The sequence below is a fragment of the Shewanella ulleungensis genome (genome assembly GCF_014648315.1).
GTDB lineage: Bacteria > Pseudomonadota > Gammaproteobacteria > Enterobacterales > Shewanellaceae > Shewanella > Shewanella ulleungensis.
This window is the reverse complement of the sequence record NZ_BMQW01000002.1, coordinates 173,015-288,357: the sequence shown is the minus strand read 5'-3', so window position 1 is coordinate 288,357 and position 115,343 is coordinate 173,015. Positions and strand designations below refer to the sequence as shown.

90 protein-coding genes and 1 pseudogene (2 of these 91 running past the window's edge) are annotated in these 115,343 nt (G+C 40.9%); 45 read left to right on the top strand and 46 right to left on the bottom strand.

Going from position 1 to position 115,343, the window contains the following annotated elements:
- From IEY40_RS05000 to IEY40_RS04990, 3 genes are all read left to right on the top strand, one after another.
- Positions 1–182, top strand: the 3' end of a protein-coding gene (locus IEY40_RS05000) for an MFS transporter (RefSeq protein WP_188953953.1). 1,105 nt of this gene lie to the left of the window's left edge; only the last 182 of its 1,287 coding nucleotides appear in the window; its start codon lies beyond the left edge, outside the window; its stop codon occupies positions 180–182.
- Positions 183–331: 149 nt separating this feature from the next.
- Positions 332–1,105 carry a class I SAM-dependent methyltransferase gene (locus IEY40_RS04995; RefSeq protein ID WP_188953950.1) on the top strand — a complete coding sequence of 258 codons (774 nt, stop codon included), beginning with the start codon at positions 332–334 and terminating at the stop codon, positions 1,103–1,105.
- A gap of 127 nt (positions 1,106–1,232) precedes the next feature.
- Positions 1,233–1,649: a helix-turn-helix domain-containing protein gene (locus tag IEY40_RS04990; protein ID WP_283107937.1), complete on the top strand. Its 417-nt coding sequence runs from the start codon at positions 1,233–1,235 to the stop codon at positions 1,647–1,649.
- 96 nt (positions 1,650–1,745) lie between these two features.
- On the opposite strand, the gene IEY40_RS04985 is transcribed toward IEY40_RS04990, so the two are convergent.
- Positions 1,746–2,645 carry a sterol desaturase family protein gene (locus tag IEY40_RS04985; RefSeq protein ID WP_188953949.1) on the bottom strand — a complete coding sequence of 300 codons (900 nt, stop codon included), beginning with the start codon at positions 2,643–2,645 and terminating at the stop codon, positions 1,746–1,748.
- A gap of 89 nt (positions 2,646–2,734) precedes the next feature.
- Positions 2,735–3,760 carry a DUF2804 domain-containing protein gene (locus IEY40_RS04980; protein WP_188953947.1) on the bottom strand — a complete coding sequence of 342 codons (1,026 nt, stop codon included), beginning with the start codon at positions 3,758–3,760 and terminating at the stop codon, positions 2,735–2,737.
- Between the two features lie 261 nt (positions 3,761–4,021).
- Between IEY40_RS04980 and IEY40_RS04975 the strand changes: the two genes are divergently transcribed.
- From IEY40_RS04975 to IEY40_RS04960, 4 genes are all read left to right on the top strand, one after another.
- The gene (locus IEY40_RS04975) at positions 4,022–4,588 is read left to right on the top strand and encodes a YajG family lipoprotein (RefSeq protein WP_188953945.1); all 567 of its coding nucleotides are present in this window, start codon (positions 4,022–4,024) and stop codon (positions 4,586–4,588) included.
- A gap of 69 nt (positions 4,589–4,657) precedes the next feature.
- Positions 4,658–5,242 (top strand): peptidylprolyl isomerase, encoded by a 585-nt coding sequence (locus IEY40_RS04970; RefSeq protein WP_188953943.1) that lies wholly within the window; start codon positions 4,658–4,660, stop codon positions 5,240–5,242.
- A 275-nt stretch (positions 5,243–5,517) separates the two neighbouring features.
- The gene (locus IEY40_RS04965) at positions 5,518–5,844 is read left to right on the top strand and encodes a hypothetical protein (protein WP_188953941.1); all 327 of its coding nucleotides are present in this window, start codon (positions 5,518–5,520) and stop codon (positions 5,842–5,844) included.
- 100 nt (positions 5,845–5,944) lie between these two features.
- The gene (locus tag IEY40_RS04960) at positions 5,945–7,360 is read left to right on the top strand and encodes an AmpG family muropeptide MFS transporter (protein ID WP_188953938.1); all 1,416 of its coding nucleotides are present in this window, start codon (positions 5,945–5,947) and stop codon (positions 7,358–7,360) included.
- A gap of 282 nt (positions 7,361–7,642) precedes the next feature.
- Here IEY40_RS04960 and IEY40_RS04955 read toward each other — a convergent pair whose 3' ends face one another.
- The 3 genes from IEY40_RS04955 to IEY40_RS04945 all read right to left on the bottom strand — a co-directional run bounded on the left by IEY40_RS04955 (position 7,643) and on the right by IEY40_RS04945 (position 14,116).
- Positions 7,643–9,349 carry an amidase gene (locus IEY40_RS04955; protein WP_188953936.1) on the bottom strand — a complete coding sequence of 569 codons (1,707 nt, stop codon included), beginning with the start codon at positions 9,347–9,349 and terminating at the stop codon, positions 7,643–7,645.
- Between the two features lie 110 nt (positions 9,350–9,459).
- Positions 9,460–10,572: an agmatine deiminase gene (gene aguA / locus IEY40_RS04950; protein WP_188953934.1), complete on the bottom strand. Its 1,113-nt coding sequence runs from the start codon at positions 10,570–10,572 to the stop codon at positions 9,460–9,462.
- Positions 10,573–11,020: 448 nt separating this feature from the next.
- Positions 11,021–14,116 carry a choice-of-anchor O protein gene (locus IEY40_RS04945; RefSeq protein ID WP_188953932.1) on the bottom strand — a complete coding sequence of 1,032 codons (3,096 nt, stop codon included), beginning with the start codon at positions 14,114–14,116 and terminating at the stop codon, positions 11,021–11,023.
- Between the two features lie 244 nt (positions 14,117–14,360).
- Between IEY40_RS04945 and IEY40_RS04940 the strand changes: the two genes are divergently transcribed.
- Complete coding sequence (locus IEY40_RS04940; RefSeq protein WP_229777011.1) at positions 14,361–15,656, top strand: sigma-54 interaction domain-containing protein; 1,296 nt, start codon at positions 14,361–14,363, stop codon at positions 15,654–15,656.
- 93 nt (positions 15,657–15,749) lie between these two features.
- Here IEY40_RS04940 and IEY40_RS04935 read toward each other — a convergent pair whose 3' ends face one another.
- Positions 15,750–16,388, bottom strand: a complete 639-nt coding sequence (locus tag IEY40_RS04935; RefSeq protein ID WP_188953929.1) for an NAD(P)-dependent oxidoreductase — start codon at positions 16,386–16,388, stop codon at positions 15,750–15,752.
- Positions 16,389–16,773: 385 nt separating this feature from the next.
- Here IEY40_RS04935 and IEY40_RS04930 point away from each other — a divergent pair, with 385 nt between their 5' ends.
- From IEY40_RS04930 to IEY40_RS04915, 4 genes are read left to right on the top strand one after another with little or no spacing between them, the layout of a single operon-like run.
- Positions 16,774–18,288 carry a cryptochrome/deoxyribodipyrimidine photo-lyase family protein gene (locus IEY40_RS04930; RefSeq protein WP_188953927.1) on the top strand — a complete coding sequence of 505 codons (1,515 nt, stop codon included), beginning with the start codon at positions 16,774–16,776 and terminating at the stop codon, positions 18,286–18,288.
- Positions 18,278–18,418 carry a DUF2256 domain-containing protein gene (locus IEY40_RS04925; RefSeq protein ID WP_188953925.1) on the top strand — a complete coding sequence of 47 codons (141 nt, stop codon included), beginning with the start codon at positions 18,278–18,280 and terminating at the stop codon, positions 18,416–18,418. Before IEY40_RS04930 ends, IEY40_RS04925 begins: the two co-directional genes overlap by 11 nt.
- 10 nt (positions 18,419–18,428) lie before the next feature.
- On the top strand, positions 18,429–20,015 hold the full coding sequence (locus IEY40_RS04920; protein WP_188953923.1) for a cryptochrome/photolyase family protein: 1,587 nt from the start codon (positions 18,429–18,431) through the stop codon (positions 20,013–20,015).
- Positions 20,016–20,044: 29 nt separating this feature from the next.
- Positions 20,045–20,941, top strand: coding sequence for a LysR family transcriptional regulator (locus tag IEY40_RS04915; RefSeq protein ID WP_188953922.1), 897 nt, complete (start codon positions 20,045–20,047; stop codon positions 20,939–20,941).
- A 5-nt stretch (positions 20,942–20,946) separates the two neighbouring features.
- Here IEY40_RS04915 and IEY40_RS04910 read toward each other — a convergent pair whose 3' ends face one another.
- Together IEY40_RS04910 and IEY40_RS04905 are read right to left on the bottom strand one after the other, a co-directional pair.
- Positions 20,947–21,771: an alpha/beta fold hydrolase gene (locus tag IEY40_RS04910; protein WP_188953920.1), complete on the bottom strand. Its 825-nt coding sequence runs from the start codon at positions 21,769–21,771 to the stop codon at positions 20,947–20,949.
- A 9-nt stretch (positions 21,772–21,780) separates the two neighbouring features.
- Positions 21,781–22,803 (bottom strand): DUF2817 domain-containing protein, encoded by a 1,023-nt coding sequence (locus IEY40_RS04905; RefSeq protein WP_188953918.1) that lies wholly within the window; start codon positions 22,801–22,803, stop codon positions 21,781–21,783.
- Between the two features lie 264 nt (positions 22,804–23,067).
- Here IEY40_RS04905 and IEY40_RS04900 point away from each other — a divergent pair, with 264 nt between their 5' ends.
- Positions 23,068–24,282: a 4Fe-4S binding protein gene (locus IEY40_RS04900; protein WP_188953916.1), complete on the top strand. Its 1,215-nt coding sequence runs from the start codon at positions 23,068–23,070 to the stop codon at positions 24,280–24,282.
- Positions 24,283–24,369: 87 nt separating this feature from the next.
- Here IEY40_RS04900 and IEY40_RS04895 read toward each other — a convergent pair whose 3' ends face one another.
- Positions 24,370–25,839 (bottom strand): carbon starvation CstA family protein, encoded by a 1,470-nt coding sequence (locus IEY40_RS04895; RefSeq protein ID WP_188953914.1) that lies wholly within the window; start codon positions 25,837–25,839, stop codon positions 24,370–24,372.
- A 231-nt stretch (positions 25,840–26,070) separates the two neighbouring features.
- Positions 26,071–28,653, bottom strand: a complete 2,583-nt coding sequence (locus tag IEY40_RS04890; RefSeq protein ID WP_188953912.1) for an acylase — start codon at positions 28,651–28,653, stop codon at positions 26,071–26,073.
- A 505-nt stretch (positions 28,654–29,158) separates the two neighbouring features.
- Here IEY40_RS04890 and IEY40_RS04885 point away from each other — a divergent pair.
- The 3 genes from IEY40_RS04885 to IEY40_RS04875 are packed head-to-tail and all read left to right on the top strand — an operon-like array spanning position 29,159 to position 33,808.
- Positions 29,159–31,222, top strand: a complete 2,064-nt coding sequence (locus IEY40_RS04885) for a TonB-dependent receptor plug domain-containing protein (protein ID WP_428848143.1) — start codon at positions 29,159–29,161, stop codon at positions 31,220–31,222.
- A gap of 17 nt (positions 31,223–31,239) precedes the next feature.
- Positions 31,240–31,761, top strand: coding sequence for a YfiR family protein (locus tag IEY40_RS04880; RefSeq protein WP_487250657.1), 522 nt, complete (start codon positions 31,240–31,242; stop codon positions 31,759–31,761).
- 4 nt (positions 31,762–31,765) lie between these two features.
- Complete coding sequence (locus tag IEY40_RS04875) at positions 31,766–33,808, top strand: EAL domain-containing protein (protein ID WP_188953906.1); 2,043 nt, start codon at positions 31,766–31,768, stop codon at positions 33,806–33,808.
- Between the two features lie 76 nt (positions 33,809–33,884).
- Here IEY40_RS04875 and IEY40_RS04870 read toward each other — a convergent pair whose 3' ends face one another.
- The 5 genes from IEY40_RS04870 to acuR all read right to left on the bottom strand — a co-directional run bounded on the left by IEY40_RS04870 (position 33,885) and on the right by acuR (position 40,999).
- Positions 33,885–36,779, bottom strand: a complete 2,895-nt coding sequence (locus IEY40_RS04870) for a PAS domain S-box protein (protein WP_188953904.1) — start codon at positions 36,777–36,779, stop codon at positions 33,885–33,887.
- 45 nt (positions 36,780–36,824) lie between these two features.
- Entirely contained in the window at positions 36,825–38,564 is a 1,740-nt protein-coding gene (locus IEY40_RS04865; protein ID WP_188953902.1) for a putative bifunctional diguanylate cyclase/phosphodiesterase, read from the bottom strand.
- A complete protein-coding gene (locus tag IEY40_RS04860; protein WP_188953900.1) occupies positions 38,557–38,994 on the bottom strand; it encodes a response regulator in 438 nt (145 codons plus the stop codon). Before IEY40_RS04860 ends, IEY40_RS04865 begins: the two co-directional genes overlap by 8 nt.
- Before the next feature lie 264 nt (positions 38,995–39,258).
- Positions 39,259–40,242 (bottom strand): acrylyl-CoA reductase (NADPH), encoded by a 984-nt coding sequence (gene acuI, locus IEY40_RS04855; RefSeq protein ID WP_188953898.1) that lies wholly within the window; start codon positions 40,240–40,242, stop codon positions 39,259–39,261.
- Between the two features lie 124 nt (positions 40,243–40,366).
- Positions 40,367–40,999: an acrylate utilization transcriptional regulator AcuR gene (acuR, locus tag IEY40_RS04850; protein WP_188953896.1), complete on the bottom strand. Its 633-nt coding sequence runs from the start codon at positions 40,997–40,999 to the stop codon at positions 40,367–40,369.
- Between the two features lie 625 nt (positions 41,000–41,624).
- Between acuR and IEY40_RS04845 the strand changes: the two genes are divergently transcribed.
- From IEY40_RS04845 to IEY40_RS04830, 4 genes are read left to right on the top strand one after another with little or no spacing between them, the layout of a single operon-like run.
- Entirely contained in the window at positions 41,625–41,801 is a 177-nt protein-coding gene (locus IEY40_RS04845) for a hypothetical protein (RefSeq protein ID WP_188953894.1), read from the top strand.
- Between the two features lie 3 nt (positions 41,802–41,804).
- Positions 41,805–43,301, top strand: a complete 1,497-nt coding sequence (gene putP, locus IEY40_RS04840; RefSeq protein ID WP_188953892.1) for a sodium/proline symporter PutP — start codon at positions 41,805–41,807, stop codon at positions 43,299–43,301.
- 13 nt (positions 43,302–43,314) lie between these two features.
- Entirely contained in the window at positions 43,315–44,421 is a 1,107-nt protein-coding gene (gene proB / locus IEY40_RS04835) for a glutamate 5-kinase (protein WP_188953890.1), read from the top strand.
- Positions 44,418–45,665, top strand: coding sequence for a glutamate-5-semialdehyde dehydrogenase (locus tag IEY40_RS04830; RefSeq protein WP_188953888.1), 1,248 nt, complete (start codon positions 44,418–44,420; stop codon positions 45,663–45,665). The genes proB and IEY40_RS04830 overlap by 4 nt, the downstream gene beginning before the upstream one ends.
- A 64-nt stretch (positions 45,666–45,729) precedes the next feature.
- On the opposite strand, the pseudogene IEY40_RS04825 reads toward IEY40_RS04830, so the two are convergent.
- The 3 genes and pseudogenes from IEY40_RS04825 to IEY40_RS04815 form a co-directional block, all read right to left on the bottom strand.
- Positions 45,730–46,116, bottom strand: a pseudogene (locus IEY40_RS04825) (NUDIX domain-containing protein); the annotation flags it as partial.
- Positions 46,117–46,658: 542 nt separating this feature from the next.
- Entirely contained in the window at positions 46,659–47,873 is a 1,215-nt protein-coding gene (locus IEY40_RS04820) for a dicarboxylate/amino acid:cation symporter (protein ID WP_188953886.1), read from the bottom strand.
- Positions 47,874–48,079: 206 nt separating this feature from the next.
- Entirely contained in the window at positions 48,080–48,970 is an 891-nt protein-coding gene (locus IEY40_RS04815; protein WP_188953884.1) for a LysR substrate-binding domain-containing protein, read from the bottom strand.
- 146 nt (positions 48,971–49,116) lie between these two features.
- Between IEY40_RS04815 and fdhD the strand changes: the two genes are divergently transcribed.
- Both fdhD and IEY40_RS04805 read left to right on the top strand, forming a co-directional pair.
- Entirely contained in the window at positions 49,117–49,926 is an 810-nt protein-coding gene (gene fdhD / locus IEY40_RS04810; RefSeq protein ID WP_188953882.1) for a formate dehydrogenase accessory sulfurtransferase FdhD, read from the top strand.
- Positions 49,919–52,264 carry an FdhF/YdeP family oxidoreductase gene (locus IEY40_RS04805; RefSeq protein ID WP_188953879.1) on the top strand — a complete coding sequence of 782 codons (2,346 nt, stop codon included), beginning with the start codon at positions 49,919–49,921 and terminating at the stop codon, positions 52,262–52,264. The genes fdhD and IEY40_RS04805 overlap by 8 nt, the downstream gene beginning before the upstream one ends.
- Positions 52,265–52,429: 165 nt before the next feature.
- Here the strand turns inward: IEY40_RS04805 and IEY40_RS04800 are convergent, their stop codons facing one another.
- Positions 52,430–52,975 carry a carboxymuconolactone decarboxylase family protein gene (locus IEY40_RS04800; protein WP_188953877.1) on the bottom strand — a complete coding sequence of 182 codons (546 nt, stop codon included), beginning with the start codon at positions 52,973–52,975 and terminating at the stop codon, positions 52,430–52,432.
- A gap of 285 nt (positions 52,976–53,260) precedes the next feature.
- Positions 53,261–53,947, bottom strand: coding sequence for an energy transducer TonB (locus IEY40_RS04795; RefSeq protein ID WP_188953876.1), 687 nt, complete (start codon positions 53,945–53,947; stop codon positions 53,261–53,263).
- A 493-nt stretch (positions 53,948–54,440) separates the two neighbouring features.
- Between IEY40_RS04795 and IEY40_RS04790 the strand changes: the two genes are divergently transcribed.
- Positions 54,441–55,535 (top strand): PepSY-associated TM helix domain-containing protein, encoded by a 1,095-nt coding sequence (locus IEY40_RS04790; protein ID WP_308424499.1) that lies wholly within the window; start codon positions 54,441–54,443, stop codon positions 55,533–55,535.
- A gap of 76 nt (positions 55,536–55,611) precedes the next feature.
- Here the strand turns inward: IEY40_RS04790 and IEY40_RS04785 are convergent, their stop codons facing one another.
- Entirely contained in the window at positions 55,612–56,781 is a 1,170-nt protein-coding gene (locus tag IEY40_RS04785; RefSeq protein WP_188953872.1) for a lipid-transfer protein, read from the bottom strand.
- Between the two features lie 356 nt (positions 56,782–57,137).
- On the opposite strand from IEY40_RS04785, the gene IEY40_RS04780 reads away from it, so the two are divergent.
- On the top strand, positions 57,138–58,352 hold the full coding sequence (locus tag IEY40_RS04780) for an ammonium transporter (RefSeq protein ID WP_188953870.1): 1,215 nt from the start codon (positions 57,138–57,140) through the stop codon (positions 58,350–58,352).
- 356 nt (positions 58,353–58,708) lie between these two features.
- Entirely contained in the window at positions 58,709–62,305 is a 3,597-nt protein-coding gene (locus IEY40_RS04775; protein WP_188953868.1) for an FG-GAP repeat domain-containing protein, read from the top strand.
- 97 nt (positions 62,306–62,402) lie between these two features.
- On the opposite strand, the gene IEY40_RS04770 is transcribed toward IEY40_RS04775, so the two are convergent.
- Entirely contained in the window at positions 62,403–62,651 is a 249-nt protein-coding gene (locus tag IEY40_RS04770) for a hypothetical protein (protein WP_188953866.1), read from the bottom strand.
- Between the two features lie 119 nt (positions 62,652–62,770).
- Positions 62,771–64,174, bottom strand: a complete 1,404-nt coding sequence (locus IEY40_RS04765) for a hypothetical protein (protein ID WP_188953864.1) — start codon at positions 64,172–64,174, stop codon at positions 62,771–62,773.
- 348 nt (positions 64,175–64,522) lie between these two features.
- On the opposite strand from IEY40_RS04765, the gene IEY40_RS04760 reads away from it, so the two are divergent.
- A complete protein-coding gene (locus tag IEY40_RS04760) occupies positions 64,523–66,004 on the top strand; it encodes a CotH kinase family protein (RefSeq protein WP_188953862.1) in 1,482 nt (493 codons plus the stop codon).
- Between the two features lie 98 nt (positions 66,005–66,102).
- On the opposite strand, the gene IEY40_RS04755 is transcribed toward IEY40_RS04760, so the two are convergent.
- From IEY40_RS04755 to IEY40_RS04730, 6 genes are all read right to left on the bottom strand, one after another.
- Positions 66,103–68,289, bottom strand: a complete 2,187-nt coding sequence (locus IEY40_RS04755) for an OsmC domain/YcaO domain-containing protein (protein ID WP_188953859.1) — start codon at positions 68,287–68,289, stop codon at positions 66,103–66,105.
- A 310-nt stretch (positions 68,290–68,599) separates the two neighbouring features.
- Entirely contained in the window at positions 68,600–69,514 is a 915-nt protein-coding gene (locus tag IEY40_RS04750; RefSeq protein ID WP_188953858.1) for an aspartyl protease family protein, read from the bottom strand.
- Positions 69,515–69,717: 203 nt separating this feature from the next.
- Positions 69,718–70,734, bottom strand: coding sequence for a hypothetical protein (locus IEY40_RS04745; RefSeq protein WP_188953856.1), 1,017 nt, complete (start codon positions 70,732–70,734; stop codon positions 69,718–69,720).
- Positions 70,735–71,233: 499 nt separating this feature from the next.
- Complete coding sequence (locus tag IEY40_RS04740; protein WP_188953854.1) at positions 71,234–71,467, bottom strand: hypothetical protein; 234 nt, start codon at positions 71,465–71,467, stop codon at positions 71,234–71,236.
- Between the two features lie 235 nt (positions 71,468–71,702).
- On the bottom strand, positions 71,703–71,912 hold the full coding sequence (gene cspE, locus IEY40_RS04735) for a transcription antiterminator/RNA stability regulator CspE (protein WP_160055822.1): 210 nt from the start codon (positions 71,910–71,912) through the stop codon (positions 71,703–71,705).
- Between the two features lie 385 nt (positions 71,913–72,297).
- A complete protein-coding gene (locus tag IEY40_RS04730) occupies positions 72,298–72,684 on the bottom strand; it encodes a ribosome recycling factor family protein (RefSeq protein WP_188954559.1) in 387 nt (128 codons plus the stop codon).
- 266 nt (positions 72,685–72,950) lie between these two features.
- Here IEY40_RS04730 and trmH point away from each other — a divergent pair, with 266 nt between their 5' ends.
- Positions 72,951–73,652, top strand: coding sequence for a tRNA (guanosine(18)-2'-O)-methyltransferase TrmH (trmH, locus tag IEY40_RS04725; RefSeq protein ID WP_188953852.1), 702 nt, complete (start codon positions 72,951–72,953; stop codon positions 73,650–73,652).
- Between the two features lie 123 nt (positions 73,653–73,775).
- Here trmH and IEY40_RS04720 read toward each other — a convergent pair whose 3' ends face one another.
- Positions 73,776–74,273, bottom strand: a complete 498-nt coding sequence (locus tag IEY40_RS04720) for a PaaI family thioesterase (RefSeq protein ID WP_188953850.1) — start codon at positions 74,271–74,273, stop codon at positions 73,776–73,778.
- A gap of 330 nt (positions 74,274–74,603) precedes the next feature.
- Here IEY40_RS04720 and nqrM point away from each other — a divergent pair, with 330 nt between their 5' ends.
- The gene (gene nqrM / locus IEY40_RS04715) at positions 74,604–74,792 is read left to right on the top strand and encodes a (Na+)-NQR maturation NqrM (RefSeq protein ID WP_249000925.1); all 189 of its coding nucleotides are present in this window, start codon (positions 74,604–74,606) and stop codon (positions 74,790–74,792) included.
- 36 nt (positions 74,793–74,828) lie between these two features.
- Here nqrM and IEY40_RS04710 read toward each other — a convergent pair whose 3' ends face one another.
- Entirely contained in the window at positions 74,829–75,596 is a 768-nt protein-coding gene (locus IEY40_RS04710; RefSeq protein ID WP_229777010.1) for a polysaccharide deacetylase family protein, read from the bottom strand.
- Between the two features lie 314 nt (positions 75,597–75,910).
- Between IEY40_RS04710 and IEY40_RS04705 the strand changes: the two genes are divergently transcribed.
- Entirely contained in the window at positions 75,911–76,531 is a 621-nt protein-coding gene (locus IEY40_RS04705) for a protein-disulfide isomerase (RefSeq protein ID WP_188953846.1), read from the top strand.
- Between the two features lie 85 nt (positions 76,532–76,616).
- On the opposite strand, the gene IEY40_RS04700 is transcribed toward IEY40_RS04705, so the two are convergent.
- Together IEY40_RS04700 and IEY40_RS04695 are read right to left on the bottom strand one after the other, a co-directional pair.
- Entirely contained in the window at positions 76,617–77,258 is a 642-nt protein-coding gene (locus tag IEY40_RS04700) for a LysE family translocator (protein ID WP_188954555.1), read from the bottom strand.
- Positions 77,259–77,479: 221 nt separating this feature from the next.
- Positions 77,480–77,728 (bottom strand): DUF3297 family protein, encoded by a 249-nt coding sequence (locus tag IEY40_RS04695; RefSeq protein WP_188953844.1) that lies wholly within the window; start codon positions 77,726–77,728, stop codon positions 77,480–77,482.
- Positions 77,729–77,997: 269 nt separating this feature from the next.
- On the opposite strand from IEY40_RS04695, the gene IEY40_RS04690 reads away from it, so the two are divergent.
- The 3 genes from IEY40_RS04690 to IEY40_RS04680 are packed head-to-tail and all read left to right on the top strand — an operon-like array spanning position 77,998 to position 80,793.
- Positions 77,998–79,110: a DUF2157 domain-containing protein gene (locus IEY40_RS04690; RefSeq protein ID WP_188953842.1), complete on the top strand. Its 1,113-nt coding sequence runs from the start codon at positions 77,998–78,000 to the stop codon at positions 79,108–79,110.
- Positions 79,103–80,257: a DUF4401 domain-containing protein gene (locus tag IEY40_RS04685; RefSeq protein WP_188953840.1), complete on the top strand. Its 1,155-nt coding sequence runs from the start codon at positions 79,103–79,105 to the stop codon at positions 80,255–80,257. The genes IEY40_RS04690 and IEY40_RS04685 overlap by 8 nt, the downstream gene beginning before the upstream one ends.
- Positions 80,257–80,793: a GDYXXLXY domain-containing protein gene (locus IEY40_RS04680; RefSeq protein WP_229777009.1), complete on the top strand. Its 537-nt coding sequence runs from the start codon at positions 80,257–80,259 to the stop codon at positions 80,791–80,793. The genes IEY40_RS04685 and IEY40_RS04680 overlap by 1 nt, the downstream gene beginning before the upstream one ends.
- Before the next feature lie 152 nt (positions 80,794–80,945).
- Here the strand turns inward: IEY40_RS04680 and IEY40_RS04675 are convergent, their stop codons facing one another.
- The 3 genes from IEY40_RS04675 to IEY40_RS04665 all read right to left on the bottom strand — a co-directional run bounded on the left by IEY40_RS04675 (position 80,946) and on the right by IEY40_RS04665 (position 85,077).
- Positions 80,946–83,168 carry an ATP-binding protein gene (locus IEY40_RS04675; protein ID WP_188953838.1) on the bottom strand — a complete coding sequence of 741 codons (2,223 nt, stop codon included), beginning with the start codon at positions 83,166–83,168 and terminating at the stop codon, positions 80,946–80,948.
- A complete protein-coding gene (locus IEY40_RS04670) occupies positions 83,155–83,964 on the bottom strand; it encodes a phosphate/phosphite/phosphonate ABC transporter substrate-binding protein (RefSeq protein WP_188953836.1) in 810 nt (269 codons plus the stop codon). Before IEY40_RS04670 ends, IEY40_RS04675 begins: the two co-directional genes overlap by 14 nt.
- 363 nt (positions 83,965–84,327) lie before the next feature.
- A complete protein-coding gene (locus IEY40_RS04665) occupies positions 84,328–85,077 on the bottom strand; it encodes a putative porin (RefSeq protein ID WP_188953834.1) in 750 nt (249 codons plus the stop codon).
- 587 nt (positions 85,078–85,664) lie between these two features.
- Here IEY40_RS04665 and IEY40_RS04660 point away from each other — a divergent pair.
- A complete protein-coding gene (locus IEY40_RS04660) occupies positions 85,665–86,858 on the top strand; it encodes a serine hydrolase domain-containing protein (RefSeq protein ID WP_229777008.1) in 1,194 nt (397 codons plus the stop codon).
- A gap of 136 nt (positions 86,859–86,994) precedes the next feature.
- On the opposite strand, the gene IEY40_RS04655 is transcribed toward IEY40_RS04660, so the two are convergent.
- Positions 86,995–88,182 (bottom strand): multidrug effflux MFS transporter, encoded by a 1,188-nt coding sequence (locus IEY40_RS04655; RefSeq protein ID WP_188953832.1) that lies wholly within the window; start codon positions 88,180–88,182, stop codon positions 86,995–86,997.
- 48 nt (positions 88,183–88,230) lie between these two features.
- Here IEY40_RS04655 and IEY40_RS04650 point away from each other — a divergent pair, with 48 nt between their 5' ends.
- Entirely contained in the window at positions 88,231–88,791 is a 561-nt protein-coding gene (locus IEY40_RS04650) for a MarR family winged helix-turn-helix transcriptional regulator (RefSeq protein ID WP_188953830.1), read from the top strand.
- A 204-nt stretch (positions 88,792–88,995) separates the two neighbouring features.
- Here the strand turns inward: IEY40_RS04650 and IEY40_RS04645 are convergent, their stop codons facing one another.
- The gene (locus tag IEY40_RS04645) at positions 88,996–89,712 is read right to left on the bottom strand and encodes a FadR/GntR family transcriptional regulator (protein WP_188953828.1); all 717 of its coding nucleotides are present in this window, start codon (positions 89,710–89,712) and stop codon (positions 88,996–88,998) included.
- Between the two features lie 460 nt (positions 89,713–90,172).
- On the opposite strand from IEY40_RS04645, the gene IEY40_RS04640 reads away from it, so the two are divergent.
- From IEY40_RS04640 to IEY40_RS04625, 4 genes are all read left to right on the top strand, one after another.
- Complete coding sequence (locus IEY40_RS04640) at positions 90,173–91,849, top strand: FAD-binding protein (protein WP_188953826.1); 1,677 nt, start codon at positions 90,173–90,175, stop codon at positions 91,847–91,849.
- A gap of 67 nt (positions 91,850–91,916) precedes the next feature.
- Positions 91,917–92,273, top strand: coding sequence for a cytochrome c3 family protein (locus IEY40_RS04635; RefSeq protein WP_188953824.1), 357 nt, complete (start codon positions 91,917–91,919; stop codon positions 92,271–92,273).
- 57 nt (positions 92,274–92,330) lie between these two features.
- A complete protein-coding gene (locus IEY40_RS04630) occupies positions 92,331–93,587 on the top strand; it encodes an OprD family outer membrane porin (RefSeq protein WP_229777007.1) in 1,257 nt (418 codons plus the stop codon).
- 101 nt (positions 93,588–93,688) lie between these two features.
- Positions 93,689–95,458 carry a tannase/feruloyl esterase family alpha/beta hydrolase gene (locus tag IEY40_RS04625; RefSeq protein WP_229777006.1) on the top strand — a complete coding sequence of 590 codons (1,770 nt, stop codon included), beginning with the start codon at positions 93,689–93,691 and terminating at the stop codon, positions 95,456–95,458.
- A gap of 225 nt (positions 95,459–95,683) precedes the next feature.
- Here the strand turns inward: IEY40_RS04625 and IEY40_RS04620 are convergent, their stop codons facing one another.
- The 3 genes from IEY40_RS04620 to IEY40_RS04610 all read right to left on the bottom strand — a co-directional run bounded on the left by IEY40_RS04620 (position 95,684) and on the right by IEY40_RS04610 (position 100,340).
- Positions 95,684–96,415: a CBM9 family sugar-binding protein gene (locus IEY40_RS04620; RefSeq protein WP_188953822.1), complete on the bottom strand. Its 732-nt coding sequence runs from the start codon at positions 96,413–96,415 to the stop codon at positions 95,684–95,686.
- Positions 96,416–96,908: 493 nt separating this feature from the next.
- The gene (locus IEY40_RS04615; protein WP_188953820.1) at positions 96,909–99,104 is read right to left on the bottom strand and encodes a malate synthase G; all 2,196 of its coding nucleotides are present in this window, start codon (positions 99,102–99,104) and stop codon (positions 96,909–96,911) included.
- A gap of 285 nt (positions 99,105–99,389) precedes the next feature.
- Positions 99,390–100,340 (bottom strand): LysR family transcriptional regulator, encoded by a 951-nt coding sequence (locus tag IEY40_RS04610; RefSeq protein ID WP_188953819.1) that lies wholly within the window; start codon positions 100,338–100,340, stop codon positions 99,390–99,392.
- 109 nt (positions 100,341–100,449) lie between these two features.
- Between IEY40_RS04610 and IEY40_RS04605 the strand changes: the two genes are divergently transcribed.
- From IEY40_RS04605 to IEY40_RS04590, 4 genes are all read left to right on the top strand, one after another.
- On the top strand, positions 100,450–102,030 hold the full coding sequence (locus IEY40_RS04605) for an isocitrate lyase (RefSeq protein WP_188953817.1): 1,581 nt from the start codon (positions 100,450–100,452) through the stop codon (positions 102,028–102,030).
- Between the two features lie 617 nt (positions 102,031–102,647).
- The gene (locus IEY40_RS04600; protein ID WP_188953815.1) at positions 102,648–103,196 is read left to right on the top strand and encodes a hypothetical protein; all 549 of its coding nucleotides are present in this window, start codon (positions 102,648–102,650) and stop codon (positions 103,194–103,196) included.
- Positions 103,197–103,250: 54 nt separating this feature from the next.
- Positions 103,251–104,168, top strand: coding sequence for a nuclease-related domain-containing protein (locus IEY40_RS04595; RefSeq protein WP_188953813.1), 918 nt, complete (start codon positions 103,251–103,253; stop codon positions 104,166–104,168).
- Positions 104,169–104,229: 61 nt separating this feature from the next.
- Positions 104,230–105,954: an anti-phage dCTP deaminase gene (locus IEY40_RS04590; protein ID WP_188953811.1), complete on the top strand. Its 1,725-nt coding sequence runs from the start codon at positions 104,230–104,232 to the stop codon at positions 105,952–105,954.
- Positions 105,955–106,395: 441 nt separating this feature from the next.
- Here IEY40_RS04590 and IEY40_RS04585 read toward each other — a convergent pair whose 3' ends face one another.
- Complete coding sequence (locus IEY40_RS04585; RefSeq protein ID WP_188953809.1) at positions 106,396–106,980, bottom strand: hypothetical protein; 585 nt, start codon at positions 106,978–106,980, stop codon at positions 106,396–106,398.
- Between the two features lie 244 nt (positions 106,981–107,224).
- On the opposite strand from IEY40_RS04585, the gene IEY40_RS04580 reads away from it, so the two are divergent.
- Both IEY40_RS04580 and IEY40_RS04575 read left to right on the top strand, forming a co-directional pair.
- Positions 107,225–107,401, top strand: coding sequence for a hypothetical protein (locus IEY40_RS04580; RefSeq protein WP_188953807.1), 177 nt, complete (start codon positions 107,225–107,227; stop codon positions 107,399–107,401).
- On the top strand, positions 107,367–107,750 hold the full coding sequence (locus IEY40_RS04575) for a hypothetical protein (RefSeq protein WP_229777005.1): 384 nt from the start codon (positions 107,367–107,369) through the stop codon (positions 107,748–107,750). Before IEY40_RS04580 ends, IEY40_RS04575 begins: the two co-directional genes overlap by 35 nt.
- 213 nt (positions 107,751–107,963) lie before the next feature.
- Here the strand turns inward: IEY40_RS04575 and IEY40_RS04570 are convergent, their stop codons facing one another.
- From IEY40_RS04570 to IEY40_RS04560, 3 genes are all read right to left on the bottom strand, one after another.
- A complete protein-coding gene (locus tag IEY40_RS04570; protein WP_188953805.1) occupies positions 107,964–108,998 on the bottom strand; it encodes a hypothetical protein in 1,035 nt (344 codons plus the stop codon).
- The gene (locus tag IEY40_RS04565; protein ID WP_188953803.1) at positions 108,998–110,251 is read right to left on the bottom strand and encodes a hypothetical protein; all 1,254 of its coding nucleotides are present in this window, start codon (positions 110,249–110,251) and stop codon (positions 108,998–109,000) included. Before IEY40_RS04565 ends, IEY40_RS04570 begins: the two co-directional genes overlap by 1 nt.
- 99 nt (positions 110,252–110,350) lie before the next feature.
- Positions 110,351–110,911: a HEPN family nuclease gene (locus tag IEY40_RS04560; protein ID WP_188953801.1), complete on the bottom strand. Its 561-nt coding sequence runs from the start codon at positions 110,909–110,911 to the stop codon at positions 110,351–110,353.
- 742 nt (positions 110,912–111,653) lie between these two features.
- Between IEY40_RS04560 and IEY40_RS04555 the strand changes: the two genes are divergently transcribed.
- Positions 111,654–112,229, top strand: a complete 576-nt coding sequence (locus tag IEY40_RS04555) for a porin family protein (protein WP_188953799.1) — start codon at positions 111,654–111,656, stop codon at positions 112,227–112,229.
- Between the two features lie 1,518 nt (positions 112,230–113,747).
- Here the strand turns inward: IEY40_RS04555 and gcvP are convergent.
- Positions 113,748–115,343 carry the 3' portion of an aminomethyl-transferring glycine dehydrogenase gene (gene gcvP, locus IEY40_RS04550; protein WP_188953797.1) on the bottom strand. The gene runs 1,293 nt beyond the window's last position, so the window shows 1,596 of its 2,889 coding nt (coding positions 1,294–2,889); its start codon lies off the right edge, out of view — the gene reads right to left on this strand; it ends in the stop codon at positions 113,748–113,750.

The window sequence follows — 115,343 nt, the reverse complement described above, 5'->3', positions numbered from 1 at the left end:
TAGCAGGCATTAGCGGTACGTCGGCGGTGTTAAGTGTCATCATCACCATTCAATTGGTGCCTATGATGACTCAAGGCGGCGACTATACTGCCTTCTTTATTTTGGGCGCGGCACTTGTACCATTGGCATTAATATCGTTATGGTTAGGCGGAAAAATAGAACCCGTAAAACCTAAGTCATAATATCTACCTTATCGATAAAAAGGCTTGCTAACCAAACGTTAGCAAGCCTTTTTTGTTTATATAAATACCATTCATCGATTAGCATACTGACAAGCAACCCAGTAATATGTTGATCTATTGTGAAAAAAAACCAATAAGAAGACACAAAAATGGACTACTTAGCAATTAATAAACACGCATGGGATCAGCGGACTAAAATTCACCTAGACTCATCATTTTATAACTTACAAGCTTTTACTGCTGGCAAGTCATCATTAAACCCCATTGAACTTGAACAAGTTGGCAATGTACAAGGTAAAAGCCTTTTACACCTGCAATGTCATTTTGGTCAAGACAGCTTATCGTGGTCAAGGCTTGGCGCAAAAGTCACAGGGGTAGACTTATCAACAGAGTCTATCGCCACCGCTCAGCAACTGACAAACAAACTACAACTCGATGCACACTTTATCAACAGCGACATCTACCAGTTTGGGCAAGACAACACTAAACAATATGACATCGTTTTTACCTCATATGGCGTACTTGCCTGGTTACCCGATTTAACCCGTTGGGCACAAACCATTGCTAATGCATTAACCCCTGGTGGTGAGTTTCATTTAGTCGAATTCCACCCATTTAATGACGTCCTGTCTGGCTATGGATATTTTGAGCAGTTACAACCGGATGTCGAAGATGAAGTGACCTACACTGAAAATCATAACAACCAAATCGACACAGTCGTCACATGGCCGCATCCCATAAGTGAAGTGATTAGCGCACTCATTTCTACAGGATTAAGTATTGAAGAGTTTAATGAGTATCCTTTCAGTCCCTACAACTGCATCGAAGGCTTAGAATTTGTCGACGAAAAGGGTTATCAATTGCGGCATCAAGGTCATCCAATCCCACTTATCTATTCGATTAAAGCAAGGAAAACAGCATAAAACATATTTGCAGTTCGCTCTAACTACTTGATATTTAACACTGTCATAACGGTGTCGTCTACATGGCGTCACCGACAGTTAAACAACCTCGTCATAGTATTGTTGACTACAGAGGTGAGGAATAAAAATGATTGTCAAAAAGTTACGAGAAAAAAATAATTGGTCACAAGAGCAACTTGCCCGATTAGCAGGAGTAAGCTTAAGGACAATTCAACGAGTGGAAGCGGGTAATAAAGCTAGTCTTGAAACACTCAAATCTCTCGCCTCTGTTTTTGAAATTGAACTTTCAAAATTAACAGAGGTAATCGCCATGCTAGATAAGAATTGTACAGAGTGGAAAGCAGAACCTTGGTTCATCAAATTTTTTCTGTTTGGTAGCACAAAACGTTCACATATGCTGGTTTCAGAATACACATTATTGGCAATAGGGATTATTGCTTGGCTGATGTTTAAAACGATTGAAGTCACCACGCCTATCGCATTTTTATTGGCCTATCTTAATAGCAAATTAGTCAGTTATATTGACGAAAAAGGTTATTGGTAATAAACAAGTCTATTTATCATTAATTAGTCATAAGCATTAAGTCGTTAGGCAACCCACATGAGTGAGTTGCCTTTTACCATAAGATGAATAGCAGCATCAACTCGACTTACTTTCTATTTTCTGTTTGCTTTTAGTGGGTGACTGTTGATGTGTTGAAGGCGGAGAAAATAGTACCTGTAAACGTTGTGTTATCGACAATTGCATTTGAGTCACATCACGCCACATATCGCGCCACTCGCTAAAGGTCACCACTAAAGGATTAAAACTGTTTACTGGCTTAGTAATGCCGTATTGCACGGTTTCATTTTCTGGCTCGAACGTACCAAACATTTTGTCCCAAATAATTAATACTCCCGCGTAGTTTTTATCAATATATTGCGGGTTACGTCCATGGTGAACTCGGTGGTGCGACGGTGTGTTAAAAATCCACTCTAACGGGCCTAAAGATTTAATCGCCTGAGTGTGAACAAAAAACTGTAAACCCAAGTTGAGCAATACAGCAAACACCACCCAATTAGGGTCAAATCCCATCACGACCAAAGGCAACCAAAATAGCCACATGCCAGCTAATGGATACATTAGGCTTTGTCTAAAAGCGGTGCTGAAATTCATATTTTCAGAGCTATGATGCACCACATGGGCTGCCCACATCCAACGAATGCGGTGGCTTGCGCGATGAAACCAGTAATAGCAAAAGTCTTGAGCAATCAGTAATAATCCAAATGTTAATAAGGTCATATCGATTTCAAACAAGCGCCAACCAAAAAAATGCAGATAGATTTTGGCAATCAATAGTCCGGCAATAATATCTGCAACTTGATGCATGCCCGCCAATACAAAATTGCATAACACTTCTGCTGGGCGATATTGGGCACTTGCAGGTAAACGTTTAGCGCGTACGCCAAACCACCATTCCAACAAAATACAACCGAAAAAAATCGGTGCCAATACCAGTAATAACCACTCAGGATGAGCAATCAATAAATCCATATCCATATTCACTGTCCATTTATTATTATTTTTATCGTTTCATCAACCGAGTGAAATCGGCCGCTTTATATTGCTCATTTTACATTATGGTCCCATCACCATTTAGCAAAATGATCTTCTGTTAGCCCAAGCTGATTATGTAGGCGGTATTGATTACCGTTGTTATCGTTTATTACGCCACTAAAATAGCCAATATACTGCCTAAAATTATTCTTCAGCCAGATTAAGTTGAGTTTCTCGCTGCGCTGATTAAGTGGCCTAAAATACAAATCTACCTGGCCATCATTGGTGGTGATATGCCATATATCTTGTTGCGAGTGTCGATTAAAATCAAAATTAGCGGCGCCCAATAAGTGTCGTTCGCCATTTATCCACATCACATTTTCTGTTTGGCCGGTTTCATTAACGCCAGCAGCAAGGTTAAGCCCGATAACCCCAGCCTCAGTTTGTGCATTAATTGATGCCCAGCGCCAGCTGGTTTCTCGGCGCATAAACCCTGCAGAAAAATCATAACCAGCAAGCGCATGTTGTAACGGTTGTGGCTCATGATGAATCGTTAACTGCCCTGTCACCGCTAAACCATTGTGTTTTTGCGTATAGGTCCAGCCGTTATAGCCAGTTGGCGTACACACACTTATTGGCAAACTTAATGGTGCTGGTTGGATGCGTAAATTGGCCTGAATATCCGCCAAATTTATTTCAACATGCCATTGACCTTCGACAATATTAATCGCAATACCTTTGCGCTTACTGCCTATTTTTGCTCGTCCCTGCTTAGGGGACACACTTAATTGACATCCAAGGCCTAACGGCGTCAGCCATTGCGTTTGACTGAGCTTATTAGCTTTAATGTCGTAAAGGTAACAAAAACCATTGGCAACATAACGGATATCAGCAATGGCCAACGCTATAATATAATGAGGGGTAATAATGCTTATAAATTGAAACTGTTTAAAATCAAAGTGTTTAGATAACGCTGAAGCAGGCTTGTCCATCTCATTGAAATAAGCAAACTGTTTAACATTGAGTGAATCGACAATACCATCAAAAACACCAAAGACTGGTTGTCTATCAGTGGCGATCAATTTGGGTGGCGCTAATTGTGATTGAACATGCTGCATTGTTTTTCCTGCCACGGCGACGATTGAGTCAACGAAATAGAATTCATCGAAATAGAAAACGACGAAATAGAATTTAACCAAACTAAACTGAATTGATGATAGCTTCAAGTCACCATTTAGACTGACAGGCAAACAGCAGCCTCAATAGAGCATCCGAAACGTCAACACCATACACAATTGTTTAAGCGATATGCTATTGCACTGGAATGGTAAACAATTTCTGGTATCCTTTAGTTACCTTTTGTTAAAAATTATTGCCATATGAAGTCACTCATTCCAGTTTTACTGTCATCACTATTACTCACAGCTTGTGCCAGTTATGAGCCAACTCAAATCGGTCTTAATCCAACGCTTGGCGCGGTTAGCTTACAAACCGAATCTGACACTCAGGTGTTAGTAGAAACCATAGACACTCGTGAAGCGAGCTTTGTGTTACGCATTACTGAAGGCGATAAAACGCCACAATTGGTTGGCACCACAGAGCCTATGCGCCAACAACTTGATAAGCTGTTCCGTAACGGCATGATAAAAGCCGGCTACGTAGTTGACCCAGCCGCCCGTAACTCGGTGCAATTTCAATTAAATTACTTATTAGCGGATGTTACTGACACCACATTCAGCTTTGAATCTAAAACTCGTTTGGTGATCAATGTGCTTGCAAAAAATGCACAGCAGCAATTCACTAAATCATACAACGCCAATGGCTATCTTAAAGGTCCATTAAGCCCCGACTTCGCCACATTAGAGCTGGACATCAATCAATTAATCGACAAGCTCACTACCGAAATCCTTAACGATGATGAGTTACATCAGTTTATTCAACGATAACCTTCTCGGTATTTTCTCTATTTAGCGCTGTGCGGCATTAACACGATGCCGCCAAAAAGGACTCTCACTATGTTTAAATGGCTCGCCACTAGTCTGTTGCTTGTAACCAGTTTATCTGTCTCAGCCGCTGTTGATATTCAAAAGGACACTATTTATCCACAAGTGGAGTTCGACACCAGCATGGGTAAAATTGTGGTTGAATTAGACCGTACACGCGCGCCATTAACCATTGATAACTTTTTAACCTATGTTGTAAAAGGCGAGTACGACAACACGATTTTTCATCGTGTTATTGCTGAGTTTGTCGTCCAAGGTGGCGGATTAACCACTAAACTTGAAGAGCGCCCATCAATGGCGCCTATCGTTAACGAATCTGGAAATGGCCTGTCTAATGCAATGGGCACAATTGCCATGGCTCGAGATAACGACCCACATTCGGCCACAAGACAATTTTATTTTAATGTGGGCGACAACAAAAAATTAGACCCATCAAAACGACGTTGGGGATACACAGTGTTTGGCGAAGTAACCCAAGGTATGGATGTACTTGAAGCGATCTCTATGGTTGAAACCGAGCATAACAGCACATTAAATTGGCCAGATGTCCCCGTTAAAACTGTACTGCTTAAAAAAGCGACATTATTACCACGCTAAATCATTTATTACGCGCTTAATCATCATTAACGGTTAAGCGCGTTATCGGCTAGATGTATATTTTCTGAACACCCATCATATTTCCGCTTGTTGTTTTTACTGACATTTTTATTAGCTTACTTTTCAACCATCTAATTTAATGAGTAATTATCTATTAATTTAACATAAATTAATTTTGTCATATTTTCTGTCATGACCAAAATTTGGGTCTATACTCTAATTTTAATCAATGTAGTCGCTGTTTCATCATGCATTCATTACCAAGGACATTCTTCATGACAGCAAATGATTTTATCGAAACCAAAGCGCCACAATTAGCCTATTACGGCAAAGCCTTCTTAGAAAACCAACTTGATTACAAAGAAATTCAACTTTATATGTGGGACGTGTTAGAAGAGTGGCAATGTATTTCAGGTAAGCTGCTGGCCGATCAACCCAGCGACACTGAAAAAGTATTTTGGCATTTACTCTATTGCTTCGATCATTGGTCTGGATGGGCAATCAAAGGTAACCAGTATCTTAGACAGCAAATACATGACTGCTGTGACTACATCAATATCGGCGGCAATATGCCTCAAAGTTGTATTGGTATCCGACCTTAATCATTTTTAACTCAAACTCGTTCAATAAACTGCGTGAATGGCTTGAACCTAAACCCCTTGCAACATAAGCTAGAGCCATTCTCCTTTATCCAGTTGTCTTATGTCGGTTTTCTTTTCTCAAGCTCGTGAAGCCTTATCGGTTTATTATCACAAACGTGTATTCATTTTATTATTGCTGGGATTCTCTGCTGGCCTACCGCTTATGCTGGTCTTTTCAACACTCAGTTTTTGGCTGCGTGAAGCCGGAGTTGACCGGGCCGCCATTGGGTATTTTAGCTGGATAGCCCTAACCTACGCATTTAAGTGGGCATGGTCTCCCCTAGTGGACCGTATGTCACTGCCTTTGTTTACTCGCTTTTTAGGGCGACGTCGTGGCTGGATGCTGTTTGCTCAATTGTGTTTAGTCGGTGCCATTTTAGGCATGTCAATAAGCGACCCTGTGGTTAATCTTGAGCGCTTAGCTTTATGTGCTTTATTACTCGCATTTGCTTCTGCCACTCAAGATATTGTTATCGACGCATTTAGGATTGAATCGGCCCCCGAAAAAATGCAAGCAGCCCTTGCAGCGGCTTACCAAGTGGGGTATCGCAGTGCGATGATTATTGCCACTGCGGGAGCCTTAACTATCGCAGCATGGGTTTCTCCTGGTGACGACACTTACAACTTAGAAGCCTGGCAAACCGCATACTTTGCGATGGCAATGTTAATGGGAGTGGGCATTTTAACCACTCTTTTTAGTCAGGAACCACAAGTCGATACCAAACATGCCGACGAAAAAGAGCGTCAACTACGATCTGATTTTGCCGCAAAATACCCAAAGAAAATAGCAGGTGCAATGGCTTGGCTTTATAGCGCCAGTGTATTGCCATTTATTGACTTCTTTAAACGCTATGGCAAGAGTGCCATTTTAATCTTACTGCTGATTTCTTGTTATCGTATTTCAGACATCGTAATGGGTATTATGGCCAACGTATTTTACGTTGACATGGGCTTTAACAAAGAAGAAATCGCATTTATCAGTAAAGTCTACGGCTTAATCATGACCTTGGTTGGCGCGGCTTTTGGTGGTGTGTTATTGATGCGCTATGGCACCATGAAGATACTATTCTTAGGTGCATTGTTAGTCGCCATAACCAATTTACTGTTCGCGTGGCAGGCTTATATTGGCTACAACATCCCCTTTTTAACCTTTGCTATTTCGGTCGATAACTTCAGCGCAGGTATTGCCACCGCAGCATTCATTGCTTATTTGTCTAGCTTAACCAGCAGCGGCTACAGCGCCACACAATATGCATTGTTATCATCAATCATGCTGTTATTCCCAAAGTTTATCGCCGGATTCTCAGGCTTATACGTAGATGCATTTGGCTATATCAACTTCTTTGTTGCTGCAAGTTTGATAGGGTTTCCGGTATTGCTGTTAGTCGTACTAGTGAATCGTTCGCAAAAACAAGTAGCGGTTGACGAAATGCCATCAACGGATGGGGCAATTGATACGCCTTCAGATAAAGGTTAACCCTAGATTTAAGCCGTATATAGGCAGTCTAGATTTAATCTACACTTAGAGCCACCAGGTCAATTTGATGCACTTTAGCTAGAGTCATATTGGGTTTTGTACCTCTTTCGTTCAAGTAACGTTCACTTGTCTCGACTCATTAAACTTAAGTGATTCAAACGAGCTTCAGTAAAATATCCGCCCCCTCTGAACTCTAAAAACAAAAAACGGGATGGCTTTATCAAAGCCCATCCCGTTTTTGTATCAATGCTTAGTGGTTAATTTAGCACTTCACTTTAATGCTTATTGACCAAGCGCTGGTGTGCGAGGTGGAATAACGCGCTTGTTGCCCGTTGATTCAAATGCACTAGCAAAACTTAAGAGCTTGTTGTCATCATAAGCTCGGCCTGCAAACGTTAACCCAACTGGCATGCCAATATCAGCCATCACGCCCATTGGCACAGTCACTGTCGGCACACCTAAGTGACGAATCGCCAAGTTGCCATTAGCAACCCAAACACCATTACTCCATGCGATATCAGCTGAAGCGGGATTTACATGCGCATCAGCAGGGCCCACATCTGCAACCGTTGGGAACAACACGGCATCGAGTTTGAGCTCGTCCATCCAGTCTTCTAGGTCCAACTTGCGTGTTTTTTCTAAGCCGCGCAAACCGTCCGGTACGCTGTCAATTTGGTTATACGACTTAAGCCCTCTTTTAGCCATGTTGACGTATTCATCCATGCCTGCGGCTAAATCACCTTCACGATTTGGCAAGGTGCCTAAGTCATGCGGGAAAATCAAATGGCCGTTCACGTCAGACAGTTTGTTCAGTTTAGGGTCATTATTGGCGCGCAAAAACTCATCTAAAGCCCAACCAGAAAGCTCCCACAGTTCATCCTCAAGAAACTCAGGCGTCACTATGCCGCGGTTGTAAACGGTCGGTGCACCTGGGCGGTCACCTTCGCAATTTGATACCAGTGGGAAATCAACTTCAATGACTTCAGCCCCAGCGGCCTCCAATACTTTACGAGCAGCCTCACAAAGGTCAATTACCGATGCTCGGGTATTAATACGCTGACCCGTTGGGCCGCCAATACCTGGGTTTTCGCTGGTGCCAGCCAATTCATCTTTATTGATAAACATACGTGGCAAGCCGAAACGCTTACCTTTTAAGGTGTCAGCTTGAGCCGCAAGATCCAAATAAGATTGTGGACGCACACTTGAGGCTTTCGGGATCTCACCCCAAGGTTGCAAGCGCCATAAGTCGCCGCGAGTAATGGGGTCGTCGGCAACAATCACATCAAGCACTTCGAGCATATCTGACATGGTGCGAGTGTAAGGCACCACGACATCCATAGTCGGTGTCAGTGGCCAGTTACCGCGCACAGAAATTACCCCGCGCGAAGGCGTGTAGGCACACAAACCGTTATTTGATGCAGGGCCTCGGCCGCTCGACCATGTCTCTTCAGCTAAGCCAAACGCAGAATAACTTGCGGCAGTACCGGTACCGGCACCATTAGAAGAGCCAGAAGCAAAAGGCGCGGTAAGGTAATTGGCATTGTATGGGCTTTCAGCACGGCCATAATGACCGCGTTGCATACCACCATTAGCCATAGGTGGCATATTGGTTTTACCTAAGCATATAGCTCCTGCTTCACGCAGACGTTCAACGGCAAAAGCATCGTATTGGGCCACTAAATCTTTAAATGCTGGGCTGCCCGACGCCGCCGTTAACCCCTTAACGAGGTAGCTGTCTTTTGCGGTATAAGGAATGCCATCTAGTGGGCTCAATGTTTCGCCACGAGCCCTTCGTGCATCTGACGCCTCGGCTTCTTTTAGCGCCTCTTGATTGCGCACTACCAATGCATTGAGCTTTGTCTCTGTCGCTGGGCCGTCATAAGCATCAACTCGCGCTAAATATGACTGCACGAGTTCAACCGATGTAGTACGGCCCGACTCTAGCGCGGCACGCAACTCGGAAATAGAAATTTCAGTGACTTCGAACATATTAAAACCTCTTCTTTAAGCCCATGGCTTTTAAAAGTAATTATTTAGAAAGACAGTGACTTAACTTTCACTGTCTGTCTTTTTATTTTGGTCTTGATCTAGGTTTTTATTTACTGTCCAGAGGGGATCTGTTGGGTAATACAGTGAATATTACCGCCGCCCAATAAAATTTCACGAGCAGGCACACCGACAATCTCATACTCTGGGAAAATATCTTGCAATTTTTGTGCAGCGATATCATCTGTTGCAGGGTCTAGCAGTGGGAATACAATGCGCTGATTGGTGATTAAAAAGTTCACATATGAGCCAGCCAAACGCTCACCCGCCGTACGTGGCACACCCGTACCCACTTCTACGCCTTGGGCTTCTTCTTCAGTGCAATACAAAGGACCCGGTTGTGGCATTAAATGGATTTTTAACTTACGGCCTTGTGCATCTACCGCATTTTGTAACACATCTAAAGCCGCTTTTGAGCGAGGATACTGCGGATCACTTTCATCGTCAGTCCAGTGTAAAACCACTTCTCCGGGGCGAGCAAAACAGCACATATTATCGATATGTCCGTCGGTTTCATCCATGTATACGCCGTCTTCTAACCAGATAAACTGCTGCACATTTAAATACTCAGACAAATAAGCCTCTATTTGCTCACGAGTTAGATCTGGGTTGCGGTTGCTGTTAAGTAAACACTCAGCACTGGTCATGCAGGTGCCTTCACCATCGACATGAATTGAACCACCTTCAAGAATAAGCGGGGCACGATAAGCAGCAAAACTATGTTGTGCATTCATTTGTTGAGCAACTTGCTCGTCTTTATCCCATGGAGAATATAAACCGCCGTTATGACCACCCCAGGCATTAAAGCCCCAATCAATACCGCGGCATTCGCCCTTGGCATTCACCACAACAGTAGGGCCAGTATCACGGGCCCAACAATCGTCGCTGTCGATTTCGACCAAGGTGACATGAGCAGGCATAACCGTCTTAGCTTGTGTTAAAAACGCCTTTGGAACACCCATGTATACAGGTGTAACGGCACCAATGGCATCTGCTACTTTTGCAAATGTAGCTTGAGCATAAGCCCCAGCTGAGCGCCAGTTATCTGGGCGATATGGCCAAAGCATCCACACAGCTTGCTGCGCAGCCCATTCGGCTGGCATATAAAAACCATCTTGCGATGGCTTTGTAGATAATTGCGTGGCATCCACATTCGCGTTTGTCATGAATTTTGTCTCCAGTAATGCTGAAATCTATAAGTTTGAACGCCCTAATAAAAGACGACAGAAAAGAAATACAGCTAATATCAATCAAATAAAAAACAGATTTGCCGCATCCATCACACAGATAATTAGGCCAAAATTGCCACGCCTTTACTAGGTGAGTTTGAGCTTCGTAGTAATATGGTAGATATCATATCATTTATGACTGTTTGCGCTAAATAGTTGTATGCAGGGCATGGATAACAATTTTTAAGATATGAAACTTGTGAATTTATTCATAGCAAGATAATTATTAATCGGCGAAATGAGTCAATCGGCAAATGGGGGCAAGACACTCAAGTAGAACAGGTTAATGCTGTTGAGAAGATGATCGTCTCCCATGTTGTGAGTAAAACAGGGCAAAAAAAGCCTCCTTTGTAGAAGGAGGCTTTACACATAAGGTTAAATCGAACTAATGACGCGTTGAGTTGAAACGTCTGCGGGTTAATAACAGGCCAAAGACACCCCATAACAATTCAATGAACCCGACACTACCACCACTGCTACTGCCAGAAGTCGTCGTTGTTGGTACAAGGACTCCCACAGTTACTGGGTCGACAATGGTGCCGTTTGCCATACCATCTTCATCAAGGTCTCCGCCATCAGTGATACTCACTTGTATCAAATTATCACCAATCAGATCCCAATCAGTGCCGTTAACCTCAACCGTCGTACCGTCAGCCTTAACTTTAAGCAACACAAAATCGTCTGGTAATGAACTGCCGAAATTAATAGTAACGACAATCGTACTCCCTTCTGCAAGACCCGTAACGTTATAGCTAAATTGCGGCATAGGGTAAGTATACTCAGTCCCAGTTGCTGTGGTTTTAGACACAACAAGGCCAGTCACACTGCCCTGATCAACAGTAATAGGTCGGGTTATATTGTAAATAGCGGTGCCATCATCAAGTATCGTAACAGGAGCGCCTGCATCTTCAAGATCAGCTTCTGCACGATATCGCACCACGGTGTCCTCATAACCTGCAGCATCTGTTGAGGACTCCATCCATACGGCATACAAATTGTCACCGTTGGGCTTCATTCTGAGTTGTGACTCAAAGTCAGCTTCCCCCTCAGGGTCTAACGGAACCGTAATATTGGCAGATAACAATTTGAGTGGCTCGTAAGTGCGACCGCCATCTCTGGTTTTTGTCACAAACACATCAAGCTCTGTACCAGTACCAATATGAGCTAAGGTATTTTTAATAGAGCCCCACGCTAAAATAAAGGTATTAGGGTCTTGGCAATTTTCTCCGTCAGGCGCATTAACAACATCACAGGCAGACGTACTGTTAGGAGCCCCCACAATACGCGGCTCTTTAATATCCACTTCAAACGCTGGTAAATAGTTGGTCATGTTTTGGGTACCAGTCCAAGTATGGCCACCGTCATAACTTCGACGAGTAAAGAAGTTATAGTTATCTTCAGTAGTGTACTTAGCCAATGCCCAATCTGATGTATAGCTATAACCAAACAAGATAATATCACCGTTAATAGCACCACGATGTGCTCGGGCATCTTCAAGGTTATTATTCTCGGTCGTGATGCTTAAGGCCTCAATCGTCTTAGTTGTATCGTCTGTGGTGACTTCTGCGATAGCATTAGTACTTAGGTTGATTGCAACTGAGTTGTTGATACGATCGGATAATGTGACTGGTGGTATGCTATCTCGCTCATTATCTGTTAAATAATAATGACAACCACCCGCTTCTTCATAGGTCACATCTAAAACAGCATCACCGTCGGCAACGTCAACTACATTACCAATACCATCAACGTAACCTCCAACACCATTGGGATATACCACGGTTCCGGTAGATGTCAGCACATAACGGGTGAAGGTTGTAAAACTGGTATCGACAACAGGGGTAAAATCAAGCGGTGTTAAGCCTGTGTTAGTGGCATCCTCTCCCACAACACCAATACGGCCCATGATGTCAGAAGGGCCACCCTGGTCATATGCTCCTTCTTTCCAGAAAACCATCAACTTGGTACCGCTTTGATTAATGGCTTCATCCATGCCTGCGACTTGATTATAGAAAAAGCGAACTCGTCGAGCATTTTCCCCAGGATTACTCAGTACGCAACCTATACGTGCAGGGTCTTCCCAATCGGGTGACTGGTATACATCACTGACCACGCCTTCAGTATCTGGGTAGGCATTTTGTATATCTTCATTACTATAAACAGTGCCATCATCGGTGTAATTCCCCTTCGCTCCAGGTTGATTCTGGTTTTGAGAATTATCCGTTGAGCTGCCGCCTTTTTGTAAACCAGAGCTGAATGCGACATTAATATAACTTGCGGGAGGATTGTCGAAAGTAAAACGGTGATAACGTACAACTTTACCAAAATCAACACCTTCACCACCGCCCTTAGTTTCTTCATAAGCAATAATCGTCACAGGTTTTTGTCCAGGTACCTGCACCAAACCTAAGTTGGCCCGTGATGCACCTTCTTTACCCGTTTCAACCAATAAGGGCTGGTTGTCAGCACACTCTGGTTTAGTCGCACAAACTGGGTCAAGGTAGCCCGTTAGCTCTGTAACGACGTCATCGCCTTCACGTTTTTTAAACGTTTTGAAGTTATTAGTCACACGAGAAACATTGGCAGCAAATGAAATATCAGCAAGCGCAGGTGCTTTCATGTCGTCAATATAGGTGTACCAAATATCGGTACCTTTATTGACATTCGCACCACTGGCACCATCACCAGGGCCATCTGCATCTCCGGTTTTTAAGCCTTCAGGATCTTCTTGCCAGGAAACGTTCCAGGCCACTTTAGTACCATCACTATAAGTGGTTGCATGCGGTGTATTTTGCTTGGCATCTCGTTCACCAAAGCTTAATTGCTCGCGCTTCCACGTGCCTCCTGTGGGAGTATTATTTGCATCGACTGCACTCGGATTTTTAGTATAAGCAATATAAGTACAGCTAAAAGGCAACTGTCGTCCATCACGATCAATATAGGTAGATGCTCCTTGATGGTAGTTATAATCTGGTAAGTCATCATCAAGGCTAGCGCTATCTGTGCCTATTGCAGGGCAGTATTTATCATCCCATGTTACAGCGACATAACCACTCGCGGCAAAGATGCTAGGTTTACCTGAGTCACCGTAAAAATCAGCAAGAGAAACACCGCCATTACCATCTGTTACCCAATTACTTTTTTTTGATATTTTTCGTGCTGTATCAGAGATATTGACCGGCAGACTCCAGCTAATACCGTCATCTTTGGATACGCGTATAAAAATATCCTGTGCAGGATGTTCTTTTTGCGCTTTTACGTCATAAACTGTCTGGCTTTGGCTGTTGCCATAAGCATATGCACTGACTAAATCGCCATTAGGTAGTCTGACAATTTTACCTTTTGACGCTAAATCCTCAGTGAGTACACCACCTTCATCTTGTGGTGATATGGCAAGCACATCACTTGCAAAGGCAATTGAACACGTTGCGGTTGCAAGATAAGCAGCGGCCATACAATAGAGTAGTCGTTTAAATTTCATAATAAAATTTCCTTATTGTCATTATTCAATGAAAAATCTTATTGTTTTATTGCTATCACTTAACCCCAATTAAGTGGATAATTTGTATACAGCAATGACCGCGCCACAATAATACCCGCACAAAAAATTCTCGATAAATACTGATAAATATCAACTTTATGTGCTTGATTGATATGAATTGCTTTGGAATTTGTTAACATAATTGTCATAAGTGACAATGATGTTGACAGAAATGGAGGTCGCCATGCATATCAGCCTTAACGATATCAATGATGATGTTGTCAGTATGCTCAATGCCTATGAGTGCCCAGCCATTTTAATCACGCCGGAATATCAAATATTGGCAAGTAATCAACGTTACCTTGACAGTTATGGAGCGATAGATTTAAGCCGACCTGCGTATTGTTTTAAGGTGTCACATTCTCACAAAGTACCCTGTGATCAAGCCGGAGAGGCTTGCCCATTGTCTGTAGCATATATTTCTAAACAAAAAGAGCGCGTATTACACATCCACCATTCTCCACGTGGAAAAGAGCATGTAGACATAGAAATTCTGCCGATAATTGATGCAAAGGGAGAACCTAAATTTTTTGTCGAACTATTAAAGTCTGTCACTCAAGCCAATCCTAAGATTGGTAATAATGAAATGGTCGGTGCTAGCCCTAATTTTAATCAACTAGTCGAAAATATTACCCGTGTAGCTCCCACAGAAGCATCAGTATTATTAGTGGGCGAAACGGGTACCGGTAAAGAAATTGCAGCATCTGCGGTACATTTAGCGAGTAACAGAAAAGACAATCCAATGGTGATATTAGAATGCTCAGGGTTGACAGAAACCTTGTTTGAAAGTGAGTTGTTTGGCCATATAAAAGGGGCTTTTACCGGCGCACTGTATAACAAAAAAGGGCTAGTTGAAGTGGCTCACGGCGGAACATTGTTTTTAGATGAAATTGGTGACGTACCTTATGAATTACAAATCAAATTATTACGTCTTATTGAAACCGGCACATATCGCCCTGTGGGCAGTAGAGAAACAAAGCGCTCAGATTTCAGACTGATTTGTGCAACACACCAAGATATTTTTGCCATGGTAGAGCGTGGCGAATTTAGGCGAGATTTGTACTATCGTATTAATGTATTTCCGATCCACATCCCTTCTTTAAATGAACGTAAGGAGGATATCCCCCTGTTAGCAAAAAGCATCCTGCAACGTATAGATGAAAGTGGTCAATACACTGTGACAGATTGCGCCATAAACCTCCTTAAACAACATGATTTTATTGGAAATGTTCGAGAGCTACGTAATATATTGTCTCGCGCATTGGTATTGTCAAACACTCCGATTCTAGACTGTAATGTGATTAAAACCTGCCTCGAAATCGATCGTGAAATAAGAGGGGATTTAGAGTCTATTATTGATTTAAAAAGTAATGAGATTAAGTACCTGAAGCGTTTAATTGACAGTGTCGATGGTGATAAAGATAAGGCCGCTGCATTAGCGGGGATTAGTACACGCTCTTTGTATCGAAAAATACAATAGATATAGAGTTATATCGAGAATGCGATATGAGCGATTTAAAAACAAAACAGGCCATTTCGACCTGTTTCAAGCAATTCGCACACGCTATTCAACTTAGTAAGCAACACTAATACGTTGGTTAATATGCTTGGCACTTTCAGCTTCATCAAGCATAGCTTTAGCATAATCGACTACTGACACACGGCTTTGACCTTGTGCATCAGTAAAGAACTCATCGCCACCTAAACGGTATGGCGCTTCAGACTCACCCGGGAAAATGATCGCTGCAGGGCTAACGTAAGTCCACTTAGCAGCAGAGTCAGTGCTGCGAAATACAGCAAGTGCCTCACCTTGCGCAATGGCTTCAGCTTTGTATTCTTCAGGAAACTCAGGTGTTGATACCAACGTCACACCAGGGGCAACTTCTAAACTTCCAGCGCCTCCAACCCATAACAAACGCGGCACACCTGCTTGTGGTAAATGTTGTAATAATTGCGCTGCAGTTTGTGCCACAACCTCATGGTTTTGCGCGGCACGGCCACTGACCGATGCTATTACCACATCAACATCTGCAAATGCAGTTGCAATGTCTTGTGCTGACATTTGAGTAATATCAAGGGTTCGTACGTTAATATCTTGGCTAACTTTGCTGGCGTCACGTACAACGGCAATCACTTCGTGGCCACGACTCATCGCTTCTTGGGTAATCGTGCCGCCAATCCAACCTGTTGCGCCTAATACTGCTATTTTCATGTTTTGTCTCTCTCTGGTCATTAACAATGGAGCCAGTTTATAGACGACAAGATATGAGATAAATAGCCATTTATGCACCTAATTGTTTCTATATTTGATACCAATTGGGGTGTGAAAATAATAAATAAAGCAATCTAAACAGCTAAAAGTAACGTATCTAATTTAAATAGGGATAATAAAAGGTTTCAAACAGCCCTTTGTCTCACTAACTGTGTTGAATGAAGTTGCAATAGGCTAGCTATTGACGCGTTAATTTGCATTGTTAGCAAAACACATGACAAGTTTGAAATAGTTTAAAACTAATTTTTTGATATTAAACATTTTTTCATCTCTTATACCGAGTTCAGGTTATTTACTCATTTAGTCATCACGAGGCTTTAGGTTCATGCTCACTAGCCCCAAACAAGCAATTAATATTGTCTGGTTTAAACGCGACTTGCGCTTGTCTGATCATCCGCCTTTAGTTAATGCATTTAATCACCATTTGCCTTGCTTACTGATATACAACTTTGAGCCATTGATGCTTGAAGACTCGCATTATAATGATCGTCATTGGCGCTTTGTTTGGCAATCACTGCAAGATATGAATCAACAACTTAGCCGCTATAATGGCCAGGTACATGTGTTTGCCATGCCAATGCTGAACTTACTCGAAAAGCTGGCTGAAATCTTTACCATTAACACGTTATTTAGCCATCAGGAAATCGGCCTAAACAATACCTTTGAGCGCGATAAAGCCGTTGCCAATTGGTGCCACCAGCGAGAAGTTCACTGGCAACAATCTCCCACAGGAGCAGTCATTCGTGGACGTCGACACCGCCAGGCTTGGGATCAGCATTGGCAACAAGTAATGGCCAGCCCTATTGCTGTACCTAACTGGCAGCAGTGCCAATTTCAGCCGTTTACAGATAACCCAGCCGTTGAGCTTAAGGCCGAAATAACTGAGCCAAACGATAACTTCCAACCCGGAGGTCCTAAACAAGCCAGAGCGATACTGACGAGTTTTTTAACTCATCGTGCTAAAGAGTATCAGCGCAGCATTTCAAGCCCAAGCTTGAGTCGAACCCACTGCTCGCGTTTATCACCGTATTTAGCATGGGGCAACATTAGTTTAAAGCAGGTTTATCAGGCAACAATGAGTCGTTATTACGAGATACAGACCAACAATAGAGCCTGGAAAAAACCTTTGTTGGCAATGATGTCACGCTTACATTGGCACTGTCATTTTATGCAAAAATTTGAAAGCCAATGCAGTATGGAATTTACCGCAGTTAATCCGGGCTATGAAGATTTTCCTTATCGTGATGATGATAATGTCACTCAAGATATTCAGCGTTGGACAGAAGGTCAAACTGGCATTCCAATTATCGATGCTTGCATGCGTTGTTTGCGTCAAACTGGCTATATTAATTTTAGAATGCGCGCCATGTTGGTCAGCTTTGTGACACACCATCTTAATATTGCCTGGCAACATGCTAGTTTGCCTTTAGCCAATTACTTTCTTGATTTCGAGCCAGGTATTCATTATCCCCAATTGCAAATGCAAGCGTCGGTTACGGGCATTAATACAATCAGGTTATACAATCCGATAAAGCAGTCACAAGACCAGGACCCACGTGGCGACTTTATTCGCCAATGGTGCCCAGAGCTCGCCCCATTACCCAATGAATACATCCACCAGCCATGGTTACAGCCGCCAATGGAAGCCATTTTTAACGATGTGGTGTTAGGTCGTGATTACCCAGAGCCAATGATTGATCTCACCTTAGCATCGCAAGCCGCTCGCGATCGTTTATGGTCATATCGCGACAAACCGCAAGTACAACAGCATATTGCAGCAGTGTTAACACGGCACGTGCGTCCAAAGCCTAAACGCATTAGGAAACAGCATGGCACATAGAAAACCTCATCTTGAGCATAAAACCTGTCTCGTTTGCCTGCGCCCTTTTGCTTGGCGTAAAAAATGGGCTAAAGACTGGGAACATGTTAAGTATTGCTCTGAACGATGCCGTCGTCACAAAGCTGATTAAAGGGAATAAAATGACAACCGTTTACAACACTATTTCAGCGTCACTATCGCCGCAAACTCAAACATTGCGGCTCATTTTAGGCGATCAACTCAATGCCTCCCACAGTTGGTTTAAACAAGTCGACCCGACTGTGGTTTATGTGATTGCTGAGTTAAAGCAAGAAACAGCTTACGTTAAACATCATGTACAAAAAGTATGTGCTTTTTTTTCTGCCATGGCGCAGTTTGCCGATGCTTTAGCACACTGCGGCCACCAGGTGATGCACCTAACGTTAGATGAAACCCAACCATTTACTGATCTGCCAACATTGCTGGAGCAAATCTGCACGCAACATAAGCTCAATACAATTGAATATCAACAACCTGATGAATACCGTTTAGCCAAGCAACTAGACGAATTATCATTGGCTGGCGTTAATAACACTTGTCATGACAGCGAGCATTTTTTATTGCCTTTTGACGATATTAAACGTGAGTTTACCGCTAATAAGCACGTTAAAATGGAGTTCTTTTATCGGCGCATGCGCAAACGCTTTAATGTACTGATGCAAGATGATGAGCCCTTAGGCGGGCAATGGAATTTTGACCAACAAAATCGTGAACATTTAAAAAAAACCGACCTTAAAGATATTCCGTCTCCCTTGTTATTTGCCAATGACGTGAGCGAAATAATTAGCCGGCTCGAGCGGCATCAAGTCGTAACCATAGGTAAAGCTGAAAACCAACTATTGTGGCCTGTTAATCGCCGTCAATCTCGGCAGCTACTTGATTATTTTTGCCAGCATTTATTAATCCGCTTTGGTCGCTTTCAAGATGCTATGACCGAAAATAGCAAAGCAGATTGGAGCCTGTATCATTCGCGATTATCGTTTGCCATTAACGCGAAGATCCTTTCGCCAAGCGAAGTGATAAATAAAGTCATTAGCCACTGGCAAGCTAATCAAACAGAGATATCACTGACACAAGTGGAAGGATTTGTGCGGCAAATTTTAGGCTGGCGCGAATATGTCCGCGGGATTTATTGGATCAATATGCCCAGCTATGCGACTAAAAATGCCTTGCTAGCACATAGGCCATTACCGGAATATTTTTGGACCGCAAAAACCAAGATGAACTGTATGCACCACGCCATTCAGCAGTCGCTCGATTATGCCTATGCTCATCATATTCAACGCTTAATGGTAACTGGCTGTTTTAGTTTATTAGCAGGGATCAATCCAGATGAAGTCGATCAATGGTATCTAGGCATTTACATTGATGCCATTGAATGGGTAGAAATGCCTAACACCCGTGGTATGACTCAATTTGCCGACGGCGGTATTGTCGCCACTAAACCCTATGCGGCAAGTGGCAACTATTTGAACAAAATGGGCGACTATTGCAAGACGTGCCATTACAATGTCAAACTCAAAACAGAGGATAACGCTTGTCCATTCAATAGTTTATATTGGCACTTTATTCAGCGGCATCAACAACAATTTGACCGTAATCCACGCATGACGATGGTGTATAAAAACTGGCAAAAGATGGATACTGGCACTCAACAAGCCATCATCAACAAAGCAGAAGTGCTGTTAGCAAACCTCGACAACTTATAAGCTCACGCAAAGCAATCACCAGGAGAGTCATGGACAAGATATCAGCCATACGCAGCTTTGTTGAAGTCGCCAGTTGCGGCAGTTTTACTCAAGCTGCCGAACAGCTAGGGTTAAGCCGCTTGCAGGTGTCTCGGCATATTAAAGACGTTGAGCAATGGTTAGCTTTACGTCTGTTACACCGCACTACTCGGCGCGTGAGTTTGACCCTGCAAGGCGAAGAAGCACTCAACTATTGCCAGCGTATATTAAGCGAAGTTGCCGCCATGGAGAGCCGTGCAAACAGCCATAACAATGAGCTGGTAGGCAGTATCCGCATAGCTTCACCCATTGGCCTTGGACAACATAAGCTTTTTGATGTAGTAGAGGCGTTTTGCCGCCAACACCCTCAAGTTAATATTCAATTAGTGCTGTCAGATAATGTATCGCAGCTAGTAAATGACCGAGTCGATATCGCTCTACGTTATACCCACCAGCCAGATGAAAGTTTAATTGCTAGGCGTTTAATGCACATCGACAATGTCATTTGTGCCTCGCCTGACTACCTCACAAATCATTCAGTCATATTGTCAGTTAACGACTTATTGCAACACAATTGTTTACGTCACTCCAGCCAACAATGTTGGGAAGTCATTATCGATTCACACTCGCATTTATTGGATGTAAAAGGCAATTTACAAGCTAACGACATGGGCGTGTTAATCAATGCTGCACTTCGAGGTAATGGTATAGTGTGTTTGCCTACCGATTTAGCAAACCACTATTTGCAGCGAGGTGAGTTGATAGAAGTGCTACCCAATACGACGGCACCGGGCAAAACATTATGGGCAGTCTATTTATCACGCAGTTACCAACAAACTGTTGTCAGATCCTTTATCGATTTCACCGCCAATGCTTGGCAACAAGATATTAAAAAGTGGCAGGCCTAATGAGCTCAATACTCATCATTAATGCCATGTTTAGTATTAGAGATGATATTAATTAAGAGTCGTTGTAATTGCTCTGGTTTATCAAGACTGACATCGTGGCCACAGTCATCTATTTTGTATAACTGAGTTTGATAAAATAGCGCTAATTTTTCACTGCATTTGGGATGAGCGAGTTTGTCTTGATTAGCAACAATTACGCTGACAGGTACAGTGTGAATCGCTGGGCTATGAAAACGCGCACAAGCATACAGCTGGCGTAACCCATTGACCAATGAGGTGTGACATTGCAACCTTAATAAACTCCATGCAGTAATCACCTCAATATTTTGGCCAAAGTGCTTGCTAGTAAAGGCCAACACGATTGCCTCTAACCAATCGTGTTTATTGCTAGCATCACAATTGGATAAATAAACACGTAATACTCTCGTGCTCACTGTATAGAGCGAAGCCAATAAACCCCATAATTGAAATCGATAATACCAAGGCGATAAATTAGTCGCGCTGCTATTAATCAACACTACATGTTCAATACGGGCAGGCCTTTGCGCCGCCATCGTTAACGCCAACATCCCCCCCATAGATAACCCTACCAAAACGACTTTAATTTGGCAGGGCACCTTACCTTGCTTGAGTAAAGCATCATCAATTTGTTGCCATACCGCATTACTATAGTCTTGCATGCATGTTGGACTAGTCTGATTAACCAATGTGCCATTACCAGGCAAATCTACGCTAATCACATTGATATCTCGTTGAGCTAAATCTTGATCAAAACCATACCAATGACGACTGTCACGCATTAACCCTCTAAGTAACACCAAGGTAGTCATGGTTTATCCTCACTTAGACTTTTTAGACCAGAATCGATTTGCTTGATGAGTCAATTGGCTCAGCTGTGTAGGCTTAATCTGTTCCACTATTTGGGCATAAGCCGCATCGACTAGAAACTGCATTAATACCACGTGGCGTCTTAAAATTCGTTGATGTCGATGGTTTTTTTGCGGATTAAAGTAACCCGGAAAACTGAGTAGCTGACGTGGGTTTTTACGCACCCAAGCCCAAGAGCCCATTTCTAAAGTGAGCGGAATAAATGGTTTTTTAGTCGTATTACTCGCAACCAGATAATCCCAAATGTCTCCGTGAGTACGATAAAAATGACTTTGTGGTGCTAAGCGATAATGGCCATGATGAGGGTAGCCTTTTTCAAACAGTTGCATTAAATGGTAAATATACCCTATATCATTAAAGGGTTGCCTGGTATGTGCATGAGGGAACCACACATGGTCTAACAGGCCAAAACCAGAGTGGGCATCTAACACAATCACGCTACTGCTTTCTTGTTGCAATTGTTGTACATATTTCACTAATGCTTGGGTTTCTAATTCCATGCCATTTTTACCACGATACCATGGCAAACGTGGAGATATGCGTTGACCTCCCACGAGAAAGGTCACATCTTCATCAGAATCAATAGGAGCATTTCGCATTAAATCTACATTATTTGCATTACCCCTACTGCCGCGTAAAAAACCTGCAGGATTCACAACTGGCACAAAAGCTAAACGCACGTGCTTGAGTAATTGCTGTAAATGAGTATCCCACGGCAAACGATTGAGTAGGCTGTCTAAAAACGCCAATATCACCTGAGCTCCAATGCGCTCTACACCATGCACCCCCCCAACAAATAATACCGTCGGACATGATTGCTGTTGCTGACCAAGCTCAATAGCTGTAACCGATAACTTTTCCCCTCGAAAATACAGTTCCGCCAACGACTGATGTCGAAATAGCTCTTGGTGTTGCGCAATTAAACGCTTTAATGTGTCAATTTCGAAACGATGTTCAAACGAAAACTTACCCATTAGTTACTGACTTTTCATCCTAATCATTTAACTCAATCTGCTCAACTAAATGACCCTAGCAACTAAATAAGTCACCTTGATGACCATTGACTAATTTAAACAACAAGCCACTCTGATTAACAATCATCACAAAAACAGAACAAATCAATATAGATCAAATAATTAGAAAATTAATATTCGCTTTGGCGACTTAACTCACATTAGCCCAAATGCAGAGGTTTTATGATGAGTTAAAAATAAATAGGACAACAAAGGCATTCAGTAATGAGCACAGTTGAATCAATCACCTTAATGCTGGCTTTAGTTTATAGCACCAGTTTATTGTATTGGAGCGGAAAGAAATGGGGCGCGTTGGTGAGCGCTACCCTACTCGTAGGCGCAACCCTAGCCAGCTTTTTTTGGCCACTACTGCTAATACTATTAGTCGCTGTATTAATTGTCACCGCAGTAGGACAATACCAACCAACATTTGCCAATGCCGAAGGCAGACCCAATACAATACGTGAAATCTGCCAACACTTTTTTGCGTTATCTATTTTGTTAGTCGGGGTGCAATATGCCATTAATGCTGGTTTTTTATACGCAGGAGAAATACCTTGGATAATGCGACCTGATGTCGGCGATGCATTTTTACCGATTGCAGGCGGAATAGAACTTAAAGCAATTTTGACCCTCGGATTATGGGACCAAAACCACCCTGCTGCGGTTGTTATGCTGTGCGTAGTTTTACTGACAGGCATTGTGTGTAAACGCGCTTTTTGTGGCTGGGCCTGTCCACTCGGTTTAGCTGGTGAATACCTTTATAAACTCAGAAAGAAAGTTGTTCATGCAGAATTATTACCTCCAGCATGGATAGATTGGCCACTAAGAATGTTGAAGTATCTGTTATTAGCTGCGCTATGTTATCTAGTGTTTTCAATGCCCTCTGCAAGTATTCCGCACTATTTGTCTGGCAATTATCATAAAGTAGCCGATTTGAAAATGGCGATATTTTTCATGATGCCTTCAATTACCGCATTAATTGGCTTCAGCTTGATTTTTGCCTTAGCGGCATGGCGACGCCAAGGTTTTTGTCGTTACATATGCCCTTATGGCGCATTGCTTGGCATCATGAGTTTTTTAAGCCCATTTAAAATTCGTCGTGATACACAGCATTGTTTAATTGAGTCAAAAGGCATGAGTTGCGATAAGTGCACTCGTGCATGTCCCGCTAACATATCTGTTCATACTCAAAAAAATATTCGCTCCGATGAGTGCCAGGCATGCATGCGCTGCGTATCAGCTTGTCCTAAAAAACAAGCACTACACTTTAGTACTCGCAATGGCATTAAGCTTTCTGCCAGAGGATTATTAATTGTATTGTTAACCATTATGTTTATGTTGCCCCTGTTTGCCTACGTGGGTGGATACTGGCACAGCCAAACACCTGATAACATCAAAATGGAGCTTATTCAAAAACTCGACCGTATCGGGCATTAGCATCCAAGGCGTTTTCAACAACGCTCAATAAAGAGACAACAAAAAGGGCTGCAAATTGCAGCCCTTTTATATCAATCGTTTAAACGATTATGCAGCAGGTGCAGCTTTACGCTTGTTATGTGCAATCAATAAACCAATGAATGCCACCACACCAACAGCGATACCAACAGGTTGGCTTAGCTCTTGTGGTAAACCAAAACCAATACCGGCAGTCATAATGTACGACACGGTTACACAGGTACCAATAATCGCAGGAAGACTCACAATCCAATGGAAGGCACCACGGTCAAACAGGTACTTAGTCGCTAACCACAATACACTGGTTGACAACAACATGTTTGAGAACGCGAAGTAACGCCAGATCAAGGTAAAGTCAATTTTAGTCATAAAGTACGCGATAATTAACACAGGCACAGCAACTAATAAACGGTTGGTCATACTTTGTGGGATCTTAAACGCGTCAATAATCGTTAAACGTAGCGATCTAAATGCAGTATCACCCGAAGTAATTGGGAATACAGCAACGGCGATAATCGCCATAATACCACCCGCAACACCTAAGTAAGTCGTCGCAACTTGGTTAACCACCATACCTGGACCACCTAACGCAAGAATTTCCTTAAGCTCAACATAACCACCTGGGAACGCAGCAATACCCGCTGTTGCCCATACACAAGCAACAATACCTTCAGCAACCATTGCACCGTAGTACACTGGACGAACGTATTTTTCATTGGTTAAACAACGCGCCATAATCGGTGCTTGCGTTGAGTGGAAACCACTAATTGCACCACAGGTAATGGTTACAAATAGTAATGGCCATACAGGTAAACCATCTGGATTAGGTTCAAGTAAGTCATTGTTGTAATGGCTGTGATCAAAGTAAGCAAAAATATCGCCAAACTCAGGTAACTGTGGAGCATTAATTAATAATGCCACGGCAATCGACGTTGTCATCACAATCATTAATGCGCCAAAGAATGGGTATAACTTAGTGATAATCTTGTCTATCGGCAATAATGTTGCAAAGAAGTAGTAAGCTAAAATCACTAACACCCAAAAGGTGTTGTTAGCAAAGATAGTGTCTTTGAAATAATCTAAGTTACTCAACAAACCGGCAGGGCTCATAATGAACACAACGCCAACAAAGAACAGTAACATCGCGGTAAAAATCAACATTGCCGCTTTAAAGTAAATGTTAAAATAATGCCCAGCGATTTCAGGTAAACTTTTACCGTCTTCTTTGATACTCATTACCCCAGAGAAGTAATCGTGTACTGCACCGCCCAAAATGTTCCCCAGAACAATCCAAACTAATGCAATTGGACCATATAACGCACCTAAGATAGGACCAAAAATAGGACCCACTCCCGCGACGTTTAAAAACTGAATCAAAAACGCTTTTGCAGGATGAACGGGCACATAATCCACACCATCATTAAAACGTGTTTGCGGGGTTTGCACCGTAGGATCAATACCAGCTTGTTTTTCAACAAACGGGCTATAAAGCTTGTATGCGAGTAATAGCAACGCAATACAAATGAGGAAAATCAACATGGTTTTATCATCCCATTAATTATAAGAATATATTCAATGTCGATTTTGTTGTAGTTGTGTGTACAGGTCAAGCAACAGTGTCTTATACCAAAGTAGGGGTTGCCAAGTTGAAAGCCTGATAAAACCTAACTATTCTGATGTTTTTATGTATCTTAATCACAGACTTAGAGAGCTAAAAACAAATAATAGACCCATTTTTTATGGGTCTATTATATTAGGTATGACCACTACTTAATTTCGTTGAAAACTCAGTTCGGTAGTCGATTCAAGCGATGCCTGGATGTCGGCCTCGGTAAATAGCAATGGTCGTAATTGCTTTTGAGTAGAGTAAAACTCACTTTGATCATTAAAGCTTGTGCTTAGGGCGTTACTTGATTGTGAATAGGATAATAGCCCTTTTGCCACTGGACCATCATCAGTAAAACTCACCGTCATCATCCAACTTGAGCCGTAGCGAATTTGATAACCTTGTTCGGTTAAACCTGATGCAGCAGCATTACCCGATATCACATCCATTACTGCGGCATAACTGTGCTGCGGGATTAATGTATCGTCACCAGTCAAACTGGTCGAAAACACATTAAAGCCGCCCTCGGCATTATGGCTGCCCGGCCAAGGTAATTTAACCCCTGATGCGCTGCCATCGGGTAGCGACTTTTCAACAAACTGCACTTCACCAAGGCTCGCATCAACACTAAAACCTGCGGCTTCTAGGTTAAAGGCTGCATGAGCTAATGCAACGAGCGCACTACCATCGCTGGCAAGTGTATTTGGTGTCGTTGCTGCGTTGGTATAGTCAAACTCTTGGGTCAACATACTGCTTTGATCAAACAGATGAGCAAATTCGCGGATTAACGCCCCGCCAATACTGTCGTTATCTTGCTTACCATTCCACTCAGTTAACGCAGTGCAAGCAGCACTGAGATCTTTAGACAATGTAGGGCTGACAACAACAGGAGTAGTACCTTGCTCTGCACACTGAGTGAGTAGATCTGCTAATACTAATTCGGCTAAATAGGCTCGATTAGACAATAAGGCACTTTCTAATTCTGCCACAGAAAACTTACCGTCATCACCCGCGGCATCATCCATCAGTGTAAGTCCCATACGAGTGCGCAGAGATAACGGGCCTCGCTCAGGGCCATACATTGGCGAGTAATTTTCTAATGGTTCGGCTAAGTTAGTTGACCAAAATGAGTTATTGGAGTTTTGCACAAAGTCAGTTCGCTCAAGCTTTGGCGCGCGCTCGTATGGCATCGGCTCGCTAAAACTAAACGTTGAGGTATTACCGGGCAATATGGTAAATCCGGCTTGTGCTTTGGCGGCGATAATTGCTGGTGTCGTTTTAATGATATTTACCACAAAATCAGAAAAACCCGGTACCGTTGAATCATCAATATAAAAAGCATTACCTTCTTTATCGGCATACATGGTGTTATTAAAAATCACCCCGTCATAGTTTTTAAAGGCCTGTTGAAACTCATCAAGATTGCTGGCTCGGTTCATTGCTAACCAATGATCGAGTGGGTCTATATTTGCCATGTTGGCATCTTGGATCATAAAGGCTTGACCGTCATCCCAGCCAAAAGGAGCTAATGTTGGCGGGGCTTCAACCATTGGGCCTTTGGCTGTGGTGTAAATGTCTTTTTCAGCCACTAGCATACCAGCAGCACCGGCATTAACTAATACCGAAACGGTTTCTTTCGTAATTGGCATGGCTTCACCATCGAACATATATTGCAGTCTGTCGCCCGCCATTAACTCGAGGTTATACATAACAAAATGTTCTGCTGTTGAAAAAGTATGAGTCCAGGCAACATCTTTATTAAAACCAATATTCACCAAACCAGGCATACCGACCAACGAGCCTCCCATCACGTCAATTTGCCCGGGTATAGTTAAATGAGACTGCCAAAAACGTAAGTTACCTGTATGCGGAAAATGCGGATTACCCAACACCATGCCTTTACCGTTTTCGGTTTTATCTTTGCCTAGCCCCCAACCATTTGAACCTAATTCACGAGGGTTAGTATCGGGCGTGGTGATCGTTGCAGATCTTGCAACTAGTTTACGGTTCATATCGTTAACAAAAGCCGTTTGTGCTGTTGATGCAACAGGACCAACAATGCGTGGTAAGTACTCTTCACCATCTCCAGGATTGGCATAAAAAATGAGATCTAAGAAGTTAGCCGCACCAGGAAGCAGAGCCACCGAAAACAGGTAATTGGCCACATCAACTCCAGTGATGGGTTTGACCCAAGGTTGACCCGCACAAAAAGGTTCTGCTGTTTGCTCACCGGCCTCTACATCAGCTAAAAATTGATTATAGCCAGCGCTAAACCCTTCCATTAAAGCACGTGAGTTATAACTAAATTGATTATATTGAGTTTCGGCAAGCTGTCTGATTTTTAATGCTTTGTAAGCAAAATCTGAGATTAAATTACCGTTATCTTCGCTGGTTGGCAGCCCGGTTGAAAAGTCGATTGAGGCATGCGGGCCAAAATACATTGAACGTTCTGAGTTAGCTTTAATAAATCCATCGGCTATCACACATAAGTTATCTTGTGCTTGAGCATAACCACTACCAAAACCTAAGCTTTCTAAATTATCAGCGGTAATGTGTGGCACGCCATATCGGGTACGGCGGATCTGCGCCTTAAGCGCGCCATTAGGTGCAAAAGCTTGTAATAGTGGTGTGACTTCGGTTTCTGGTGTGGGTTGAGTGCTTTTACTAAAATCAGTGTCATCGCCGCAACCAACGATTAAAACCGTCGATACTACGCCCATAGCGAACATGAGTTTATTAAAATCCATTATTATTATCCTTGTTGTTACCCTTTATTTGGGTGAGGTATTGAATCCTTTATGCCTCAATTCATAACAATAATTGTGATAATAACCCCAGTTACCAGCACGAAAAATATCAACATGAATACAACAAAGACATGAGTGATATTTAAGCAACCAATTAAACATCTGTCTATATGCCGAAATAATTACATACAATTTATCTAACCATTGTGATGTTTGACTTATAATGCCTCAAAAATACATTACATTCGTGTTAACTCAGAGTAAGTTATCAAAGTAGCTATAAAGTATGATTTTAATGAAGCATAGTTCATTATCTCAGAGAGTTAGCTGATACAATGAGCAAGTAAAAACATAAAAATTAACAAAAATAATAACATTGCTCGCTAATATTGCGATTAAGATAACCTGGCTGAGTTAAGGTTCGGCAATTTATTAATTAACACTTACGACACATGTTAATCATGCTCAACCAGAGCTTAACATGAAGTGCATTAAGGGTAAGACATTGAAGATTGTAAACAGATTATTGCTTGGAACCCTACTCGTTTCCCCTTACGTTATTGCAGAAGAGCCTCTTAGCGATCTTGATTTAGATCTCGACTCACTAATGGCAATGGATGTACAAGTCACTTCGGCAATGAAACGAGCTCAATCAGCATTTGATACCGCATCTTCTATTTATGTCTTAACCAAAGAACAAATAACTCATTCAGGTGCAACCTCAATCCCAGAAGCATTAAAGTTAGTTCCTGGGCTTGTGGTCAGGCAACTCGACAACAACCAATGGGCAATCACCTCTCGTGGAGTCGCCTCTCGTTTTTCAGCTAAGTTATTAGTAATGATAGATGGGCAAAGTTTTTATACACCTAAGTTCGCGGCTGTTTATTGGGAAACCCTCAATGTCCCTTTATACGATATAGAACGCATTGAAGTTATACGCGGACAAGGTGGTCTGTTGTGGGGCAGCAATGCCAATAATGGTGTCATAAACATCATCACCAAAAACAGTATTGACACACGCGGTGTATATGCCGATGTGAGCAGTGGCAGCCAAATAAATCATGATGTAAATTTACGATATGGTAGCGATATTGGTAATAAAGGCAGTTTTCGACTCTATGGTCATGTTAGAGATGGCGATGAATCAGATAAAGGCATATCTCTAGAGCCAGCAGACTTTACTGAACAGCAATCTGCAGGAGTTCGATTTGATTTTACTCCAAATGATGAGTGGTCTGGATTAATACAAGGAAACATAACTCAATCGTCCTTAGGTCAAAATTTTCGTGGTGTTATCGATGAAACTAACCGTAATATCTCCTTTACCGACGATTTAGATAGAACCGACTCGCGTGTTATGGCGCGCATTGAAAATCGTATTTCAGCAAATGCCAATCAAATGCTCCAAACCTCTTGGTTAAAACAATCTGGCAGCCAAACATTTTTACAAGAACATTTTGAATCGTTTGATATCGATTACCAAATGAACTTTTTGTACAACGACTTGAAATTAGACTGGGGCCTTAACTACCGCTATAACGACATATCATTTGCTGAAAGCAGTTTTGTTCGCAGTGATGGTGGTTACAATACGCTGCATCAATATGGCGCATTAATTCAAGGGCAATACAGCTTAATCGCTGACGAACTAGACATCATTGTAGGTGCAAAAGTTGAGCATAACGATTTAACCGGCTGGGAAAATCAACCATTAGCCAGACTCGTGTGGAAACCACAAAAAAATCAGGTGATATGGACTTCAATTTCTAAAAGTGTCCGTGTGCCCTCTTTAATTGAGTTTAATGACGACTTTACGATTGACGGTCAACGAGTTGATGAAGTGTCTCCAATCACAACTGGAATTAACGCTATCGATAAATATTACATCAGGACGTATTTGAACGGTAATGAGAACGTTAAGTCAGAAAAATCAGTATCATACGAAGTAGGATATCGCCTCACTCAAGGCTCTTGGGCATTAGATTTATCGGCGTATCACACGAAAGCCAAAGACGTCATTGCAATTACAGTTGATAGTAATATCGAACAATTCTTACCTATCTTTGGGTTACTTCAAGCGGGTCAACTCGACTTAGCAATGCAAAGCTTAACGACTACTTCAATCAATTTTGATATCGTATCAAATGCTCAGGTCACCACGAATGGAGGCGATATTATTTTAACTTGGCAACCCTCTGACATATTCAATGCAGAACTAGGCTATAGCTATAATACCTTTAACTATGATCTTGCTGAAAATACCTTCCCAGCGATTGGATATGACTCAAAAAGTCGACAGTTATTTGCAAAAACAGATATCGAACTATTCGATAATCATCGTCTATTTGCATCAATAAGAGTTGAAAATAGTAATGCTTACGACGTCGATAATTACACTGCGTTAGACTTAACTTGGCAATGGGCATTTCATCAAAACTGGTCAGCAGCCATTATGGGCAAAAATTTATTTGCAGGTTCACACATCGAGTACAGTAATACAGGGGAAACTTTCACCTTGCCAAATTACATCGATGAGAGTGTTACATTTAAATTAATAGCGAAGTTTTAACTCATTCGATGCAAAAAATAAAACGAGTGTTCTTAGGTTTAACGTTACCGCTTTTGCTTATTCAAAGCCAAAGCGTGAATGCTATTGATACCGAATATGCACTTAAAGCTGGATTCTTATTTAATTTTGCTCGTTACAGTGAATGGACAGACACAAGCAACGCCGTTGATCATTTTGTACTTTGTAGCCCAGACCGTGATTTTATAGACATCGCAAGTACAGTTTTAAGTAATCGAAAAGTAAATAACTTACCCATATCAACTAAAACAGTGTCGTTAACAGATGCAGACCTAAGTCAGTGCCAAGTACTGTTTATTACTTCGGACACCTTGAATCAGTGGCTTAATTCCACTTTAGGTAAATTAAATAACATCATGATAGTAGGAGAAACTGAGGATTTTATTACTCAAGGTGGGCAAATCCGATTTTTTCTATCAAGTGGTAAAATTCGCTTTGAGGTCTCGCCGGAAAAGCTCACTGCCGCTCAAATTACTATGAGTTCAAAAGTATTGCGCTTAGGCCGAGTAGTGGAACTATAACGTCATGAAATCACTATTTAGTATCGACACCATTAGTAAAAAGTTATTAATAATGTTAATGAGTGTAGCCATTGTATCGACTATCTCTGTGGCTTTGGTATTTAGCGCCTATGAACTCACCTCAGCTAAGCGCGAACAAATCGAAAGCTTAGAAAGCGTTTCTAATATGTTGTCACCAAACATAACAGCGGCATTATTATTTGATGACCAAGACGCCATTAAAGAGCTCATAAAACCGGTATTATCACGATCTGATATTCTTTCAGTTACCGTCACCAATATTGACGGAAACATCTTGGCTGAATCAACCGCGCCAAACATTGATAAAACAAGTTTAAATGAAACTAGCAAGCTCACTAAAGTTATCACGCCATTATCATTAGATAATCAAGGCTATGGTGAGTTATTTATCATTGCAGACGACAGCTATATCAACGACAGAATACAATTTTATGGAAAATTTTTACTGCTACTATTACTTTCCACATTTGCCGTAAGTTTATTTTTATCGTTAATATTAAGACGAATATTTTTAAGCCCAATCCTTTACCTTTCTGAAATTTCTGAAAAAATTACTACATCAAATGATTATACCTTACGCGCAACAGAGCAATCTAATGATGAAATAGGCCAATTGACCACATGTTTTAATAGCATGCTAGACACCATAGAGCAGCGCGAGACGTTACTCGAAAGCCAAGTCAAACTGCGTACTAAAGAGCTTGAAAAGGCCAATATTCAATTACATGAGTTTGCATACCAAGACGGGTTAACCGACTTACCTAACCGTCGTTACTTTTATAAAAAACTACAATCATTAATTGAAGTCAATAACATGCAATTTGCATTAATCTTTATCGATTTAGATGGCTTTAAAGAAGTTAATGACACATTAGGGCATGATTATGGCGACTTACTGCTACATCAAGTTGCCAAGCGCTTACAAAATTGCGTACGTGCTAATGATACAGTGGCAAGGCTTGGCGGTGATGAGTTTACTTTGATCATAGAAGGCATCAACGATGTTGAGCGAGCGACTGAAATAGCTCAAAAAGTCAAAAATAGCCTAATGCAGAGCATTAATATCAATGGCTCACAAGTACATGTTACCGGTAGTATCGGGTTAACTTTTTACCCAGCTGATGGCCGTAGTGTTGAAGACTTAGTCAAACATGCCGACCAAGCCATGTACTTATCAAAAAGCAAAGGGCGCAATCGTTACGAGTTTTTCTCCTACGTCATTGAGGAGCAAGCTATAGAGAAACGCCGAATTATTGAAGAAATCCGCATTGCGCTTAAAGAAGATCAATTTATATTGTATTACCAACCAATTTTTGACCTTGATGGCATTAATGTAACAAAAGCAGAAGCCCTGATCCGTTGGCTACACCCGCAACAAGGGTTACTTGGTCCAAATGAGTTTATTCCTATTGCAGAACAAAATGGCTTAATTGAACAGATTGGAGACTGGGTCAGAGACAGAGCCATTAAAGATGCTGCTCACTGGTTTAGATTAACCGGAAAAGTCACGCAAGTGAGCGTTAACTGCTCACCGTTACAATTTGATCGTGCGGGATTATGGGTAGACAATTGGATTTTGGCTTGCAATAAAATTGGTTTACCAAGAGATACCATCATTATCGAGATCACAGAAAACACCTTGATGGATCCAGATTCCCCAATCCAACAACAACTGCACCGATTAAGTGACTGTGGTATCGACATTGCAATTGATGACTTTGGCGTAGGCTACTCATCTTTGGCCTACTTACAACGCTTAGATATCGATATTTTAAAGATTGATCGTTCTTTTATTCAACACATGGAAACCAACGAAAATAGCATTGCTTTAATCAGAGCCATTATTACCATGGCCCGCCACTTAAAAGTAAAAGTAGTAGCAGAAGGGGTTGAAACCCAAGGACAACACCAATTACTCCAACAATTGTCGTGTGATTACTTGCAAGGTTTTTTATTCGCCAAGCCAATGCCTAGCGCTCAGTTTACCGATTTATACGTCACCCCTTTAGCCTTAAGAGCCAACTAATCTGTTCTGACTGCGCTTTACTGACCACACGATATTTAATCCGCTGTAATTATCACACCGTTTTACCGCGTTGAGTTTAATACTCGGTATGCATATCAATAGGCCAAGTAAAAATAAAATTAGCGCCCTTACCTACGACTGTATCAAGTTGAATATTGCCCCCCACAGCAAGCACTATTTTTTTAACAATAGCTAGCCCCATACCACTTCCTTCAACCTCGTCTCTGGGTTTTAAGGTGGTAAACATGGTAAACACTTTTTCAGAATACTGTGCCGGGATCCCAGGACCATCATCTGAGACCGAGAAAGTATAAAATCGCTCATCAGCCACCACAGAAACCCACACAGTACCGTGGCCAGAATCATGATGCTTAATGGCATTATTAATTAAATTACGCAAAACTTGCTCTAATGGCACACTCGCAGTAGTGAGACTCTCGACCGTTGAGTTAAATATTAACGTAAAGCTATTTTGGATATTGCATAGGTCAAACACATTTTCGACAACATCCTTAATATTAATAGTATGAATAACATCATCTTTTTTACCCGCTCTTGAATATGCAAGCAGATCATCGAGTAATTTCTCCATGCGATTAATCCGCCCTCGCATTAACCGTAAGTGTTCAGCATCTTCGTCGTCCAGTTTGCCTTGTAAATCTTCTTCTAACCAACTTGCTAACTGATCAATTCCGCGTAAAGGAGATTTAAGATCGTGAGACGCAACGTAAGCAAAATTGTGTAATTCGGCGTTACTTCTAGATAACTCCTCAAGGTAGTACTTACGTTCGGATATATCTTGTATCGTGCCAGCAAGCTTAACAGCATTGCCATTTTCATATTCAATAGTGCCCATCACTCTCACCCAAATAATCTTGCCTTTGGCATTGATAAAGCGCACTTCAACATCCCATGTTTTGCCAGTCTCAATGGCTTCAGCCAAGGTTTGACGAATAATAGGTTGTGATTCTGGGGTATAAAAATCAATGGCTTGTTCAACGGTTAAGGATGAGCCTGGTGACAAGCCGTAAATGTGGTATGTCTCTTCTGAATAAAAAAGAGTTTGGGTAATAAGGTCCAGTTCCCAACCGCCAATCCCAGCCATTTTGCTGGTGCGATCAAGGTTATCCTTAAGTTTGCTAATCGCTTTAGTTTTGCGTTCATGCTCAGTTAAGTCAACTATAGATAAAAGTAACTTTTTACCTTTATGAGTTTCTAACGTACACAAACCTATGGATAAAGGAAACTCGCGGCCGTCTTTACATAAGCCATTAATATCATATCGCTCATTCTCAACAGTATCTTCTACTTGGTTGAAAAATGATTTTCGCCATCCTAAATGATGATCGCGAAATGATTCAGGCACTAACATATCGATATTCAGCCCTAATAACTTACCTCGCGAGTAGCCAAATAATGTTTCAGTTTCTTTATTAACGAGCTCTATCACCCCGTTATAATCGACTAATAAAACAGCATTAGGTAACGTATCAACAACTCGTTCAAATAAATGCTCAAACTGTTTTCTTAACGAAATATCAACGACGCTACAAATTGCTTGTAACTCGCCTTTGTACTCAATAACACTCAAGCCTATTTCAAGTGGTACTTCTATACCGGTTTTATGCAAACCGTAAACTTCTCGTCCGCTCCCCATAAGCTTTGCTTCGGGGGCGGCAAAGAACATTTGCATAAAATCAGGATGTATATTACAAAATCTAGCAGGTAATAGTACAGCCATCGATTTACCTAACAATTCTGCTTGTGAATAGCCAAAAACTCGGCCTATTTGAGTATTGGCTAGAGTGATAACCCCCTGACTATTTACCACCATAATACCGCTGGGAGCGTGGCTCAAAATGGAATTGAGCTCTTGTTCCATTATCAACACTGTATCTAGATGTAACTGCTTTGCATTAAGCTCAATATCTTTTCTGATGTTTTTAAAGATCAGTATCAGTATTCCAATAACGACCCAATACCAAAACACAACTAACACGGTTTGTTTCTTCGCTTCATCATTGTTAGCCATTGCGATGACCACGACTTTTCGCCGCTGTTGATTATCAAGATAAATGTTAGCTTTCGATACCAAAGAAACATTTAACCAGCTCAGTAATGATGTATCTCCATGAGTGGTATACATCCCTTCGTCAACACGCTTGAACTCATCTTCAAAGGTATATCGTTGTCCACGGTTAAATCCAAAAGTTTTGCTGTTATCTGGATGAAATAAATAATCCCCCTCTTCATTGACTAGGTACATGTGAATATCAGTACCAAAATAAACCGAATCAATAACTAAACGATTAAATAATGATTCAGCTAATACATTGATAACAATCTGCCCTCGCGGATATTGACTAGAAGTGCCACTCACGAGCGTACTTACACGGATAACAGGCAAATAGGGAAATGATAACGCGCCATTTTCATGATTTAAATTAATGGGCGACACATAAACCTCGCCAATATTTAATTTAGTGGTTTGAATAAAATAATCTCTGGTGTTTTTTTGCTGTAAAGATGCTGGAGGGATAATGAATAATTGCTCTTTGCGACGTTCAACCCTAATTTTTTCAAGTCCGCTTTGATTATCGATAAAGCGCAATTGATTTAAGTTCGGGATACTGTGCATATAATGCATAAATACATCGGTTAACGCATCCATATGATACTGTAATCGACCTTGTTGTTCAGTCTTAAGGATTGGGGTTTGGCTCAACTCTGCAATGGCTTTTGAATCAGCGAGGTTAGATAAAAATAGCGCTTCACGCTTTAAATGCTCAATCTGCTCACCTAACAAATTAGCTTTTGCATGAGATACAACATCGAGATCATTTTTAATGATGTCCATTTGATGCCAATAAACAATATGGCACAGCGCCAGCATGAACATAACGGCTAACAACATAATCATCGATAATGAATGAAGTTTGAATTTAAACAATAACGGAAAATGCTTTAACATAATAATCTCGATGAATTTCAGTAATAAAGCATATAAACAGATTAATTACTTAACTAAATATTTAGATTCAAAATCAATAGCATTTATCGGTTTTGAGTAATGATAACCTTGTATTAAATCACATCCCTGAGCTTGACAGAACGCAAGTTGCTCCGCAGTTTCGACCCCTTCTGCGATAACTGATAAACCTAGATATTTAGCAAATTTAATCATGGCCTCAAGCACTATATCTTGAGATTGTTTTTGCTTATAAGCAGCAATAAAACTTTTGTCGACTTTTAACGAATGAATAGGAAATAGATGTAAGTGTTTAATCGATGAGTAACCTGTGCCAAAGTCATCTAGAGATAATTTAACCCCTTGCTGAGTAAGAGCATGGAGTCGCTCAACAATGTTTTCAGGACTATGGATAATAGAACTTTCAGTGATTTCTAATTCCAAACAACTTGGAGATAAATCACAAGATGCAAGCACATCTGACACAAGGTTGAGCAAATTAATATCTTGCAGTTGGAAGGTCGATAAGTTGACCGACATGCTTAACTGATCATCATTGAGGTGATATTGACGCTGCCAATGTTTTAATTGATGACAGGCAGTATTCAGTACCCATTGACCAATATCACCGATAAGATTCAACTCTTCGGCTAACTCAAGGAACATAATCGGACTGAGCATACCTTGAGTAGGATGTTGCCAACGCACTAATGCCTCAACCCCTTTTACCTTTTGTGTTTTTGCACATATTTGCGGCTGGTAATGTACGGTAAACTGATTTAATGCAAGCGCTAAATTAATATCTTGTTCAAGAAGGGCTTTTCTCTGTGTTTCTTGGTGCAGGTTATCGTTATACAAACACACTTTATTACGGCCGGTTTGTTTTGCTTTGTACATGGCAATATCTGCACATTTCATCATTGACTCAGGGCTATCGGCAAATTGCCCCAACATTGACACTCCAATGCTTGCTGTAATCGAAAAACAATGATTACCAACTTGTAAGGGAGTATTCAGTGCTTTTATAACATTATTGGCAATAATCTTAGTTTGTTGCTCATCATTGATACCTTGAGCCAAAATAACAAACTCATCTCCACCAAGCCTAGCTAAACAATCGCCTTCATTTACAACAGATGTCAATTTAGCTGCTACTGTTTGCAATAATTTATCACCAACAGTATGCCCTAAAAAATCATTCACTTTTTTAAAGTTGTCTAAATCAATGAAGAATAGCGCGATATTTGAAGCCGTAAACAGTACTCTATCACATGCATCTTTGAGGGTTTTCTCAAACGTATATCGATTGATTAATTGAGTAAGTGAATCCCTTTTAGCAAGCCATTCTAAGGCGTTATTTTTTTCACGCACAACGCCTTCAAGAAACTGGCGATGTTGTGCTTGGCGAATTGTGCGATTTAACCGATCCGCATTCACTTCTGTTTTTAATATAAAATCATGCGCGCCTACATTGAGTGCATTTAATGATAAAATCTCGTCCTCATGCTGACTCACCATAATGATGGTTGCATCGTTCTTTTTACGCATTAATAGCTTTTTAATTAATACTAAACCATCCATATCTGGTAAGCGGTAATCAATCAATAAGACGTCGACCATGTTATTGTCAAACTGGTGTATTCCTTCTTCACCTGTTTGCGCTTCAATAATAAAAATAGGTCGATGGCTCGACATCAGGGCACGCCGAATAGATTTTCTGTCGATAGAATCATCATCAATAATTAATAATGTAATAGGTTGTTCAAGATTGGCTGCTGTATTATTCATGTGCTGGTAACTCCACTACACGCCAATAGTGGCCTAACATACTCACGATATTTAAAAATGACTCCCCGACTTGTTTTTTGACCATGTAACCCGCTACATTTTTTTTATAAGCGAGGGTTTTATCTTGATCATCACTTGAAGTTGTTAGCATAAACACAACGCTATCTGAGAGAGTATCGTCGGCGCGAATCGTTTTTAAAAAGTCGATACCGCCCATCCGTGGCATGTTGATATCAAGTAATATAATGAAAGGTTTGGGGATTGCATTTCTATGCAGTAAATCGAGCGCTTCTATACCATCTCTAGCTCGAATAGTTGGATTGGCAATTTTAAGTTTCTTGAGGGCTCTTTCTATGCCTAAAACATCAACATCATCATCGTCTATGATGAATATTGTCACATGTTTATGTTGTAATTCAGTTCCATTCATAAGCAGCTCTCAATCCTTGAAATTAACTTAGCAACACCGTGCTCTACAATAATATCTGCGACTAGGACAATACAATCGCAGTATTGCTTTCTCACTTTTAATAAAAGGTGAAGACAAGCCCTTTATAGTGAGCGAAATATCTATATTCATAATAGCTTATACTAATAAAAAAGCCCACGAGTTCAAGTGGACTTTTATTCAACACTTTCTTTCAAGCTTTTAGACAAAATGAAATAAGGTTTTAACCCAAAATATCAGGGCTTATTACCGATTAACATCAACTACAACGCGGCCGCGTACTTTACCGTCCATTAAGTCACTTGCCACGCTCAATGCTTCAAGCAAACTGACTTCTTGCACGATGTCATCAAATACCGCAGGGTCAATAATGTCAGCTAAACGTTGCCAGGCTTCGACTCTATCGGCAATAGGTCGCATAACACTGTCAACACCAGCAAGAGTGATGCCGCGTAAAATAAATGGAGCCACACTCGCAGGTAAATCCATTCCTTGAGCAAGCCCGCAAGCGGCAACGGCACCGCCATATTTGGTACTGGCACATACGTTAGCTAAAGTGTGACTGCCAACAGAATCAACGGCTCCGGCCCAACGCTCTTTAGCTAATGGGCGACCGGGTTCGGATAACGTCGCTCTGTCGATAATCTCGCTGGCGCCGAGTTTTTTAAGATAATCACTTTCATCAACTCGACCCGTAGATGCGACGACCGTGTATCCTAATTTGGCTAAAATAGCGATAGCAAAACTGCCTACACCGCCATTAGCTCCTGTCACTAAAATCTCACCTTTATCTGGCGTGATACCATTTTTTTCAAGTGCGATAACACAGAGCATTGCCGTGTAACCAGCCGTACCAATTGCCATAGCCTGGCGCGGTGTAAATCCTTTTGGTAATGCAATAAGCCAATCACTTTTTAAACGCGCTTTAGTCGCTAACCCGCCACAATGAACTTCACCTACGCCAAAACCGTTTAATAACACCGTATCGCCTACATTAAACTTATCGCTGTCACACAGCTCAACCACGCCGACTAAATCAATACCTGGCACCATAGGAAAGCTGCGAACAACAGGCGCTTTACCAGTAATCGCCAGTGCATCTTTATAGTTTAGCGTGCTATAAAGCACCTTAACGGTCACATCACCTTCTGGTAAAACAGATTCATCCACATACTTAACTATAGTGCGGTAACCTTGATCATCTTTCTCGATTAACATTGCATTAAACATTATTCGCTCCTAATTTAGACTGATCGTCTATTAATAGTTAAAAAATTTTTATCTCGTTTGAACTGCATTTGAGAGTACTTGTTTTCCACACTTTAAGCGCAGATTTACCATAGTGACAATCAAACTACTTGGGTAATGCCGCCATAAAAAGATCACAGAAGTTATCTAGTGGTGAACCATCTTCAACTAACTTAGCGCGACTCACGGCCCCTTCCCAACTGACCCAAAAGTTTTCTGCTAACAACAGGCAGTTGGCATTAGCCGCGATTTGTCCTTGTGTTTTAGCTGCCTCAAGGCAATCTGCTAAACAATGTTGCCAACTAACAAATATTGCAATTAGCTGGGGCCTAAAGCTTTCAGGTAACATACCAACCTCTTGACCCAAGTTACCCACAAGGCAACCACGTTTAAATTGATAACGGGTCATACCCGCCTTGGCATCTGCAACAAAATGACGGATGCGAGCCAAAGGATCATTCGACTCGTCCAACAAATGCGTTTTTAATTTGGCCAAAAAATAGTCAGCATAATTTTGCAAGACGATCTGACCAAACACCTCTTTACTGGCAAAGTAGTGGTAAAAAGAGCCCTTCGGCACTCCAACCTTTTTTAAAATAGGTTCAATCCCTGACGCAGCAAATCCATGCTCAGTTAATTGTTCTAAACCACTGCGGATTAATGCAGCGCGAGTATCTGGGTTATCTCTAGAGACTTTTGGCGGTCTGCCTCTGCGAGGTTTGGTGTTATTTATATTCATCCAATTATATTAGACTGATCGTCTATTTAAATGCAATCATCAATAGTAAAAATGTGAGTGAACACAATATTTATACATAGATCTGTCCGTTCATGTTGCTGTAACCCACTGAGCTTGTGGCGCTACAGTAATATGATACTTTTATTTAGTTATTATTAAAATAATTTGAACTGTAATGATTTAATTTATATTAATTTAATTTAACATCAATGTTTACAACATATTTCGACATTTAAATCGCGAATAAATCATTAAAAAAATCACAACTGGCAAGCTATAAAGCCATAAACCTAACCATTTACATTTAAGCCATACTCTCCACAGCTCAGTGTAAATAGAGCCTTACACAATTTTTTACTGTGAAAACCGTCTTGTCACTATACTCTGTGCATGACCGATATGGCCGCATTGACTCATCTCTGTACGGCACAGTCTTCTTGCTCAACACCTCGGAAAATTAGTTGAAATAGCCCTGCAAAGAGTTAATCACCGAGTATTAAATTGGAAACTCAACATCATATTGTGTTAATATAATTAGACCACTAACTATTGTAGTGGTTTTTTTGTGGTTATTTATACCCATCAGTTTATAGAAACACACGATTTACACGCTCAGGAGGGCACAATGTCAGCAGACATTCAGACGGAAGAAAATCTCATCACACAAGTTTGGAATAAATCAATACTCAAGCTTAAAGATGCCACACAATTACTGTGCTTATTTGCTATTTTAAGTACCTATCTCTTTGTCATGTTGAAACCTAATGGGATTCAAAATAACAAAGCGTTAGGGGGCCAGTAGTTCATGCATTACTTAACCTACGTTTCGTTAGCTATCTATTTTCTGGTCATGCTTGGCATTGGTTTGTTTGCCTACAAGCAGTCGACTAGTGATGTATCTGGATACATTCTTGGCGGCCGCAAGGTTAGCCCGCAGGTCACTGCTTTATCTGCTGGCGCATCTGACATGAGTGGTTGGATGTTAATGGGTTTACCTGGGGCGATGTTTTTGGTGGGATTCGAAACCATTTATATTGCACTGGGATTATTAATTGGTGCCTTGGTTAACTACCTCGTTGTGGCGCCTAAACTGAGGGTGTATACCGAAGTGGCAAATAACGCACTCACTATCCCTGAGTTTTTTGCTAAGCGCTTCCATGCTCCTAACAGTAATGTTCGTATTATCGCAGCCGTGATTATTGTTATTTTCTTTACCCTATACACCTCAGCGGGTTTAGTCGCAGGCGGTAAATTATTTGTTTCAGCATTTGACTTAAGTTACGAGTTAGGATTGGTGGTTACTTTAGGTGTAGTTGTATCATACACCTTACTGGGCGGCTTTTTAGCGGTGAGCCTAACGGATTTTGTTCAAGGTTGTATTATGTTTGTAGCCTTAGTTTTGGTGCCTGTAGTCGCCTATCAAGAGTTTACAAGCGCAGACAAAATGATGAACTTTGCTTACGAATCTATTCCACACTTTTCTGAAGGCATGCAAAACGTCACCATGTTAGGTTTAATTTCTAGCTTATCTTGGGGCTTAGGTTATTTTGGCCAACCGCACATTATTGTTCGTTTTATGGCGATTCGTTCAGTATCCGACATCAAAATTGCCCGTCGAATTGGCATGAGCTGGATGACTGTCACTATTATTGGTGCGCTAGCTACAGGTCTTGTCGGTATCGCTTATGCAAATAAGTTCGATATGAAAATAAGTGATCCTGAAACCATCTTTATTGTATTTTCAGAATTACTGTTTAATCCTTTAATCAGTGGTTTCTTGCTTGCAGCAATTTTAGCCGCGATTATGAGTACCATTTCCTCACAACTATTAGTGTCATCAAGCTCACTCACTGAAGATATTTATCGTGTTGTTTCTAAAAAAGAAGCGACAGAACAAGAAATGGTGAAAATGGGCCGTTACGGTGTAGCAGGCGTAGCTATAGTAGCAAGCCTATTAGCACTTGACCGTTCAAACAGTATTTTATCTCTAGTCAGTAATGCTTGGGCAGGTTTTGGTGCGGCCTTTGGACCATTAATTTTATTTAGCCTTTACAAGCATAATTTAACCCACAAAGCGGCCGTTGCGGGCATTGTTTCAGGTGCTGCCACTGTTCTATTTTGGATATATGCACCAGTACTTGCCGACGGAAAAGTGTTATCGAGCGTGATGTACGAAATGATCCCTGGCTTTATTGTCAGCAGCGTCGTCATTTGGGTTACTAGTGCTATCGATACCGATCCTTGCGAAAAAACAGTTGATACCTTCCATGAAGCCGGCCGCGTATTAGCTGAGCAGAAATAACCGAGAGAATATAATGTCAACTTCACATTGGAAACGCATTGTCGTTAAAGTAGGCAGTGCACTTATTGCGCCTCATCAACAAGGCTGTAGCAGTCATTATCTATTGGGTATTGCACAATTTATTGCTACATGTCGTGCCCAAGGCTGCCAAGTAGTATTAGTGTCATCAGGTTCAGTTGCAGCTGGTAAACATCGGTTCCAAGACACGGCAGAACCAAGCGTATCACTTAAAAAAGCGATGGCTGCAGCAGGTCAAGCAGACATGATGGCCACTTGGGATAAGTTATTTGACTTTCCTTCAGCTCAGTTGCTTGTGACTCATGGCGATCTTCGTGATCGTGAGCGCTATGTCAGTATTAAAGACACCATTTTTACCCTGTTAGACCACGGTTTGTTACCCATCATCAACGAAAATGATGCCGTTACAACTGATAAGTTACGCGTAGGTGACAATGATAATTTGTCGGCCATGGTTGCTGCAGCAGCTGATGCTGATGCACTCATTATTTGTTCTGACGTAAAAGGCTTGTACACAAAAAACCCGAATCTACATGATGATGCCAAGCTGATAAAACAAGTTAGCGACATCAACCAAGATATTTACGACATGGCAGGCGGCGCCACCAGCAGCGTGGGTACCGGCGGTATGCGTACAAAAATACAAGCTGCAGAGAAGGCGATTTCTCACGGAATTGAAACCATGATTGTTGACGGTTTCGATGCAGACACCTTTAACCAGTTATTAAAAGGTCAAAACCCGGGTACGTTATTTACCCCATATGATGTACCAATGCAGGAGCACTTACATTGGATGACTCATACCTCACAGGTACAAGGTGAATTAATTGTTGAAAACGATTTTAACGCTGACCTTGAAGAACATGATACGCAACTCACCAGTGACGATGTAGTGGCCGTTAGAGGCAACTTTTCCGTCGGTGATACTGTACTAGTGCGCAAAGGCGATGGCACTAAATTGGCAAAAGCTAAATCAAATTACAGTAGTTGCTTACTTCACTTTATTTCTGATCAAGAAGACCGCGAGTTTGCCAATAATGCGCAACAGAAAACCGGTCCATTGATTTCAGATAAAAACATCGCCATTTTGGAGAAAATATGAGCTTGATTAAGACCTTATCTCAAAACGCAGCCATTGCGGCGCAAACACTTGCAGTATTAGATGAGCAAGTAAAGAACACTATTCTACTCGATATGGCACGCGCACTTCGCGCTCATAGTGATGAAATTATTAAAGCTAACTTATTGGATTTAGAGAATGCTGAAAGTGCCAATATGGGCGCAGCAATGTTAGACCGTCTAACGTTAAACAATGAACGTATTGAATCTATGGCGGCAGGTATTGAAACTGTGGCATCGCTACCGGATCCAGTTGGCATTCAACGTGATTTAGGCGACAGGCCTAATGGCTTAAGCATTCGTAAAATGCGTGTTCCTTTAGGTGTTGTATGCATGATTTATGAAGCTCGCCCAAATGTGACCGCCGATGCTGGAGCACTGTGCTTCAAGTCAGGCAATGCCGTCATTCTGCGTGGCGGTAAAGAGGCGTTACATTCGAGCAAAATGATTGCATCTATTTTACAAAAAGTACTCGAAGTGTATCAGTTACCGCCAGCGTTAATCACCGTCGTGCCCGACCCAGATCGTGCATTGATGCTCGAACTAATGCAACAACGCGAATATATCGACGTCATTATTCCACGTGGTGGCGAAGGCTTAATTAACTTTGTAACTGACAACAGTAAAGTGCCTGTAATTCAGCACTTTAAAGGTGTTTGTCACTTGTACGTCGATAAGGAAGCCGATCTTGATATCGCATTGTCATTACTGCTAAACGGTAAAACCCAACGCACTGGTGTGTGTAATGCGTTAGAGGGACTGATTGTCCATAAAGATATTGCGGCAGCCTTTTTACCTAAAGTCGCTAGTGCACTAGCAGAACATAACGTGACGATTAATGCATGTGAGCAAGCAAAGTCATACTTTACGGCTTGCAATGTGATGGGTGATGATGATTTTGGCCAGGAATATTTAGACCTTGAAATTGCCATTAAGCAAGTGGATGACTTCGATGGCGCGATTAACCATATCCGTCGTTTTGGTAGCCATCACACCGAAGTGATTTGTACTCAAAATGAGGTGACTGCGGCGCGGTTCCAACGCACTGTTGATGCCTCAGTGGTGATGGTGAATGCATCATCTCGCTTCTCTGATGGCAGCGAGCTGGGTCTTGGCGCAGAAATTGGCATTGCTACCAGTAAGCTTCATGCTTACGGCCCTATGGGACTAGAGTCACTCACCACTGAAAAGTACCTTGTAAGTGGTGTCGGCCAAGTGCGCGCGTAAACTTATCTAGCATCAGTCTGTTAACACAAACTGATAAATACAAGCTGATAAAAGGGTGACAAACCTATAATAACTCTTGTTTAATCAGCTTTAATAAAAAGGTCTCTCGTTCTATCGAGAGGCCTTTTTTGTTGCTGTTTGCCATCGTGTCGAGGTTATGTTGAATCGCGGCATCAATATCCATCCATACCGGTGTCATTCCATTGCTAATTTCATGCGATTCAAGCTGCGGCTCAGCGAGCTCATCAGCAATTGTGCACACATAACAGTAAGACAGCATGTTTACCGACTCAAAGCCATCTCTGCGCCATGGACGATATTCTTGATATAAGCCAAACGAAATGACATCACCCACCACTTGCGCGCCGGTTTCTTCTTGTAACTCGCGGATTAAGCCCTGCTCAATATGCTCACCGTCATCAACACCGCCACCGGGTAACGAGTAGTCATGATAGCGCTGGGTAAATACCCAATCGACCTGAAGATACGTGTTTCAGAGCTTCACCGTGTTTTCAATACTAGGCGCGTTAATGTAGTAATGTAGGTACCTTAAAAATTAGCGCAACAACGTAGTGGGAACACGGTGAAACTCCCAGAGGGCAAGTTTTACACGCGTTTATGCTGCGTTATTGATTTTGGAAAGGGAACAACCATTACCCGCAATCAATGCCTTGCCTAAACGCGTGTAAATTCTTGCTGAAATCGAGCATCTTCAGGTTGATTGGGTATCCAACATCAAAATCTGATTATCTCGCAGCACAATCGCTCTCGCCGCTAAACGCGTTAGCATGGTCGCTTGATTATTTTGGATAAACTCTTGAGGCGTATCAGGATGATAACTAGTGGTTAAATGACGCATAGTATTTGAATTGAGGCTTAGAGGTTAAATCAAAAAACGCATCATACGTTGCTAGGCACTACGATTCAACAATCAGGCTCCCTCCCGAAGACGAAGCCGCCAACAATATAAACATTGGCGGCTATTTTTATGGGTTATTCAATGGCACTGTTTTGATAATGCTTGCCGTTAATCCGCTCAATAATTTGTGTTGCGGTTAAGTCATGTACCACATTTATCACTGTTGATGCGGCATCAGTAATCGCCCCTATCACCACTAAAATCGGGATCACCTCCATAGGTAGCCCTAATGTAGTCACAATAAAAATTTCACCTAAAAATGCCCCACCGGGTACGCCACCAATAACAAAAGCCGACAACACCGAAATCAAAATGGTCAGCATAAATACGTCGGTAGTGAAATCGAGCCCTAATAACGAATAGATAAACACAATCTTTAACGCGGTAATTGCAGCAGCGCCACCTTTGTTTAAATTGACTAACAGAGGTAAGCTAATTTCAGCAATCTGCTCATTCAAGCCCATCTTTGCGGCACTGCGAATGGTCACTGGTAATGTGGCTAAAGATGAGCTAGTTCCCAAAGCGGTGACGGCAGGCTCAAGCATATGTTGCCAAAATTGCTTTACCCCTTTTACCCCACCACCAATCCACGCATATAGCGTTGAACCCACGGTTAAATACAGCGCCATAGCAACAAAAAATAATCCAACAGCACGGGCAAAGGTACCCATTAATTCTGTATCTTGGCTGGCCATAGTTGCGGCAAAATAAGCCCCTAAACCAATGGGGGCGACATACATTAATATTGAAATGACTTTCATGATAACCGTATTTAAGCTGTCTAACATGCGGCTGACTTTTAGGCCATCTTCACCAGACTGACCAATGGCGACGCCAACAATCACCGACATAATAATTAACGCTAAAATATTCGACTTAGATAACAGCCCAACAAAATCATTAGTGGTTAATAAGCTTACGAAATCCATACTGCCAGAAGCCGCATCTATCGTGTTGGCTAAATCTAAAGTCACACCTTGTGCAGGATCGTACGCTAGTGCTAATAACACCACCCCAACGGATGGCACAATCGCCATCACAATCGACACCGCCATAATCGACATTAATATCGCACCTAACTTTTTTAAGTCGGTCATATGAGCAATTGACGACATCACGCTCACCGCAACTAATGGCACGATAATCATAAACAACAAGTTAAGAAATATCTGCCCAATCGGTTTGAGTTTAATTGCCCACTCTGGAAACAAGCCACCAAAAAGGCCACCGATGAGTAACGCACTTAATAAAATAATGGACGAGCGGTAAGCACGTAGGCTACTCAACATATCAATTCCTAAAAATGAAAGCTAACCCCACTTGATAGAGAAAGCCAAAACAAAAATTAAACCCTTTAAATTACGACAAAATATGACACAAAATAGAAATGATACCAATCCCAAAAATTTCACCTGTAACACGAGCCATAGGTTATCAAGCTTTTACAAGCGCATCGATAACCTCATGATTATAGTTGCTCTTAATCATAGTGACATTAGGATGTAGCAATCAAACCAATAAACGCTTTCATCGCTACAGAAACACTGTATTTACGGGTCATGAATACCGTGTCGCCGGATTCAACATCTAACAAGGTTTGAGCATGCAGGTTGTGCAATTGCTTAGCTGACATGGCAATACCGCCACTGACAATGCCATAACCTAAGCCCTGCTTTACTGCACTGACGAGATGAAACAGCGAATCCGTTTCTAAGACGATATTAAAACTACCACCTGCTTTTTCCATCGCGTTATCAATATACTGCCTAAATTGCATGTTTTGACTTAGTAATATTAACGGTGATGATTGCAACTCACTTAATAGCATAGCTTGTTGAAATACTTCGGGATTGAGCGTTAATGCTTGGGGTGACAAAACCGCCAAAGGATGACTAGGCTGAGGATAAAAATCAAACTGTCTGCGGCTTGATTCAGTGATATTTTCGTCAAAACCTAAGCCAATATCGACTTGATGTAATGTCAGTTGTTCAATGAGCTTTTCATTTGTGGTAACCAGTAACTTAATCGAAATATCCGGGTGCAACTCGGTAAAGTGTTTAATGATGGGCATAATATCGACGCTAGATTGCGGTACAATCCCAATATTAATTGCCCCTTTTAGCGGGCCGCTAAAGGCGCTAATCTCCTGTTTCAATGCAGCTTCATCTAGCAACATCTTTTCTGCATATTGCTGTAAAACACTTCCCGCCTCAGTTAGTGCCACAAATTGACTGCCACGAACTACCAGTTCAGTGTCAAAGCGTTTTTCTAGTGCATTAATACTGGCAGATAACGTCGGTTGAGTAATATGGCAAGCCTTAGCGGCTTTAGCAAAATGCTTAAATTTTGCTAATTCGTGGAAGTAATGTAACTGCCGTAGGTTCATATTGTCGTTTACACCTTAAAATAAAAAAGACTATTAACTTATCGATATTGATAGATAAAAACTATCAATGTATAAAATAGTTTGATTGGCATTGTATATTAGCCCCTCTTAAAATGTGACCCACCTCAAGTTTTAGGTCTAAAAGCATGAATGCGTCATACAAATGGTCGCCGTCAATTGAACACTTAGTAGAAGAAGCCGCTGCGGCAATTAACCTCAATGGCATCAATTATGCCGTGATGATGATTACTCCAGACAACATTGAAGACTTTGCGATTGGCTTCCTCTTTTCTGAAGCAATAATTCAACATGATCATGATGTACACGACATTCAAGTTAGTCAGTCTGAACATGGATTTAGTATCGATATCACTATCGCAAATCGCTGTTTATACGCATTAAGCAGTAAAAAGCGTCGACTAATAGGTGCAACAGGTTGTGGTATTTGTGGCGTAGAAGCTATTACCCATGCGCTTCCTGAATTAACGACATTACCGCTTACTCGCCCAATTGAATTATTGGATGTCGACGCCCTCAAACTGCAAATTGAAGAGCATCAACTCAAAGCTCAACAAAGCGGTGCCATTCATGCGGCTTTAGCCTTAAATGCCCAGGGCAACATCATTGCTTGCCGTGAAGACATCGGCCGTCACAATGCCTTAGATAAATTAATCGGTATGTTAGTTAGACAGCCAAGCTCATTGTCTGAGTGCAACGCATTATTAATGACCAGCCGTTGCAGCAGTGAGCTCATCCATAAAGCGGTGTTACTAGGCGTAAATAACTTAATTAGTTTAGCGTCACCCAGCCAGTTGGCGGTAAAACTGGCGTTAAAGTACAACCTCAATATTATTCATATCCCTAAGTATTCAGCACCAATTTATTACTCTAATTTTCAAGCCAAAGTCAATTTAAGCAGTCTGCCTGTTAGTCCATTCGGAGCCATTAATGCCTAACCATATCCAAAAACCTAGCAAAGCCGGTGGCTTTCCCTCAATACAAGCCACATTAAGCCATGTATTACGTAGCCAACGCACCAAGCAAAATCTCAAAAATTTATTACGCGTTAATCAAACCGATGGGTTTGACTGCCCAGGTTGTGCATGGGGCGACAACAAGCAGGGCGCATTTCAATTTTGTGAAAATGGCGCCAAAGCCGTTGCATGGGAATCAACAGGAAAAGGTGTTGGCAGTGAGTTTTTTGCTGAGCATTCGGTACGCCAACTAGCCAAGCAAACCGATTATTGGCTCGAATATCAAGGCAGATTAACTGAGCCAATGCGCTACAACGCAATAACCGATCACTATGAACCAGTGAGCTGGAACGACGCATTTAGCATTATTGCCGATAAGCTCAATAGCCTGTCTAGTCCTAACCAAGTTGAGTTTTATACCTCTGGCCGTGCCAGTAATGAAGCATCATACCTTTATCAATTATTTGGCCGTTTATATGGCACTAATAATTTTCCAGACTGTTCCAATATGTGTCACGAAGCCAGTGGCGTCGCACTAATAAAAGCCATAGGTATTGGTAAAGGCACTGTGGTATTAAATGACTTTGATGACGCTGAAGCCATTTTTGTGTTTGGCCAAAATCCAGGGACAAATCACCCACGGATGATGAATGCGTTACGTAAAGCTGCTAAACATGGCTGTAAAATTGTGACCTTTAATAATCTTAAAGAAGTCGCGTTAGAAAAATTTGCCAGCCCACAAAGCCCAATAGAGTTATTAACACCTGCAGCCACTAACATCAGTCATCAATACTTAACCCCTAAATTAGGTGGTGATATGGCGGCTGTGCGCGGTATGACAAAATACATTATTGAACAGCGCCAAGACAAAATTGATCATGAATTTATTGAGCAACACAGTGCCTTTTTTGAAGAATACCAACACAGCGTAAAGCAAACCAGCTGGCAACAAATCGAGCTGCAATCTGGGCTCACAAAAGCTGACATAATCAAAGCGGCAACGATATTCAGTGACAGTAAAACCGTCATTAGTTGTTGGGCAATGGGATTAACCCAGCACAAACACTCTGTCGACATTATCCGAGAAGTAGTCAATTTACATCTACTATGTGGCCAAATAGGTAAAAAAGGTGCTGGATTGTGCCCTGTTCGTGGTCACAGTAATGTTCAAGGCAATCGCACAATGGGCATAAATGAAAAGCCATCAGCAGAGTTTATCGCTCACTTTGATAACTTCCTTGGTACTCGCTTGCCACGCCAGGCAGGTCACAATGTAGTAGATGCGCTGAAAGCGCTAAAATCAAAAGACAGTAAAGTACTGATTTGCTTGGGCGGCAACCTAGCTGCAGCGGCCCCAGATACAGACTTTACTTATCAAGCCATACGTAATACAGAGCTCAACGTGCAAATTAGTACCAAGCTTAATCGCAGCCATTTACAAGTGACACAAGATGGGCTCATTTTGCCTTGCCTAGGCAGAACAGAGCTAGATATCCAGCGCTGCGGCATTCAAAAAATTACCGTTGAAGACACCTTCAGTATGGTACATGCCTCAACCGGGATGACCGAACCGGTTTCAGAGTTATGCTTGTCTGAAATTGACATCGTTGCCCAAATGGCCAATGCGACGTTTCAACACCGACGTTTTCGCTTGCGAGCAGATACTCAACAGACTTCCACAAAAATTGATTGGTTAGCCTTACGTGATGATTACAGACTTATTCGCCAGCTAATTCAAAATACCATAAACGGCTTTGAATATTTTAATCAACGTATTGAACAGCCTGCTGGATTCTATTTAGGTAATAGTGCGGCTAATCTAGTATGGAACACCAACACAAAACGCGCAGAGTTTAATCCAAGCCGTCTGCCTGACTCGGTGGTTGCCGATTGTTCTAGTTATGCACAATTGCATGATGCACGCCCCACGCAACAGCCTATATTATTATTGCAAAGTTTACGTTCACATGACCAGTACAACACAACAATTTACGGTATGGATGACAGATACAGAGGTATTAAAGGCAAACGTAACGTATTATTTATCAATCCACAAGACGCAAAAAAACTCAACCTAGTTGAAGCTCAGTTAGTTGATTTACAATCTGTTGCTAATGACAATGTTGTTCGTAAAGTGTTTGGATTTAGCCTCGTATTTTACGATATCCCACAAGGTAATATCGCCGCTTATTATCCAGAAACTAATCCTCTAGTGTCTATTAACAGTGTCGGCATTGACTCTTACACCCCAACCTCAAAATCAATCCCTGTAGTAATTACGGCTTCAACCAAACAGGTCATTAATGTGGCTCAGGTATAAACCCGGTCACTTATTCTTTATAAAGCTCAGCGCAGTTAGCTCTGGGCTTTATCACTAAACGCTAGCCAATAAAAAATACCAATGCCATTTGCGATATCGCTGACATTGGTATTAGAGAGCCATGCTTTTATTGATTAACAATAAAAGCTGATTATTCGTTAACCGTTATTTCCAAGCAAACTTTTTGAATACGTCATCAACCGGTGTTTTTGCCACGTGATTGGTATAGTTACTGATCACTTTTTGTGACAAGCCTAAAATAATCTCTAGCACTTGCTGTTGGGCATAACCTGCTGCATAAAAAGCTTCAAGTTCTGCTGTCGAAATATTACCGCGGTTACGAACAATGCTTAATGTTGCATCTTGTAGCGCTTGTAATTTAGCAGTTGGCATCGCAGTTTTGTTGCGCAATGCTTCAGTTAATGCAGCATCAACTTTCATTGAGTGAGCAATACCCGTATGTGCTGGCACACAATAACCACATTCATGCTCAACGTTAATGGTTTGCCATACTACGGTTAGCTCTTCCGCGTTAAATGAGGTCTCAGTAAAGAACTGATGTAATTGTTGATACGCTTTTAACGTGCTTGGCGATTCAGCTAAAACACCAAATAGGTTAGGTACCATGCCCATTTGCTGTTTAGCGCCCTCAAGCATTGCTTTGCTTTCTTGTGGTGCGCTTTCTGCTGTATGGATAGTAAATGAAGTCATAATATTTTCTCTTCTCAATGAATAAATTGGTGGATGCTTTGTTTCGAATTGAAATTACTATAAAACAATTTGAGCGATTGTTCAAATTGTTTTTGAACAAACACTCAAGTTACATTGCTGTATTCAATCCAAGGCTATAAGTCATGTTTATTATCAGGTAGGTAAAGAGCATAAAAATAAACCGTTAATCGCTAAAATATTAACGGCATAAATATCAATTTAGGAGTCTTATTATTGTAGTTAACTCTGCTATTGCCTGTTCAAAATGCAAGCTAGAAAGAACCTTTAATTCGATTTTTCTAAAGAAAAATCAAGTCTAACTTGTTGGCGATATTGACTTACTGCATGGCCTTGATCCAATTTAGGTTTGTATTTCCACCCCTTTATTGCTTGAATCGCTGAACGATCAAATGTGCGCCTGGGTTGAGCATCAATCACCTTAGCATTCATTACCGCACCCATTTCATTAATATCGAACTCTACAACCACATAGCCTTCAATTCCGTCACGGGCAGCGATAATAGGATATTGAGGCGCGACTTGAACAACAGGTAACGCGTCGCTTGAATTTCCCCCTCTTTCATATGTTTCAGATCCCGTCTGTACTACTGGGAGAATAAGCTCATTGGCTATCATGGTGACTTCACCGCCAGCAGATGTAGGAATTGCGACACGTTCTACATTCGGGATTATTGGCTTAGGCTTTAAACGTTCGATAGTTCTAGGGGCTACCGGCTTAGGAATATCTTGAACAACGTTAACTAACGGAGCGTCGCTCGCCTCACCAGTTAAAACATGATCGTTTTTAACTAATTGCGACATAAACACAAATAATCCTAAAGTCACAACGGCGCCAATTATCACAATGGCTGTTTGACTCAACCATTTTTGATAATTAAATAATCTCTCTGTTTTTATCACACCGGTGTGAAACAAATCATCTTGTCGACCAAGCAAACTATTTGAGTTCATAGACAATCCTTTTATTTGTAACCCAAGGTAATGAAATCAAGACAAATAATGCCAAGTTTTCATCTAATACTGCTTAACGGTCATAGTACATTCACAACAAATAATGAATTAAATAACGTCATAAATCTTAATGTTATAAAATGTAAAACAGCTTTTAAGCTGCACATTACGCTTAAGTTAATATTGGTTAAAGTAAATGGCCTATTAATTGTTAGCAACATTGTCAATCAATGTAAAACATTTTGTTACATTTAGAGTTGACCGCCATAAATAGAAACATTTAACGATCTTTTTATTAACAAAATAATCACATATCACATATTAAACACACTTAGTTTTCTTGTATTGATACTCTTCAATTGAACTTACAATTGAGACTGATTACCATTACCAGTTGTGAGGTTCTTAATGGATATTCTTAAAAAGCACAATAGAATCAGATGGTTTAATTACCAATTAATTCACAGCACGATGCAACTTGAGCAAATACAACATGAATATGGTTTCAATATTAAAATGGTTTCATAATTGGGTAGGTTTTACGGTTAGTATTACAATGCTAATTGTACTAACAACTGGAGTTTATTTAGGCAGCGTTGATTTATTAAAACGCACAGACAATTTAGGCCAAACATTTGCGCCAATGACACTAGAGCAAAAGGCCGAGACAGTCGCAACGGTATTTGAACGCTACCCTGAAATGAGCACAGTTCGCTTTCCAACTGAGCACACGCCTTATGTTCAAGCCAGTACACGCGGTAAGGCCATTGCTTTAGACAATGAACTCAACGCACTAGCTAGCCGCGCTTCATTCGACCTGCCTTTTTATGAAACAGCGTTCTGGTTACATCGTAATTTTTTGATCGAAAATGGCGGCAAATACATCAATGCGTGGGCCTCATTGGCTGGCGGTATTGTCACATTAGTCGGGATTTATTTATGGTGGCGAGTACGTAATGGTTTTCGGTTAAAACAAACTTTTCCTAAGAGCACTCGCTCAAGCAGTTTGCTTAAAAGCCACATTCAATTAGGGCTGTTTATCTCAATACCGTTATTTATATTGTGTATAAGTGGATTTTTAATTACCTATAATGGTTTATGGGCTGAGGCACTAAATCAAAAAACTGTTACTCAATCGTTTCCTGTAAGCCAAGGCAATAATTGGTTAAGCCAACTCACAAATGCTCAACAAGTTTGGCCAAACGCAGAGTTAGTCTCTGTAAGCAAACCGAGAGAACAAAAAGGTAAAAAACCAAACAAAACCTCGCGGCTCGATAACCACAAACCGCTGGCTCAGATATTTTCTATTCAATTTGACGAACATCCTGGAGTTTGGTTAAGAGAAGCAGATCGTATTAGCATTAACCATACAACGGGCGTCATCGAGTCAGCATTAACTCACAGTGACAGACCATTATCGGGCAGGATTTCTAGCTTTGTACGACCACTTCATGATGGGTTGAATATGCCTGCCAGTTATGTGGCATTGATAACCTTAGTGTCATTGATTGGTACTGGCATTTTATCGTTTAGTCTAGTGACATTTTGTCGCCGCACATTTGGTCGAAAAACTAAAAAAGCCGCATAACAGAATATATATCCACAATGCAGTGTGAAATATTTCGCACTGCATTGAGTAACACTTTACGGCATATAATCTATACCTACGCGCCGTATAATGTCACCACTACAGCACCGCCGAGACCAACATTATGTTGCAGTGCCAGTCTAGCGTTATCAACTTGCCGCTTACCTGCTTGCCCGCGCAAGTGCCAGGTTAATTCGGTACATTGGGCAAGCCCAGTCGCGCCAATAGGATGCCCTTTTGACATCAAGCCACCCGATGGCCCAATCACATATCGCCCACCATAAGTATTATCTCCATCAGCAATCAATTGAGCCGCCTCACCTTCAGGGCACAACCCTAGAGCTTCATAGGTAATCACCTCATTTGGGGTAAAGCAATCATGCAACTCAATCACATCAATATCTCGAGGGCCAATACCGGCATCACAATACACTTGCTCTGCCGTTTGTTGGGTCATGCCTTTGCCTACAGCGTTAATGGGGTCTTGCCACGAGAGCTCTGTGTCAGTCGCCATCGCTTGAGCAATAATTTTTACTTTAGATGTTATGCCGTGCTGGCGGGCAAACTGTTCACTGCACACAATCGTCGCCGCGGCACCACACGTTGGCGGACATGCCATTAAGCGAGTGAGGTAATTATCGTATATTACCTTATCGTCGAGCACTTGTTGGTAAGCTAATGGCGTTGAAAACATTGAGTACGGATTATTAATGGCATGCCTGCGCGACTTTTCGGCCACCTTGGCAAAGATATCTGCGTTAATATGATATTTATCCATGTAGTGACGCCCAGCCGCACCAAACGCACGTAACGCAATTGGACCTTGTGGCGCATTGAACTGCTGCAATACAGGATCGAGTCGCTCGAATGGACTTTCTCTGTCTTGCCAGTGTGAGCCTAACGCGCCGGGTTGCATTTCTTCAAAACCAAACGCTAATGCACACTCAACTTGGCCCGATAATACCGCTTGACGAGCCAAAAACAACGCAGTAGAGCCACTCGAACAATTGTTATTAACATTAATAACAGGAATACCGCTTTGTATTACGTCATAAAATGCATGTTGAGCGCAGGTGCTGTCACCATAGATGTAAGCGCCATATGCTTGGCCAATCGCTTTCGCATTGATGCCAGCGTCCGCTATTGCTAACTTAATAGCTTCAGCGGCCATCACTCGATAAGGTTGTTGCTGTCCTGGTTTGCAAAATGGGATCATCCCTACTCCAGCGACTCTTACTGTTGTCATATAGCTCCTATTACGGCGTCTAATTGCATCAACTAACGATTCAAATATCGTTCAGATATTCACGAGATTATCCTAATCACAGCTGTTAATGTAAGGGTATTTCAAACCCAACTTGTCGCACCAAAAGAAAGCAAGCGAGCACCAAAATAATACACTATCAATATTTCCTACTGTTTTAAGGCGATTTTTTAGCATAATCAAGCTTGGAGATTGCACAACCATTGAGCACAACCTAAAACATTTAAGCAATATTTTCAGATATTTGCACCATAAGAGCCCAGTAAAGTGTAATTGAATAATAAAATCGGAATGGCTTTTGCTTTATAAATGCATGAATTTCCAAAGAGAATCGGTATATGGCAACTGAACAGAACAATATTAGTGATGCGATCGGAGTTATTGCACAAAGTGCGGACACGGTGTTTATCTTACTTGGTGCAATCATGGTGTTAGCGATGCACGCTGGCTTTGCATTTTTAGAAGTCGGTACCGTCAGACACAAAAATCAAGTCAACGCCCTGGTTAAAATTCTAACGGACTTTGCTTTTTCAGCCATCGCCTACTTTGTCATTGGTTATCAAATCGCATACGGTAGCCACTTTTTTGTCAGTGCTGAAACATTAGGGGCTGATAACGGCTATCAGTTAGTCAAATTCTTCTTCTTACTCACTTTTGCTGCAGCGATCCCCGCCATAGTTTCAGGCGGTATTGCAGAACGCGGTAGCTTTAGACCCTTCTTATTTGCCTCTGCTATGATTGTAGCCTTTGTCTACCCGCTATTTGAAGGCATTATCTGGAATGGTAATTATGGATTTCAAACCTGGTTAGAAAATCAATTTGGCGCTCAATTTCATGATTTTGCCGGCTCAGTTGTGGTACATGCTATGGGTGGTTGGCTGGCATTAGTGGCGATTTATTTACTTGGTGCTCGCCGTGGTCGTAAGCCGGGTATTGCATTCGCACCGTCTAACATTCCATTTTTAGCACTAGGCTCATGGGTACTGATTGTTGGTTGGTTTGGCTTTAACGTAATGTCAGCACAAACACTCGATGGCATTAGCGGTTTAGTCGCGGTTAATAGTTTAATGGCTATGGTTGGCGGCACGGTTGTCGCGCTAGTTGTCGGTAAAAATGACCCCGGGTTTATCCATAACGGACCATTAGCAGGGTTAGTTGCCGTATGTGCGGGTTCTGATTTAATGCATCCTGTTGGCGCATTTGTTGTCGGCGGTGTCGCGGGCGGTTTATTTGTATGGGTATACACTAAATTACAACGCAGCAACAAAATAGATGACGTTCTAGGGGTATGGCCTCTTCACGGTTTATGTGGAGTATGGGGCGGCATTGCAGCGGGTATTTTTGGTCAACAAGCATTAGGCGGCCTTGGCGGGGTAAGTATTAGGTCGCAACTCGTTGGTAGTGTGGCCGGTGTGGTTGTAGCCTTAGTTGGTGGGCTTATTGTTTATGGTATCGTCAATAAAGTCGCAAGCTTACGTTTGAGTCAGGAAGATGAATTTATTGGCGCCGACTTAGCCGTCCATAAAATTGGATCAACCAACTCAGATAAGTAATCACAAAAGTTAACCATTAAAAAAGGCAGAATATTCATTCTGCCTTTTGGTGGCCTTAATTAGCCAATATTAAAATTGCTCTAACATCCGTCATGACGCTCGATAAAAATAAATAAATCCATTTAAATCAATAACGTTAACCACTTACTACTCCGCAAAAATGTCTCCAAACGACCACTTAATCTTGAGCGGCATATGTAGTCACGATTCAACCTCATTTGCCTTAAAAAAATAACTGATTTCAGCATAAATTTACATTGCAAAAACCATATCTAAATCCTAGTATAGCCAACAAAAAACCAACAACAAATTTACACAAAAAACACATCTATCTAGCATTGTCACAAGGATGAAAAATGTTAACGAAAACCAGCTCCTCGCTCGCATTTGCGATTTTATTTTCTCTTTCGGCTTGTGGCGGTGGCGGAGACTCTTCTGACACATCCACTGAAACACCCGATAATCCAGCTGGCACCAGCTCACAGTCTGATATTATTAAAAACGCCAATAACTATAATGCTATTGAGCTAGAGAACGCGGCATCACAATTAGTTAGCGTACGCTACACTGGCAGTAAATCATTGACGACATTAACCCTCGCAAATACCCAACATGTGTTTAAAAAAGTGGTTATTGGCGAAGGTGTTATACTGCCTAACTTACATTTAGAAGAACTTGATTATAATGTACCCAACTCTGGGAAAGTGGATTTTACAGTCCAATGTTCGACCTCTGGCAGTATCAAATTTAAAGGCCAATTAAGCAGTCAATTTACCGGAAACCTTGCCGTAAGTTACAATAATTGTAGCGACGGCTATAGCAATAATGTCAACGGTAACATGGCCTTTTCGCTAAAAACTAACACAGACAGTCAATATAATTTTAGCTTTAACTTTGATAATCTATCTTGGAAAGAAGGTACTCTCACAACGTCACTGACTGGCAGCTATGGAATTAATAGCCAAGAAAACCCAAATACAGATCAATTCAGCAACAGTATCAAAACCAATCTTCTTTATACTTACTCTGGCCAAACACAAGCACTTTTTCAGCTAACTCAAACTCAAACTCAATCCTATCAAAACAACCAATTTAATTGGGTCATTTCAGGAGCTTATTTTCATAGCACCTTAGGTCAATTCAACATATCGACAAATGCTTTGGGCGGAGATTTAGAGCAAGGAAAGATCATAGTTAAGGGCACTAATCTGTCTACGCTAGAGTTTTTAAATGGCCCGGTAAAATATACCCAAGATACAGACAATAATGGCATTGATGATGTAGGTACTTACTTTGCATCTGTTAATGACTTAATCACCAATAATTTATCAAATAAACCACTTGTTGATGTGGCTAAGATGTCATTACCGCCAGAAGTTTATGCGCCAAACGGTAATAATTACCAGTTATATACAACAACACCACTGACTGTGTCACCAGGGCATTATTTCGACCCAGATAACAGTCTTGCTCAACTCACTGTCAGTTACCGCTGGTATATTAATGGCCAACTTGTCAGCGGGCAAACCAGTTACATTCTGCCAGCTCACATTGCCGTTTATGGGGATGAAGTAAAAGTGGCAATGGTGGTTTCCGATGGTATTAATACTGTTGAGAGTGATTATTTTTTCTTTACCATTAACGACTCACCCGCACAATTTAATGCCGTTAACCTACCTAGCCACATACAATCGGGGCAAACAGTGCAATTTAGTGCATTGCTCACAGACCCAGACAATCTTGATCCTGCTAAAATTGGCATGTTAATTTCAGGGCCTAGTGGCGCGACCATTGACAGCCAGGGGCTTGTTACTTGGCAAGTCGGAAGTGACTATCTTTTCCCCTTACAAAGTGTCGACTTTGTTTTTGCTCTTACCGACTCAAATGGCAATATCCTCGAATCAGCGACGGTTTCACTTGATGTGAATGCCGATAAACCAATACCATTAGCTCGCTCAGGCATTGAAGTCCCTAGTAACGATAAATCAATGTGGGTAGGAGATTTTGATGGTGATGGTAGCAATGAGTTGTTATCTACTGATAATAATAACAGGCTGTTTATTTTAACCGAACAAAATGACAGTTACGTACAAACCTGGTTTTATCCATTTAAATTAGCGACTAAAGGCACAATAAACCAAGTTCTGATTTTTGATACCAACAAAGATAATCGTGATGATATTGTGGTGATTACAACACACGGTATTAGCGTGATTAATGATCTCAACGCTTTGCCATACGAATTATTCGCGACCGAAGACACGCTCTTCAGCGGTGCAATTGATGATATCGATAACGACGGGATCCCAGAAATTGCTTATTTGCATGCTCGAGGGATTAACGCTTACGAGTCCGAATCACGGCTCAGTGTTATCAGCATGTCTGCGCCTTCAGAAACGCTATTTACTGCCAATATTAGTGCTCAACAGGTCATATTTTCCAATGTGGATTTGCAACAAGGTCTTGAACTCATCACCAATACTGGCTTAGTTTACGATACCCAAAGTTGGCAAAATAAATGGGCTAATAGCACGCAATTTGGTGACCGAACGATAACGGTTGGTGACTACAACGGCGATGGTGTTAAAGAAATTGCTGGTGCGAATCATTGGGGAGCTATCGCGGTTTATTCTGCTGTCAATAAAGCGCAATTAGCCACCATTGAAGTATTTAATACTTGTTCAATCAATACCATGAATTTAGATGATGACGCCGCCGACGAATTAGTGGTGGGTGAATGTCAATCTGGAGAAGTGCATGCTTATAATTTAACAAGTAATGAACTATCACAAATATGGTCTCAATATACTCCATACTCTAGCGTAAGCTCGTTAACTGTCGGCGACTCTGATAATGATGGTGAAGACGAACTTCATTGGGGCGTTGATTCAATGTCCACAGCCGAAGATCGTTTGCTTGTGGCTGATATTGGTATCAATACCATCGACATTAAACAAAACCCTTCTACCGTTCAATTAGATTCTTTTAGCAGTGCAGGTTGGTCAACTATCACTGATAATGATGAAAAAGCCGTATTCTTTGTACCGCAAACCGCAAACGGCTATCAAGGAAGTCGAATCCTGACAATGGCAGCTGATGGTTCTTACCAATTAAGTGAGCAAATATCATCAAATTCGGATAATAGCTTTCATGCCGTCACTACTGATTATAACCACGACGGTTTTGGTGATTTACTGCTGCCAACAACAGAGTATTACGACGGGCGCATGAGCGTGATGCAATTATTTGATTATAGCTTCCATTGGCAATCTACAATCAGCAGCCAGTCTGACATTGGCATGATAAAGGCATTCGATATCAATAAAGATGGTTTTGAAGATGCCATTTATGCCGACGGCAAGACACTCAAAATCGTTAATATTGACGACCAAAGCCTAATTGCCCAATACAGTTTTGAAAGCAATATTACCGACTTTGTCATCAATGAAAAAACCGTGATTGTGGCCCGAAATAATACCGTAAGCCTACTAACACTAAACACGAGTTCACTGTCAGAACAATCGTTTATAAATCAAAACTGCCAGTATTTGACGTTAATAAACCTAGATAGTGACACACAACAAGAACTGATGTGTATTAACACTGATCATTATGAAAATAACAGCAATATCTATACATACGAAATAGCCAACTTAACCCTTGTTGAAAAAGACACTAGAGCCATCAAGCGTTCAATTTTTGGCATTGCTATCGATGAAACCACCAGCAGTAACCAAGGCTATTTTGTCGCAGTTCAAGTCGGGCAAGCATACTACAGCGAAGAAGACACAGATTATCATATTGAAAAACACGATGTTAACAGCAATGTTATTTGGAGAAGTCCAAGTTTAATTGGTGAACCATCTGAACAAGGGCTTAAAGCACGTTACTCTACTGCGAAGGGATTACAGCTGATGTTGTCGACAAACAAAGCAATGTATCTTATTCATTAATCCTAGGACAATGCAGCATCAAAACCATTAAAAAGGCAGAATTTCGATTCTGCCTGTTTTGTTTAAACGGTATTCGTCTTGATTAAACCAGGGGAGATCAGTGCTTAGACTTAACGCCATTCTTAACCATCTCTTGACCGCTTTCAAAGATTTCAGGCGTTACCCAGCGGCCAAGTAAAAGTTTATGGTTATCACCAAATACCGCAACAAAATGACGACCATCAGCATTACTGGTTGCCATACCCACGCCAGCAACGCCTTCTAAACCTAAACCGCCCTTTTCAACTAACACTAAAAAGCGTTCTAAATCGGCTAAATTATCAATCACCTCATTTTCAATATTCATATACTTCCCAAAAACTTTATAACTTGGGTGCTACTTTAGCGCATTGAACGGTAATAATCTTCATTTTATCCGTGGCAATTTCACTATTAACACTACTTTAAATGTCGCGATGGGCTAAATTAAAACTGTAAAGTGAGATCAATTAACTGTGCATCTTCATCGTATGAATCAAAATTGATCGACAACATCAAAGTCCCTTTTGTCAGCATAATGTTATCAAAATTATCTTCTGCGTTTGGGTATCGCTCCAACAATTGAGATTTGATAGCGGGCAAGTTGTAACTGGCAAGCACTGCGTTAAATTCACTCATCGTTTGTGCGCCAAACATCGACTCGGTAATTTTGATTGAATTGACAACCCCCTGGCGATCAAATCCCAATAACACATTGCTATTCACCAGTACTTTTGGGCCATTATCTGTCAATTGGATTTGGTTGATGAGCTGTTGTGGTTGCAAGGTATAAGCTTGCTTAAATGCTAATGTCAGCAATGTTGTGATGTCGATATTATCAAAATTACCAAACTGAACGTGATGCTCATCGGTTGCTGTTAACGGTAAAATGGCAAAGCTGTTCAGTCGAGAAACAGCGGCGTTATCTAGACTTTCATTATAGTCTTCGAAGGCTAATATCAATCGGCTATTTTTACCTGCCACACTGTAAACATCACCTTGCTTTTTAAGCGCTAAATGCGCTTTCACACTAGCAAACCCATCACCTTGACGCACCTGATTAGCAATCACCCAATTATCGCCATCATAGTTTTCACTCAAGGCAATTTGGTTTTGACCATGGCCATTTAACAACCCTAAATCCTGGGTAATCATCTCGATACGATTGTCTTTAACAACAAACCATAGACTGCGCCCATAACCATAAACGGTTGCACCATTGTCCAGTTGCAACTGAATACTGTGAGGGCCTAATGCTTGTTGTAAAACATCTACCGAGTCACCTATGTGTATGCCATAGGCGCTGTCGGTTGTAATAACCGCATCAGGTGCTTGGTGTTTTTGCGCTTGCTTTAATACATTCCCCTCGTTTGGCATTGTCAACTTAACGGTGGTTTGGGTATACGAAACTGATTTACCTTGACTGTTATACGGTGTGGGATCTTTGCTCAGTTGTGTATCGTCACAAAAGGTAACGTATTGCGCAGTGGTAATCACATGGATTTGCTTTGTATTAGACTTAACTTGGCTGCTGTCATCTTGCAGGTCAATACTTCGAACAACTCCGCCAACAGTTAACTTATCAATAATAACAGCATCTGCGCCTGCTGCTGCAGCTTTGCGCTTTATTTCCACAAACGCTTTTTGTACATAAGCATCACGATGGGACAACACGCCATCACTAGAAGATGCCAGCAAGTCTGGGTCAATATCATAGACAATTTTATCATTGGTTGTATCGATAATATGTGGACTACAAAGTGGGTAAAAATCCAGAATTGGCGGTAATTCATTGGCATTTATGGCAGGGCTTAAGATTGCACAACTGAGCAAAAAAAGTGAAGATTTCATGTATCGTCCTTGAGTCTATAAGATTTTGTTTTTACACAGTATTAACACTTAATAGTAATCTCTACCCTAATCTGAAATTCAGTCACTGTAAACCCACTGCTTGCCAATGCACTAAAACAACTTCAACGATTGAGACTCATAGCTACTCTATCGCATTACGAGCACATTAACTCGGTTAACAACGTGCACCCAATACATGAGTTATGACCTACGCCTCACTTTTATTGACTTGCTGTAGATATCCACTCTATCTGCACAATTTATGCACCTTTTTTCTCTAACATACTGTTAACGATATTATTTCAATTAATCGTATAACCCAGTATAAGCAAATGTTAGGAGAATCTGATGGTTACCAGTAATCATTTATACCCAATCAATAGGCTGTTTAACCGGCCGATTACGTTCTTATTTGCACTCGCACTCAGTAGCTTACTATTGCTGACAGGTTGTGGTGGAAGCGATAGCGACAATACAACAGATGTCGTTGAAACAGTAACAAGCACCGACACCACAGATACCAGCACAACAGAAGTTACCGATGCAGATTTTGAAGCGACTGATTGGACTGACGAAACTCACAGTAAAAATGTCGATCCTAATTTTGATGAAGTGTTTAGTGATACTGAAGTTAAAAGACTCGATATCGTCGTAACAGAAGACCGCTGGCAAAGTATGCTAGACAACATGACGGATCTCTATGGCACATTTGGCCGAACCAGTTCAAGCACTCTAGTGGATGAAGACGATCCTATCTTTGTGCCTGCTGAAGTGTTTTATAACGGCACCCAATGGTATCGGGTTGGTATCCGTTTTAAAGGTAACTCATCACTGCAAAGCAGTTGGCAGCAAGGTATTTTAAAACTTGCTTTAAAACTCGACTTCGATGAGTTTGAAGATGATTACCCACAAATCAAAAACCAACGGTTTTACGGATTTAAAAAGTTTAGTTTAAAAAATAACTATAACGACGAGTCCATGCTACGCGAAAAAGTTGCAGCGGATGTATTTAAAGACGCCGGTCTTGCTGTGTCTCACACCGGTTTTTATACCTTGTACATCGATCATGGTGATGGCCCTGAATATTTTGGCCTATACACTCTCGTTGAAGAAGTTGACGACACAGTAATTGATACCCAATTCTCAAGCGACGAAGGTAACTTGTATAAACCTGAAGATGATGGCGCCATGTTTGTTGAGGGCTCATTTAGCCAAGACGACTTTGAGAAAAAAACCAATGAAGACGATGAAGACTGGTCTGATATTGAAGCACTATTTAGTGCGCTGCATGACGATACTTACTCTAGCGACCCAGCCACATGGCGTACTAACCTTGAAGCGGTATTTGATGTAGAGGTATTTTTAAAATATTTAGCGGTTAATGGCATCATTCAAAACTGGGATACATACGGTAAAATGCCACATAACTACTACTTGTATAATAACCCTGAAACCTCAAAGCTAACCTGGATCCCATGGGACAATAACGAAGCGTTACAAGATGGTAATCAAGGTGGTGCATTGGCATTAGACTTCTCAGATCTTAATTCAAGCAATTGGCCGCTGATCTCAAAAATCTACGCAGATGATGTCTATCGTGCTCGCTACAACGAATACTTACTCGAGGTCATTAGCGATGCATTTGAAACCAATAAAATGCAAGCAAAATACAATGACTATTCAGCACTGGTTGAGACCTATGCCACATCTGAAGTGTCTGGCTACACCTTCTTAGAAAGTGACAGCGATTTCTATCGCGCTGTTGATGAGTTGTTAGAGCATGCAGAAGATAGAGCAACCGCTGTTGATACTTATTTAGATAAGCAATAAATACGTCTTATACTTTTAAAACAATGTTTTAAAATCGAAAAAATAAAGCTCATCACTTATGTGATGAGCTTTATTAATCAAAAAATAGACACTATTTATTACAAGCCTGCTTTCATTTTGCGGGCTTGATGCAGCTTTTTGTAGCTTTCAATCAAACGTAAATGTGGTTCAATACCTTCAAGCTTAATGCTGGTTTTCGTCAGGCCATAAAAACGCACAGTACCATTAACCGAGCCCACCACATTGTCTATCACTTCCTGACCAAACATGCGGGTAAAGTTACCCATAAAGTGCTCAAGCTCTAACTCTTCATCTAGGGTCACTTCAAGTACTGCATTGACGGCTTGATAAAATAAACGGCGCTGTACTGTGTTGTCGTTAAACTGTAAAAATTCTTCAACTAGCTCTAACGCATCTTCATGCTCACCAAGTGCAAGATAAATCAAAATCTTTAATTCGATAATGGTTAACTGGCCCCAAACGGTGTTTTCATCAAACACGATGCCGATCAAGGTTGGGATATCGGTTTGATTATCTAATTGGCTTTCTTCTAAACGGTTTACCAACTTAGACAAGGCTTTTGTGCTTAACGAATGCAGATTTAAAATGTCTTCACGGTAGTTGAGTGATTTGTTAGTGTTATCCCAAATCAAATCGTCCACTGGGTAAACTTCAGAGTAATCAGGTACTAAAATACGACATGCTGATGCACCTAAATCAGTAAACTCAGCAATATACACTTCGCGGCCCATGTCTTCTAAGATACCAAACAGCGCCTTAGCTTCTTGCTCGTTAGTGCCACTAAAATCCCATTCACAGAATTCATAATCAAATTTGCTACTAAAGAAACGCCAGGAGATAACCCCTGTTGAATCAATAAAGTGCTCAACAAAGTTTTCAGGCTCTGTCACTGCCATGCTATTAAACGTCGGCTTTGGTACATCATTTAAGCCTTCGAAACTGCGGCCTTGTAACAGCTCAGTTAAGCTACGCTCTAATGCCACTTCAAAGCTTGGGTGTGCACCAAAAGAGGCAAATACACCGCCAGTACGCGGGTTCATTAAGGTAACGCACATCACTGGGAACTGCCCGCCTAATGAAGCGTCTTTAACCACAACTGGAAAGCCCTGCTCTTCTAGGCCTTTAATACCAGCCAAAATACTTGGGTACTTCTCTAACACTGCCATTGGCACGTCTGGTAGTACAATTTCTTGCTCAATAATTTGACGCTTTACTGCACGTTCAAAAATTTCAGACAAACACTGAACATGAGCTTCTTGCAAGTTGTTACCCGCACTCATGCCATTACTTAAAAACAAGTTTTCAATCAAGTTAGACGGGAAATAAACTGTTTCACCATCTGACTGGCGAGTGTATGGAATCGCACAAATACCACGCGCTTTATTACCCGAGTTAGTATCAATTAAGTGCGAGCCGCATAACTCTTCATCTGGGTTATAAATGTCTAGACAATATTCATCAAGTAAGCCTGTTGGCAGCGCGTCATCGTCTTCAAGCGCAAACCATTTTTCGTTCGGGTAATGCACAAATTCGCTATTAGCAATTTCGTCACCAAAGAATTGATCATTATAAAAAAAGTTATTGTTTAAACGCTCGATAAACTCACCTAAAGCAGAACATAAAGCGCTTTCTTTAGTCGCACCTTTGCCGTTTGTGAAACACATAGGTGATGCGGCGTCACGAATATGCAATGACCATACGTTCGGTACAATATTGCGCCATGATGAGATTTCAATCTTCATCCCAAGATCGGCTAATAACCCAGTCATGTTTTGAATGGTTTGTTCAAGCGGTAAATCTTTACCTAAAATAAAAGTATTACTGTCACCATCTGGTTGACCCATCAACATCGCATTGGCGTCAGAGGCAAGATTTTCAACGGTTTCGATCTTAAATTCAGGGCCTGTTTGCACCACTTTTTTAACCGTACAACGATCAATCGATCGTAAAATACCTTCACGGTCTTTGTCCGAAATATCATCGGGTAATTCAACCTGAATTTGGAAAATTTGGTTATAGCGATCTTCAGGATCAACAATATTGTTTTGCGACAATCTGATGTGCTCAGTAGAGATATCACGAGCCTTACAGTACACCTTTATAAAATAAGCAGCACAAAGCGCTGACGATGCTAAGAAATAATCAAAAGGACTCGGGGCTGAGCCATCACCTTTGTAGCGAATAGGTTGGTCTGCCGTGACGGTAAAGTCGTCAAATTTGGCTTCGAGTCTCAAGTTGTCGAGAAAGTTTACTTTGATTTCCATTGAATATTTCCACAGTCGTGCGCAGCCAAACGGCCAGCTTGTCTAATTACCAAGAATTATCGGTGTTTTTGTCCCATTAGTCTTGGGTTAATTGCCTAAATAGTGGGAATTTGCTTATTTGTAAATGATCTGTGAATAATTCTGTTTAGATAATACCTACATCCCGAAACATCTTAATTATGCATACTTAACTTTAGCGGCATAAAATACTTGGCTCAAACCGCCCACAAGTTTTGAAGATGAAAGTATCAAAATATCAATACAAAAAAGGCCACTTATCGTGACCTTTTGTATAATCATTAGCAGGCAATTATGACTCTTCAGGAAGTCCTACATGCATGTGACCAGACTTGTAATCTATGGTTAACACAAAGTGTTTAAGAATGTCGTAACCGACAAGACCTTTAATGTTTTTCCCTTTAATTCGCGACAAGCCACTTCTATCCTGACCAGATATAAACTCAGTTTGGCCATCGGCAGGCACGCTAGATTGGACATTTTCGATAGTAAATGGACCAAACTTCACTTCAGGCAAGCGAAAGTTATCGATACTGGCAATGTTATTAACACCATAGCCTGTACCCGATTGTGCACCATATAAACTTAACCAATCAGAATCTGTAGCCAATGTCCGCTTTAAAAACAAACCGCTGTTATTACCCGTATCAAGAATAAGCCAGGCGTTCTTTTCACCATTTAATTCTACTTTAACAATTGGTTGACCAGTTCCTCGGTCGATCTGCATCTCAATATTCTTAAGCTTTGCTAAATCAATTGAGTCTCTTTCAAATAATCTCAAACGATTATTAGGGTAATCAATTTGAAAAATAAATTTTTCAAGTAAACCCGCCCCCAATAATAACTGCACCTCATGATGACCTAAACGTAAACCAACCAGCTCGTCTAACTCAAGTTCGGCTCCAAATAATTTAACATTCACATTGTTATAAAGTTGGCGAGTTTCGGTACCATATACACCTTTAATATCGACTTTGCTTCCCTTGGAAAATTCAAACTTATTTTTATTAATGAAGCTGATATTGATTGCATTAACCTGAGACCCACTATCGAGTATCGCCTTTCCTTCAACTCCATTGATCGTAACAGGAAGATTGATGTGACCATTGATCACTTCAAAATCAACCCAATGAGTTACAGCATAAGAGTGGAATGAAACAAGTGTAACCATTACGAATGTCAGTAATATTTGTAGTTTTGAACGCATCGATTTTCCCTAATCTTGCACACGAAATAAGCTCAACAATTTATTAACAAAACAAGATAAAGTCAATCGTTTAGATGTGTAACCGCAAAATTAAGTTTATGATTTTTTAAGACTAGCGGCTATTTAGGCAGGAGATTATTCAAGGAATACACTTAGGGGGACTTGCGCCCCCCAAGCATTGGTAATGACAACTAAATCATTTTCTAGCGAATAGTAATATTTCGCCCAAAGTACTCTTCAGCTTCATACTTCTCAATCACTTTTTCGAGTGATTCACTATTATTATCCATCACTAATTTGTGTGAAATCGCACTTAGTGAGATCAAGATATCCTTACACTCAATCCGCGCTTTCATTACCGAACCAGAGGCGGTTCTGAGCACTTGAGAAATCAATTCATGATTTTTGCCAATTAAGGCTAAAATAAAGTGGACCATCACTTCAGAACACAAATCTTTGTCTTCAATTTTACTTGGTCTAACGACTTTTTCTAAGTAGTCTTCTTCTTTACCTGCTGGGACAAATCGCTGGACCCAGTAAAAATAGTCTTCATCATAAATAATAGACTGAATGGGTTTCATGAATTTTTCATCTGCTGAAATTTTCTGAAAAAGCTCTTTTTTAACCTCATCAGTCACGTCAACCAGCTCATCAGCGTATTCATTATTAAGTAACAGAATCACAGCTTGTAATTCTTTTAACAACGAGACATTACCTGACGTCATTTGATTGTAAGCTTCGCCTACCTCATCGATGTTACGTTGGAACACACCAATATATTTATCCCCCTCCTCAATAGCATCAAGCAAAGGGATTAAGCTGTAACGCCTAACCTGAATCAACTCATAAAACTGACCCAATTCTTCACGAATAGCCTGCAGACGGTCCATCGACTTAACTAAAAAGTTATCGTCTCTTTTAATCGCTGCATTTAAGCGGGTAAAGTCTAACTGGTCATTAATTTTACGCACTCGGTTATCAATCATATTTTCAAAAGATTGCGTTTCATTAATCAACACAGAAAACTTATCTTCCATCTCAAAGAGTACATCTTGGACTTTTTTAAGACTGGTCGATCTCACTTGTTGATTAATACCACGTGCTTTTTCAGCTTCCGCCTGCTTTTTTTCACGAATAACCCAAGTAATTGCAGCACCCACAATCGTCAGGCTAGTAGCCATGTCAAAACCAAGCTGAACATTAGTAAACCATGGACTCATTTTTTTCCCTTAAATGTCATTTATTTATAGCCTGTAAACAGTAATAACTGATCCCATATCGAATGTCACTCGATTCAATATGAAAAGACTGCGCAAATCACATAATAATAGTAAAAAAAATGATATAAACGGAAGAATAACTGTAAACAACAACCAATAAAAAACAAATATAATCATACCGATACAGTTCAATACTGTATTAATTAACTGTTATGTCAATAAAGTAACAGTCAATATTGCATTGCTCTTTTATTACTGCAATTTACCTAGAAACCAACTAATGAACATAAAGAAGCTAATGGAAAAATATGAAGGATTAACAGTGAAACTCATTTAAATTTCGCATAAATAATAAATTTAACACAGTTAATCAAATCAATTAATGCACAATCATTAATCGAAAAATAGTGAACAGAAAAGGACGATATTCGTAAAGGCAGAATCATTAATTAATCGAGAAGTACAACATCATACTTGAAGTGTTTATGCATCACATTTGCTATTTATGGCAGGTTTCAGCTTCACGCATCACCAGCAAAAATGTCAGATACATTTTGGTCGGTAGAGATAAAATCATGCCAAAATCCACACACATCGCGCTGATGATAATCCCGTTGACGGCCATAGCCTCAATCACATCATTAAAATTATGCAGGTATACACCTAACAAAATAAAACTAATACCAGTACAAATACAGATTTTTAGGCATACCATTAACTTTTCATCCGTCATTGTTGGCCCCAATAAGCATTAAGTACAACTAATATAATGGCGTGATTTATACGAACTGGCGTTGATGTAGATCAATATAGAAGTGTGGGAGGAAGGAAACTAAATGTTGTAGAACAAACCAACTCAATAAAGCATAACCCTATACAGCTTGTATGATATTAAGCTTAGTCAAAAAACAGGCAAAAAAAAGCGCAAACAGTCGCTAGACTATTTGCGCTATCTTACAAAGTAAGAGTTACTCAGCTACTACGTTAGCAGCTTGAGGGCCTTTCTGGCCTTGCTCAACTTCGAAAGATACTTTTTGGCCTTCAGCTAAAGTTTTGAAACCTTCTGAAGTGATTGAACGGAAGTGAACGAACACGTCAGCGCCGCCGTTATCAGGAGTGATAAAACCAAAACCTTTATCTTCGTTGAACCATTTTACTAAACCAGTAGTTTTAGACATGTTATGTCCCTTATATATTTAAATTAATCAATCTGTCGCGAAAATGCGATGCGCTCAAGCTTGAATTATTGAATGGCACTATGAAGCTAAGGGAAACACAGAGGATAACAACGATAACGAAGAGATTCTAAGGCTTTCTTTTTACTTGGTGTTCATTAATAACTCTGAATGTCAGAGCGAGATAGATACTACATGAGTTTTAGATATTGTAAAGCATTTCTTTTAACTTCCACGATAATAATATCTCCTACGCAATTCTGTAAGAAGGCTTAGAATCGCGTTAAAACGATCAACACACGACACAACGATCTAAACAACGATTTCCCATAATAATTTAAACATATTGCTTCAATAATTGGCACTGCAATAGTCTCTACTGCAATCTCTACACATCAGTATTAAAACGAGCTATACGAGCTTCAGCAATACTGCATTGAGTCAGCTGCATTAACTCACCTAATGTGATACCCGGAGTCTCATTGATTAATCGCGATAGTTTAGTTTCAAGCGGTTCTAACTTGTCAGCATGCTCAATAAGCGCCGTAGACACTTTTTGAATAAGATAACGCCAGCCATCATCATCTAGAGCACGTAAATCGATGGTAAAAGCTTGAATACTTAACGCCTCACCGCTCAACGCCCAATGACGAGAGCGACGGACACGTTTAAGCTCACATTGATTTTGCAATGCAATCGCTTTTGCTTGCTTGGCTTTTTCACTACCAATACGATGAATTAACGAAGGTAATCGAATCGTGATGTCATCATTTATACCAGCCAATAGATCCGCCTTAATGTCGAGATAATCTACAATCGTTAAAAACATAATGTGTTAAACAAATTCATCAACAGACAAGCTTGCCACAAGCGGTACCTCGAATAAATTATATCATTACCGATTTAAGATTATTTATGCGTTATAATCCACCGCAAATATTAACGACCATGTAAAACCTTCAACACCAAACACATGACCAGCATTATACGCATCAGTGAAATTAATCGTTGAATAAATAAATAAATGAATAGAGTTACCACATGAGCCCAGAACGTTTTGCCCGTATAAATCAAATGCTAGATAATCGCCAGGTAGACCTCACTATCTGCCTTGATAAAGTACACATGACTAATAATATTGCCGCCGTTATTCGCACGGCAGACTGCGTCGGTATTCACCAAATTCATGCTGTTTGGCCAGATATAGACATGCGGGTTTCAGGTAACACGGCTTCTGGTAGCCAACAATGGGTCAGTACGGTTAAACACTTCACTTTCGCAGAAGCGCATCACGCTTTTAAAGCACAAAAAATGCAAGTGTTAACCACCACGTTTTCAGATACGGCTGTCGATTTTCGCGAGATAGATTACACACAACCCACAGTGATTGTGATGGGCAATGAACGCGACGGCGTAAGTGATGAAGCCATTACAGCAGCAGATCAACACATTATTATCCCTATGCGCGGTATGGTGCAATCGCTCAATGTTTCTGTGGCTTCGGCTTTAGTGATGTACGAAGCACAACGTCAACGTGAGCAAGCCAATATGTATAGCACCCGCAAACTTGATGCTGCATATTGCCAAAAAATGCTGTTTGAACAAGGCCATCCGGTTTATGCCAAGGCGTGTCGTCGCAAGCAAATCCCCTACCCAGCCATTGATGACCAAGGTCAGATTGTTGCCGACAAAGACTGGTGGGACAGAATGCGTGCCCCCGATCCACAAGCGTTAACGGTATAAACTAGCGTAATCAAACATAACTCTTGGAGGTGGCTAATCACATGAGTTGCCTCATTTTTTGTTCGCACTCAGCGGTTATCTCGTTTGGCTGATATGCTCAGAGTATCAGTGCTATCAAGCGTTTTACTTTTTACCAAATCCTTTAGCCATAAAACGTGCGTTACTTTTAACCACCAGTTTGCCTGCAACATAAAGTTCGCCCTCAACTTTATATAATGGGTAGCGGGATGAGATAATTTTACCTTTAATTAAAATCTCACTATTTACAGGAACTTCATGTAAATAACGAATGTTCATATCGGCCGTAACCGCTTGTATATTTTGCTGAAACAGCGCCTGACACATGCCGCTATCAAGTAGTGCCGATAAAAATCCACCGTGCAAAATCCCTTGATACCCCTGTTGGTGAATTGTCCCTTTGGCGCGCGCCCATACTTGTTGATCTGCGGTGCTATAAAATTGCAAATGTAACCCTAACAAAGGTTGCGTACCGCACAACATACAATGCTGATGACTCGAAGGTCTCACAACCTTAACTAACTCATCGGCACAGATATCTGCAAAATGTAATCTTAACTGGGCAAGTAACAATACTTTTTCAGACAGATGTTCGAGACTCATAACATTCCTTAAAAATACAAATACAGTTATTGGCATATGCCAATTATTGTTTTAGAATATCACATCAATAACGATTTGCGAATGTTAACAGGCCTCACAAACGTGATGCCTAAGGCAATAATGAAAATGTCGTGTGATATAACGTTGATATCACCGACAAAGCATGCAAAAACTCGTTATACACGGACCACAAGCCATCCCTCTGGCTAAGGCGTCCAAACACACATAATGAGTAACAGCTCTGCGCATAATGACGTAAATAAGCCGCTATGCATCTGAGCCTTTACAATAAAAAGAGACTTACGATAAAGGGCTACCACAGTGGAATTTATGATGACGTTTATAGTGTTTATACTTTTTTTTGCAGTGATGGCATTAGGGATATTGTTAGGTCGAAAGCCTATTCAAGGCAGCTGCGCCGGACTCGCCAATGTGGGGATAGAAAAAAGCTGTGATTGTGAAGTCACCTGCGAAGAGCATAAAATACTTTATCAAATACAAGAACCTGTAAAAAAGTGAATTCACGCAGTTTAATGCTAAATAACCATACAATGGCTATTTTACGGATTCAACATATCTCATCAGGTTGATATATGAATCGACATAGTAGGTTTCTCGGTTATTGGCTAAAAATGTTAATAACTCTGCGTGAGCTTGTGATGAAACAGATAAATAATCACCTCCAACACCATGGAATATAATGTTTACCAGTAATGTGTCTGCAGGAATATTACGGATATAATCAATCAGCGCTTTGCCACTTTGACCTTCCGGATGCAATATGTGTGTAAACCGTTCGTCTTCTCCCTGCCCTTTCACAGCAACAAATAACGTATTAAGCAGGCTTAAATATTGTTGACTACTTTTTAGATCAGCGCCAATCACCATATCGCCGCAAGGCACCGTTAAAGTTCGCTCAGATTGACCATCTATAGCCTTCAAAAATGTATTAGCTACTTTAAGCTCTTCAATCATCTGCGGCACACTGTAATGATCAAGATCATGATGCACAGCTACCCAATCTCGGTTAGGTAATGACGCCCGACAAGGATGGTAAACACTATGATTACCAAGCTCATGACCATTATTTGCTACCGCGCGCCATTCATCTATGCGTGCATTCATGACAGGGGAATTAGCGACCACATAAAAAGACGCTTTGAAGCGATATTTATCCAGCGCAGGAATAACGTTATCTAACTGGCTATTAAGCGCATCATCATAAGACAGGCTAACCGCTAACTTGCCACCACCAGGCCAGGTGAAGTGATCATCTAGAGTATTCGTTATCGTGTCTGCATGGCACGTTAACGAAACAAGCATTACGACAACCAAAGTGAAGAATTTAATCATCAATATTCATCATCCATAAAAGTGACCTTAGCTGATCTTTACTTTAAAAATAACGTTACGTATTAGATTTCGCTTTCTTAAAAATACAATCGTTTGACGCTCAATTAGTTACTAGCTTTTATCCTATCGGCAATCGCTATTATAAAGTAGTCATTTGTACCATGATGAAACCAATGGTTTATGTATTGCTCCAAACTCTGCTTAATCAACTTGGATACAATGATTGTATATTGACGATAAACTATTTAGGATCGCTCCATCGATCGCCAATATGAATCAATACCATGACCACTGAGCTTTATTTTATCTTCGACTCACACTGCCCCTGGAGCTACGCCACTACCCCGTTAGTGAATGCACTACAGCAGGCCTATCCAGACATGACAGTGCATTTGCTGCACAGTGCGCATTACATAGGTAAAGACAGTGCAGGCGAAGAGCAGATGCAAGCAGCAGCTAAAGCCAGTGGCCTTAAATTTGGACGTGAGCATATTCGTTATGTTAACAGCCCAAAAAACTCAATAAAAACAGCTAACTTTATGGCCTGGATGCAAGACAAGCAAGCCAGTAAACAATTACCAGTGCTTAATGCCATTCAAGCTGCGCATTTTATTGAAGGCAATCCATTTAACAATAAACACGACTTTAACGACATCGTCGAAAAGTTTAAGTTATCGCCGACCAATAAAGTGTTTAAAGACGAGCTGAGTACCGACGCCGAATACATTTTAGAAGCCATTGAAGAAATACAGCAATCTATTGGCACGACAAGCTTTCCTGCATTAATTATGACCGTCAATGATAATGCCATCTTTATCGACCATTCTAAATATCTCAAAAATCCACAAGACGTGGTTGCCGCAGTAGAGCTAGAGATCGCAGCGATCAAACAGTCAAAGCATTAATCATAATAATTTACATGAATTAAACAGCACATAAAAAAACCACGGAATTAACCGTGGTTTTTATGTCGTAACAACAATAACCTAGCTAAGTTACACTTTGAAATTGGGATGCTAGTAACCAAAATGCTAAAGCAAAAAATATCACGCCCATAAACTTGTTTTGATAAGTACGAAACTTAGCATTATTGAGTAATGACTTACCCAAACTGCCAACAAGAACCACCAGCAATAAATTGAATGCCAGTCCCATCATATTGAGTAATAGCCCTAACGCCAACATTTGTTCACCAGAGCTCGCACTGAGTTGAGTCGACACAAACTGGGGCAAAAACAACACAAAAAACAGTAATGCTTTAGGATTTAATAAATTGCTCATTACTGCACGGCGATAAAGTAATTTGGCTAAGTTATTCTGCTGAGCAATCTCGGGCGCCTCACTGGCACTGCTACGCATGCAATCCCAGCCCATTTTTAGCAAATATGCGCCACCTAAAATACGCAGTAACTCTAATGCCATTGGGTTCATTGCCACCAGTGCCGACACGCCCATCGTCGCAAGCAAGGTTAAAATAAGTCCTGAGGTCGCATTACCAAAACTGGCATATACACCCACTTTGCGGCCATAGCTCAAACTCGAACTGGCAATCAGCAACATATCAGGCCCAGGAATTAATAATAACGCGACTACAGTGGTTAAATATAAAGGAAGCAAAGCCAGATCAATCATCATAAATACACAAATTCTAGGAATGGTAAAACACGGCGCGGATTTTACAGTGATTGAACATGAATGAAAGTCATGTTGGTGATTAGAACGGTTTTAACACATAAAAAATTTGGCAGAGAATGTTTACAGGATAAAGATTAGAACTAATTTAAAATCAATCAGATAAAAAAGGCTAACCTACTGGCTAGCCTCTCAATTACGCTTGGGTTAGTTGAAGTGTCTTACTTATAAAACGCTTCAACTTTACCTTTAACTGTCATCGTAAGCGGTTGTCCGCGACGATCTAATGCTTTGTGCGACGCAACTTTTACCCAGCCTTCACTGATGCAGTACTCTTCAACATCATTACGCTCTTTGCCATTAAGCATAATGCCAATTTCGTGCTCGAAAATGGCTTCCACAAAATGTGGGCTGCGTGGGTTAACGCTAAGGCGATCGGGTAAAGCAGGTTTAGCAGTAGTGTCATTCATGATCATATTCTGTAATTAATAAAACGTGCGTTATTGTAGGCAATAGCAGCAAGATGCTCAATAGCGGCGATCATAAATGTGAGACCCTATCAAAAGATACCGATATAGATAATGAAAAATGGCTGTTATCTATCACTTTCTGCACGTAAGCACTGTTTTATTTATAAATACATTTTAAATTGTATATTGATACCGTTAACTTGAATTAAAGTAGGAAAGAATAAAGGTCTCGACTACAGTTGATTCGATAAAGGGATAATGGACAAGGAATGATGACGCAAAAACGATCAGCTATATGGCATTGGTTTTTAGACGGTAAGATAGACCGCGCTAACTTTAAAGCAGCAATGTTAGAGGCCTACCCACACCCTAATACAAAAAAGTGGCAACAATTAATTGCCAATCTATTATTGTATCTCGGGGTATTATTAGTGAGTGCTGGTGTCATATTTTTTATGGCGTTCAACTGGGATGCACTATCGCACCTGAGTAAATTTGCCATAGTCGAAACCTTATTCTCGCTGTTTATTGGTGGATTTTATCTTGTAAGCCGCGCACAGAAAAAGCCTCATTCACGACTCAACGTTCCACATAATCAGCAAAGCCAACCTCACCCAAATGCTTATGGCTGGAACCTGCCTAACGCTATGTTACTGGGGGCCAGTATTATGCTTGGGGCATTACTGGCATTAGTTGGTCAAACCTACCAAACTGGTGCAGATCCATGGCAACTATTCGCTATTTGGGCTGTATTAATTTTACCCTTTGCCTACATGGCAGGCTTTGATCTGTTGTGGTTACTGTTAGTTGTTTTGGTCAACGTCAGCCTAGGGTTATATCTTCAATCCTTTGCATCTGTATTTAGTTTTTTACTAGAAGACACCCAACAAATTGCGCTTTTTAGCTTAGTAAATCTAGCCATTCACTTACTATTTACCCTTGCAAAACGCTTGCAATGGAGCGGACGATTTCGTTTTAACTGCTCCATGGTAGAAGCAACCAGTTTACTTGCTAGTCTAAGTGCATTTACCTGGCTAATCGTGTGGGTTATTTTTGACTTCAGCTATCACTTCGACTCCAGCGAGCATATTGCCTATTATGCGCTGTTTTACCTCGTCACTCTGAGCAGTTTATTTGTTTGGTACCGTTATCATTCTCCCGCCTTATATCCACTGACACTGGTATTAACCAGCATCAGTATCGCGATTGTCTCGCTACTTTCAAGAGAGCTTCTTGATAGCCACGACACCATTGGAGGTTTTTTTCTGATAGCGATGGTGGTTATAGGCCTAACCAGTGGCAGTTTATATTGGCTAAAACAATTACAAAAAGAGTTTGCTCAAACGGCAATGCTTAACAGCGAGGGGGCTGCTCATGAGTAACATTAAATCATACAGAGAATTATGGCAGACACTATTAAATAAAGACTTAGTCAACTCAGATACCGCACCAGAATCCTTGTTAGCCAGCCCTTGGTATATGATTGCTGCTCAAATGCTCGGCGGTTGGGTTGCCTCGTTATTCTTGTTAGGATTTGTGATGCTGTTTGTGTCATCAACAAGTGATATAACCGAATCGTTTATTGGCTTTGGCGGCTTGCTCACTCTAGGATGCTTAGCGTATTACCGCCTAGGGCAAAATCGCCAAGAATTTATACTACAAATGATATTTGCATTTAGCTTATGCGGACAAATAATGCTGCTTTTTGGCACCTTCGAAAGCTTAGAATCTAGCAACGACACACTCATTGCAGTCATTTTTTTCATTACGTTTGCCATACACTGGATAGCCATACCTCATAAAGCTAATCAATTTATCGCGGCATTAGCCATGATCCCTAGCTTATTAGCCATCTTAGTGATTAACCATTTATCGCTACTCATATTGCCATTATTGGTACTGAGTTTGGTAATAATATGGACTCAGCTTTACCGATGGCCGCAACATTACCAACGCATTAGAATGTTAGGTTACGCCGTTGCCGTCAGTTTATTACTCGTCAATTTTATGTTGTCTGAAGTGAGCGACACGATGGAACTGCCTAACGTACTCATGGCATTAAGCTCTAGCCTCAGTGACTACCTCGCTATCGTCATTAGCTTGTTATCTGCATTATGGTTGATTAATCAAATTTATAACCAGCTCCATTCAGCTAGCAATGCCGATAGCAATCAAGTGATTAAAGTGCGCCCTCGCAACAAGTTAATGGTAATTCTAGCGGCAATATTAATCGGCCTACTTTCTCTTGTCATGAGTGGATTAAGCGCCGCACTACTCATGCTACTGCTAGGCTATTTTTATAATGAACGTAAATTAGTCGTCATTTCGGTATGCGCCCTGCTCGCCTTTATCGGCATGTATTATTACTCACTGCACATCGACTTATTTGATAAATCCTTGTGGTTAATGACCAGCGGCATAATGTTACTACTGCTCAGATTTGCCATGGGCATGAATACTAACAAGACAGCTAAAACAGAAATAACAATCAATATTGCGACAACGGCGCACCAAAAGGAGCAACCATAATGCAATTAAGTACTATGGAGTCACTTAACGCACGCCAACGCAGTAAGCGGTCACTTTGGGCGATTATCGCGGCAGCATTGATACTTGCCGGTATTAACTACAAGATTTATCAACAAGAACAGCTGTTAGCTCACGGCGAAATAGTCCTTTTTGAACTGGCACCTGTCGACCCTAGGTCGTTAATGCAAGGCGATTACATGGCGTTAAATTACGACATTGCAAGAGAGGTTAGTCAGTCAGTCGATGAACTATCAAATACACCAGAAAATTATGATGGCTTTTTTATCGTCACACTCGACCAAAATCGTATTGCCCAATTTGATAGTATCTACAACGGTGCCGCGCTAACACCAGCACAGCGACTGATCCAGTACCGTGTTCGTGACGGCAGAGTTAAGCTGGCCAGCAACGCTTTTTTCTTTCAAGAAGGCCGAGCAGAAGAGTTCGAACAAGCAAAATATGGCGAGTTTAGAGTTAACCAGGCAGGACAATTGTTACTCAGTAATATGATAAACAAAGATTTTAAGCGCATTTAAATAATGCAGGTCAGCAACCAATAATTATTAGTAACTTGCCTGTTATCTCAACGGCTTACGATAATGGGCAAAGCACAAGCTAACATCATGAGATTAATCAATGTCACCTTTTATGTTATCCCATAAATGGAGCAAAGATTGCTCGTTGCGTGTTATTCATAATGTTCACAATAACGCGTTAACTGAACGATAACCTCGTTAAAACATAACTCGAGTTCATGAATCGATTCACTTTGCACAGAATTGTTTTCTGCTAATGATTCTATTTGCTGGCAAAAGTCAGCTAAAGACAAAGCCGCAATTGATTTTGAAGACGATTTTAGCCCATGCGCTTGAAAAGCTAAGTCGGTATAGTTTTTATTTGCCGCATAAGCATTAATCAACTTTATTTGTTCACCCGCGCTTTGTAAAAAGGCATTAAACACCATGCAATGCACAGAGATATCATCACCTAACATGGCTACTAATAACGAAAGATCTAATTGATCAAAAGAGTCCGAGGAGATTACTGGAGAAAGATTGCTTTGAATATGCGCATTAACCATACCCGTTGAATGCTCCATTAACAATGACTTCAATTGCACCAGCTCAACTGGTTTGGTTAAAAAGCCGTTCATGCCGACAGCATAACAATCATCTATATTCTTTTTAATGATATTTGCCGTCACAGCAATAATCACTAAATGCTCATACAGGTTCTCTGTACGTATCCTTTTGGCTAAATTTAAGCCATCTAAAAGTGGCATTTGAATGTCGGTTAACAAAATATCAAAGTGCTTATCTTGTAAAGCCTGCCAAGCTTGTTCGCCATTACTTACAAAAGTACCATTGACCCCGAGTATGCTTAACTGTTGCTTTAATACTTGCTGATTTGTCACTTGGTCTTCAGCCACCAACACCTCTAAGGTAGGCAATATATTAGAGGTAGAGGTAGTAACCGTTTGAAGGGGTAACTGAGTATTTTTCGGGAGAGTGTTTTGCTCAAAACCATTAAAAATTAAACTAAAACACGATCCCTTATTAAGCTCACTCTCAACCGTTATTTCGCCTTGCATGCGCTCAACTAACTCACGAGTAATCACTAATCCAATCCCTGTACCATTTATGTTACTGGTTTCTGCACCTAAACGATCAAAGGGTTTAAATAAACGAGTCACATCGTCAGCAGCAAAGCCGTATCCAGTATCGGCTACACTAATTTTACATTGATGGTTGGTTGAGACCTGACAGCGAATATGAATATGGCCCTGGGGTTTATTGTATTTAATCGCATTAGAAAGTAGATTTAGCATCACTTGCTTAAAACGGCGCTCATCTATATAAACACACAACCCTTCAAGTTCAACAAGCCCTTCTGTTTGAATCGTTATTGACTGTGCATTAATTAGCTCGCTGACAAACTCAAGCGACTCTTCGACCACGCGTTTGATAGGCACATAATCAAAGTTAAATTGCATATTGCCCGATTCAATCGCCGTTAAATCAAGTACGTCATTAATTAATAACAGTAAGTGTTCACCCGCTCGATATATGCTTTTTGCGTTATCTTTTTGGACTTTATTAGCAAGATCATCATAATCATAAAGCTGTGCTAATCCTAAAATAGCATTGAGTGGTGTACGTAATTCATGGCTCATACTGGCCATAAAATCAGACTTAGCTTTACTGGCAGACTCAGCTTGGATCCTCAAGGTATTTAACTTTTGGTGGTTACTGGCCACTTCGGTTGCCATTTGATTAAAGGCATTAATGACACTGCCGACTTCATTATGTTGTTGTTTATCGACATGACACTCAAAATCACCTTTCGCCAGCCGAGAAAAAGCCAATTCTAAACTGCGAAGTGGTTTGGTAATTCGATAATCGACTAACCAAGCTAGCCCAATGAGAATAAATACTAATATAGTAAATTGAATATAAATCAAAGTGTAATGCAACTTTGATGATTCATTAATTTCATTAGTAAAATTAACCACTAATGTAATATTCGCTAAGGGCTTATTTAAAAAAGTGATTTGTTGGCTTAACAGCATGTCACCACTTTGCACTGCACCAGTCCAGGAATCTAGCGGATACAATTGATTACCCGTTGTTGCATCTACAATTTTAATAGACTTCCAATTAGGTTGTATTTCTAACTGATTATTAATTTGCTCATAAAGCTCAGCATATTGGCGAGTCAGTAAAGGGGTCGTCACTGAGGTTGATAATTGTTGTAATGACCGCTGTGCTGTCTTAGAAAGATCGTCATTAACCCAACGTGCTTGCTCTGGCAGAGCATAAAAAACAAACAGACACGCGAGCAAAACACCAAAAGCGATAACAGCTATAAAGCTTTGAGCCCGTAAACTGTGCCACCAATTAATTTTCAACATAAAATGAACGTAACCCCCATTGAGTTAACTGTTGGTAATCAGCTAACGTCGCGATACTGGGCTTAATAATGGGGATCCCAGCAAGTAAATGCTTATGTTCTTCGCTTTGGCCTATATCTAAAATAGCCTGCTGCACTTGCAGTTGAATCTTTGGTAAAACATTGGGGTGAGCAACAATAGGATGGCGACTAATCTCACGGGTTCTATAAAGAATATTCAGTTTATCTTGGAGATTTTGCGGTTGCTGTTTTAACGTGCCTAACACCCCGCCTCCCGCTTTCGTGGAGTTTAATGCCACATTCAAATAAACCGAAGAGTGCGTTTGTACATAAACAGGCTTTATTGTCAGACCATACAGCTGAGCTAAATCTACACGCATCAATAACGACGCACCTAAAGCGTTCGGGGCCGGAAATGCAATCTCTGCCCCCTCAAGCTGGCTTAACTCGGTAATGCCACTGTCTTTATTAACAACTAACACACCTTGCAGTTTGCGACTTGCATCTTTTATTAACGGCAAGTAGCCTTGTTTCTCATAAGCAATAACGCTGTGCCAGGGGTTCATGTATGCAAAATCATACTCACCATTAGCAAACGCTTGTTCAAAAACAGGAATAGACTCAACTGTCACTAGCTTAATTTTTACGCCAGTCTGCTCACTGACTTGTTCAAGTAACGGTTGCCAAATCTCAATTAACTTTTGCGGCTCGTACTGCGGCACCACCCCAAACGTATACTCTTGAGCCAACAGCCATGAACTTTGTACCAAACATAATATTGCCACTAAGTACTTCATTAGCGCCCCCAATTCTCATAGCGTGCCACAGCTACTAGCTTAGTTAAATACTCGCCAAGTGACCATAAAATTATTATTTATTGGGCATTTAACATTTATCTGTATCAATTTTCTTCGCGTGAATAACCACACTTTATAAATGAGGTTTATGCCGCATTCAGCAATAGAAATACCTTATACTACTCAGTCATTTCAAACAATATTGCAAATTCTGACACGTTTAAAGTACGTTAACTAGTCAATGCGCATTTAATCATGAGTTCATATAAAACAAAAAAGGAGCCTGGTTAGGGCTCCAAATACGGGGGAGATGATCAATATCAATAAGCTTATATTGATAGAGTTTTATTATAAGTTTTTAGCTTAGAAACGGCCAACAACACCAATTGCAGCACCGAAACCGTCTACGTCAGAATCAAGTACTTTTGATAGTTCAAACGTAGCAGAAAAAGCGTCATTCATACGTAACCAGTAAGCGGTTTTAGCCGTAAAGTTATCGTCAAAACCGTCATCTGCATAACCTAAACCAACAGACCATGCTTTGGTTACATACCAGTCAGCGTTTACGTTAAACATATCGTCAGCATCGGTATGAGTCCACATTGCACCTAAGTCGATACCTGTAGTGCTTTTTAGATCGATAAAGCTACGAACTTCAAGACCATAAATAGAATCAATATCGCTACCATCAACATAGAATGCAGCTACTTTAGAGCTGTCGTTAAAGTAGTAACCTACATCAAGTTTGTACGTATCAGTATCAAAAGCACCCGCGTCGTAACGTTGAATTGCCGCGCCAACAAACCACTTTGAATCGAAAACATACGTGCCATCAACCGAGAAAATATCAAGGTCAGCATCATCAATCATTGAATAGCTAGCACCCACATTTGAAGATTGTGCTAAAAAGCCATTTAATGCATATGGGCCTTTTTCTTGCGATACAGAGTCAACATAGAAACGGTAGTTTAGATCCCATAAACCATCACCAAACTCTTCAGTATTAGCAGAATATTCTAAACCTGCTTCGTGGTGAAATGGCGCATCTTGTGCAGCTACAGCTGGTAGTGCAGCAAAACCTAAGACTAGTGCTAATGCAGTAACGTTTTTCATCAATCATTCCTTTATTTGATTATTTTACGCTAGGTGATTCAAGCAGATAAATAGAGTGGATTAACCAAATGGGTTCATCCTTTACCTCAAACGTTGCCTAACCGTACTGTTAGCCTACGTGCTTTCCTAGCGGCGCATACTCTAAAGTAATGAAAGGCTAAAATAAACCGAAAATATAAAATTAATGATATTTTTCAATGCAATACATTACATATAATGTGTAACGCATTACTACTACCTACTTTAGCAATAGATAAACATGTAACTACTTGGTTAAATAAATGTGAATCAAAACAGCTCGTATAACAGATTAGCCAATGGCAGCAAGGTGAATAACAGCAAGCATAAACACCTCAACGGTGTTGGCTCTCAAAAAAATGAACACATATAGGCGGTAAATCAAACGGCGATTTTCGAATAAAGTTTGAACAAAATCAGCTTTATCACATGGAGATATTGTGAGTATTTCAACACAAATGACATAACGTTCAAGGCCGGTAATAACAAGTAAGTTAAGTATTTGATTTATGTGGGTGATGGCTATAGGTTAGTGATATCACCTGCATTTTATTTATCTGGAAACATCAATGTCGACTTTGTTTAAGTTAATCAAAGCTGCCTTACTCAGCATCTTTATTATTGTCATCGTTCTTGTCGCGTATAATTGGCAAAGCGTCAATCGCTTATACAGCGTAGTCACCCTATTTGATGAATCCCTAGTGGTAAATAATTTCTCTCACATGAAGGATGTCTTTTTTAACACAAAAATCGTTAAACAAGGCAAACACGATGTATTCAACGTTAACTTAACACCATTGCCTGAATCATTTAGTTATAGAGGTAACACAACCCCTACCGATGAGTTTCTCAACCGCAGAGCAACAACCGCCTTATTGGTGCTAAAAGACGACAACATCACCTTCGAGCAATACTATTTAGGTACCCAAAGTGACGACAAACGGATTTCGTGGTCGATGGCCAAATCCTTTGTGTCGATATTATTTGGTATGCAAGTCGATGCAGGCAACATTGATATCAACAAAACCGTTGGCTTTTATCTGCCAGAGCTTGCTAGCTCTGGGTATGGCAACGTTAAAGTTGAACACGTACTGCAAATGTCGTCTGGGGTTAAGTGGAACGAAGACTATCTAGATTTTAATTCTGACATAAACAAAATGGGCCGAGTACTGGCTATTGGCGGCTCGTTAGATCAAATGACCAGTGAACTGGTTAATGAGTCCACCCCAGGCAAAGTATTTCATTATGTCAGCATGGACACCCACGTGATTGGCATGATACTCAGGCGCGTTACTGATAAATCATTAGTCGAACTGATCCAACAAAACCTGTGGAACACCATCGGCATGGAAAGCGATGCCTATTGGCTTACCGACTCCCAAGGTACTGCTTTTGCCTTAGGCGGCTTAAATGTTACCACCCGCGACTACGCCCGCTTTGGCCGATTATTACTTAACAATGGCGCATTTAATGGTATGCAAATCGTCTCTGCAGAGTGGATAAAAGCCGCCACCACACCACAAGCGGAATACCTTAAACCACAAGCCGATAAGTTAGGTTACGGCTACCAAATTTGGTTACCGCCACAAGCCGAGCAAGGCGAGTTCTTTTGTGTTGGCGTATACGGGCAATACATTTATGTGAACCAACAACACAATGTGGTGATTGTAAAAAACAGTGCCGATTTAGGCTTTCTTGATGCGTTAAATTCAAAACACGAAACCATCGCATTCTTTCGAGAAATTGTGGCGTCATTACAATAAAGAGCATCGACTACACTGCAATCCCCCACACGTTCACGAGCTAACTTGCCCGCCATTGAGGGCAAGTTAGCTCAGCATCACCCAACTAAATTGAATGTAGCTGAGGTGTTTACTTACCTTTTGTTAAGTAAACACCTCAGCCTCGATGTTCGGCGCAATCTAAAGCAGCTTCCTTTTTACCTTTTGGCAGTAAAATATTGGCTGCGATAACTAACATCAACATCACTAACACCACAGGCCATAAAGTCCCGTTATAAATTTGGGTTGTCAGCCCTCCCATTAACGCGCCACCGGTAAACTGCCCTGCCCCTAACAATGCTGATGCTGAGCCGGTATTTTCGGTAAACTGACTCATGTACAACGCATTAGCATTGGGCATAATAGCGCCAAGCATACCTACGGCTCCCATAATGCCAAATACAAACAGATACAACGAAGCGTCAAACACAGTAAAGCTGAGTAACAGCAACACAAAAAATGCCTGACACAAAATGGCCACTCGCAACAATGTATGGGCCGGCTTACGGTTAAGTAATGTTGAATTGCTTCTATTTACCAATATGTTCATCACCGTATTAGCGGCAAACACCAATCCGAATATTTGTTCACTCAAACCAAACTGAACCTGGTAAATAAATGAGGCATTAGTGATAAACACCATCATGACACTATAGCCGCACGCCTGTACCAACAAGTAGCGCATGGCTGTGGTGTTTTTCATCACTAACAGATAACGCCGATACGCAGGGATTTTCGCTTGCTGAGTTTTAGTGGGGCATTGAGGTAATGACTTAGCCACAAGGATCGCGACAAACACTGCATAGCCCGCGGTAAAATAGAAAATATTCTGCCACTTGCCTGTTAACAGAATTAGCGCACCAATACTCGGGGCAATGGCCGGAGCGAGCACCATAATAAGTGCGATTAAGCCAAACAGTTTTGCTGCGGCATTTCCGCTCTCTCTCATCCTAACTAACGGCGCAACACACACACCTGCAAATCCACCACCAACTGCTTGAAAAATTCGCGAAATTTGAATCACATTAAGGTCACTGGCAGAAGCAATAACCCACGAACTCAAGGCATAGAGCAACAAGCCACCCACAATAATGCTGCGTTTTTCAAAGCGATCTGCAAGCGGACCACCAATAAGCTGGCCCAACGCCATACCCACAAAATAAAAACTGACCGTCGTGGCAACAGAATCAATACCCACACCCAAATACTCTGACATGGAGGGGATTCCTGGCAAATAAGCATCAACCGCAAAAGGGCCCGCGGCCATCACCAACGCCATCAAAAAGACAAAATGCCCCTTAGACATAACACCTCACCAACATCAATTATTATCTTTCCAGGAAGATATATTACCTTGAGCTTACCTTTCCAGCAAGATACAATGACGATTCAATCGTATATTAATGAAGCGACAGCGATGATAGAGAAGTTTGAAACCTTTCTTTCTTTAATGGAAGAAAACTGGCCAGAAGCCTATAAAGACATGATGCAATCACTACCATTAATTGATAAAATTCAATCTATTAATGAAGAAAAGCGCAGTAAGGTAATGGCTGAGTATGGTTTGCAGACCTCTGATTTTGGGCTACTCACTGCGCTAAGAAGAACCCCCGCACCACACCTACTGATGCCCACACAAATTATGGACTACATGCTCATCAGTTCCGGCGGCTTAACCAAAGCACTGTACCGACTTGAACAAAAAGCCTTAATATCCAGAAGCCCTTCTTCAGAAGACGGCCGAGTCAAGCGTGTGCAGTTAACCGCAAAAGGTAAACAGGTCATAGAAGAAATTGTTGTTAAGGTGCAGGAAAGTCACAGATTGATGAACGCAAGCTTTTCTGAACAAGAAAAAAATCAACTTGATATGTTATTGAGAAAATTACTCAATACACTAGAGGCACCTGGTAATTAATTGATGCAATCAGTCAATAAGGGTCCGTAAAGACAAAGCGATGCTATAGGTCAAATCACGCGCATCTATTCAATAGTACATACTTGATATTGCCAGTTAAGTGTCCAAATAGCATTGCGAGGAGAATAAAAGTAGGATTATCAACTCATCCCAAACAGTAAAAATGTGGCTAAAAGTCCAAGCTAAAATAGATAAATATGAATGCTATTGAGTATGTCGATATTCTTCTTCAATGCCATCAAGTAAGACTAAAAAGTCTAATAAATGCGCTCTCATTGCTTGCTCTGCACCAGCCTCATCGCCTGCAATCACAGCATCAATAATAGAATGATGCATGCCCGGGGGATGTATTTTATCAGTATCAGGTTGAAACTTACTGGAAATTGAACCCACTAACTGAATCAATGACTTATCAATAGCGGTTAAAAAGCGGTTATTACACATATCTGCCAGCAAATAATGAATTTTGCTTCTTAGCATGACAGTTTCAGGGTATTCCAATGTCAGGCTTTCATTGGCATTCGCCTCGAGTAACAATTTAGCATGCTCAGGAGTACAGTGTTTTGCCGCAAGACCAGCAACAATGGGTTCAATATGTAAACGCGCTTGGCAGATCTCATTAAATGACATTTTACCTAAAAAGAACAAATCGTTGCAGTCACTACTTAACCGATCAAATGTCATTTCTTTTACAAAAGCACCGCCAGTAGCGCCTTGCTTAATGACCACAAGTCCGCGGGCTTCTAACGATTTTATCGCTTCTCTAACAACCGTGCGACTCACGGCAAATTTTTCGATCAACTCGCGCTCCGAGGGCAGTTTATCACCCGCGGAAAATCGCCCTGAGAAAATAGCTTCTCTGAGCTGATTAAAAACTTCATCAGATGCCTTTATCTGCTTGATTGGTTTGAAGTTATTCAAAATACGTCCTTACGCTACTTTATCGTCCAATTGTAACACAGCGTCACCACCAAAGAGTACTACTGTTAAACCTAAAGCAGTAAATATAATTCCCCTTTAAAAAACAATAGATTAAATAACCTCGCAACCCTCTTTACCTCATCAAAAACTCCTGCTAGGAGCCCTGCTGTTTCACAAATAGCTTATTTAAGCAGCAAGTCACAAAATAATTAATTTTGCGGATGGCTGCAAAAATTTAACAACCAACGCTTATTGTGAAACGTTATATGTCATACATTTAACGTATCGAAAGTGGAGAGTAAAAATTAGTCATGACTAATAACAAAGGCTTTATCTACTTTTTGAACAAACCTACTTAAGTTAGTAGAAAACAGTCGTTCTAAGCGGTTATGACCGGGTTCTATATCAAAGTCTTGATGACGGATCTGCCTCGAGCCGTGAGGGGTAAAGGAGTTTTAAAATGAGTAAAAATGATTCAAACAAGTCGAATGAAATCGACCAATATACCCGCAATGTCCTGCAAAATGGTCTTTCACGACGCAGTTTTTTAACTCGTGCCGCTATGGGTACTGGCGCCGTAGCTTTTACAGGTCTTACTGGCAGCATGGCCACAGCCTCAACAGATGATTGCGTTAAAACGGCCAAGAGCTCAGATGGTGGTGCAACGCTCGAATTCATGCCAAAACCGAAACCGATTTCTGACAGAGATATTGTTTCAACTCAAACATTTGATGTCGTTGTCGTTGGTGCAGGTGCATCTGGTGTACCCGCTGCGTTATCTGCTGCTGAAAACGGTGCCAAAGTAGCGGTATTGCAAAAGCAAGCCATTGTGGTTTCGCAAGGTAATACAGGATCTGGCATCGATTTAGCCAACAGTGACAAAGCCGCAGTAGAAGCCATGGTAAACCGCTTAATGGGCGACAGTGCCCACCGCTGTCACCCTGAACTCGTGAGAGAATGGGCATACAACTCTGGTGAAGCCGTTTCATGGGTGATCGACCGCGCTAAAAAAGGTGGCGCACAAATCGTTGACCAAGGCACTAAAGTACAACATGGCATTCATGGAGTTACCGAACATAAACTTAACTTTGTTACCTCATATTGTGGACCTAAGCCTTACACCACAGGTGACGGCATGCGTGATTTAGCTAAAGTGGCAGAAAAAGCTGGGGTTAAATTCTTCTTCAACATGCCAGCTCAGCAACTTGTTCAAGATGACTCAGGCAAAGTGATTGGGGTTATCGCCCAAGACCGTGACGGTAAATACCACAAATACATGGCCAAAAAAGGCGTGATTTTGTCTTCAGGTGATTACCAAAACAACGAAGCAATGTGTAACTTCTTCATCCCTGATTTGAAAAACTTTGAACGTAAACAAATGGATCGTACCGGTGACGGTTTCTCAATGGCATATTGGGCAGGCGGCGTTATCGAACCAATTGGCCACACCAAAATGCTCCATGACTTTGATGCAGGCCCTGCGTCAATGTGTGATATGCCGTTCCTTGCCGTCAACCGCAAAGGTGAGCGCTTCGTCAATGAAACCGTTGCTATGTCACTGATGAATAACTATCTACGTGATGAAGAAAATGCCGGTCACTACTCGCAAGTCTTCGACGCGAACTACATGGAACAAGCAGCGAACTGGCCAGGCAAACTCTACTCGCCAGAGCAGATGAAAGTTTACATGCCTGAAGATCCATCACCAAAGATTGGCGTTTACGAGTCTCAAATTAATACCTACTCAGCCAATACCTTAGAAGAGCTCGCAGTCAAACTTGAATGCGACCCTAAAACCTTCGTTGCCAATGTGAAGCGCTACAACGAGCTATGCAAAACCGGCAAAGATGATGATTTTGGCAAGCCTTCATCAAAAATGCTGCCAGTAGTGAAAGCACCTTTTTACGGCATTCATCGCCGCATGCGTATCTCAACCTTGTGTTCAGGCATGCTCGTGGACAAAAACCATCAAGCACTGGATGCAGACGGCAACAAAATTGGCGGTTTATTTGTTATCGGTAACCTTGGCGGTGGCTTCTATGGCGGTGTCGACTACCCACTCACCGTATTCGGTTTGTCATTAGGACGTTGCTACACATTTGGTTACTTAGCAGGTAAGTACGTCGCTAAATTATAAAACCCAAAAACAAATAAATGGCTGCCAAACCTTTGGCACCTTTTAAACAGAATGATGGAATAACATTATGAAAAAATTAACACTGCGCAACATCATGCTTTGTCTTGCATTGAGCTTTTTCGCAAGCAGTACAATGGCTGAAACACCCGCATTACTCGACCAAACCCATGCAGCTAAAGGGCTCAAATGTGCCAGCTGCCATGGTAACGCCGAACAACGCGAAGCGGTCACTATGACCAAATGCATCAAATGTCATAACACTGAAAAATTGGCAAAAAAAACCAAAGATGTAAAACCAACAAACCCACATGAAAACCGACATTTTGGCACCGAAACCGACTGTGCGAAATGCCACAACGTACACCAGAAGTCTGAAAACTACTGCGGTAGTTGTCATCTTCGTTTTGACTTTGTCGTTCCGTAAATAGTTCACGCTTGCCGATATTTAGACCATAACAAGTAAATACGAAACAGGATGAGAATGATGAATATTAATACAAAATTACTGCCGCTAGTCGTAGCATGTCTAGCCGCCAGCCCAGCTTTTGCCGCTGAGCCCATGGCAAACATATTTAATGATGGCAGCTTAAAAGGTCAATTCCAACTTTTTGATTTTCAACGTAACTTTGATGGCGATAGCACAGATAGACAAGACACCTCTTTCGGTGGTTTATTTTACCTGCGTTCTGGCGAAGCCAATGGCATCAGTTTTGGCGGCTCATTTGCGTCAGCAAACCCAATATGGGAGTCAAATAACGATGGCCTTTACGGTCTTGTGGGTGGTGGGGCACCTGGCTCAATTGTCGAGCGTACCGCTGTTAACCGTTTACAAGAGTACTTTGTCAGCGGCAATTGGTACGACACACAAATCGTGGTAGGTGCACAAGAGTTACGTACCCCAATGATGAACCCATTCCCATTACGCGCAATTCCGTTCACCTATCGTGGTGCTAGTATTAAAAATACCTCGATAGAAAACGTCGCAATATCAGCACTGTACATTACCGATTACATGGGCTGGACAGACGAAGAGTTTAATAATGTATCAAGCGGGATCCGCAGTGAGTTTGCTCGTAAAGGTGTCATTGTCGATGTAGAAGACAACCCAATTTATGCCCTAGGCTTAGACTACAACCTGCCAATTGATTCAGTAAAAGCCAAAACAAGTCTGTGGTACTACACCATGGAAGACGTATATAACCAGTACCATGTAAAACTCGATGTCAGTGGCGAAATGGGCGCGGCTAATTGGTACTTTATACCGTCTTATCTTAAACAAGACTCAACAGGCGAACTTGACCAAAGTGTTGCGCAATTTGACACATACCAAGCGGGTTTCCACCTTGGCGTGAGATGGAACGGATTTGATGCCACAGTAAAATATGTCACCACAGGTGACGGTGACGTAGTTGCGCCATTTGGCGATGAAAAAGTCATCATCCAACAAGTGGTTCAATCAGCACGCGCTAACGAAGATGGCTACGGCTTACAGCTTGCTTATCAATTTGCACCAGATTCTGCATTAAGTGGCGTTAGCACTTATGTTAACTGGGCAAACTATGAAATTGATGGCGACTCGAGCCAAGACATCGACGAAACCGACTTTTCAGTGGTGTACGATCTAGCTAAATATGTTGACGGTTTAAGCGTACGCGCACGTCATGCCATTGTGAACTACTCAACAGGCGACGACTTAACCGATACGCGTTTCTACGTTTACTACAAGTTCGCAATTTAATCTTCGTAACAAAAGCTTACGCAGCTTTCATTAAGTAAAGGGCCACCGCTCCCGGCCCTTTTACTTTTTGATTGACTCTCAATTCGCAAAAAGGATTTCCCGTGAAACTAAATACAATAGCCGTGTCTATTGCCATGACGCTTGCGCTAACAGGCTGTGATAGTGACGACAAAGACACAAGCCTACCGATTTTAACCGCCGCCCAACCTGCCACATTAATAAACTGCACATCGCTAGTTGATGCTTTTAACTTTGACGACACCGAAATCACCTCAGCGGTGATGGTTGACGCCGGCGAGGTTGACTACGATGGCAGTGGTGTCATATTTAAATCACCCGCTCACTGCGTGCTAACCGGTAAAATGGAACAGCGTTTAGGTAAAGGGTTGCAAGGTAGTGAAACCCAAGAATATGCCATCGGCTTTGAAATGCGCATGCCAACCGATTGGAATGGACGCTTTCTCTACCAAGCAAATGGTGGCTTAGACGGCCGAGTGAACAAAGCCTTAGGTCGTTTTTTAATAACCGATGACTATGACGCTACCGCACTTAACAAAGGCTTTGCAGTAATTAGCTCCGATGCTGGGCACGAAGGCTATGGTCAACAATATTTTGGACTCGATCATCAAGCACGCATTAATTATGGCTACGGTGCTGTTGAAAAGCTCACCCCAATGGCAAAAGCACTCATCTTGGACGCTTATGGCAAACAACCCGACCGTTCTTACTTTGCCGGTTGCTCTAACGGTGGCCGTCACACTATGGTCGCTGCAACCCGCTTTCCTGAAATGTACGACGGATTTTTAGTAGGCGACCCAGGTAATGACTTACCTCAAGCCGCTGTTGCACAATTATATGGCGTACAGCAATTTGCCAATTTAATCCCAGTTAATACGCCTTTAACCACTGCCGATGAAATCAATGCCGCCATAGTCAGCACCGTCACCGCGCAAGAATATACATTATTAGCTAATAGTGTCAGCGAGCAATGTGACACTTTAGATGGCGCAGCAGACGGGATGATTAACGACCTTGTTGGCTGTCAGCTTGCCTTTGATATTGACCGTGACGTGCCACTTTGTACCACTGAGCGTGATGGAACCTGTTTAACTGCCGAGCAAAAACAAACGCTAGGTAATATTATGACAGGGGCACAAACCTCAGCTGGCGCAGCACTTTATACAAGCTTCCCTTACGATGTGGGCATAGGTGCCAGTGGTTGGGCAAGTTGGGAAATGTCAGCCGCCTTTAGCCGCGATGCAGGCACTGTAGCAACGGTATTTTCAACGCCGCCAGTCGAATTCAATGACTACAACACCTTTGCCGATGCAGGGTTAATTGAAGCCTACAACTACGCTGTGAACTTGAACTTAGATGAAGCCCAAGCCGCAATCAATGCGACCACCAGTGAGTTCCCTGAATCATCAATGTCATTTATGGCCTTAGGTGGTGAAACGGACTATGACGTATTACGTGAACGTGGCGCCAAAATGATCTTAGTGCATGGTACAGCCGACCCAGTATTCTCTGTGCAAAATACCATTGACTGGTACAAAGCTGTTGATGAAGCTAATGCGGGTAATGCTGATGAATTTGCCAAGCTATACCTTATTCCAGGCATGAATCACTGCGGTAATGGCCCAGCAACCGATCAAGTCAATACGATTTTAGATGACATCGTGGCTTGGGTAGAAACAGGCACCGCACCTGAAGCCATCACCGCCAATGCGCGCGAAGCCAATACTGAGCTGCCAGACAATTGGGCTAAAGACCGCTCTCGCCCATTGTGTCCATTCCCACAAGTAGCCACATACAATGGTTCAGGAGACATAGAACTCGCAGAAAGCTTTAGCTGTGTGGCCCCAGAGTAATTCCCCCAAGAGAATTACCCTCGCTCCACTACACAAAATGGGTTGCCATATTCGGCAACCCATTTTTTATCCAATAAACATTATCAAACCAAAGCCTACAGTCATTTATGGTTGTAGCAACACACGCTGGCAAAGTTTGACAAAATCAGACGATGTCACAATTACTAATAACTGCTTTTGCACTTGTGTGCTGATCGCCTCGACAATGGAGCATCTGGTTAACGTTTAAGGGTAATGTTTAAGGGTAATATGGCCAAACACATTGGCGTCGATAAAGCCTCTGTTTTTGTCACCGTTAACTGGGGGGATCTCATGGGAACCCATAAAATGCTCCCTTACAGGGCTGCCATCGTTATCGCAATAGGCGAGCATAAAACCAATCACTTTATTTGGCGTTAGCAATAAAGGCTTATCTTCCTGGCCTTCTTTAAAGTCATTAGGATACAGCTTAATCGCCACTTCCCAAATCACGTTGTAAGGCGCTTCACTACTGCGCTGCCACCGGCTATTGACATGCGAGGTATACAGGTGAGCTTGTTTGTCTGGGCCATAATCAGCCGCCTGATTATCTAGACCTATATGATAAGCAAATGCACTGTGGTTAAACTGATGATCGCCGCCTGAGGCATCGCTATCAATAAAAATCTCTAAGGTGTCATCATCCCAATAATTCACCGTAGGGTCGGCATGGGTATCAAGCAACACATCGTCGGTAATTTCAGCTTGCAGATACAAATAATGCTCATCCCACAGTAATTTATATTGACCACTAAAATCACTCGCAGAATCAGGCAATACTCCATCCATTAAATACGGCATAGTCTGCCACTTAGCTTGCTGCCATGCTGCATCGGCAACCCCATCAATCTTGATAGGCGTTGCAGTATATTCAACATCCATAGCAAACAGTGTCGGGCTACTAAACAGTAATCCCAAAGCGAATAACGAATATTTCATAAAGCTCATTTCTAGTCGGTTTTATATAGACTCGCTTAATCTGACAGCGAAAACAATCATAAATGTGATCTGTGATTAAAGCTCTGCATCTGAAATAAATCGGCCCAACAATCTGGTCAAAACACCGCAGGCTAGCGGGTACGTTAAAAGTTTATACCATTACGCGTTAATAAGTGATGGCACAGCGAGAGTTTAAAAGGGCTTAAATAAGGCGCATGACTGAATGAATAGTGGTTCTCTTTCGAAGTCATGCAACGCAGTGTAAGCCTTTTTAAAACTCGCCTGAAAGGAATGCTCCAGCAGCTTTTGCTCTGCGTTCTCGCGATTTGAAAGGGAACACCATTACTGCATAGCGACGCCTAAATCAAAAACTGCTGGACGCATTCTGAGTGGTCACTTATAAAATGGCCACAAAAAAGCCCTAATCTTTGCCAGATCAGGGCTTATATACTGAGTGACTACATCAACTCAGAGCCGGTAATAACGCTAAAAATTAACCTGCTTTAGCTTTAGCTTGAATTCGATAAGCATGTAGCAAAGGCTCAGTGTAACCAGAAGGCTGGGATTTGCCTTTAAAAATCAAGTCGCATGCCGCTTTAAAGGCGATGCCGTCAAAGTTAGGCGCCATATTAGTATACAGCGGATCACCTGCATTTTGAGTATCGACCACCGCAGCCATTTTTTTCAACGCGGCCATCACTTGTGCTTCACTGCATATGCCATGCTCAAGCCAATTAGTTAAATATTGCGATGAAATTCTCAAGGTTGCTCTGTCTTCCATCAAGCCGACATTATTAATATCAGGCACTTTTGAACACCCCACACCTTGATCAATCCAGCGCACTACATACCCTAAAATACCCTGGGCATTATTTTCTAGTTCAAAAGTAATTTGCTCATTGGTGAGTGTTACCCCTTCAGCAAGTAAAGGTATGGTCAACAAATTGTCAATGCTAGCACGTGGGCGTTGTTTAATTTGTTGCTGAACATCTGCCACATTAATTTGGTGATAATGAATAGAATGCAGCACGGCACCATTTGGCGAAGGCACCCACGCTGTGTTTGCGCCAGCTTTAGGATGAGCCGATTTTTGTTCAAGCATCGCTGCCATTTCATCTGGCATTGGCCACATGCCTTTACCGATTTGAGCACGACCTTGTAAGCCACATTCAAGTCCAATATCAACATTCCAATCTTCGTAAGCACTGATCCATTTTTGCTGCTTCATCACCGATTTAGGCACAAACGCACCCGCTAGCATGGAGGTATGCAACTCATCACCCGTACGATCAAGAAAGCCAGTATTAATAAACACGACGCGATCTTTGGCTGCCCTAATGCACTCTTTTAAATTCAGTGTCGTTCTGCGCTCTTCATCCATAATGCCGACCTTAATAGTATTACGCGGCAGCTTGAGCGCATCTTCTATCTTAGCAAACAGGTCACAGGTAAATTGCACCTCTTCAGGGCCATGCATTTTGGGTTTTACAATATTCACCGAACCTTTGCGGCTATTACTACGACCATTATTGTTACCTTTAAGGTCATGCATCGCAGCAAGCACAGTGATCATGCCATCTAGTATTCCTTCAGGCACTTGGTTGCCATTTTTATCCAACACAGCATCAATGGTCATCAAGTGACCCACATTACGCACAAATAGCAAACTTCTACCGGGTAACGTCACTGTTTCTATATCTGTACTTTGGTTGGCATTAGCAGCGGTATAGACGCGATCATCGTTGAGCTCTCTTACAATCTCTTTACCATTTTTAGTCAGCGAGGCAACTAAGTTACCTTGCATCAAACCTAACCAATTGCGATAAACTTCAACCTTATCTTCAGCATCCACTGCAGCGACAGAGTCTTCACAGTCCATAATGGTGGTAACAGCGGCTTCAACCAGTAAGTCTTTAACGCCAGCGCGATCGCTGCCACCAATAACACTGCTTGGATCTATTTGAATTTCGATATGCAGACCATTATTAACTAACAAAATAGCACTTGGTGCATCGGCACTACCTTGGTAACCCACACACTTATCGGTTTGGGCTAAGGTTGTAGTCGAGCCGTCAGTTAATTGCATCCGCAACACACCCGCGTCGAAATAATAACGAGTCACATCAGCATGGCTGCCTTGTGCTAAGGGCGCAGCGGTATCTAAATGTTGTTTGGCAAAAGCGATAACTTTATTACCGCGTATTGGGTTGTACTGTTTAGTTTGCTCGGCGCCATCGTCTTCAGATATTGCGTCAGTGCCATACAGTGCATCATACAAGCTGCCCCAACGTGCATTGGCAGCGTTAAGCGCAAAGCGAGCATTTTTAACCGGCACCACCAATTGTGGTCCAGCTTGCGCGGCAATTTCATGGTCGACATTTTCAGTGCTAATTTGAAAAGCCTCACCCTCAGGCACCAGGTAACCTATTTCAAATAGAAAAGCTTTATATTTTGCAGGGTCAAAATCTTTGGTGGGATGGTCAATATGCCATTGATCAATTTGCTGTTGTAGTTGTTGTCTTTTTTCTAACAGCTTCGCATTAACGGGAGAAAATTCATTAATAATGTCCTCAAATTTTGCCCAAAAGGTTGCTGAATCAATGCCAGTACCTGGGCAAATGTCACTGTCGACCAATTGCCACAACTCTTGTGCTATGTGTAATCCACCTACTTGAATACGTGCTGTCATGTTATATCCCTACCTTAATTTCTGTGCGTTGACCGTAAACTCAGTCCTAAATCATATGCCTTAAATCATTGGCCCTAAATCAGTAGTCCCAAATCACTAGCTCAAACTCATTCCACTGTTAACAGCTTACTGTTCATACGCAGTAATTCTTTACTCTATATCAAAGTTATCTCATTTATCCAATTTATGCTTATTATCACCACTATTCACCAAAGATATGGCAAAATGGTGTTTTTTGGTTAATTTACAACATATACGTAACTAAAAATCACAATAACAGTAAGATTAAACATCGCCTCTATTTATCTCTTCTGCGGTTTTAGTAATAAGTTGACGCATCCATTGATGCGCTGGATTATGTTGAAGCAAAGGGCTCCAGGCCATAGTTAAGGCGATGGGTTGAATAATAAAAGGCGGCGGAACAATACTCACTCGCTCATTATTGATGTGATGACGTGCCATCTTACTTGGTATGGTTGCGATCAAATCTTGTTGCTCAGCCAACAAACAGGCGGCTTGATAATGGCGTGTAAAAACGGTGATCTGACGTTTAACCCCCATTCGCGTTAATGCTTCATCTACCCAGCCCAAACGCTGAACATCATCTGGGTTCATCCCTACCCCAACGCCCATCCCTGTTTTACTCACCCACACATGCTTAGCTTTTAAATAACTGTCTAAAGAAAACTTCTTTAGAACAGGATTACCCTTACTAATCAAGCAGCTAAAGTCATCACTCCACAAAACTTTTTGATGAAATGATTGCGGAATACTGTCGAAACGATTGATCACCATATCGACTCTTCCTTGTTCTACATCAGGGAAACTGACATCACTTGGGGTCATGATATCTAAAATAATGTTAGGTGCTTGAGTACGAAGCTTGGCAATAAGCGGCGGAATTAACGTCGCTTCTGCATAATCACTTGCCATAACACGAAAGACTTTATCGCTTTCTAGTGGATCAAAATGGGCACGCGGTTGCACGGCTTTTTCCAGCCCAATAATCAACTCACTAATAATGGGTTGTAATTCATTTGCGCGTTCGGTCGGCGTCATACCCAGACTAGTGCGAATAAGTAAGGGATCATCAAACAAGTTTCGTAAGCGTTTTAGGCCATTACTCATTGCAGGTTGGCTGATCCCAAGTTGGTCTGCCGCTTTAGTCACGTTTCTTTCACGCAGTAAAACATCTAAATAAACAAGGAGGTTCAAGTCGATACGAGATACATTCATATGGTGAATACCGAAGATAGTAAGCATAAATTAGGTTTATTTAACCAAATCTAACTATTATTATCAACGTAATCAATTGCCGCTAATCTATTTGTTAAGGAATAAACACATGACTCACTACAAAAATAATATCGATGAAGCTGCCACCTTGATTAATTCAGAAGGTAGTGCATGGAATGCCATCAACCCAGAGTCAGTCGCTCGTATGCGTCTACAAAATCGCTTTAAAACTGGGTTAGATATTGCAAAATACACAGCCAAGATCATGCGTGAAGACATGGACAACTACGACAAAGACTCATCGCAGTACACTCAGTCTTTAGGTTGCTGGCATGGTTTTATCGCCCAACAAAAAATGATTTCGATTAAAAAACACCTTTTAACCACCAAGCGTCGTTACTTATACCTTTCAGGTTGGATGGTAGCGGCACTGCGCAGTGAGTTTGGTCCATTACCTGACCAATCTATGCATGAAAAAACCTCTGTTGCTGCGTTGATTAAAGAGCTATACACCTTCCTACGTCAAGCTGATGCACGTGAACTAGGTGGCCTTTTCCGCGAACTAGATAATGCTAAAGAGTCAGATAAAGCCGCGATTCAACACAAAATTGAAAACTTCGAAACCCATGTTGTGCCTATTATTGCCGACATTGATGCCGGTTTTGGTAACGAAGAAGCCACGTATTTAATGGCAAAACAAATGATTGAAGCCGGTGCTTGTTGTATTCAATTAGAAAACCAGGTGTCAGACGTAAAACAGTGTGGCCACCAAGACGGTAAAGTCACCGTGCCACATGTTGAGTTTTTAGCAAAAATTAACGCAGTTCGTTATGCATTTTTAGAACTCGGTATCGATGACGGCGTAATTGTTGCGCGTACCGATTCATTAGGTGCAGGCTTAACGCAAAAAATTGCTGTAACCAAAGAAGTTGGCGATCTAGGCGATTTATACAATAGCTTCCTTGAAGTTGAAGCCGTTGATGCTGCAAAACTTGAAAATGGTGATGTGGTATTCAAGCAAGGTGGCAAACTGGTGAAACCAGCTCGTCTACCAAATGGCTTATTTAAATTCCGTGGTGGCACGGGTGAAGAACGTTGCGTACTTGACTGTATTACTTCACTGCAAAATGGCGCTGATTTATTGTGGATTGAAACTGAAAAGCCGCATGTATCGCAAATTGGTGGCATGGTTAACGAAATCCGTAAAGTTATTCCTAACGCCAAGCTTGTGTATAACAACTCGCCATCGTTTAACTGGACGCTTAACTTCCGTCAGCAAGTATTTGATGCAATGAAAGAAGCAGGACAAGACGTATCAGCTTACGACCGCGCTCAATTAATGAGTGTTGATTACGATACCACTGAGCTTGCTATCCAAGCTGATGAAAAAATTCGTACTTTCCAAGCTGACTCGGCACGTGAAGCAGGTATTTTCCATCACCTTATTACACTACCGACTTACCATACAGCAGCACTGTCTACCGACAACTTGGCTAAAGAATACTTCGGTGACCAAGGTATGTTGGGTTATGTTGCCAATGTTCAACGTAAGGAAATCCGTGAAGGAATCGCCTGTGTTAAACATCAAAACATGGCAGGTTCAGATATGGGTGATGCACATAAAGAGTACTTCTCTGGCGACCAAGCGCTTAAAGCGTCTGGTAAAGACAACACAATGAACCAGTTCTAAGACCACTTTTACAGTCTGATTTTATAACTGCTTGTGAAGAAATTGATTAACCCAAATAGTGACTAGCTTAAGCGATGTTTTTGAAGTGAACGTCGCCGACAGCCAAAGCTAAACCCAAAAGGCCTGCTTAAATAAGCAGGCCTTTTTATGTGTAGTATTAGGGTAAATGGTAGCTGTAAAGATAACGCTTATCGATTAAAACAGCAGACTAGCGCGACTCACTAGCGAAGCTGACTAACACAACAGACCAAGCACTTCCTTTACTGCAAGCCATTAAGATACACACTGATACAAACCATTATTCTGCAATGATATTTTTGACATAATTGATACAGAATGATTAAAAATAGATTGAATAAAAGCGTAAAAATCGGTTATTGTCTGAACACACAAGGAATGCAGTCAAAGCGACACAAGTGATCAAATCAGAATCAGGGATGAAACCATAGCCACCGCGCTATCGTTTACACAAAGCCACAGCACACCGCTTAACTCCCTCCCCTTTTGATCTTTTTGATGCATTTCAGGTGAAAATTTGAAACAGAAGTAGATTTTAAAAGATTTACTCTACCCACTTATTTCTAGTCTATTTTATATCAACAAGGAAGTTAGAGCATATGAAGAAGTTATTTTTGTTTTGTATCAGTATTTTGCTCATTGGTTGTGGCGGTAACTCAATGGACAATCATATAGGTTACTGGCAACCTATTGATAGTAAAGTCCTTAAAGTTGCAGAAATATCAAAAGATGGTGATAATTATTTTTTTAGTGAAAATATTCTAAACAAAACTGGGTTAGATTTATGGGGTAAAGAAATAAGGCCGTCGAAACCTACCCTATTACAAAATAATAATGAGAAATTATCCATTATGGGCATACAACCGATTGCCTTATCACCTGATAACAAGAAACTCTTTATTGGAAAAAAAACTTACGAACGAATTTCTCAACAGCAGCTAAGTGAAATACAAGTTAAAGCCGAAATGGATTTCAATGATGCTGAAAATGTGAGACTAGGCTGCAAAAAAACAAGCGAAAAGTATCACGCTGAATCTGCTGAAATAAGAACCAAATATCGCAAAGATATTAAAGAATTCACGCGTAAGCATAATGAACTAACTGAAGCTTACAGTGCTGAGTTAAAAAAATGTCGAGCTATTGGTTAACGATTAAATTTATAAAACGAGTCATATAAGACTCATTTTATATCAAGGACGACAATGACAAGCTTGTTTACCAATGTATTCGCCACCATCATCTTACTTTCGGGCATGTTTATGATGGTGTTAATTATGCACCTAATGCTTAAATACCGAGACTACACTGTAAAGCTGCCTGTCGATCGCGATCAACTTCAGCGCATCCCCGCATTTGGCTTACAGCAACAAATTCAAGACTTACAGTTTGATCTAATCTCCGGCTTAACGATGGCCGTAATAATAGTGACATTCCCGTTTGCATACGAAAGTATTGTTAAGCATATTAACGACAATACATTTCCATATGTTTTTGCTTTAATAGCCTTTATTGGGTTGACATACTGCGGCTACAAAACGTGGAAAACTATTTCTAAACTCACCAAATTACGCCTAGGCCACACAGCAGAAATCGCCACTGCCAATGAGCTAATCGGCTTACAAGCTTTGGGCTATCAAGTGTTTCACGACATACAAGCCGACGGCTTTAACATCGATCATTTAGCAATAGGTAAAAATGGCGTATTCGCCATCGAAACCAAAGGCCGCCACAAGCGCAAACGCGACAGCAAATCGACTAGCGCAACCCAAGGTAAAGACTACCAACTATTTTATAAAGACGGCCGTTTACACTTCCCGTCTTGGACAGAAACCAAGCCAATAGAACAAGCAACTCGCCAAGCAACATGGGTCAGTAAATGGCTCACCAAAGCCACCGGCCAGCAAGTGTTTGCCAGTCCAGTACTAGTATTCCCCGGCTGGTATGTTACAAGCCAAACAAAGCCACCATTCCCCATCTTAAATCACAAACAGCTGGTCAAAACCATACCAGCGCTTAGATCGAATAAAGAAGTAACCCAAACACTCAGCCAACAACAAGTCGAAGCCATTGTGTATCAAGTGGCGCAGCGGTGTTTGAGTAAGAGTGCAGCTGGGAAATGATGGTTATTGAACAGTTTTAATCACAAAAAAATTATTGTTGTAACTTATAAGGATATATATTTTGAACAAAACAGAAACTAATTATCAGGAAGTTATTATTGGATTAGTTGCACCAATTGGTGTTGATTTAGATAAAGTTATAGCAAAACTAACGGAATCAATTAATAGATTCAATTTCATATCAGAAGTGGTACAAGTAAGTAACTTACCGAATATATTAAACGGGAATACAGGAAGCCTAAAACGTAACGAATTAGATAGCACCAGCATTTCAATGGGGAGTATTCGAGAAGAGAATGCTAATAATGATTATTGCCTAGAGATATTCTCATCCTTAGTAATTAAACATTTAAAAAATAACAGAGTAATAAATAACAAATGTAAAGTTTATATACTTGACAGTCTAAAAAGACCAGAAGAAATTGAAAGATTAAAACAGGTCTATGGTAAATGCTTTTATACCATAGGAGTAACCTCTCCATATGAAGATCGATTAAAGCAGAAAACAATTGAAACTGATGACCCAGAACTAGCAAAAAAAATGGTCGATGAAGATTTTGATAAACAAGCAAAAAAATATAATAAATACGGAAATCAAACAAACAAAGCATTTCAGCTTTCTGATTTATTTTTAAACCTTAGTGAAGATAATAGTAAAATTGTATTTTCATATTTAGAAAGGTTTGTTGATTTGATTTTTGGGGCACCTATTGTAACGCCAACACCCGATGAACATAGTATGTTTCTTGCCTATATGTCTTCACTTCGCTCCGCTGACTTATCAAGACAAGTCGGTTCAGCAATAGCAAACGAGCATAATGACATTATTGCAATGGGCTCGAACGATGTACCTAGGTTTGGCGGTGGACATTATTGGCCTGATATACCATATATAGCATATGATGGAACTGCAGAACCAAAGGATTTTGAAGATAAACGCGACTATACACTTGGCGGTGATAAAAATGCTGAGGAAAAAGATAAGATTATCAATGAAATTATTCAAAGCTTACAAGATAAAGTGCCAAATCTTGAAAGTGAGGAATTATTTAAATTAATTGACTCAACAAGACTAGGCGATATTACTGAATTTGGTAGAGCGGTACATGCTGAAATGTCAGCACTAATGTCAGCTGCAAGAAATGGAATACCAGTAAATAGGGCAACAATGTATTGCACTACCTATCCTTGTCACAATTGTGCAAAACATATCGTTGCCTCGGGTATAGATAAAGTTTTTTATATTGAGCCATACCCTAAAAGCAAAGCGATTGAGCTACATAATGATAGTATTACTGATACTGAGACAACATGTAACAATAAAGTTAAGTTCGTAGCGTTCACTGGTATCGGGCCTAAAAGATATCAAGATCTATTTTCAATGAAACTAGGCGATGGTACACCGATAACACGTAAAGAAAATTCGCAATCAATAATATTTGATAGACACAAAGACACACAACTAAGGGTTAAAGTAAATATATTAATCACTGAGCTCAATGAAAATGAATACATAAACACTTTGACTAATTTAATTATACCGAAACCCTCAATTCCTGATAACAAAACTATTGAATCGACAATAAAGTTTTTCCATAAGAAAGGTGGATACGGCTGTATAAATGCATTCACAGAACATGAAAATGATTATTTCTTTCGAGTTACAAACTTACATAATAAAAGTGATGAGAAATTAATATCAAATGATACTAAAGTTAGTTTCAAAGTTGTTAAAGGTAAAAAAGAAGGTGTTTTATTCGCAGATGAAATAACATTCATTCAATAGATTATTAGTACACTCATAAAAAAGCGAACTAATCTGTTCGCTTTTTTAATGCTTTAATTCCCAATAAAAAATGTTGCGGGAATGACGCAGTTTTAACATTCGCGCATGGCATGAAATAGATGAGGGCAAAATCTGACGAACCACCAAAAAAATCAATAAAATAATGAGATAGGTTAAACACTGAGGAACATTCATGGCATTTGGTGATCAAATTTATCGCCAAACAAATATTACCACGAGTAAATGCCATGAATGCGAAACAAGTTTTATCAAAATGCCTATCGCTTGTCACCCCCCTCCTTCCCGCAAACGCAAAAAGCGCACAAAACTCGCCGACAAAGTCTGTTCTCTGCAATTGAAAGCTCAATGAATGGTGGAGCATTATAAGGTATACACTGCAATAATTATGGATGTCTATGTTATTTGTTATGTTACTTGTGCCTACGTACAAAGCGTAATAGGTTTAAAATAACTAGGATTATCTTCACCGAGCTCTAACACGTTTAGGTCTTCCATAAATGTAAAAAAATCATCATTGTCATTAAGTTTTAAATACACATTTAATTCATTATTATTATTGGAGAACTGACTATTTTTACATGCAGACTCGACGCTAAGATTAAAACTACCAGCACCATCACTATTGTTAATTCTATATTTCTTTACAATGTCCTGTCCATGTAGCATTTTTAACGCATCATCTTTTTTCAATTGTAAAATAAAAAACTTACTGTCAATATTGCTTTTTTTTCTCAACTCATCAGGTAATACATATTGGTCATTCACTTTTACAAAATATTCATGCTCAAAACTATAGTTAGGGTCATTAGTTTTAAAGTTAAATTTAATCACTACATCGTTATTATTAACAACTATTCCATTCGGGGCTTGAACAGCGACAACAATCTCACCTGGTTCAAGTTCTAATGGATTGACACTCATCATTTTATACATTGTTGTTAGCGGTATACTACTGCACCCAGAAACAACCCAAACAATCATTAAAAATACAAATATACGCTTCATAACCCTTAAATACCTCGTTAAAAACAAACTAATTTTAAATCTATTTAAAATTTCTTCAGGAAAATTTAAATATACTCTTTTTTAATTTAAAGCAGTCACTTTGTTGTACTTATCATTGACATCACATAAGGGCATAAGTTCCTAAGTGGGGGTAGAGCCTAATGATAATAAGTGGGGTCAGAGTAAACTTAAATTTCTTAGCTATACTCTCTAGTTCAAGTCACTTTGAACATGGAAGTTACACATGCCAAGAAAACCAAGGATTTGCCCTGTCGGGATCCCACAGCATATTATTCAGCGCGGTAATAATCGCCAAGTTTGTTTCACTTCTGAACAAGATTTCAAAGCCTATGCTGGTTGGCTAAAAGAATACTCACGTAAATTTCATGTTGAAATTCACGTCCTTAATAAACTGGGTTAACTTTATTGATGGTATTGAAGCTGATGATATTAGCTACCATACCTATAATGGCACTAAGGGTGAAGAGTACAAGAATGTCGCCATCATCCTAGAGCATAGTTTTGGCCGTATGAATAAAGATAAATTTAAACACTATTTTAATGTTGTACAACAAGGAGCGAAGGAAAGAGATCGCTTATTTGCTGTTCCTGGGATGGAAGAAAAGCACATTAATACAAAAAACTTGCTCTATGTAGCCTGCTCGCGAGCGATAAAAAATCTCAGAGTACTGTACTTGGATGATATATCGGAAATAAAAGAGGGAATTGAGACTATTTTTGGTGAAAGCAAGCCTTGGCCTATCGAGTAACATCATATTCCTACGTAATTTGTTATTCTTAACCTATGAGAATCAAGAAGTAAATGGGTCAGAGTAAACTTAAAGTAAATGGGGTAAGAGTCTGACGGGAGCCATACAGGTTAACTTTTAACACTAAGAAGAACAGCGAGTTAGGGCTTTCCTTTTGAAACAACATTCTTGACGTTGAAAAATATAGATCTCCAGCGCCAAGATTATATGTTGTTAGATCAATATTTGCTTCCTATCTAGAGAGTTAAAATCACAAAGTAATCCAATAATAGACTGTATCTCTGTGCTAGCGTAAATTGGACTGCAAAACTCTCTATTGTAAGCAAGTCCTTCAAATTCAATAGCCATAGGAAGTAAACGCTGCATTATTTTAGTACTACCAAGGTATTCAGCTAAATCATCCGCAGGTATCGCCATAAATTGTGCATAAACTTCATTTTTAATCGCGTTTACATCATAATCATCTCGATTCATAAATGATGCCATTAATGCGGATGACATCGCCACTATCTCCTCAGATTTTATTTTACCTTTCTCTCCAAATCTAATCCCATCAGAAATAATCAAAACCCTTTCTCTGTGTTCTTTATAACTCACATCTTTAAGTGAATAATCTAATGTTATTAAAAAATAAGATATAGATGAGTAAAGAGCTCTGTAACACGCTTCACTTCCATTGCCAGAGCAACATTCATTCATAAAGTATTTGATTCTATTTAACAGTTCATTCAAACCTTCAAAGTCTAATTTAGTTATTAAATTAGCTTTGACTTTCTCAAATTCTTTTTTCCAATCACAACCTAACTCGCCTAAAGTTGCATTTGCTAACAACGAAGTGAACTCTTCTTCATCCAAACGGTTTGTAGAAAAACGCTCAGCAGAATCTAATTTCTGCATGAAATTGCCATCAAGGACTAAAACACTATTTTTAGCTCCAAAATCGCCAACATGACTTCTTTTATCTGTTGTTGCAACTATGCACTTTTCAAGCCCCAAAACGTCTTGTAAACCCTTAGTCCAAAAGATTCGTTCCAATGCTTGAGGTCTTTGTTTCATTTTTACATCTACATTCGTCCGTTCTCGTGAAATAGGCGATGTTCTAGAATAAAGGAATAAATCGACATCTGTTACCTCAAAGCCTTGAAAGCTAGCATTTACAGAACGAACCACAAAATATCCTAAATTGAGGAAATAAGATCTTAACCTCTCTTCTGCTTTTTCGCCTTTTTTTAACTCCAATTTTGACATTAAATCCCTCCAGTTCTGAGCTGATTCAAAATTTCGCCTACATTACGCTTCATAGGGCCTGTTTGATTTTTACGTATTAATTGCCTAGTTGATTCTGGTGCTAGGTAAGTCGTAGCAGATACACTAGGTAGTGATGTCAACGAATTCTGGCTTGCATCGCCGTCATTAATAACTTGTAAAGCGAGCTCTCCAACTTCACGTTTGAGTAATTTCATTCTGCATTGATTGCCCACAACTCGCTCAACTTTTACCACGCCTTTAAATTCGAGTATTTGGTAATCTTGACCAATTGCAGTTGCTGGACCAATCCAATATCCATTGATCAATTTCGATAACAGAACAGTTATCATTTGAATTCGGCCTTGATTAGATGATCTTGCGGTCATACCATATGTTAAAGATGTTACAAATGCTTTAGCTAAATCAAATGCATCATCGACTGTCGAATTTGAGTATTTATTAAATGCAGATGGTCTAGTAACGAACTCATGCTTTCCAGTTTCATTCCCGATTGCATTAACGTCGAATAAAGCTATTGACTGAGCTTTTATAAATAACTCATCACCTAAAATCTTTTTCACAATATTTACGCTTAAGCAACCATCCCTTGCCAACCTATCATTAATATCTTGAATTTTTACGGCTTCAATACTACTCATCGCACTTATGATAGCATAAGCTTTTTTCGTGTTAGCCCCCCTGAAAATATTCCCATTAAAAAGTAATTTTTTATTATTAAATGTTTCTTCGCTATCAACAAAGCCAATGTATTCAACGTTATGGAACAGATCATTTACATTTTTATTATCAAATTTAAATGTATCAGAGATGTATTCTTTGGCTCTACTCTCATCCATTGGCAGTTCAGAACAACTTTCAGCAAGCACAATGACAGCTTGCTCTTTATTTTTTGGTTCCGATTCATCAAAAATTCTGGAAATGTGCTCTAAAACGTTTCCAGCTTGCATTCCTAACACCTCAATGGCATTAGTACCTGTAGAGATTAATCTCTGTCTCTGCAATTCATTTATGAAAGATGGGAGCTCAGTTCTAACATTAATATTCGCAGCGCGGGCTAGTGCACTAACTCTAGCCTCATCAAGCACATGCTGACTGTCGGATGACAAACTAGATAATAAAATCCCACATTTTCCTGCGAAGTTAATTTGTTCAAATTCATTATCAGCATTTGTTACAGTTTTTAACTTTTCTGCATGATGTACAATCCATGCTCCTTTAGTTTTCTTGTCCATAAGTTTTCCATATATAAAAGTATAAAAATATAATTTTTTTACAGGTATTTGCCGCCTTGCAGGTATAAATAGCTAACGACATATACATTAACAATCTAACTATTTAATATTATTCAATAAAATGCCAGAGTATGTTTTTAAGAATTTTTTCATTTCACTAGCAGGAATTTTGGCTACAATGCTATTATTACGGTGTTTAAAAAGTAGATAGTCTACTTGAAATTGTTGATCTGCTGAAATTATTTCAATGTTAAAATGAGCAACACTATTTCTTAGTTGAAGAATTAGTTTCTTTAAATCTGTTATGGAATTATGTAGTTCGGCATTATCCAATCCAAGTTTTACTTTGAATTGATTAGAAAGAGGTTCTGCTGGAATATTATTTACAATTCTTTCTTTTGGCATGACAACTAAGCCAAGAAAGCAGTTAATTATTAAAGTGTAATTATATTGTTCTTCAAATCTTACATCTGTAATGAATTCATCATATTGCTCAATCAAAGCTATTGTTCTGATGATAAAGTCAGGTTCAAAGTTGGCATAGTTCCCCATTTGAGACTCCTTAGGTGTGGGTAGAAGTAAAAACAGATAGATAATATTCTTTTTGTGCACTAACCGCTCAACTAATACATAGCCACCCATTTTTTGAAGTACCAACATAACCCCTTCCTATTTGAGTTGCGATCACCTTTTATAATTTTCTCAACGAGAAAATTCAACAGTAATATAACAGTAATAAATGGAGTCAGAGTCTGACGAATCCCCACAAAAGAATGAATAAAAATAATGAGATAGGTTAAAAACTGAGGAACATTCATGGCATTTGGTGATCAAATTTATCGCCAAACAAAAATTACCACGAGTAAATGCCATGAATGCAAAACAAGTTTTATCAAAATGCCTCTCACTTGTCACCCCCTCCTTCCCGCAAACGCAAAAAGCGCACAAAACTCGCCGACAAAGTCTGTTCTCTGCAATTGAAAGTGTCCAGTTTGGCTTGACCAGTACTGTGGCCGCAGACCTAGAGACATAGCAAAGAATAATGGAATATCAATGTAACGAATATAGTTTATCTTATCCGAAAGAGATAACCACAAAGCAACACATAACATATTGATAACATTGTATTATTCAATATGAAAATATTACAATTTAATCAGAAAAATATACCGTTTTACGTTATCACGACCTCATTAAGCGGGTAAAAAACAAGCAGTACCATTGGGTGTATATACTCATCTCCCACAGCTACTCACAAAAAAGTATACGTAACCAATTGATATTAAATTACAAATATCAAACTCAGATAAACAGCTCTCTGTTACTTTTATAAAGTTGGCATCCGTTTTGTAACTAGTTAAATGTATTTAGATGTATTTACGTAATTAACTAGGAGTACCTTATGAAAAATACAATTATTACTTTAGCTGGACTTATTTCGTTAGCCTCTTTTAGTACTTTTTCTCACGCTGATGACTTTAAGAAAGACGTAGCAGAAAATGGCGTTTATGTCGGCGCTAATTATGGTTACCTAAAAGTTGATGGCGAAGATGACTTTGACGACGATAATGATGTTCTCCAGGGACTAGTCGGTTATCGCTTCAACAACTACATAGCTCTAGAAGGTAGCTATATTGATTTTGGTCGTTACGGCAACAACTTATCTAGCGCAGAAACAGATGGTTATACCGCTGGCCTAAAAGTGACATTGCCAATTGCTGATCGAGTAGAGCTTTATGCTAAAGGTGGTCAGTTATGGTATTCAACAGATTATGACGTGGTCGGGTTTTCTGGTAATAAAGATGATGAAGGTGTATTTGCTGGTGCAGGTGCAGCGTTTAAGGTAACAGACCGTTTTTTAATTAATGCCGAGTACACTTGGTATGATGCAGAAATTAACTTAGATAATGTATCTAACGGTTCCGACACAGAAACAGATTTTAAGCAGGCTAGTATCGGTGTTGAATATCGTTTCTAGTGATCAGTAGAGTGCTTAAATTAACGACTTAAAAGTATAACCCAAAGGGTGTAATGCAAATTGTGTTACACCCTAAATAAATGGGGCAAGAGGAAGAGGATTAGAGTCTGAGGGATCCCCATAAATTTAATATGTTGAACGAAACCTACTTAACCTGAGCTCGGGATAAGGGATGAGCTTATACTATTTAAAATCAACATGTTACCAATTCTCACTTTCAAGCTTGTCATTTGTTCTGCTAAGAAGGCGAATTGACGCGTCAATAGCTAGCCTATTGTAAGTCGATTCAACGCAGTGAACAGGGCAAAGGACTGTTTGAAAGGCATTTATTATCCCGAGCTCAGGTTACTTATCAGAAAGCATAAGCAAACACCTGGATTCCGGCTAAAAAGCATTGCCGGAAAGACGTAAATACAAACATTACCGCTATAAGGTGTATTTAGGGCTCTTTTGGTGTGACAAGAACAAAAAAGCGACCTCGCGGTCGCTTTTAAATACTAAAACTTCAATTGAAGCTTCCTATTGGCCTGGTGTGGACAAAGCGCCACGACGTTAGTGGCCGCAGGCCATAAAAGCAACAAGCAAACACCTGGATTCCGGCTAAAAAGCGTTGCCGGAAAGACGTGTGTTTAGGGTTTACTGGAATGACAGGCACAAAAAGCAAACCAATCGGTTCGCTTTTAAATTCAAAAACTTCAATTGAAGCTTCCTATTGGTCTGGTGTGAACAAAACGCCACGACGTTAGTGGCCGCAGGCCATAAAAGCAACAAGCAAACACCTGGATTCCGGCTAAAAAGCGTTGCCGGAAAGACGTGTGTTTAGAGTTTACTGGAATGACAGAAACAAAAAAAGCGACCTTGCGGTCGCTTTTAAATACTAGAACTTCAATTGAAGCTTCCTATTGGCCTGGTGTGGACAAAGCGCCACGACGTTAGTGGCCGCAGGCCATAAAAGCAACAAGCAAACACCTGGATTCCGGCTAAAAAGCGTTGCCGGAAAGACGTGTGTTTAGGGTTTACTGGAATGACAGAAACAAAAAAGCGACCTTGCGGTCGCTTTTAAATACTAGAATTTCAATTGAAGCTTCCTATTGGTCTGGTGTGGACAAAGCGCCACGATGTTAGTGGCCGCAGGCCATAAAAGCAACAAGCAAACACCTGGATTCCGGCTAAAAAGCGTTGCCGGAAAGACGTGTGTTTAGGGTTTACTGGAATGACAGAAACAAAAAAGCGACCTTGCGGTCGCTTTTAAATACTAGAACTTCAATTGAAGCCAACTACCACCATAATTGCGTCGCTGGCGATGATAAGACAATGAAGTTTGAGGTTTTCGCCGCGGAGTTGACTGGTGTCAAACTCCTTATTTCGAACTATGCGAAAACTCTCAGCTGAAGCCGAAATAGCGTTACTGCCGAAAGTAAGACAAAAAAGCCGCTGCTTTTCGCCACGGAGTTGACTGTTGTCAATGAGTAGCGAAAAGTAGCGGCTGATGCAGTATTACTGAGGTTAAGTAGCTATTTACTCGTAGTCTGATAGAGGGACGCACGAACACATCAAGTTTCTGTCGCCATAAACATCATCAATACGATTCACGGTTGGCCAAAACTTATTTGCTTTAACCGCTGCCGTTGGGAACACGGCTACTTCGCGGCTGTATGGGCGTGAGTCAAACTCGGTGTCCATAATGTCTGCTAGCGTATGCGGTGCATTGTGAAGTGGGTTGTTGTCTTGTGGCCACTCGCCTGCTTCTACCTTGGCTATTTCGCCGCGAATAGAAATCATCGCTTCGATGAAACGATCTAACTCAACCTTAGACTCAGATTCAGTTGGCTCAATCATCAAGGTACCCGCTACTGGGAAACTCATGGTTGGTGAGTGGAAACCGTAGTCGTTTAGACGCTTAGCGATGTCCATTTCGGTCACGCCCGAAGTTTCTTTTAATGGGCGTAAATCGATAATACATTCATGCGCGACACGGTCGTTACGGCCGGTGAACAACACAGGATAATGTGTTGATAGCTTTTTCATGATGTAGTTAGCGTTTAACAATGCCGTTTGAGTTGACTGCTTAATGCCTTTAGTGCCTAACAGCTTGATGTACATCCAGCTGATTGGCAGGATGCTGGCGCTACCGTAAGGTGCAGCAGATACCGCGCCGTTATGGTCGCTTTCGCGGCCTGGCTTAACCACTACGTGACCTGCCACAAATGGCGCAAGGTGCTTTTTAACACCAATTGGACCCATACCTGGACCACCGCCGCCATGCGGGATAGCAAAGGTTTTGTGCAAGTTTAAGTGCGATACGTCTGCGCCGATAAAGCCTGGGGATGTTACCCCAACCTGTGCGTTCATGTTCGCGCCGTCTAGGTAAACTTGGCCGCCATATTGATGGACGATTTCGCATACTTCGCGGATTGATTCTTCGTACACACCGTGAGTCGATGGGTAGGTGATCATGATGCACGATAAGCTGTCGGCTAACTCAGAGGCTTTAGCGCGTAAGTCTTCTAAATCAACGTTACCTTGCTTGTCACAAGCGGTTACAACCACTTTCATACCGGCAAGTTGTGCCGATGCTGGGTTAGTACCGTGAGCAGATTGCGGAATTAAGCAAATGTCACGGTGCGCGTCGCCGCGAGACTCGTGGTATTTTCTAATGGCAAGCAAGCCTGCGTATTCACCTTGCGCGCCTGAGTTTGGCTGGATGCACACTTCATCGTAGCCAGTGATGTTAACTAAATACTCAGACAGCTCATTGATTAATTGGGTGTAACCTTGTGCCTGATCTAATGGACAGAATGGATGCATGTTAGCAAATTCTGGCCAGCTCACAGGTAGCATTTCTACAGCTGCGTTAAGTTTCATGGTGCATGAACCTAACGAAATCATAGAGTGGTTTAAGGCTAAATCTTTGTTTTCGAGACGCTTAATGTAACGCATCATCTCGGTTTCGCTCTGGTAGCGATTAAATGTTGGGTGAGTTAACACCGCATCTTGACGTACTAGTGCTTCTGGAATTGACTGGCTGCCATTCGCAACGATGTCGGCATCAAGCGTGGCAACATCTAAACCGTGGCCAGCGCCTAAAATGACGTCGAACAATACCGCGATATC

Excerpts from the sequence above, each read along its gene's own strand:
- IEY40_RS04995 (WP_188953950.1), top strand. The coding sequence starts at position 332 with ATGGACTACTTAGCAATTAATAAACACGCATGGGATCAGCGGACTAAA.
- IEY40_RS04990 (WP_283107937.1), top strand. The coding sequence starts at position 1,233 with ATGATTGTCAAAAAGTTACGAGAAAAAAATAATTGGTCACAAGAGCAA.
- IEY40_RS04985 (WP_188953949.1), bottom strand. The coding sequence starts at position 2,645 with ATGGATATGGATTTATTGATTGCTCATCCTGAGTGGTTATTACTGGTA.
- IEY40_RS04980 (WP_188953947.1), bottom strand. The coding sequence starts at position 3,760 with ATGCAGCATGTTCAATCACAATTAGCGCCACCCAAATTGATCGCCACT.
- IEY40_RS04975 (WP_188953945.1), top strand. The coding sequence starts at position 4,022 with ATGAAGTCACTCATTCCAGTTTTACTGTCATCACTATTACTCACAGCT.
- IEY40_RS04970 (WP_188953943.1), top strand. The coding sequence starts at position 4,658 with ATGTTTAAATGGCTCGCCACTAGTCTGTTGCTTGTAACCAGTTTATCT.
- IEY40_RS04965 (WP_188953941.1), top strand. The coding sequence starts at position 5,518 with ATGACAGCAAATGATTTTATCGAAACCAAAGCGCCACAATTAGCCTAT.
- IEY40_RS04960 (WP_188953938.1), top strand. The coding sequence starts at position 5,945 with ATGTCGGTTTTCTTTTCTCAAGCTCGTGAAGCCTTATCGGTTTATTAT.
- IEY40_RS04955 (WP_188953936.1), bottom strand. The coding sequence starts at position 9,349 with ATGTTCGAAGTCACTGAAATTTCTATTTCCGAGTTGCGTGCCGCGCTA.
- aguA (WP_188953934.1), bottom strand. The coding sequence starts at position 10,572 with ATGACAAACGCGAATGTGGATGCCACGCAATTATCTACAAAGCCATCG.
- IEY40_RS04945 (WP_188953932.1), bottom strand. The coding sequence starts at position 14,116 with ATGAAATTTAAACGACTACTCTATTGTATGGCCGCTGCTTATCTTGCA.
- IEY40_RS04940 (WP_229777011.1), top strand. The coding sequence starts at position 14,361 with ATGCATATCAGCCTTAACGATATCAATGATGATGTTGTCAGTATGCTC.
- IEY40_RS04935 (WP_188953929.1), bottom strand. The coding sequence starts at position 16,388 with ATGAAAATAGCAGTATTAGGCGCAACAGGTTGGATTGGCGGCACGATT.
- IEY40_RS04930 (WP_188953927.1), top strand. The coding sequence starts at position 16,774 with ATGCTCACTAGCCCCAAACAAGCAATTAATATTGTCTGGTTTAAACGC.
- IEY40_RS04925 (WP_188953925.1), top strand. The coding sequence starts at position 18,278 with ATGGCACATAGAAAACCTCATCTTGAGCATAAAACCTGTCTCGTTTGC.
- IEY40_RS04920 (WP_188953923.1), top strand. The coding sequence starts at position 18,429 with ATGACAACCGTTTACAACACTATTTCAGCGTCACTATCGCCGCAAACT.
- IEY40_RS04915 (WP_188953922.1), top strand. The coding sequence starts at position 20,045 with ATGGACAAGATATCAGCCATACGCAGCTTTGTTGAAGTCGCCAGTTGC.
- IEY40_RS04910 (WP_188953920.1), bottom strand. The coding sequence starts at position 21,771 with ATGACTACCTTGGTGTTACTTAGAGGGTTAATGCGTGACAGTCGTCAT.
- IEY40_RS04905 (WP_188953918.1), bottom strand. The coding sequence starts at position 22,803 with ATGGGTAAGTTTTCGTTTGAACATCGTTTCGAAATTGACACATTAAAG.
- IEY40_RS04900 (WP_188953916.1), top strand. The coding sequence starts at position 23,068 with ATGAGCACAGTTGAATCAATCACCTTAATGCTGGCTTTAGTTTATAGC.
- IEY40_RS04895 (WP_188953914.1), bottom strand. The coding sequence starts at position 25,839 with ATGTTGATTTTCCTCATTTGTATTGCGTTGCTATTACTCGCATACAAG.
- IEY40_RS04890 (WP_188953912.1), bottom strand. The coding sequence starts at position 28,653 with ATGGATTTTAATAAACTCATGTTCGCTATGGGCGTAGTATCGACGGTT.
- IEY40_RS04875 (WP_188953906.1), top strand. The coding sequence starts at position 31,766 with ATGAAATCACTATTTAGTATCGACACCATTAGTAAAAAGTTATTAATA.
- IEY40_RS04870 (WP_188953904.1), bottom strand. The coding sequence starts at position 36,779 with ATGTTAAAGCATTTTCCGTTATTGTTTAAATTCAAACTTCATTCATTA.
- IEY40_RS04865 (WP_188953902.1), bottom strand. The coding sequence starts at position 38,564 with ATGAATAATACAGCAGCCAATCTTGAACAACCTATTACATTATTAATT.
- IEY40_RS04860 (WP_188953900.1), bottom strand. The coding sequence starts at position 38,994 with ATGAATGGAACTGAATTACAACATAAACATGTGACAATATTCATCATA.
- acuI (WP_188953898.1), bottom strand. The coding sequence starts at position 40,242 with ATGTTTAATGCAATGTTAATCGAGAAAGATGATCAAGGTTACCGCACT.
- acuR (WP_188953896.1), bottom strand. The coding sequence starts at position 40,999 with ATGAATATAAATAACACCAAACCTCGCAGAGGCAGACCGCCAAAAGTC.
- IEY40_RS04845 (WP_188953894.1), top strand. The coding sequence starts at position 41,625 with ATGTCAGCAGACATTCAGACGGAAGAAAATCTCATCACACAAGTTTGG.
- putP (WP_188953892.1), top strand. The coding sequence starts at position 41,805 with ATGCATTACTTAACCTACGTTTCGTTAGCTATCTATTTTCTGGTCATG.
- proB (WP_188953890.1), top strand. The coding sequence starts at position 43,315 with ATGTCAACTTCACATTGGAAACGCATTGTCGTTAAAGTAGGCAGTGCA.
- IEY40_RS04830 (WP_188953888.1), top strand. The coding sequence starts at position 44,418 with ATGAGCTTGATTAAGACCTTATCTCAAAACGCAGCCATTGCGGCGCAA.
- IEY40_RS04820 (WP_188953886.1), bottom strand. The coding sequence starts at position 47,873 with ATGTTGAGTAGCCTACGTGCTTACCGCTCGTCCATTATTTTATTAAGT.
- IEY40_RS04815 (WP_188953884.1), bottom strand. The coding sequence starts at position 48,970 with ATGAACCTACGGCAGTTACATTACTTCCACGAATTAGCAAAATTTAAG.
- fdhD (WP_188953882.1), top strand. The coding sequence starts at position 49,117 with ATGAATGCGTCATACAAATGGTCGCCGTCAATTGAACACTTAGTAGAA.
- IEY40_RS04805 (WP_188953879.1), top strand. The coding sequence starts at position 49,919 with ATGCCTAACCATATCCAAAAACCTAGCAAAGCCGGTGGCTTTCCCTCA.
- IEY40_RS04800 (WP_188953877.1), bottom strand. The coding sequence starts at position 52,975 with ATGACTTCATTTACTATCCATACAGCAGAAAGCGCACCACAAGAAAGC.
- IEY40_RS04795 (WP_188953876.1), bottom strand. The coding sequence starts at position 53,947 with ATGAACTCAAATAGTTTGCTTGGTCGACAAGATGATTTGTTTCACACC.
- IEY40_RS04790 (WP_308424499.1), top strand. The coding sequence starts at position 54,441 with ATGAATATGGTTTCAATATTAAAATGGTTTCATAATTGGGTAGGTTTT.
- IEY40_RS04785 (WP_188953872.1), bottom strand. The coding sequence starts at position 56,781 with ATGACAACAGTAAGAGTCGCTGGAGTAGGGATGATCCCATTTTGCAAA.
- IEY40_RS04780 (WP_188953870.1), top strand. The coding sequence starts at position 57,138 with ATGGCAACTGAACAGAACAATATTAGTGATGCGATCGGAGTTATTGCA.
- IEY40_RS04775 (WP_188953868.1), top strand. The coding sequence starts at position 58,709 with ATGTTAACGAAAACCAGCTCCTCGCTCGCATTTGCGATTTTATTTTCT.
- IEY40_RS04770 (WP_188953866.1), bottom strand. The coding sequence starts at position 62,651 with ATGAATATTGAAAATGAGGTGATTGATAATTTAGCCGATTTAGAACGC.
- IEY40_RS04765 (WP_188953864.1), bottom strand. The coding sequence starts at position 64,174 with ATGAAATCTTCACTTTTTTTGCTCAGTTGTGCAATCTTAAGCCCTGCC.
- IEY40_RS04760 (WP_188953862.1), top strand. The coding sequence starts at position 64,523 with ATGGTTACCAGTAATCATTTATACCCAATCAATAGGCTGTTTAACCGG.
- IEY40_RS04755 (WP_188953859.1), bottom strand. The coding sequence starts at position 68,289 with ATGGAAATCAAAGTAAACTTTCTCGACAACTTGAGACTCGAAGCCAAA.
- IEY40_RS04750 (WP_188953858.1), bottom strand. The coding sequence starts at position 69,514 with ATGCGTTCAAAACTACAAATATTACTGACATTCGTAATGGTTACACTT.
- IEY40_RS04745 (WP_188953856.1), bottom strand. The coding sequence starts at position 70,734 with ATGAGTCCATGGTTTACTAATGTTCAGCTTGGTTTTGACATGGCTACT.
- IEY40_RS04740 (WP_188953854.1), bottom strand. The coding sequence starts at position 71,467 with ATGACGGATGAAAAGTTAATGGTATGCCTAAAAATCTGTATTTGTACT.
- cspE (WP_160055822.1), bottom strand. The coding sequence starts at position 71,912 with ATGTCTAAAACTACTGGTTTAGTAAAATGGTTCAACGAAGATAAAGGT.
- trmH (WP_188953852.1), top strand. The coding sequence starts at position 72,951 with ATGAGCCCAGAACGTTTTGCCCGTATAAATCAAATGCTAGATAATCGC.
- IEY40_RS04720 (WP_188953850.1), bottom strand. The coding sequence starts at position 74,273 with ATGAGTCTCGAACATCTGTCTGAAAAAGTATTGTTACTTGCCCAGTTA.
- nqrM (WP_249000925.1), top strand. The coding sequence starts at position 74,604 with ATGATGACGTTTATAGTGTTTATACTTTTTTTTGCAGTGATGGCATTA.
- IEY40_RS04710 (WP_229777010.1), bottom strand. The coding sequence starts at position 75,596 with ATGCTTGTTTCGTTAACGTGCCATGCAGACACGATAACGAATACTCTA.
- IEY40_RS04705 (WP_188953846.1), top strand. The coding sequence starts at position 75,911 with ATGACCACTGAGCTTTATTTTATCTTCGACTCACACTGCCCCTGGAGC.
- IEY40_RS04700 (WP_188954555.1), bottom strand. The coding sequence starts at position 77,258 with ATGATTGATCTGGCTTTGCTTCCTTTATATTTAACCACTGTAGTCGCG.
- IEY40_RS04695 (WP_188953844.1), bottom strand. The coding sequence starts at position 77,728 with ATGAATGACACTACTGCTAAACCTGCTTTACCCGATCGCCTTAGCGTT.
- IEY40_RS04690 (WP_188953842.1), top strand. The coding sequence starts at position 77,998 with ATGATGACGCAAAAACGATCAGCTATATGGCATTGGTTTTTAGACGGT.
- IEY40_RS04685 (WP_188953840.1), top strand. The coding sequence starts at position 79,103 with ATGAGTAACATTAAATCATACAGAGAATTATGGCAGACACTATTAAAT.
- IEY40_RS04680 (WP_229777009.1), top strand. The coding sequence starts at position 80,257 with ATGCAATTAAGTACTATGGAGTCACTTAACGCACGCCAACGCAGTAAG.
- IEY40_RS04675 (WP_188953838.1), bottom strand. The coding sequence starts at position 83,168 with ATGTTGAAAATTAATTGGTGGCACAGTTTACGGGCTCAAAGCTTTATA.
- IEY40_RS04670 (WP_188953836.1), bottom strand. The coding sequence starts at position 83,964 with ATGAAGTACTTAGTGGCAATATTATGTTTGGTACAAAGTTCATGGCTG.
- IEY40_RS04665 (WP_188953834.1), bottom strand. The coding sequence starts at position 85,077 with ATGAAAAACGTTACTGCATTAGCACTAGTCTTAGGTTTTGCTGCACTA.
- IEY40_RS04660 (WP_229777008.1), top strand. The coding sequence starts at position 85,665 with ATGTCGACTTTGTTTAAGTTAATCAAAGCTGCCTTACTCAGCATCTTT.
- IEY40_RS04655 (WP_188953832.1), bottom strand. The coding sequence starts at position 88,182 with ATGTCTAAGGGGCATTTTGTCTTTTTGATGGCGTTGGTGATGGCCGCG.
- IEY40_RS04640 (WP_188953826.1), top strand. The coding sequence starts at position 90,173 with ATGAGTAAAAATGATTCAAACAAGTCGAATGAAATCGACCAATATACC.
- IEY40_RS04635 (WP_188953824.1), top strand. The coding sequence starts at position 91,917 with ATGAAAAAATTAACACTGCGCAACATCATGCTTTGTCTTGCATTGAGC.
- IEY40_RS04630 (WP_229777007.1), top strand. The coding sequence starts at position 92,331 with ATGATGAATATTAATACAAAATTACTGCCGCTAGTCGTAGCATGTCTA.
- IEY40_RS04620 (WP_188953822.1), bottom strand. The coding sequence starts at position 96,415 with ATGAAATATTCGTTATTCGCTTTGGGATTACTGTTTAGTAGCCCGACA.
- IEY40_RS04615 (WP_188953820.1), bottom strand. The coding sequence starts at position 99,104 with ATGACAGCACGTATTCAAGTAGGTGGATTACACATAGCACAAGAGTTG.
- IEY40_RS04610 (WP_188953819.1), bottom strand. The coding sequence starts at position 100,340 with ATGAATGTATCTCGTATCGACTTGAACCTCCTTGTTTATTTAGATGTT.
- IEY40_RS04605 (WP_188953817.1), top strand. The coding sequence starts at position 100,450 with ATGACTCACTACAAAAATAATATCGATGAAGCTGCCACCTTGATTAAT.
- IEY40_RS04600 (WP_188953815.1), top strand. The coding sequence starts at position 102,648 with ATGAAGAAGTTATTTTTGTTTTGTATCAGTATTTTGCTCATTGGTTGT.
- IEY40_RS04595 (WP_188953813.1), top strand. The coding sequence starts at position 103,251 with ATGACAAGCTTGTTTACCAATGTATTCGCCACCATCATCTTACTTTCG.
- IEY40_RS04585 (WP_188953809.1), bottom strand. The coding sequence starts at position 106,980 with ATGAAGCGTATATTTGTATTTTTAATGATTGTTTGGGTTGTTTCTGGG.
- IEY40_RS04580 (WP_188953807.1), top strand. The coding sequence starts at position 107,225 with ATGCCAAGAAAACCAAGGATTTGCCCTGTCGGGATCCCACAGCATATT.
- IEY40_RS04575 (WP_229777005.1), top strand. The coding sequence starts at position 107,367 with ATGTTGAAATTCACGTCCTTAATAAACTGGGTTAACTTTATTGATGGT.
- IEY40_RS04570 (WP_188953805.1), bottom strand. The coding sequence starts at position 108,998 with ATGTCAAAATTGGAGTTAAAAAAAGGCGAAAAAGCAGAAGAGAGGTTA.
- IEY40_RS04565 (WP_188953803.1), bottom strand. The coding sequence starts at position 110,251 with ATGGACAAGAAAACTAAAGGAGCATGGATTGTACATCATGCAGAAAAG.
- IEY40_RS04560 (WP_188953801.1), bottom strand. The coding sequence starts at position 110,911 with ATGTTGGTACTTCAAAAAATGGGTGGCTATGTATTAGTTGAGCGGTTA.
- IEY40_RS04555 (WP_188953799.1), top strand. The coding sequence starts at position 111,654 with ATGAAAAATACAATTATTACTTTAGCTGGACTTATTTCGTTAGCCTCT.